This is a genomic window from Streptococcus gallinaceus (genome assembly GCF_040545695.1).
Lineage (GTDB): Bacteria > Bacillota > Bacilli > Lactobacillales > Streptococcaceae > Streptococcus > Streptococcus gallinaceus.
In genome coordinates this window covers 1-115,343 of record NZ_JBEPMK010000002.1, presented here as the reverse complement: position 1 = coordinate 115,343, position 115,343 = coordinate 1, and the positions used below count along the sequence as shown (strand labels likewise).

Here is a 115,343-nt window from a genome sequence, read left to right as displayed (position 1 = left end):
TACGAAGAGGCTGACCTCTACTTTTTCTCTGATCAGGATGACATCTGGTTGCCGGAAAAAATTGCCATGACCTTGGCAGAAGCCGATCACTATTCAGCTGAGGAGCCCTTGCTCATTTATACAGACCTGAAAGTGGTTAATCAAGACTTAAAGGTAAGTTCTGAGTCCATGATTCGTAGTCAGTCACATCATGCTAATACACAATTGGTCCAAGAACTGACTGAAAACACGGTCACTGGTGGCACTATGATGATCAATCATAGCTTGGCACAGTTGTGGCAAGGTGATGAAGAAATTCTTATGCACGACTGGTATTTAGCACTACTGGCAGCGGCTTTTGGTAAACTAGTTTACATCGACAAGGCTGGCGAGTTATATCGTCAGCACGATAGCAATGTCCTTGGAGCCCGTACTTTGTCAAAACGGATGCAAAATTGGATTCGTCCACAGCTCTTATTTTCCAAATATTGGAGTCTTATAAAAGGTACTCAGCTACAAGCACGTTACCTCCTATCCCATCCCTTATCTCCTGAAAATCGTGAAATGGTTCAGGCCTTTGTGGACATCATGGAAAAAGGATTCTTGGAGAGAGCACGGGTGCTGAGACGCTATGGATTTAGAAAAAACAAGGCTTTTCATACCTTTGTTTTCACCGTTTTAATACTAACAAAATTTGCCTATAAGGAGTAATCATGGATATTTTTTCCAAGAAAAATCGTATTCTTTTGAAAGAATTGATTAAAACAGATTTTAAATTACGCTACCAGGGTAGTGTTGTCGGCTATATGTGGTCCATTTTGAAACCGCTGATGCTCTTTGCTATTATGTATACTGTCTTTATACACTTTCTTCGTATGGGGAATGACGTGCCTCACTTTGCAGTTGCCCTCTTGCTAGGGAATGTCATCTGGTCTTTCTTTTCTGAAGCGACCAATATGGGGATGGTTTCGATTGTCAGCCGAGGAGATTTGCTTCGTAAGCTGAATTTTTCTAAACATATTATCGTCTTATCAGCTATTTGTGGTGCCATGATTAACTTTGCTATAAACTTGATTGTGGTCTTGATTTTTGCAGCTATCAACGGTGTAAAGGTTGAGTGGAGCCTGGTTGCTTTTATCCCATTCCTCTTTATTGAGCTCTTCCTTTTGGCCTTTGGTGTAGCCTTGCTCTTGTCTGCCCTCTTTGTGAAGTTCCGTGATTTGGGACAAATTTGGGAAGTTGTGATGCAGGCAGGCCTCTATGCAACGCCAATCATCTACTCAATTGGATTTGTTAGAGAGCGCAGTGTGCTAGCTGCTAAACTCATCATGCTCAACCCACTCGCACAGATTATCCAAGATGCACGTTATATCTTGATGGATAGAGCTAATATTCCAATCTGGCAATTGTCACATAACTGGATGTATATCCTTTTCCCATATGTGGTTCCAGTTTTTGTTTTTGCGATTGGTTTGATGGTATTCAATAAAAATGCCAAACGTTTTGCGGAGATTATCTAATGACAGACAAAAATATTGCAGTAAAAGTAGACCATGTCAGCAAGTTTTTCCGCTTGCCGACAGAACAGACCTACAGCTTGCGAACAGCTATGGTCAACCGTTTTAAAGGAATAAAAGGCTACCGGGAACAACATGTTCTAAAAGACATTTCTTTTGAAGTTGAAAAAGGAGATTTCTTTGGGATTGTTGGACGAAATGGTTCAGGTAAGTCTACTCTCTTAAAAATCATTTCTCAGATTTATGAGCCTGAAAAAGGTTCTGTAACCATTGATGGAAAATTAGTTTCCTTTATCGAGCTCGGTGTCGGATTCAACCCTGAATTGACTGGTCGTGAGAATGTCTACATGAATGGAGCTATGCTTGGCTTCACAACTGAAGAAATTGATAGCATGTATGACGATATTGTCGAGTTTGCAGAGTTGAAAGACTTCATGAACCAAAAACTCAAGAACTACTCAAGCGGGATGCAGGTGCGACTTGCCTTTTCCGTAGCTATCAAGGCACAAGGTGATATCTTGATTTTGGACGAAGTTCTTGCGGTCGGAGACGAAGCCTTCCAGCGTAAGTGTAATGATTATTTCATGGAGCGCAAAAAAAGCGGCAATACAACTATCCTTGTAACCCACGACATGGGCGCAGTAAAAAAATATTGTAACAAGGCAGTCTTGATTGAGCATGGCTTGGTAAAAGCTTTGGGCAATCCAGAAAATGTAGCCAATCAATACAGCTTTGATAACACAGTTCCTCTTCACCATGAAAATCATGAAACAGAAGAAGTGGTCGAAGAAGTAGAGGAGGAAAAAGCAAGAGTGGAGAACTTCCAGTTGCAGCTCTTGAGTCCTGCTCAAATAACACCAAAAGATACTATTCATTTTCAAATTGATTATGATGTATTAGAAGACATTGAGACGTATATCGCCCTGTCCTTGACAGACATCGACCGAAATATCTGGATTTACAATGATAACTCGATGGATAGCAAGCAGTCAGGTTCTGGTCACAAAACGGTGCACTATACTTGCTCGATGCCGACAGTTAATGACTTGAAAATGAAATTAGAAGTGACAGTCCGTGACCAAGATGGCAATATGTTGGCTTTTTCGGATGCTACTCAGATGCCGATTATCTTTATCGCGCGCGATGATATTGCTCCAGATGACCTTTCTGCCTTGGATTCAGCAAGTGGCTTGATTCAGCGAAATGGTCAGTGGACATTCCACAATGAAAAATAAGAAAGAGTGGCCAATTCAGTTGGAACTCGTTTGAATGGAAGAGGTTTTTATGACAGAAACTCCACTTGTTTCTATTATTTGTACAGTCTACAATAAGGCGCCGTGGTTGCAGCAGACTCTAGGGAGTCTTCTTGCACAAGAAACGGATTTTCTATTTGAAGTGCTGATTGTGGACGATGCCTCAACGGATCATTCGGTACAGATTATTCAAGAGGTTGCGCAGTCTCATCCTGAGCAAGTTCGTGTATTTCTAAATGAGGAAAATCAAGGAATTTCCAAGACTTGGGTTGCGATTTGTCAGGAAGCAAGAGGCCATTACATTGCGCGCTGTGATGGGGATGACTTCTGGTTGGACCCTCACAAATTACAGAAACAATTGACTTTGTTGCAGGAAACGGGTGCTAAGTGGTCCAATACAGATTTTGATATCTATGATGAAAATGGCAACTTTGTTTCAGCTGCTGGTTTCCAAAATGGGACGATTCCATTAGCAGATACCTTTGAGAAGATGTTAGCAACTCGTGGTTTTACTATGGCTTCCACTTGGCTTGTCGAGCGTCAATTGATGCTGGAAGTCAATAGTCAACTAGATCTGACAACGTCTGACGACACTTTTAATCTGCAGATGGACCTGTTCCAACGAACGACATTGGCCTATCTTCCAGAAGCAACAGTGGCTTATCGGATCAACCAAGGCTCTGACTCGCGCCCCAAAGATTTTCAAAAGTTAGAACATCGCTTTAACAAGCTCTTGGAAACGCAAAATGATTATCTCGACAAGTATCCGACCAGTGATTACCGTGAGATGTTACGGATTTTATTGGAGCGCAACAACAACTATGAATTGACTCTGACACAGCAAGCGGCTGGTTTGGAACAACTTGGTTTTGAGCGGGTGACTATTTATTTTGATTGTGATGACAAAGGCTTTAATCAAGAGGAGATTTTACAAGTACCATTAGAGAAAAATGGGAAAGTAGCTATCCACTTGCCAGACAATTGCCATCGTATTCGGATTGACTTGTCTGAACGCCCTAGTTTTTATTCATTCGTAAAATTGCAAGCTGACTCTACTCAAACGCGTCTGCTTCCTCAGTACATGAATGGAAGTGTCTTGAGTGGGAATGTCATTTTCCCAAGCCCAGACCCACAGATGATTTATGAAATCGATACGGAGATGTATGGCCGTGATTTCACCTTGTCGTATGAAGTGGCTGAACTCAATAATCTCTACTCGGACGATTATCTTGCTAAAGTATTGGCACAAGGTTGGGCCAATGAAAAACTCTTGGTTCATGATTTGACACACGAAAAAGTTGCGACCATCCAAGAATTGTCACAACTTCGATCATTGGTAGAGAAGCAACAAGTAGACTTAGAAGAAGTGACCCTTCTCTATAATGCCGTCACTCATTCCCGTCGTTGGACCATTCCAACAAAAATAATCAATTTCTTTAGGAGAAAGTAATGAAGCGCCTACTCTTATATGTGCATTTCAATAAATTCAATTCACTTAGTGCGCATGTCACCTACCAACTGGAACAAATGCGACCACTATTTTCAAAGGTTATTTTTATCTCAAATAGTGAGCTGGCTGCAGATGTGGAGTCGGGATTGCGGGAGCGTCAATTGATTGATGACTGCGTCCGCCGTGAAAATGTTGGATTTGACTTTGCGGCATGGCGAGATGGGATGAATGTCATTGGTTTTGATACTCTCAAAGAATATGATTCCGTAACGCTCATGAACGATACCTGTTTTGGCCCCTTGTGGGATATGAATGAGGTTTATCAACGTTTTGAAAATGACCCTGAAGTGGATTTCTGGGGAATGACCAATTTCAGAGCCAATTCACAATTTCGTGAGCACATCCAAAGTTACTATCTTTCTTTTTCAAATTCCGTTATTCAGTCTCAAGCCTTCCAGGATTTTTGGATGAATCTCCAAAACTTTACAAATGTACAAGATGTTATCGACAACTATGAAACACGTGTGACAACAGTTTTGACAGATGCGGGATTCAAGTACAAGACGGTATTGGATACAGTTGATTTGGATACAACGGGGATGTTGCATCCAGACTTCTCTTACTACAATCCAACGGCGATTTTGAAGCACAAAGTTCCGTTTATCAAGGTCAAGACAATTGATGCCAATCAGCATATCACGCCATATATTTTGGATGAAATTGACCGTTGTTCAGATTACCCAGTTGATTTGATTGTGACACACATGTCCAATATCAATTATCCAGACTTCAAATATCTCTTGGGGCGCAAGTACTTAAAACCAGCTCAAGCAGATTTTTCAGGTCAAAAGGTTGCTGTTCATCTACATGTTTTCTATGTGGATCTGTTGCAGGAGTTTTTAGATGCTTTTGGTCATTTTCATTTTGACTATGATTTATTTATCACGACAGATGTGGCTCAAAAAGAAGAGGCTATTCAAGCAATTTTGGACGAAAACAATCGTCCGGCCCAGATTTTTGTCACAGGAAATATCGGTCGGGATGTCTTGCCCATGCTGAAATTGAAAGAGCAGTTGCAGGACTATGATTTCGTTGGTCATTTCCATACCAAGAAGTCCAAGGAAGCAGATTTTTGGGCCGGCGAGTCTTGGCGGAAAGAATTGATTGAGATGTTGATTGTACCAGCAGATAATATTTTGGCAAACCTTATCCAAGAAGATAGTTTGGGAATGGTGATTGCCGATATTCCGACCTTCTTCCGCTACAATAAAATTGTGGATGCCTACAATGAAAATCAAATCGCTCCAGCTATGAATGACTTGTGGGAGCAGATGGGCTTGCAGAAAACTATCGATTTTAATGCCTTGCACACCTTTGTCATGTCCTACGGAACCTATGTTTGGTTCAAGTATGACGCCCTCAAGCCTCTTTTTGATCTGAACTTGACGGATGAGGATGTGCCAGCAGAACCTCTGCCACAAAATTCCATTCTTCATGCTATCGAACGTCTTTTGATTTATATTGGATGGGCTAAGCAGTACGACTTCCGCATTGCTCCAAACCCAGTCCCATTAACAGCCTTCATTGACAACAAATTGCTCAATGAAAGAGGAGATGCGCTTCCTCATACCTATGTCAACTTTGACCACTTAGGAGGTATCAAAGGCGCAGCTAAATATATTTTCATCGGACCAGCGCGTGCGATAAAATATATTTTAAAACGATTAAGGAGCAAAATGAATTGAAATTTTTTGAAAATAGAAAAGGATTTCTACTGACCATCAGTAAGTATATCTTTTCATTTATCCTCCTATGTCTAGCCTACACGTCAAATGGAGGAAAACGATTTTTAATTGTAGGCTTGCTAGAGCTTGTTATCATTGCTATGATGACAAATGCGCTACTAAAAGTAGATAAGAAATGGACTAATATTGCAGCTTATTTATTCAATATTGTCTTGCTGTTTTTATACAATGCCCAAAATTTAGTCATGTTCTTTGGTCGTTCCTTTACGACCTTGGTCATGCTTACAAATTTGGAATCCTTAGAATCACTCAAAGGAAATGCCCTGGCTATTGGAGTTGGAGTTCTAGCCTTGCTCGTCTTCACCTTCTTGCCAGTTTCACGATTGGAATTTAAGCTTGTACGGACAAGTTGGATTTTGTCAACGGTATTATTGTTGGAGTTGGCAATGACAGCTTTATACGGCAATAGTTATTCGCCTATTTTTGCGGTTTATCGTTTAGGATTAGATGCCCGCGTGTACCAGCAACAAATGGCTGCGATAGCGGATCAACCAGACCAGACGAAGAAATTCTATAAACCAGAAATCAAGTCTTCCATCGAAAAACCTGATAGCTTGCCTGACCAACCAAATGTCGTCTTGATTTTTGCAGAAGGGCTGTCTCAGAATATCATTGATGATGAGCGTAATGTGATGCCGCATTTGAAGGAATTACAAGCCAAATCATTGAATTTCACAAATTATTACAATCACACTTTTGCGACTTATCGTGGATTGATTGGGCAATTGTATTCAGGATATCAGTTAAATAACTATGATTCAAATAGTCTTATTTCCATGCAAGATATTTTGGCAGATCAAGGTTACCAAACGACCTTTATCAATACTGAGCCTGCAAACACACAATTTACAACTTACTTAGAGAGCTTGAATTTCCAAGAGCTGATCAATGATGCTTCTAAGGCTGATGGTGTGAATGGTAGCTTGACAGATAAGACAGCTTTTGATGTCCTTTATAAGACCATTTCGCAGAAAAGCAAATCAGAACAACCGTTCTTTACAGCCATGTATACCTACGGAACACACATGAGCTTTGATACAGCGGACAAGAGTTTTGGAGATGGCAGTCTGGATTTATTAGATCGATTTTACAATTTTGACTACCATTTCAATAATTTCTTGAAGAAATTTGACGAAAGCGGGTTGTCTGAAAATACGATTTTGGTCTTTACAGCTGATCATTCAACTTTCCAAGATAAAGACTTTACTCAGGCTTACCCAGATTATCCTCGTGTTAACTCGGATGTTGACCGTATGCCACTCTTTATCTACCATAAGGGAGTGTTGGACTATGATCGAGATGTTGAGGGACGCAACTCTCTCAGCATGGCACCAACTGTTCTGGATTATTTAGATATTAGCGCACCAAACTACTTCTTGGGTCAATCATTGTTCTTCTATAAGGAAAACAATAACTCATTTGATACGGTATTTTATGACAATGCCTATCTGTTGAGTACAGACCATGCAGCAATTAGCAGTTTATCTGAAACGAATGAGCAAACGGTTCGAACATTGTTGGACCAGTATTTTGCAGCAAAAACTCAGCTACCTCAAAAACCCTAGAATAGAGCGAGGAGGCGTTGACAACCCTCCTCTTTTTTAATAACTTTTAAGAAAGTATAATGAATAATATTGGAGAATACATGAGAATAGAAAAACTAAATAAAAAAGCTTTGGTGACAATGGGGCTAATCTTGTTTTCCTGGCTGTTCTATTTTTTTATGATGAAATTTGAGTATAAGAATGATGACGCCTGGTTTTTGCATCGCATACAGAAATTGTACCATTATGATGTCATCAATTTTTCAGTAAAACGGTATGAATTATGGACTTCGCGGACCTTAATTGAGGCAGTCTTGGTATTCCTTGTTCAGTTTCCTTTTTTATGGAAATGTGTGACAGCCTTTGCCTTCAGTATAGCGAGCATCGTACCGAGTCTGATTTTTCAACCACTTCATAAAGTGGATTATCGGACATTACTCTTGTCCTATGCCTTCATGTGGGTCATTCCAATGGAAGTCTATAAAGACGCTGGCTGGATTGCGACCACGACCAACTACATCATCCCTTATTCCGCTTTCTTGCTTCTTGCCTATACATTTGCAAAACGTTTTCGAGGGGAGAAGTTAAGTCGGAATCTCTATGTTTTCAGCTTGATTTGTTTGCTCTACGCGGCAAACCAAGAACAATTAGCCTGTGTCATCCTAGGGAGTTTAGTTCTGTGGAGCCTGTATTTCATGTTTTACGAGAAGAACACTTCTAAAGTTCGCTTCGCATTGATTCCGTTAGTCTTATCTGTTCTTAGTTTTGTCAATATCTTGGTATCACCCGGGAACAAAGTTCGAACAGCTGCAGAAATTAAGCGATTTTTCCCAAATTTTAGTCAGATGTCACTTCTTACAAAATTGAAACTAGGAATCAGCGACACGATGAATACCTTGTTCTTTGAAGCCAATCTTCCTTTTCTAGTTTTGTTGGTATGTTTACTTATCACCTGCCTTCTACTTAGAAAGAAACTTGCTGCTTTCTTTACCATTTTCCCTCTCTTTATTGTCTTAAAGAACTGGAATCCAAGTCGAGAAGTACTGATTTTCCGTCATCAGGCAGACGTAGCTGCGTCAAAAGGAGTTTTCCTCCCTGCAACCATATTTGTCTTTGCTATTGGCTCCCTCTGCATGATCGGAATTTTATATTTCTTGTTCACCGATAAGATGAAGTCACTATTCGCTATTTTGTTAATGGGCATCGGTGTGTGCACGCGTTTGATGATTGGTTTTTCTCCAACGATATTTGCATCTGGGAAGCGTACCTATTTCTTAATGTATATGAGTTTTCTGTTTGTCATCCTATTTATTTTTGTATTTCAGGAAAAATATAGACGTCCTCAATCTAGTCTGGGGGAAAATATCGTATGAAACACCTAGGTAAATTTTTAGGTAATAGCCTACTGATTTGGTCTTTGTGTCTGTTATCGCTCTTGTCCCTAGCATCTATCTTTTACCGTACTCAGTTGCCAATGGATGGTTCTGAATTGGCCGTTATCCAGAAAAATGGCTTGATTTTTTGGGCGGGTCTTGTAGTTTTTGCTCTCTTACTTTGGGTTCTAATTCATTTTTTATTGGAATTAGATGCGTCCCATCTACTTATTGGAGGCTTCATTTTTTACGCGGTAGTTGGGCTCTTTTTGATTTTTCATCAAAATAACCTTCCGCGGCATGATGCACTTGCAGTTCTAGAAGTAGCAAGAGCAGTTAATCGAAATGAATTTTCTCCTTTAACATCATTGAATGGCTATATTTTCAAATATCCTCATCAATTGGGCTTAGTAACATTTGAGCGCGGAGTACTAGCGGTATTTGGTCAAGCCAATACTCAAGTCTTCTTCTATATCAATTTACTGTTTGCATTAGCAGATAATTATTTGCTTTATCTATTGGCAAAACGACAATTTCCAAAGACAAGAGTTGGCAAGATAACAGTGATTCTTTCATTCTTATTTTTACCACAGATTTTTTATATTTTATTTGTCTATGGATTGACCTATAGCATACTCTTTGCTTTGCTTGGTCTTCTATTTTTACAATCCTATTTTCAGCATCGTCGCCTTGTATCGGTCGGCTTAGCGCTTATCAGTGTTACAGTAGCTTATCTTCTCCGCAGCAATAATTTGTTGTTATTGCTGTCAATTGTTGTTGTTCTTTTTTTAGATTATCTTCAAAATCACTATGCAAAAAGTCTGATTGTGGCAGCGACAGTGTTAATAGTACCAATGGGAGCAAGTAAATTAGTAACGTATTCTTACCAAGCTCAGACTGGCGTAACTTTGGAGGGAGAGCCTAAGATTGCTTGGGTTGCGATGGGACTGGATGATAATCCTATCTACAATCGTATTCCTGGCTGGTATGACGCTTACCTAGAAACAGTTTACACTGAACATCAAGGGAATGCGAAGGCTATCAAGCGAGCTAGTCAGCAAAAAATAAAAGAGCGGATCCAATATATGAGACAAAATCCGCTATATACAATACAATTTTTTAAAAATAAATTTTTATCGACATGGACGGATAGTTTATTCCAGTCAGTCTGGTCTGGTCCATTACCTCGCTCGAAAGTAGAAGGGCAAAAGGTAGAGGGCGAGACGATGGCCTCTCTTTATAAAGGTGGAGCTATCTGGAAAAATATCTATCTTTATTCGGCTGGGCTATTGACTGTAATTTACATATGTAGTATAGTAGGGGTTGGAGAGGTAATGCGTCAGCGACAGGGAGTAACAATCGTACTTGTTATTCTAACCTACCTTTCAGCAGGTTTTCTTTTCCATCTGATATGGGAGACGAAAAGTCAGTATGTTTACCCCTATATTTATATGTTGTTACCACTAGCGGCATTGGGAGTAGATCGGCTCTATAGAAGAACAAAGGGGGACAGTTCTGAGGAGAAAATATGAAAAAGGATTCATTCAAAAAATTACTGATCGGCATTCTAGTAGGTCTTTCCACACTAGTTTCAGTAGGTGTGCATGCAGATACCACGATTTATCGTTTGTACAATCGCATAAATGGTGAGCACCTCTATACAGCTGATGCCAATGAAAAAGAAGTTCTTTTCCGACAACACGGATGGGGCTATGAAGGCGAATCATGGCATGCACCAGATGCAGGTCAAGGAGCACCTGTCTATCGTCTCTATAATCCAAGATTGCAAAATCACCTCTATACAATCGATACCAATGAAGTTGCTGTTTTGACGAGTAAGCATGGCTGGAAAACAGATAATGGAGGTCGTCCGGTATTCTACTCAGGTGGGAATGTGGCGATCTATCGTGTTTACAATAAAGCACTTCGTGGGCTACACCATTTGACAACGGACACCAATGAATACAATGTATTACCAAGTCATGGTTGGAGACAAGAAGGTATTAAATTAAATGCGATACGAGTAGGTGTGCCAATTCGTACTCAATATTATGAAGCACTTCCATCTGGTGCAAGTAACATCGAAAACACAGGTTCACAGTATACGCTAGAAGCAGATGTTTCTGTATCGGGAAGCGGTACCGGCTACCATGCAAAAATCTTAGCAGTTAGCCCAGTTTCAGGCATTAGTTTCGGTTTGCAATATGATGTAGCAGCGCGTGCACCTCATACAGGGAAAACATCGTTTATGGTGGAAAATATTGGCAACAATACCGCAGGTGGATAAGCTTACCAATGGACTGGACTTTATGCTCAAAACAAGGGAACAACCTACCACTTGATGCTAGCTGTTCAACGCGATGGTAGCTATGCAGCTTATATCAATGGAGCAGTAGTCGCTCAAGGTAGAAATGCGGCGATGGCTAACCGTACAGATATTGCTTTACGAGTAGAAGGTTCTGGACGTAAGAACGGTGATAGTATCAATGCCGTCTTCTCAAATATCAAACTTAAAACAAATGGCGTCTATCAAGCAAATAAAGGCTGGGGAACTCATGAATTTCGTACAAATCCAGGCATCGTTGCCCAAGGCAACACAGGTCGGATTATCATTGATGGAACGGTAACTGGTCTAACGCCACTTCAGGATTGGGACAATGCTTATGGAATTGTATCAAGTATTATCCAGTTTGTAGGATAAAAGCTAGTTTATCTAGCTTTTTCTTTTTCCCGTTTTAAAAAAATTACATGGAAAAATCCCCCTCTTTATGCTAAAATAATAAGGAGGAGGAAGACCATGATAAAAATATTTGGTAAAGTACGCTATCATTGGCAACCGGAGTTGTCCTGGTCCATTATTTACTGGTCAGCAGCGCTGTCACTTTTTTTTATTGGGCTTTCTATGCTTTTTGAAAAGTTACAGTTATCGCGCTCGATATTAGGTCTGTTTGGCATCTTTGTCCTACTGGCTTTAGTTGGTCTTCATCGCTATTTTGTTATTGAAGATGAGAATTTGGAAATTGCTTCGGTCAACCTTTTTGCCATAAAAAAAATCCCTATTAAAGAGATTGAAAAGGTGTCGGTGACCTATTTGTCGATTGAATTGTTTTGTCGTCAATATCCGAATGGAAAAATTTTCTACATGAGAAAATGGCCTAAAAAATACTTTGTCAATGCCTTGGCTTTAAATCCACATTTTGGTGGAGAGGTAGAGTTATCAGACCATCTCATCAAGCAAGATTATTTTGAAGAATATTACGCTCAAAAAGACTAGTCTGCAATAATAGCCTTTGTCGGGCAGGATTTGCTAGCTAATAAAATATCGGTATCGTCTGGAAATGTTTTTTCAAGTTCAGAACTGTCGGAAAACAGGACGATTCCATCATCATCGTAATCAAATACTGGTGAATAGGTTTGGCAGAGTCCGCAAGCGATACATTTTTCAGGTAATAATTTAACTTTCATACTGCTATTGTAATCAAGATTTATAGAAAACACAAGGAGAAACAGTCAAATGTCACAAGAACCATGGAACGAAGAAATTTACGAAACTGCTGATAGTAGCGAATCATCACGTCGCAGCCGTAGTGGCCGTAAAAAAGCGAGCACAACCATTTTTACCATTTTAATGAGTATCTTTATTGTTCTCGTTGTGGCGATTATTGCCCTATCTGTCTACCTTTCGAGCGGAGGTAGCAAGACAAATTCGAGCCAAGAATTTTACAATACAAGTAAGTCCGCGAGTGCGAGCTCATCAAGTAGTAGCAGTTCATCATCTACTTCGACAACAACTGAAGAAAGTAGTACAGAAGCCTCTAACGAACAAACAAGCACAAGCTCTACAACAGTTGCCGCTACCGATGGTTCAACTTTGACGGTTAATGCTGGTGAAGGGGAAGCTTCTATCGCAGCCCGTGCAGGTATTTCCATGGCTCAATTAGAGAGTCTCAATCCAGACAAAATGTCAACGGGTTCATGGTTTGCCAACCCCGGTGATATCGTTCGTATCAAGTAAGGAGAATCATGAAATCTATTCAAATTGCGATTGACGGCCCAGCATCAAGTGGGAAAAGTACGGTTGCTAAAATCATTGCGAAAGATTTTGGATATACCTATCTTGATACAGGTGCGATGTACCGTTGTGCGACTTATTTGGCTCTGAAAAATGGACTGACCAATCAAGACGTACCGAAAATATTAGCTGAATTAGCCAATCATCCAATCAGTTTTGGAAAAGCAGCTGATGGCACTGCCCTTGTCTTTCTAGGGGATTGCGATGTCAGCTTGGCCATTCGACAAAATGTTGTGACCAATAACGTTTCGTGGGTATCGGCGATCCCAGAAATTCGTGAAGAATTGGTGGCACAACAACGTCGGATTGCTGCTGAGGGTGGCATTGTCATGGATGGTCGTGATATTGGAACAGTTGTTTTGCCGGATGCAGAGTTGAAGATTTTCTTGGTTGCTTCTGTGGAGGAGCGTGCGCTACGCCGCTTTAAGGAAAATCAAGAAAAGGGAATCCTAACTGACTTGGAAACATTGAAAGAAGAAATCGTGGCGCGTGACTTTAAAGATAGCCACCGCGAAGTTTCACCATTGAAACCTGCCGAGGATTCTATTACATTTGACACGACAGGTGTTTCTATCGACGGTGTTGTTCAATTTATTTCAGAAAAAGCAAAAGAAATTCTTGACAAGTAGTGTATCTACTGGTATACTAGTAACAATGAGAAAAGCAGAAGTGAGAGCTTCTCGCCTTGCGACTAACGTTGTCTGGCTCTACGGTTACAATTTCTTTTGAAATGATAATGTAGGGACGGACTTGTGAGCAAGTCCGTTTCGTTTTTCTCGAAAAAAATATAAAGAGGTGAATACCATAGCAAAGCAAGATTTGTTCATCAATGATGAAATTCGTGTGCGTGAAGTTCGTCTTATCGGTATCGAGGGTGAACAGTTAGGCATCAAACCGCTCAATGAAGCACAAGCATTGGCCGACGCTGCTAACGTTGACTTGGTTCTGATCCAACCGCAAGCTAAACCACCTGTTGCGAAGATTATGGACTATGGGAAGTTCAAATTTGAGTATCAGAAGAAACAGAAAGAACAACGGAAAAAACAAACTGTTGTTACTGTGAAAGAAGTTCGCTTGAGTCCAACGATTGATAAAGGCGACTTTGATACGAAACTTCGCAATGCCCGTAAGTTCCTTGAAAAAGGAAACAAGGTAAAAGTATCTATTCGATTTAAAGGTCGGATGATTACGCACAAAGAAGTTGGAGCGAAAGTCTTGGCTGAGTTTGCTGAAGCAACACAAGATGTTGCTATTATCGAGCAACGTGCTAAGATGGATGGACGTCAAATGTTCATGCAACTTGCCCCAATTTCAGAAAAAAAATAAGCTTAGAAAGCTAAAGGAGAAAAATCATGCCAAAACAAAAAACTCACCGCGCATCAGCTAAACGTTTCAAACGTACAGGTTCTGGTGGCTTGAAACGCTTCCGCGCCTTCACATCACACCGTTTCCACGGTAAGACTAAAAAACAACGTCGTCACCTTCGTAAAGCAGGTATGGTACATGCTGGTGACTTCAAACGTATCAAAGCTATGCTTACTCGTCTTAAATAAGACAAGACTTGAAATTAGAGAATTATTCGGAGGATAAATAAATGGCACGTGTTAAAGGTGGCGTTGTTTCACGCAAACGTCGTAAACGTATTTTAAAATTAGCTAAAGGTTACTACGGTTCAAAACATCTCTTGTTCCGCACTGCGAAAGAACAAGTAATGAACTCTTACTACTATGCATACCGTGACCGTCGTCAGAAAAAACGTGATTTCCGTAAATTGTGGATCACTCGTATCAACGCGGCTGCTCGTATGAACGGTTTGTCATACTCTAAATTGATGAACGGCTTGAAAAAAGCTGAAATCGATGTAAACCGTAAAATGCTTGCTGACTTGGCTGTGAACGATGCTGCAGCATTCTCAGCACTTGCTGATGCAGCAAAAGCAGCTTTGGCTAAATAAGCTGATAAAGCAATAAATAACGGAACCTAGGTCTTGACCAAGGTTCTTTTTATATTTTGCATATTAAAATAGATAAAAAAAGAATGAACCTGAGCTTAGTCCTAGGTTCATTCTTTTTTTAGAATTAGCAGTTTTACGTAGGGTGACTGAATATTTTCATTCCTTTACTTTTGGGAGGTAGAAGAGCTGCTTGTCGTTGAGCTATCCGGATGAAGATCCTTGTAACTTGGCGATTTGTAGAACTCTGCCGTAGTTTTTTCACCATGCTTACTGTAGATGCTAGTTGATTTATCAGCTAATTTATCTCGGATAGCTTCTAGGGCATCCATTGAGTCTTTGTAGCTGAAGGTGCTTGTATCAACAGTTGGTAAGCCGTTGTTCAAGAAGCGAAGTAGGTCACCTGTTTGGACAGCATCGCTTGCGGCCAATTGGGCATCAGCTGCTGCTTTAGAGGCTTCTATTTCTTTTTTGGTCGATTCATCTGGATTTGTGATTTCTTGACCTGTTTCAGTATAGTAGACTTTTCCACCAGTACTAGTGAACTTCGGTGTTATAAAAGCACCAGATGTACGCGTTGCAACGACTTGTTTGTGCTGTGGTGAGAGCAAGTCTTGTCCAACTTGGATGTATTTACTTGAATCAATACCAAGTAAGTGCTCAAGGGTTGGAAGGTTGTCTACATCACCACCATAGGTATCGATGATTTTTCCTTGTTTCATACCTGGTACGACGACCATATATGGAACACGTTGAAGCATCATATTGTCATAATCCGTCCAAGTCTCCGCATCTTTTCCAAGAAGAGGAGCGAGTTCGGTGTTACGGGAATTAGAGATTCCGTAATGGTCACCGTAAAGAACAATGATGGAATTGTTGTAGATTCCGACTGCTTTTAGATAGTCAAAGAAGGACTTGACAGAAGAGTCTAGGTAGTTAGCGGTAGCAAAATATCCATTGATAGTCTCGTCAGGCGTCTCTGCAAATGGGAAGCCGAGTTCGTCACCTTTGAGGTTGGACATGTAGGGATAATGGTTGGACACCGTGATAAATTTGGTGTAGAAGGGTTGTTGCATTTGCTCCAAGTATTGAATGGAGTCAGCAAACATGTTTTTGTCGTTTAGTCCATATTGGAAGGAGTTGTCTTCGGTTTGTTTTCGGAAATAGGACGAATCGAAGAAGTAATTGTAGCCCCATTGTTTGTAGGTGTTATTGCGGTTCCAGAAGGTTGCAGAGTTCCCGTGAAAGACTGCAGAAGTATAGCCGCCTTCTTGATTTAGGATGTGTGGTGCAGCTTGGGCAGTATTGCTACCACCGTATTGCACCATGTAGGAACCTTGGGAAAGACCGAAAAGTGAATTTTCCATGGTTGTCTCGGCGTCAGATGTTTTTCCGGCCTTGACTTGGTGGAAGAAGTTAGAGAAAGCAAATGTTTCAGATGAATGGTAGAGAGAGTTGAGGAAAGGTGTTACCTCGTACTCAGAGTTGTTGACTTTTAATTTGTAGTCAATTAGAAACTGTTGGAAGCTTTCCAAATGCAGATAGATGACATTGCGTCCTTTAGCAATACCAAACAGATTTGGATTTGGCGCAGCATAGTTGGCTTTGACATACTCTTGTACTTTGACCAAGTCATCTGCAGTTGCTTCAGAGCGGTCCTTGTGAGCGTTGTAGGTTTGATTGGCATTGTAGGCTAGAAAGGCAGGCAAACCAAGCCCCCGTACAATGTAGGTATTAGAGAAACCACGGGTTAGGAGTTCAGGTCGGTCGATTTCAGCTAAGAATAGATTGGCTGAAAAAAGCATGGTAGACAGAGCTGTCACAGCAAAGCTAGCCCGTTTGTTGAAGGGACGTTGGTCCATGACAAATTTTTTCTTAAATTTTAGGTAGAAGAAGTAGAAAAAGTCACTAAAGTAAAGAATATCCCAGGGAGTGAACAATTTAAAGGCGGATTCTCCCAAGCCTCCTGCTACACTCTTACTAGCCATAATTGTCGAAATTGAAATATAATCCGAAAATTCACGGTAGTAGATGGCGTTTGAAAATAGCCAAATGAAGAGTAAAAAGTAGATGGTGCTCGAAACTCGGTAGAAAGTCTTTGTATTCTTGATATAGAGGGCCAGTCCGATGAGCAGGAGCGCCAGCGGCAAAGGATTGATGAAGGCAATGAAGTTCTGGTAAAATCCTTCTGTATCTAGTTTAAAATTCGTTGCGTAGGCAACCAAGGTTTTTACCCAGTATAGAAGAACCAGACTTAGGATAAACCCAAGTCGAGTTTGCAGTACTTCATTGAATCGATTTTTTATGTTTTTCACAGAAATTTCCTCATACAATATCTATAAAATCACTGACTATTATACCACACTTTTTATTGGACCATGAACTACAAAAGTTTTTTTGAGATATACTAGTGAATTTGTTATAATGTAGTTTATGGAAACAGTAAAACTCAATCGAATTGGTCAAAGGAAAATCAAGCAAGGCATCTGTGTCTTGGAAGAGTCAGATGTCCTCTCTCTTCCTGTTAGCAATCAGTATGTCCGTTTGTCTGATGAAAGTGGAAAAATCATAGGGCAGGGCTACCTTTCTCAGCAAAATAAAGGAATTGGATGGGTGATTTCATCTCAACCATTTACAGCCAATCCCGCTTTCTTCCAGGATTTATTTTCCAAAGCAGAAGCCAAACGTCAACACTATGCTCAATCAGAGTTGACAACAGCCTATCGTCTTTTTAATCAGGATGGAGATGGATTTGGTGGTTTGACCATTGACTTTTATGACCAATATGCGCTCTTTACATGGTATAATGAATTTATATACTCACAAAAAGAGATGATTCTCAAGGCATTTCAAGCGCAGTTTCCACAGATTCTGGGAGCTTATGAAAAAATTCGTTTTAAAGGGCTTGGTTTTGAATCTGCACATTTATACGGAAATGAAGCGCCTGAGACATTTTTAGTGAAAGAAAATGGCGTCAACTACCAAGTATTTTTGAACGATGGTCTCATGACAGGTATCTTTTTAGATCAACATGAGGTTCGTGGAAGCTTGGTGGATGGTTTGGCCTTAGGCGAGTCCCTTCTCAATATGTTTTCCTATACAGCAGCTTTTTCTGTGGCAGCAGCCATGGGAGGCGCTGTAGAGACGACATCTGTTGACTTGGCCAAACGTTCGAGAGAGCTATCAGAAGCGCATTTTGTAGCTAATGGATTGCCACTAGACAATCACCGATTTGTTGTTATGGATGTCTTTGAGTATTTCCGTTATGCTAAACGAAAAGGACTTTCTTACGATGTCATCGTGATTGACCCACCGAGTTTTGCTCGCAATAAAAAACAAACTTTTTCAGTTGCTAAAGACTACCATCGCTTGATTGAACAAGCTTTGGGCATTTTAAATCCAAATGGTATTATTGTCGCATCTACAAATGCGTCCAATCTAACACCTGAGAAGTTCAAAAAAGAATTACAAAAAGGATTTGGCAAAACCAAATTCCGCTATTTACAAACCAATCGCTTACCTGCTGATTTTGCAGTTAATAAAAATGATGAAAGTAGTAATTACCTCAAGGTATTTACGATACAGGTAGAAAAATGAAGATAGTCGTACCGATTATGCCACGAAGTATGGAAGATGTTGAAGCGCTTGATATGGGGCGTCTTGCTGCCGCTGATTTGATTGAATGGCGTGCAGACTACCTTCCTAAGGAAGATATTTTACGGGTTGCACCAGCGGTTTTTGAAAAGTTGGTTGGTCGTGAAGTTATTTTTACGCTTCGGACTAGTCGTGAAGGCGGCTTGTTGGACATCTCAGATGCAGATTACATTTCCTTGATTAAGGAAGTTGCTAGTCTCTATCAGCCAGAGTTTATTGATTTTGAGTATTATTCTCACAAAGAAGTCTTTGAAGAAATGATGGAATTTCCAAATCTGGTTTTGAGTTACCATAATTTTCAAGAAACACCAGAGAATTACATGGAAATCATGTCTGAGTTAACGAGCTTCTCACCAGCAGTGGTGAAAATGGCCGTTATGCCTAAGACGGAGCAAGATGTTTTGGATGTCATGAACTATACTCGTGGATTTAAGACGCTGAATATGGAGCAGTCTTACGCAACCATGTCTATGGGGAACTTAGGGAAACTATCACGTTTGGCGGGTGTCTTGACAGGATCATGCTGGTCATTTGCTAGTCTGGATGAGGCTAGCGCACCAGGTCAGATTTCCCTGACGAACATGAAAAAATTCTTAGAGGAATTGGAGAACTAGATGAGGTATTTGACAGCGGGTGAATCCCATGGACCACGTTTAACAGCGATTATCGAAGGAGTGCCAGCAGGGCTTTCTCTGACTGCAGACCATATCAATGCGGACCTGAAACGTCGTCAAGGCGGTTATGGCCGTGGCGGTAGGATGAAAATTGAGACTGACCAAGTGGAAATCACATCAGGCGTCCGTCATGGAAAAACGACAGGAGCTCCCATTACACTCAATGTAACCAATAAGGACCACCAAAAATGGCTAGAAATCATGTCTGTTGAAGACATCGAGGACAAGCTAAAAAGCAAACGTCGGATTACACACCCACGCCCAGGTCATGCAGATTTGGTCGGAGGAATCAAGTATCGCTTCGATGATTTGCGAAATTCTTTAGAACGTTCATCAGCGCGTGAAACGACCATGCGTGTGGCTGTTGGTGCAGTTGCCAAGCGGATTTTGGCGGAACTAGACATGGAAATTGCCAATCATGTTGTTGTTTTTGGTGGCAAGGAAATTGATGTACCTGAAAATCTGACGGTTTTCCAAATCAAAGAATTGGCTAGTCAGTCGGAAATTTCAGTTGTCAACCAAGAACGTGAGCAGGAAATCAAGGATTATATTGACCAAATTAAGCGTGAAGGAGATACCATTGGTGGCGTTGTCGAGACAATTGTCGGTGGTGTTCCAGCTGGTCTAGGTTCATTTGTCCAATGGGATAAAAAACTAGATAGCAAGTTGGCGCAAGCAGTTGTGTCTATCAATGCTTTTAAGGGAGTTGAGTTTGGAGTTGGTTTCCAAGCTGGTTACCGTAAGGGCTCTGAAGTCATGGACGAAATTCTGTGGAATGAAGATGATGGCTATACCCGCCGTACCAATCATCTTGGTGGTTTTGAAGGTGGCATGTCCAATGGTCAGCCGCTGATCATTCGTGGTGTCATGAAGCCTATTCCAACTCTTTATAAACCGTTGATGTCAGTAGACATTGAAACACATGAGCCTTACAAGGCAACGGTTGAGCGCTCAGATCCGACGGCTCTTCCAGCTGCGGGTGTGGTTATGGAATCAGTTGTCGCAACCGTCATCGCAACAGAAGTACTGGAGAAATTCTCTTCGGATAATATGGAAGAGTTGAAAGAAGCTGTTGCAGCTTACCGTGACTACGTAAAACATTTCTAAATCACTCTGGGTAGAACCTACTCGGAGTGTTCTACTATATGGTGAACATGGAAATAAAAGGAGGTCAGATGACCAAGACAATTTATATAGCAGGACTGGGTTTGATTGGAGCATCGCTTGCTTTAGGAATCCGTCGTGACCATCCTGATTACCGTATTTTGGGTTATAACCGCGGTGAAGCATCACGAACGATTGCACTGGAAAGCAATATGGTGGATGAAGCAACGGATGATTTTGCGGCATTTGTACCTCAAGCCGATGTGATTATCTTGGCGGTGCCCATTAAGCAGACCATTGCCTTTTTGAAGGAATTAGGGCAGTTGCCACTCAAAGATACAGCCCTGATTACAGATGCGGGTTCGACCAAGGCGGAAATTGTCGCAGCTGCTGAGCGCTACTTGCCAGAGACGGCCAACTTTATCGGAAGTCATCCTATGGCAGGGAGTCATAAGACGGGGGCCATTGCGGCGGATGTTCTTCTCTTTGAAAATGCTTATTTTATCTTCACACCAAGCCGATTAACCAAAAAGGATGCGGTACCTCGTTTGATGGATCTCCTATCTGGTCTCAAGGCACGCTTTATTGAAATTGATGCTCAGGAGCACGATCGAGTTACCAGTCAAATTTCTCATTTTCCCCACATTTTGGCTTCTAGTTTGATGAATCAAGCTGGTCAGTATGCTGGTGACCATCCCTTCACCAATAATTTTGCGGCGGGTGGTTTTCGCGATATGACACGGATTGCAGAAAGTGAACCTGGCATGTGGACGAGCGTTCTCATGACCAATCAAGAAGCAATTTTGGAGCGGATAACAGAATTTCAGGCAAGACTGTCTCAAGTCGCAGACCAGATTGCCGCTGGCGATGAGGATGCGATTTGGGCATTCTTTGACCAGGGAAGTCGGACTCGTAAGGAGATGGAAATTCATAAACGAGCGGGAGTGGATTCATTCTACGACATTTTCATCAATGTGCCGGATGAAGAAGATGTGATTCTCATGATATTGGAATTATTGCGCGGGACATCTGTGGTCAATATTCGTATCAATGAAGAAAACCGAGAAGACATCAACGGTATTTTACAAATTACATTTAAAAATAAAGAGGACTTGGAACGTGCAGCTAGAGTTGTTCGTGAAAATACAGACTACCAAGTCTTTATTGGTTAGGAGGAACCATTATGTCAACAAATATCTATGATATCGCAAATCAATTAGAGCGTGCAATCCGCCAATTACCAGAGTACAAGGTAGTGGAGCTTGCAAAAGAAGCTGTAGAAGCTAATCCAGAAGCCAAGCAAATTTTCGCGGCTTATATGGATTTCCAGCAAGAAATCCAAGCTGTGTTGCAATCAGGACAAATGCCATCTAGCGACTTGCAAGCAAAAATGCAAGAATTCGGCCGTCAAATCGAAGGTAACCCTATCTTGACCGAATATTTCACCAAACAGCAACAGCTATCCCTCTACGTTTCTGACCTAGAAAAATTAATTTTTAAACCATTGCAAGATTTGTTGTGATGGCTACAGAATGCAGGAATAGAGTTAAATTCTTATCCTGCTTTTTTATTGTTGTTCCATTATTTCAAAAAAATTTTTAAAAATGGTTGACAAAATCAGAGAAAACGGTTACAATTCAAAATATGAGAACGTTCCCATGTTTTTAGAAAAGAGGAGATATGACTACAATACGGCAAGTTGCTAAAACAGCAGGAGTTTCGACTTCCACTGTTTCTAGATACATTTCTCAAAATGGTTATGTTAGTCAAAAGGCAGCCCAGGACATTGAAAGAGCGATAAGAGAACTTAATTATGTTCCGAATTTTATGGCTCAATCATTAAAAACGAAAAAAAATCAGTTAGTTGGATTACTTTTACCTGATATATCAAACCCGTTCTTTCCAAGATTGGCGCGTGGAGTAGAGGAATTTCTTAAGGAAAAAGGCTATCGTGTCATGCTAGGAAATACCAACAATAAAGGACAACTAGAAGAGGAGTATCTAAATGTTCTATTGCAATGTAATGCAGCTGGAATTATCACAACTCATGATTTTACAAAAGAATATCCCGAAATTTCGATACCTGTTGTTGTTGTAGATAGGGTCACTCAAGAAACCCAGTATGGCGTTTTTTCGGACAATGAAGCTGGTGGACGCTTGGCAGCTGAAGCTGTTTGGCAAGCTGGCTCTCGACATATTTTACTTGTTCGAGGACCCTTGGATAAAGCGGAAAATTTGAACCAACGTTTTCAAGGGAGTTATGATTTTCTTGAGAAACATCAGGCTAAATTTTCGATTTGTGATAGTAGCAGTTTTGACTTTGACCAGATTCAGTTGGAGGCTAGGGAACAATTAGCTATACACCCAGATATTGATAGTATTATTGCACCTTCGGATATTCATGCTATCGGTTATATCCACGAGGTACTCAATTGTGGCAAGCGTATTCCAGAAGATATTCAAATTGTAGGATATGATGATATTTTGATGAGCCGTTTTGTTTATCCTGCCCTATCAACGATCCATCAGTCATCCTATAAGATGGGACAAAAGGCAGCCGAGTTAATCTATAAAATTACAAATCAGTTGCCTGTACAAGAAAATCGGATTAAATTACCTGTTCATTATGTTGAACGCGAAACAGTTAGGAGGGAAAAGGATGAGTAAAATAGTTGTTATTGGTAGTATTTCCATGGATTTGGTCATGGAAACAGACCGCATTGCACTAGAGGGGGAAACAGTTTTTGGTCAACGTTTCTCCATGGTTCCCGGTGGAAAGGGGGCAAATCAAGCTGTTGCTATCGGTCGCTTGAGTCAAGTTGGTGATGAAATTATCATGCTAGGATCAGTTGGACAAGATTCATTTGGCTCAGTATTATTACAAAATTTAAAGGATAACAATATTTCTGTGGGCAATGTGGGAACGGTACCACAATCTTCAGGTGTAGCTCAAATTACTCTTTACAATGATGATAATCGTATCATCTATTGTCCAGGAGCCAATGGCGAAGTTGATCCAAAGAATTGGACGAACGAATGGCAAGCATTTGAGAATGCAGCGTTAGTGGTTTTGCAAAATGAAATTCCGCATGAAGCAAATCGTGCAATTGCAGTATTTTGTAAGGAACACGGTATTAAGATACTCTATAATCCTGCACCTGCTCGGTCAACAGACCTAGAGTTGTTGGATTTTGTGGATTACTTTACTCCTAACGAACATGAATGTCAGGAATTATTCCCAGACGAATCACTTGAAGAATTACTAGAGCAATATCCAGAGAAATTAATCGTAACTCTAGGAACACGAGGTTCTATCTACTCAGATGGAAAAAAAATTCATCAGATTCCTGCTTTAAAAACGAAACCAGTTGATACAACAGGAGCAGGAGATACTTTTAACGGAGCGTTTGGATATGGTTTATCTCAAGGTCTTCCAGTCTTTGAAGCTCTAAAATTTGCTACACTAGCCTCTCATTTGTCTGTCCAAAAATTTGGTGCGCAGGGAGGTATGCCAACGATGAAAGAAATGAAAGAGAGTTCATATTATGAAAAAAACTGGAATTTTGAATAGTGATTTAGCAAAACTAGCGGATGACTTGGGACATACAGACCGAGTGTGTATCGGAGATTTAGGTTTACCAGTACCGAGTGAAACGCAGAAAATCGATCTTGCTTTGAAAGTGGGTGATCCCAAGTTTCAAGAGGTATTGGACGTTTATTTAGAGCATATCTTGGTTGAAAAAGTCATCCTAGCAGAAGAAATTAAAACGGCTAACCCAGAACAGTTAACAGCCATCTTAGGAAAATTAGATGCTGATGTAGAGGTTGAATATGTTAGCCATGAGGAGTTAAAAAATAGAAATAAAGAAGTAAAAGCGATTATCCGAACGGGTGAGAATACACCGTACTCTAATATCATTTTACAATCAGGAGTCATCCTCTAGAAAGGACACTTATTCATGAAAATTAACATGAAGGATATTTCCAAATCATTTGGTTCCAATCATGTATTGGAGAAAATTGATTTGACATTAGAGTCTGGGCAAGTTCATGCTCTAATGGGGGAGAATGGGGCTGGCAAGTCAACCCTAATGAATATTTTGACAGGTCTTTTTCCAGCAAGCTCAGGGACTATTGTAATTGATGGTGTAGAACGAACATTTTCAAATCCTCAGGAAGCCGAAGAGTTTGGGATTAGTTTTATTCATCAAGAAATGAATACTTGGCCTGACATGACTGTTCTAGAAAATCTGTTCTTGGGACGTGAAATTAAAAACAGTTTTGGTTTGTTGCAGGAAAAAAAGATGAGAGAAAAGGCGCAAGAGGCTTTCAATCGATTGGGGGTAATGATTCCTCTAGATGTCGCTATCGGTACGCTATCTGTTGGTCAGCAACAAATGATTGAAATTGCAAAGAGCTTGTTGAATCAACTGTCTATTCTGATAATGGATGAACCGACAGCAGCTTTGACGGATCGTGAAACAGAGCATCTATTCCAAATCATTAATAGCCTGAAAAAAGAGGGGGTAGGGATTGTTTACATTTCTCATCGAATGGAAGAAATCTTTAAAATTACTGATTTAATCACTGTTATGCGAGATGGAATTGTCGTCGACACCAAAGAAACTATATTAACAGATCCTGATGAATTGGTTAAAAAAATGGTTGGTCGAGAATTGGAAGATTATTATCCAGAAAAGAAATCTGAAATTGGAGAAGTTGCTTTCGAAGTAGAAAATCTTTCTGGTACAGCGTTTTCTAATGTATCTTTTAAGATACGAAAAGGAGAAATTATTGGATTTTCTGGCCTGATGGGAGCTGGTCGCACCGAGGTCATGCGAGCTATTTTTGGAATTGATAGTAAAACGTCAGGTATTATCAAAATTGATGGAAAAGCAGTTACAATCACAAATCCTTACCAAGCTATCCAGCACGGTGTAGGTTTTTTGACAGAAGATAGAAAAGACGAAGGTTTAGTGCTAGATTTCAGTATCAAGGACAATATGACTTTACCCTCAACTAAGGATTTTAGCAAGCATGGGATTTTTGATGAAAAGACAAGTAGAATCTTTGTTCAAAAATTGATTGATCGTCTAGCGATTAAATCAGGGACACCAGAGTTAGAGGTGGGAAATCTATCTGGTGGTAATCAACAAAAGGTTGTCTTAGCGAAATGGATTGGTATTGCGCCGAAGGTTCTGATTTTGGATGAGCCAACGCGTGGCGTAGATGTCGGTGCTAAGCGTGAAATTTATCAGCTCATGAATGAATTGGCGGATAGAGGAGTGCCGATTATCATGGTATCTTCTGATTTACCAGAAGTATTGGGCGTTAGCGATCGTATATTGGTGATGCACGAAGGGAAAATAAACGGCGAGTTAAGTTGTGATGAGGCTAGCCAAGAAAAAGTTATGCAACTAGCAACAGGAGGAAAATAAGTTGAAAAATATCGTAAAAAATATGCCAGAGTTGACCACTTTGATAGCCTTAATTGCATTGATGATAGTCATCACTTTTCTCAACCCAAACTTTTTAACGACCAATAATTTACTGAACTTACTCTTACAAGTCACAGCAAATGGATTTATTGCTTTTGGTATGACCTTTGTTATCTTGACAGGGGGAATTGACTTGTCCGTCGGATCGATTTTAGCCCTATCAAGTGCCTTAAGCGCAGGATTGATTGGTCAAGGTATGCCTGTTGGTCTGGCAATTGTTCTAGCAGTTTGTATGGGGGGGATATTTGGAATGTTAAATGGTCTCTTTATCTCTTTTGGGAAATTAGCACCGTTTATTGTTACCCTTGCAACCATGACGATTTTTAGAGGAGCAACCCTAGTTTATTCAAATGGGAATCCAATTACAGAAGGCCTATCAGATAGCTTCCTCTTTCAATTTTTAGGTCAGGGGTATGTTGTAGGCATTCCATTCCCAGTTATTCTTATGTTTCTAACATTTGTTATTTTGTATATTTTGTTGCACAAAACAGCTTTTGGGAAATCTGTCTACGCTCTAGGAGGCAATGAAAAAGCAGCGTATATCTCAGGTGTTAAGTTAAACAAAGTTAAAATTATCATCTATACCATTTCTGGTATGATGGCTTCTATTTCAGGCTTGATTATCACATCACGTCTCAATTCAGCACAACCAACTGCGGGTGCTAGCTATGAAATGGATGCTATTGCGGCAGTCGTACTTGGTGGAACATCTCTTTCAGGAGGGAAAGGACGTATTTTGGGGACTTTAATAGGGGCCCTCATCATCGGTGTTTTAAATAATGGTTTGAATATCATCGGTGTTTCAGCATTCTGGCAACAAGTTGTTAAAGGCATTGTAATTTTAATTGCCGTTTTACTTGATCGTTTGAAAGTAGCAAAATAAACTCGATATTCGTATAAGAATAACTTTCATACGAATACACATTATAAAGGAGTATCCCCATGAAATTTGGAAAAAAATTAAGCATTTTGGCTCTAGGTTTAACACTTATCTTAACTCTCGGCGCTTGCGGAAAAACAGGACTTGGTAATTCTTCTGGTCAAGCTAGCAAAGAAGTTACTAAAAAAGAAGCTAAGGATTTGAAGTTGGGAGTATCCTTATCTACAACTAATAATCCCTACTTTGTTGCAATGAAAGACGGAATTGATAAATTTGCTAGTCAAGAATCAGTGACAGTAAAAGTAACGGATGCTCAAGACGATGCAGCTCGTCAGGCAGATGATGTTCAGAATTTTATTAGTCAGAATGTCGATGCTATCTTGATTAACCCCGTAGATTCAAAAGCCATCGTGACAGCGATAAAAGCTGCTAATACGGCGAATATTCCTGTCATTTTGATTGACCGTGGCAGTGAGGGTGGAGAAGTTTTGACAACTGTGGCCTCTGATAACGTAGAAGCTGGGAAAATGGCTGCTGACTATATTGTCAAAGAATTGGGTGAAAAAGCTAAGGCATTTGAATTGTCAGGTGTCCCTGGTGCATCAGCAACTGTTGACCGTGGCAAAGGTTTCAATGCTATTGCAAAATCAAAATTAAATGTTTTATCAAGTCAGTCAGCTAATTTTGATCGAGCTAAAGCGTTGAATACTGCTCAAAATATGATTCAAGGAAACAAAGATGTACAAGTCATCTTTGCTCAAAATGATGAAATGGCTTTAGGTGCAGCACAAGCGGTTAAGTCTGCTGGTTTGCAAAATGTTTTAATTGTTGGTATCGACGGACAACCAGATGCCCACGATGCAATTAAGAAAGGTGATATTTCAGCGACAGTTGCACAACAGCCAGCAAAAATGGGTGAAATTGCTATCCAAGCTGCTATTGATCATTATCAAGGTAAAAAAGTAGAAAAAATAACAGTGTCTCCGATTTATCTCGTAACTAAAGATAATGTTGACCAATATAACTGGTAAGATTTTCTAGAGAAAAAGTCCTCATGCCTAATAGCATGGGGACTTTATGCATTATCTAGCACCTCTATTCAAAAAAAGGTAAATTTATTCATAAAAATCCTTGACAAACCGATTGAAAAGTTTTATTATTTTACTAACATAAAAAATGAGAAAGAGAGAAACTCAGATGAGTCAGAATTGTCAGCTTAAAACAGCCAAGCATTCTTATTACTACAGCTACTTTAGATAGTGTTTGTAGACATGTTTACATGGATGCAAACACATAAACGAAAGTTTGTATCTATGTGGCTGTGGTTGTTTAAGCTGTGCCCACTAGATGAAATCTAAACGGGCACTGAGATGATTTTTCTGTTTTTCATTTACAGCAAAATATAAGGACCGTTTGGATTTCTATCTAACGGTCCTTATTTTTATACAATTCCTATTTGAGTTTGTTGATTTCACATGAACAGGAAATGGAGATTTTACAATGAAATTTAGAAAAGTTACTCTTGCCTTTCTTCTACTCGTATCCGCGTTTGGTTTGGCGGCTTGTTCGGGTTCTTCCAAAGATAAGTCTGAACAGGTCAGCGTAGGAATTATCCAATACGCAGAGCACGGCGCCCTAACAGCTGCGCGTGAAGGTTTTGTAGAAGCCTTAGGAGAAGATGGCTACAAAGAAGGTAAAAACTTGAAGATTGATTACCAAAATTCCCAAGGAGATCAAGCCAATCTTCAAACCATGGTAGAGCAGTTGGCGGGTAAAAATGATCTGAATTTTGCCATTGCAACACCAGCAGCACAAGCTTTGCTTAATGTTGATTCGGATACACCATCGGTGTTTACAGCCGTGACGGATCCCGTTTCAGCTGGATTGGTTGATTCCATGGAGAAACCTGGTGGGAATATGACGGGTTCGATTGATGCGACAGATGTAGCTGGTCAAATCAAGATGCTTCTGAAAGTTGTGCCAAGCGCCAAGACAGTTGGAATTTTTTATAACTCAAGCGAAGTAAATTCGCAAGTTCAGGCAGAAGCAGCTCAAAAAGCATTGGAAAAAGCTGGCGTAAAGGTGCTGGTAAAAACTGTTACAACCACCAATGATGTGCAACAAGTGATGACTTCGCTAGCCGGTCAAGTAGATGCTATTTACTTGCCGACGGACAATACAGTAGCTTCTACAGCCTCCACTATCGGAGAAGTTCTAAAAGCTAAAAAAGTCCCTGCCATCGGAAGTGACGAGGCTTACCTAGAAGGAGTTCTCTTCACATACGGTGTGGATTACCATGGAATCGGTGTTCAAGCCGGTCAGATGGCTGCTAAGTTACTCAAAGGAGAAAAAGCAAGTAAGGTTCCTGTTCAAAAGCCAAAAACAGCAGCTATCGCTGTCAATGAAGACATGGCTATGGCACTTGGTTTTGATGTAGCTACGATTAAGGCGTTGAAGTAGCGATGAGGAGATTGTATGAGAGTATGGAAAAAATTTGTCACATTAGGATTAGTCGGTTGGGGTAGTCTAGCGCTGGTAGCATGTAGCCAGAAGAAGGAAACAGCAGCTAAGGAAGATGTAAAAATTGGTATTTTACAATACATGGAGCATGATGCACTGGACACTTCGCGAAAAGGATTTATTGTAGCTTTGAAGGATGCCGGTTATGAAGAAGGAAAAAATCTAAGCATCGACTACAAAAATGCCCAAGGTGATCAAGCAAGCTTGCAAACTATGGCAGAACAGCTTGCAGGGAAAAATGATTTGAACTTAGCCATTGCCACACCGGCAGCCCAGTCACTGTTAAATGTGGATACCGAGACACCAACCGTCTTCACAGCCATCTATGACCCTGTGGCGGCTTCACTGGTGAATTCGCTTAAGAAACCTGGTGGGAATATGACAGGTTCAAGTCATGTGATGGATGTTGCTAAGCAGATTGAATTGCTTTTAAAAGTGGCACCAAATGCTAAAAAAGTAGGAATTTTTCATAATTCGAGCGGAATTAACTCGGAATCCCAAGCAAACTTAGCCATTGCTGCCTTGAAAAAAGCAGGTGTGGAGCCTGTTGAAAAGACCATTACATCAAGCAACGATGTCCAACAAGCCATTACCTCTCTAGCAGGTCAAGTAGATGCCATCTATCTGCCAGCAGATAACACGGTTGCTTCTACGGCGTCTACCATTGGAGAAGTCTTAAAGAGTAAAAAAATTCCAGCAATTGGTAGTGATGAAAATTCAAGTCAGGCAGCTCTCTTTACCTACGGAGTTGACTTTTATGTCTTAGGTCAGCAAGCTGGGAAAATGGCTGTTGAAATCTTAAAAGGAGCAGATCCTGCTGATATGCCAGTTCAAGGACCAGAAGTCATCAAGATTAAGGTCAATGAAGAAATGGCCAAAGCCTTGGAAATTGACACAAAAATGATTGAAAAATTGGATGATAAGAAATAGAGGAGAACAATATGTATAAATGGGTAAAAAAAGTAGCAGTAGCCGGTCTTATCTCTGCAAGTGTCATAGCACTGGTGGCATGTAGTTCAGGTGGTAAAAAATCAACGTCAGATGCAGTGAAGGTAGGGATTTTGCAGTATATGGAGCATGATTCCTTGACTGCAGCACGTAAAGGTTTTGTGGCTGAGTTAGAAAAAGAAGGCTATAAAGAAGGAAAAAATCTGACGCTCGATTATCAAAATGCGCAGGGTGACCAAGCAAACTTACAGACCATTTCAGAACAGTTGGTAAAAGGCAATGATTTGGTATTGGCTATCGCAACTCCAACGGCGCAAAGTTTGGCAACAGCTTCGACAGAAGTACCGATTCTCTTCACAGCTGTGACGGATCCTGTATCAGCAGATTTGGTTAATTCTATCAAAAAACCAGGTGGACTTTTGACAGGAACAAGTGACCAAGCTCCGATTGACAAGCAGGTTGAGTTGTTGGGACAAGCCTTGCCAAATGCAAAAAAAGTCGGAATTCTCTACACTACTAGTGAACGAAACTCAGAAGTGCAGGTCCAAGAAGCAGAAAAATTACTGAAAAAAGCAGGTTATACAGTTGAGAAAAAAGGCATCAACTCAACCAATGATGTACAGGATGCAGCAACTAGCTTGATGACGGATGTCGATGCAGTCTTTGTTCCAACGGATAATACAGTTGCTTCTACTATGACTATGATTGGTGAATTATCTGTCACCCACAAAGTCCCAGTTATCGGTGGGTCAACGGATATGGTTGATGCTGGTGGGCTGTTGACTTACGGTACAAACTATGAAGCACTCGGACGTCAAACAGCTAAAATGGCCGTCAAAGTTCTTAAGGGAGATGAGCCAGCTAAGTTGGCTGTTGAATACCCTGAGACAGTTGAATTGCATGTCAATAAAGGAATGGCAGAAAAATTAGGGATTGATGTCTCAAAACTTTCTGTAAAATAGTAATCAATGAAATACAGTTGATCAGCTGTATTTCTAAAAAAAGGAGTATATTGTGGATCTTATTTTATCAAGCTTATCACAAGGTTTGTTGTGGTCAATCATGGCCATCGGTGTGTATTTAACTTTTCGAATTTTAGACATTGCAGATATGACAGCTGAAGGGGCCTATCCCCTTGGAGCTGCAATCTGTGCGACCGGAATTGTCAATGGAGTCAATCCTCTTCTAGCAACAGGACTTGCCTTTTTAGGTGGGATGGGAGCAGGCTTGATCTCAGGTTTCTTGCATACAAAATTAAAAATCCCAGCCTTGCTGACTGGTATTGTTACCTTGACAGGTCTTTATTCGATTAACTTGAAGGTGATGGGAAAGGCCAATGTAGCCCTTCTTCGTCAAACAACTTTAGTCACTCAATTGCGTGATTTAGGTCTGGATAAAACAGGTGCTGTTTTGGTGATTGGCGCGGTGTTTGTCCTAGCCGTTATTGGCTTGCTAACACTTCTGATGAAAACACAAGTCGGACTGGCTCTTCGCTCGACTGGGGACAATATTCCAATGAGTGAGGCCAATGGCATCAATGTAGACCGAATGAAAATCTACGGTTACATGTTATCGAACAGCTTGATTGCACTTTGTGGTGCCTTATTAACGCAAAATAATGGCTATGCAGATTTGAATTCAGGAACAGGGACTATCGTTATCGGCTTGGCGTCTGTCATTATTGCGGAGGTCATTATCCGAAACCTCAGTATTGGTTGGCGTTTGGCGTCTGTTGTACTTGGTTCCATTCTCTATCGTCTGATTATCTTGGCTATTTTGGAAATTCCATGTATGGATGCAGATTTGGTCAAACTCTTCTCAGCTATTCTCTTGGCAACAGTTCTCTTTGTACCTGAATTGCAGAAGAAATTGAAGATTCGTAAATTGAACTTAGGATAGGAGAAATCATGTCAACAATATTATCAATTCAAGAAATTCATAAAACATTTGAAGCGGGAACCATCAATGAAAACCATGTCTTAAAAGGCTTATCATTGGATGTTGAAGAGGGTGATTTTATCTCGATTATCGGGGGAAATGGAGCCGGTAAGTCAACCTTGATGAACTCGCTCGCAGGTGCATTGACAGTGGATAAGGGCGATATTTTATTGGATGGAAAATCCATCAAGCATGTCTCAGCAGCAAAGCGGGCAAAAGATATTAGTCGTGTCTTCCAAGATCCAAAAATGGGAACGGCCTCTCGTCTGACAATCGAAGAAAATATGGCCATCGCTTATCGCCGCGGTCTCAAACGTGGATTAGGCTGGGGTGTGAAAGATAGTGAGCGCAAGATTTTTGCTGAATCTCTGAAAGAATTGGATTTGGATCTGGAAAATCGGATGAAGGTAGAAACCCAGTTTTTATCAGGTGGTCAACGCCAAGCTTTGACTCTGTTGATGGCTTCACTTGTCAAACCCAAAGTCCTACTCTTAGACGAACATACAGCGGCACTTGACCCAAAAACCAGTGATATGGTTATGGAATTGACGAAAAAAATCGTGGAAAATCACGGCTTGACTACCTTGATGATTACCCACAATATGGAAAATGCTATCCAATACGGAAATCGTCTGGTCATGCTTCACCAAGGGAAAATCGTTGTGGATGTTCGCGGAGAAGAAAAGAAAAATCTGACGGTTCAAGATTTGATGAATCTCTTCCATAAAAATAGCGGACAAGTATTAACCAGTGATGAACTAATTTTGAGTTAAAAAACACCGATTCATAGGAATCGGTGTTTAACGTATATCAGGTAATTCAGGAGAGCTTGTCCGAAGAAAGCCGAGAAAAAGGGATAGTTCTGGGGTTGGTAGGACATCATTGCGGTAAGCCGCATAGTAGATACGTGCCTTCTTCAGAGCCTCTACCTCGATAATTGCGATATCATCGAGACTGTCTAAAAAATCAAATTTTGGAATGATGGCAAGACCAAACCCTTGTGCTACTAGTCCAGCAACCGTTTCATCCTCGCTGACTTCAAAGGCGACTTGTGGTTTGCTGTTTGCCTTTTCATAAATTTGCTCAATAATAGGACGAATACCGCTTCGTTTAGAAAACCAGACCTGTGGAAAAGGTAAAGTGTCTTCAAGTGTGATACTTTCTTGATGGGCGAGGGGATGATTTTTAGGGACAATCACTACCAAATCCTGCGCAAAAACAGGAAGGTAGGAAATAGTCGGATAGTGGTCCAATTTAGAGCAAAATGCGACATCGTATTTATTTGTGACCACTCCATTGATCAAATCACCAGACATCCCACTGTCATTATGAAAATCAAAATTGATATAAGCAGTCGGATACTGGTCAAGAAATCGGCGAACTAGATTGGGCACAGCTTTTCGGCCCAATACCCGAAGAAGGGTGAGATTAAGCGTGGTCCGGCTACCGTTATTTCGTTGTAGCTGTTGGACGCCATTGTCAAGAATGGCTAATGAAGACTGAACCGTCGTATAAAATTCACGGCCAGCCTTGGTCAGTACGATATTGCGTCCTTGCTTTGAAAATAGGGATACGGTTAATTCTTCCTCTAGCATCATAATGGCATGGCTGAGGGTCGGCTGAGTGATGTGTAGCTGGCGCGCAGCATCAGTATAATGCTCCAAATCCGCTAATGTCAGAAAGTAACGTAAATGTTGTAAGTTCATAAATTCACCAAATAATTTCTAGCAATAGTGTAGCATAATTGATAAATTTTTTCTATAAATAGTTGTAAAAATATTGATTTGTTTTTCTTTTAGGGCTGGATTATAATTGAAATTGTAGAAAGTGAAAAAATTAACAAACTAAGGGGGACATGATTATGTCAGAACTTTCACCAATTACAATCAGCTCTTGGACACTCGGTGACCAATGTAAATTTGAAGATCGTGTAAAAGCTGCAAAAGAAGCAGGTTATGAAGGAATTGGTCTTCGTGCAGAAACTTATGTTGATGCCCTTCAAGAAGGCTTGACTGACCAAGACATTTTGGACATCTTGGCAAAATATGACATCAAAGTAACAGAAGTTGAATACATTGTACAATGGGCGGAAGAACACCGTAGTTACGAACAAAAATACAAAGAACAAATGTGCTTCCACATGTGTAAACTCTTTAACGTTGGTCACATCAACTGTGGTCTCATGGAAAATTACTCAGTAGAGTACACAGCACAAAAATTGAAAGAATTGTGTGAACGTGCTGGTGAATTGATCATCGGTGTTGAGCCAATGCCATATTCAGGTCTCCCTACATTTGAAAAAGCTTATGCAGTTGTAGTAGCATCAGGTTGCGACAATGCGATGTTGATTTTGGATACATGGCACTGGGTACGTGCGGATCAACCATACATTGATTTGACTCCTGAGCAAGCAGCAAAAGTTATTTCTATCCAAATCAATGACGCTTACGATCGTCCATATGCAGCTTCTATCTTGCGTGACGAATCTATGCATGACCGTCTTGCTCCAGGTACTGGTGCCAAAGATACAGCTGGCTTTGTACGCATGATTAAAAATGCAGGCATCACACCAAAAGTTATCGGGGTAGAAGTAATCTCAGATGAAATTCTTGGTCGTGGATTGGCTGAAGCATCAGCTCATACATTTGACAATACAGTTAAAGTATTGGAAGAAACTTGGCCTGGACAATTACCAGGGAAATAATGAAAACGGTTTTCGCAACTAGATAAATCTGCTATAATAATAGAATATAAATAATAGAGGAGAACAGATACATGTCAGATAAATGGTTAGGTCTTGAAGGCAAAACGGCGGCTGTAACAGGTGCCGTAGGTGGTATGGGACGTACAATCGTTCAAGAATTTGCAAAACAAGGAACGAATGTTGTCTTGATGGACATTCGTGAAGATGCCTTGGTCGAATACGCTGAAGAAATCGCAAAAGAATACGATGTAGAAACACTCGCTGTTGCGACAAATTCAACTGTAGAAGCAGATGTGGACAAGGCAGTTGCAAAAGCAATTGAAAAATTTGGTACGGTAGATATTTTGGTCAATACTGCTGCCATGCTTCGTGCCTGTCCATTGGAAGATCTTCCGCTTGAAGAATGGCGTCAAACAGTGGATATCAACTTGACAGGTTACTTCTTGGTATCACAACGTTTTGGCCGTCAATTTATCAAACAAGGTAAAGGAAATATGGTGCACATCTCAACAATCGCATCTATTTTCCCAGAAACGTACTCAGCAGCCTACAGTTCAACTAAAGCTGGTGTCAATATGATGTCTCGTCAAATGGCGGCTGAATGGGGACAATTTGGAGTCCGTTCAAACTGTATCCAACCTTGCTTTGTAAAAACACCATTGTCAGAAAGTTTCTATGCTGATCCAGCTGTAGAAGAAGGACGCAAAGCATTGACTGCAAACAAACGCATTGGGAACACAATGGACATTGCAAATGCTGTTCTTTACTTGGCAAGTGATCGTTCAGATTATACAAATGGTCATGAGCTTCGTGTGGAAGGTGGATTTGGTATCATGATGGGTGACCAAACACCAAAACCAGGCGGACGTCGTGAATTTGCTGAAAAAGAGCACAATGCCTACCTTGAACGGATCAAGGGCAATAACTAATAGCATCATAGAGCCAAGGGGCAGGCGTCCCTTTGACCCATACCGAAAGGAATTATGAATTAATGTTTAAGAATAATAAATATAACTTTACAGCATTCTTGCTATGGTCAGCTTACTTCTGTCACGGGATTCAAGCACTCTTGATTTCACAAAATGCAAAATTCTTCGCAGTAAAATGGAACTTGATTTCACAAGCAAATTTGACTGACCCAGCTAAATTAGCTGTTGCAACAGGGACTGTTTTGGCAGCTGTTGCTTGGACTGGTTGGGGTAAATTATCCTTCCTTGCTTTCTCAGGACCTTTATCAGATAAAATTGGTCGTAAACCATTGATCGTACTTGGTTTGCTTGGGTACGTGCTGATGTTTGCATCATTCTTGTTTGCAACAAACATCACTCTTGTAAACTTCTTGGCCTTCATTGGTGGGGCTATGACATCCTTCTATGACGGTGCCATTAACCCAGCCCTCTTTGAAATGTATCCTGAAAACAAATCAACAGCATCTGTTCTTGGTAAAACATTCATCTCTGTTTCATCTATCTTGTACCCATTGGTTGTTGCCTTTGTAGCGACAAATGGTCTTGCTCCTGAAATTGGTATCTGGATTCCACTCGTACTCAGTGCTCTTGTATTTGCAGGTGTTCTCTTTGCCAAATTCCCAGATTTGGATTTGCAAAAAGCAGAAGGTTTGTCTGCTTCAGAAGCTATTAAAGAATTGGAAAAACGTCAGAATGTTGCAGCTGTGGGTTCAGTTGAAAAAGCAAACCATGGTAAATTTGCTCTGGACGGAACAGTCTTGTCTATCTTTGCTTTGACAATCTACTCAAACTTCTATCTCTTCCAACAAGCTTCAAAAATTTATGCCACAAACGTATTGAACATGTCAGAAGGTGCAGCAGCATCTGTTACTTCCCTCTACCAATTAGGTGGTTTGGTAGCAACATTTGTCTTTGCAATCATGATGGCACGTGGTGTACGTGATATGGCAATCCTTGCAGTCAGCCCAATCTTTGCTGGATTAGCAGGTCTCTTGGTTTACTTTATACCATCACCAGCAACATTGACAATTGCAGGTATCATTGTTGGTTTCTGCGCCGCAGGTGGTCTCCTTCAAATGGGTAACGGCGTGCTCAACCAATTCTTTGATACAAACAAAGGTCGTAATACTTCCGTTTACTACTTTGTAATGGCACTTGGTTCAATCATCATTCCAAAAGCAGCAGGTAGCTTGATTGCAGCTGGTAAGGGTGAATTGATCATGTTGATTATGGCTGGTACAGGTATTGTATCTGCAGCACTTATGTTCTTTGCTGGTACACGTTACAGCCATATCTTTGGTGTATCACCATTCTCAAATTCTAAAAAAGGCTAAAGCCTAAAAATAAGGTTCAGGACTGAGGTAAGACCTCGGTCTTGACCTGTATTCTCTTTGAAAGGCTAAAACTTAGTGGCAAAAAATAAATACATTCCAACTATTGGTAGTTTGTACGTAAACTACGTATTTCAAGGGATTGCAGCGATTATCGTCTCTCAAAATATGTCTGTTCTTCGTGAAAACTGGGGTGCTTCTTTCAAAGAAGTTTCCTTGGTGCTGAGTGCGATTGGTGTGGGGCGAATCTTGAGTGTCAACTTTGCAGGTGTCTTATCTGATAAGTTGGGACGACGTCGTTCGATTTTACTTGGGATTTTTTCCTACATTGTCTTTTTTATAGGCTTGCTCTTGTCGCCAAATTACATCTGGGCGTTTCTATTCTCGATTTTTGCAGGATTTGGAAATGCCTTTTTGGACACGGGGACCTATCCAGTGGTAGTCGAAGCCTTTGAAAATCCTTCAAGAAATAGTGCCCTTAGTGTGCTTAACAAGGCATTTATCTCGATGGGGCAGTTCATTTTTCCGATTATCACACGGTTCATTTTACAAAATGATTATTATTTTGGTTGGACCTTTATTGTTTCTGCAATCTGTATGGCGCTGAACTTGTTCTTAACGCTCCGTCTGCCATTTCCAAGGGTTCAAGACGGAAAAGTAGTAACGGTCAGCGAAGAAGACTTGGTCAAGGAAGAAGTGACAACTGTAGAAGATACGGGTGCTAATTTCAAAATTGAAGGAATTGCACTGTTGATTTTCTCCTTCGTTTCGGTTTCGCTCTTCAATATCTTTATCACTTGGATTCCATCGTTTGCACAAGATGTCCTTCAGATGAAAGAAGCAGATAGTTTAGTTCTTGTAAGCTATTACAGTATCTTTTCATTTATTTCTGTTTTTGTGACCTCCTTTATTGTCAATCGAGGCATCAACATTCCGAAATTCATGGTTTTCTGTACGAGCATTACTGGATTGGCCTTGACTATTATGCTCTTCCGTCCAAGTTTTGTGACAGTGATGTTGGCAACTTTCTGCGTTGGATTTTTCGCAGCAGGAGGAATTTGGCAACTGGGTCTAGCTATTCTGCTGGAATTTTTCCCATTCAAACGGGGAGTGATTACAAGTTTTTACTCGCTGGCAACATCTATCTCAGTGATGGGTATTCCTTACTTGACGGGTGTTCTTGCTGAGCAAAATATGCGCTATATTTTTGTCTTAAATGCTGGTTTAGCTTTTCTCGGGGCGGCTTGTCTCGTCCTAGTTTACAAACGTTATCAAACAATTTTTTACAAATAAGAAAGAGGTTCTATCATGACAGAACGTTTATCCGGTCACACACTCTTGGTTAGCTTGATTGCTACTCCTATCCGTCACAGCTTGTCTCCAAAAATGCACAATGAAGCTTATGCAAAATTAGGTTTGGACTATGCCTACCTTGCTTTTGAAGTTGGTCAAGAAGAATTGGCTGACGCAGTACAAGGTATTCGTGCATTGGGCATCCGTGGTTCAAACGTTTCTATGCCAAATAAACAAGCAATCATCCCTTACCTTGATGAATTGTCACCAGCTGCTGAATTGGTTGGTGCTGTCAATACTGTTGTTAACAAAGATGGAAAAGGTCACTTGGTAGGTCATGTGACAGACGGTACAGGTGCTGTTCGTGCTTTGGCAGAAGAAGGTGTCGATGTGAAAGACCAAATCATCACACTTACTGGTGCTGGTGGTGCAGGTACTGCGATTGCTATTCAGTTGGCGCTTGATGGCGCAAAAGAAATCCGTATCTTCAACCGTCAAGATGATTTCTATGCAAATGCAGAAAAAACAGTTGAAAAAATCAATACTCGTACAGATTCATCAGCTACATTGACAGACTTAGCTGACCAAGCTGCCTTCAAACAATCCATAGCTGAATCAAGCATCTACATTGATGCAACAAGTGCTGGTATGAAACCGCAAGAAGATGTTTCATTGATTGACGACCCCGCTATGATTCGCCCTGACTTGGTGGTATTTGACGTGGTTTACAGCCCGCTTGAAACAAAATTACTTAAATTTGCGAAAGAAAATGGCGCTAAGAAAGCCCTCAATGGTATCGGCATGATGCTCTACCAAGGTGCAGAAGCCTTCAAACTCCACACAGGTGAAGATATGCCAGTGGAATACATCCGCGATACATTCTTTAGCGACGCTAAGTAAGTAGAAATTGGTCCCCAGCCAATCGAGAATGATTGACTATAACAAAGAGAGGCCTAGCCTCTCTTTTCACGTGTAGAGAATTGAAATAGAAGGAAGTGTCTCATGACAGAACGTTTATCCGGTCACACTTTGATGCTGGCCCTTATCGCAACCCCCATTCGCCATAGTTTGTCACCAAAAATGTACAATGAAACCTATGCAAAACTTGGCCTAGACTTGGCTTATCTGGCTTTTGAAGTTGGGCAAGAGGAACTACCGGACGCGGTGAAAGCCATTCGTGCTCTGGGGATTGTCGGTGGAAATGTTTCCATGCCCAATAAGCAAGCCATCGTTCCTTATATGGATGAGTTATCCTCAGCGGCTAAAATGATTGGCGCGGTCAATACCTTTGTGAACAAAGACGGTTATCTGATTGGGCATAATACAGACGGAGTGGGTGCTGTTCGTGCCTTAGAGGCTGAAGATATTGACGTCAAAAATCAAGTGATTACCCTAGCTGGTATTGGTGGTGCGGGTACAGCTATTGCGGTTCAGTTGGGATTGGAAGGTGCAAAAGAAGTTCGTATTTTTAACATCAAAGACAGGGCTTTTGATGCCGCAGCAAGTATTGTTGATACCATCAATACAGAGACACAAACAAAAGTGACTTTGGAAGATTTATCTGATACGGAAAATTTCTACAAATCTATCGGTGAAAGCAGCATCTATATCGATGCGACAGGCATCGGAATGAAACCGTTTGAGGACATGAAATTGATCAATGATCCTGCAGTTATTCGTCCTGATTTGGTGATTTTAGATGTTGTATACAGCCCAGCGGAGACCCAACTCTTGAAGTTTGCCCGTGAAAATGGCTGTCAGAAAGTCTTTAATGGATTGTCTATGATGCTCTATCAAGGTGCAGCAGCTTTCAAATTGCATACCGGAGAAGATATGCCTGTGGACTACATCCGTGAATTGCTGTTTGAAAAATAAGATACAGAAAAAGAAGCTAATCCAAGCTTCTTTTCTTTTACTGTAATATATCATCGAGTTGGTCCATACGGAAACTCATGGCGCAAAAATCAGGATCATCAAAATCTTGACCGTAGTGAAACATGCGCAAGTCAGGTGCATCGGGAATGTCCAATTTTGCATGCTCGGACTGCGTGGGATCAAAGGTGTCAATCAAGTGAAGGACCTGATCTAGAAAGCTAGTCGGAAGTGGTTCTGGCCAGTGAGCGGATAATATTTCTCGTACCGGAAGTGTCTTGACCTTCTCAAGAGTAGCTCGGTACTGGCTAAGTGGTACCCCAGCACCGTAAAAAATACGCTTAACGATAGCATCACCGCTAAAGAAGTAGCGACTTTTATGGTCGAAAAATCCAATAGATCCCTTGGTGTGACCGGGAATAGCAAGAACGGTGATCGTTCGTTTTCCTAAATCAATGATTTGGCCGTCTTCTAGGTAGTCAAAGCGGTAGTCGCCCCCATTTTCTACCTCTGGACAAACTGTCTGATCAGGGACCGTTTCAATTGAAAAGACGAACGCTTCTTGGCTTGGCCATTCATTTTTTCCGATAAAAATCGTGTCGGATTGACGGTTGCCACCCGAGTGGTCTGGATGGACATGACTATTGACCACCATGAGAGGCAGCGAAGTGAGCTGCTCCACATAGGCTTTCAAATCAGAAATACCAAAGCCTGTATCAATCAACCAGGCTTTTTCTTGACCGATAATCAGATAAGAAATAGTAGCCCCAGCCAGGTAATCGTCCCGGTCCTGGGAGAAAACCAGGACATTGAATGGCGTAAGTCTGCTCTGTAATCTGCCAATGCTGGCATTCTCGTAGGCCATTATCTAGTCCGAGTGTGATAGTTGGTTTGCCCATAATATTCTCCTTTTTTATGATTATAGTCCCTTTTTATGAAAAATTCTATAGGATTTTTTATAGGAAAAAACTGAACTATGTATAAAGAAAATCTATGAAATCGGTTTATAAGTTTTATAGAAAGACAATGTGAAAAACTTCTCAAACTATGATAAAATAGAAACAGTTAAAACGATAGATTTGAAAGGAAGTTTATCGATGGAATTGAAATCTTTCCCAGGTTATGAAGACCACCTATTCAGTAATTTGGCAGATGGTAGTGAGGAGACCTTGGCGCGTAAGAAAGCGCAGGGGCAAGCCATGATGGCTTATGAACTTCCAGAAGGAATGACCATGGAAGACCGCACCATCCCTGGTCCAGAAGAAGGTCAAGAGCTCTTGATCCGTGTCTTTACACCAGCAGGATTGCCTGAAAAAGCACCAATGATTTTGGATATTCATGGTGGAGCTTTTGTGTCTGGAACAGTCGCTTTTGACAATGCTCGTTGTATTGGAATTGCAGAGCGCGTGCCCGCGATTGTGGTATCTGTGGAGTATCGTCTCTGCGGTGCAACGGGTTATAGTTTCCCGGTTCCTTTGGAGGATTGCCATGCGGCTTATATGTACATGCATGATCATGCGGAGGAATTTGGTGGAGACCCAGAATGTATGGGACTTCATGGTTCAAGTGCAGGAGGTACCCTTGCAGAAGGTCTGGCCCTCTATCTTCGTGACCACAATGAACCAATGTCTGCCTTGACAGTACTCAATTGCCCAACCTTTGATACGGCGATTGAAGAAACATTTTCATTCCAACAGCTGACCCAGTTGAAAATGGGACCTGCCAATAAAGCTTTTGGCGCTGAATCTGCTTATTTAGGAGGCTACAATGGCCAACAACCATCTTACTACGCCTTCCCGGCTTTCTGCCATGATATTGGTGGGCTTGGTCCAACCATGATTATCGCAGGCGAGTACGATACACTTCGAGATTCGGCTTGGAATTACGGTCAACGTCTCTTGCGTGCAGGTGTGCCAATGGAATTTTTCCTCGCACCACGACTGGGTCATACATTCACAGCAGCACCACACCCGTATACAGACTTTGTTCACGATATGATGGCGTGGTCCTTCAAACGTGAATTTGGCTTGCTAGATGAGTTGAAAAAATAATAAAAAGAATATTTAGGAGAAAAGATTATGAGTCCAGCTATCCTTGCTCTGATAATGCTAGCCATTATTGTTTTCTTTATCTTGTTTGAAAAACAGCTCAAAATTCCAATGAATTTTGTCTTGTTCACCATTCCTGTGATTTTTAGCTTCCTCATGGGCTATGACCTGACACAGACCAGTAACTTTATTTTAACGCAGCTGAGTACGGTGATGAATCAAACGGGCTACATGCTCTTGTTTGGCTTGATTTACTTTGTGATGTTGACAGAGACTGGCATGTTTGACGTGATGGTCAATGCAGTTATGAAAATCATTGGGAATCGCCTCAATGTAGTCGGTATCATGGTTTTGACAACTGTCCTGGGAGCAATCGCCTATTTGACAGCCAATATGTCAACAACTTATCTGATCGTTTTTCCGATTGTCATTCCTCTTTATAAGAAATTCAAGATTGACCGTGACTTTGCCTTTATCATTTGTCAAACAGCGGTTGCAGCTATGTGTTGGTTGCCTTGGGGGATTGGTGTTATCATGTCTGCGATGATGGCAGGCACAGATGCAGAAACCTTGGCTGCTGCTTCAATTCCTTGGGGATTGTGCTTTATTCCAGCCATTATCTTGCAATATGTCTACTTTGCATGGCGCCATAAAAAAGAACATGGTACTCTAGGATTGCCAGAAGGGGCAGAAGCGGAAGCAGATAATGCAGAGGGAGCAAAAGAAAAAGAATTTGCACGTCCTGACTTATTCTGGGTAAACTTCCTTGTCTTTATCTTGGTAATCGTGGCCCTAGCAGTCTTCAAGGTTCCATCTTATCTCGTCTTTGTAGCGGCATCAATGGTCACAGCCTTGATCAACTATCCTAAGAATTTTGGACAAATTTGGAATAAGGCTGGCATGACATTCTTTAACGTTTTAATCATGCTTTTTGCCATCTGTTTCTACCTTGCGATTTTCAATGCAGCACCTGAAGACGGCAGTAAAATGTCAATGGTTGCATCCTTGGCGCAATTGCTAGAAAGTATTTTCCCAGCCTTCTTGCTCAACTACATGCACATCATCTTCTTGTTGTTGGCCGTGCCAATCATCTACTTTGTACCTTATCAATTGTATAACGCTCTCTACCCACTCTTCATCTCAGTAGGTGCAGCCTTTGGATTGTCACCAATCATGATTATTGCACCATTTGTATGTAACCTTGCCTTGGCAACTTCGGTTACACCAATGAACTCAGCGACCTTTGTCGGATGTTCCTTGATTGAGGAAGAAGTCGGACCTTACACACGTCATGCAGCACCAATCATGTTTGTCACAAATATTGTGGTCATCTTGACAGCTGCCTTGTTCGGAGTATTCCATTTCTAAAAAAGTAAACTAGGTTTCATTGAAACCTAGTTTTTCTTATCTTCTTCAAAAAAAGTTAAGCTGTACTGTTTGAATTTTTCTGTCAAAGGAGAAATATAATCTTTCTGCCGTAGAGCGAGATAGATAATCCGTTTTGATAGTGGATTTAGAATAGTGATTTTTTTGACGGGAAATGAGTTGATGCTTGGGATATCTGGCATAATGGCGATTCCAAAGTTTTGAGAAACAAAACCCAGGATACTGAGGTCGCTTTCCAACTCTAATTTAATGGTCGGTTTTAGTCCGAGATTGTCAAAGGTTTGGTCTAGATAAGGACGTAAGCCGCTGCTTTGATTATAGTAGACATAGTCGTAGCGCAAGCTCTCCTCAAGGCTGACTTGGTCAGAGGTGGCAAGTGGATGCTGCTCAGGTACGACTAAAACCAAGTTTTCTGTCGTGAGCGGTTCAAAGCGAATAGCGTCAAAATGGTCGACTTTTGAGACAAAAGCAAGGTCCAATTTTTCATCCATCAGTAGCTGAAGGAGGTGCTTGGAGTTATTTTGTTCAAAGTCAAAATGAACATCTGGATAATCTAGCATAAACTGTTTGAGAAGAGCAGGAGCTTTTTCAATTCCCATGGTATAGATAAAGCCGAGGTGAATCAATCCTTTGTTGGGATCAATTTCTGCTTGAATACGATGATTGCCCTCTTTAAGTGCACTAAGGGATTGCTCCGCTGCATCATAGAAAATTTTTCCATAGCGGGTCAAGCGGATGTTGCGCCCTGTTTTCTTGAAAAGGGGCACACCCAGCTCTTTTTCTAATTCGGAAATCATATAGCTGAGATTGGGCTGAGAGGTGTTGAGCTCTTGTGCAGTACGGGTCATATGTTCTGTTTTTGCCAGGGCAATAAAGTATTCTAAATGTTGTAAATTCATAGGGAACTCCTTGTTATCCACTTTCTATTATACGCTAAATTTGAATGAAAAAAATAAATATTATTGATAGATTGGATAAAATATATTTATTAGATTTATGTATTAGCGTGTGGTATAATTCTAGTGAAAAAACTCACAAAATGGAAAAAGGTGGAAAATATGGTAGAAAATTTCAAACCTGTTACAGTTGGAAACGTGACCTTTGGACAAGGTCGTCCAAAAATTATTGTTCCTTTGGTTGGAAAAACAGCTGAAGAAATTCTTACAGGTGCACGTCAAGCTAAAGACTTGGATTGTGATTTGATTGAATGGCGAATTGATTTTTACGAAAAAGTAACCACTCCATCAGAAGTTGCAGCCTTGTCAAAAGAAGTATGTTCCGCAGTTGAAAAACCAGTTTTGGTAACGTTCCGAACTGCCAAAGAAGGTGGTGTGCTAGAAATTTCAGACCAGCTCTACTTTGACATCTATGCTGCTGTATTGAACGAAGGTCATGCAGACTTGATTGACTTGGAACTCTTTATGTCAGACAAAGAAGTGCAAGAAACCATTGCCTTGGCCCATGAAAAAGGGACAAAAATCATCATGTGTAACCATGATTTTGATGCGACACCAAGCCAAGATGAGATTGAACGCCGTCTCTGTCTCATGGAAGAAAAAAATGCAGATATTTGTAAAATTGCGGTTATGCCACAATCAAATACAGACGTTTTGACCTTGCTTCAAGCTACTGCGACTGTGTATGCGACTGCAACTCGTCCACTCATTACCATGTCTATGGGTGCGCTCGGTATGGTGAGTCGTGTTAGTGGTGAAGTCTTTGGCTCATCAGCGACTTTTGGTGCAGCGGCTAAAGCTTCAGCGCCGGGTCAAGTTCCAGTAGCAGAATTGCGCAACATTCTCTCAACGCTTAAATTAACAAACGAGGACTAAGATACATGACAAAACAACTTTTTGAAACCATTGACTTCAAGTCAGGCGTTAGCTTGAAAAACCGTATTGTTATCTCTCCAATGACAACCCAATCTGCTTACTACGATGGTAGCATGACAGAAGAGTTGATTGAGTATTATGCTCATCGTTCAGGTGAGGTGGGTGCTGTTATTGTGGAATCAGCCTTTGTTGAAAACTATGGCCGTGGTTTCTTCGGTGCTGTAGGTATTGATACGGATGATAAGATTGAAGGGTTGTCACGTGTTGCCAAAGCCATTCAAGCCAAAGGTTCAAAAGCCTTTATCCAGATTTATCACGCAGGTCGTATGGGCTTCCCCAATATGAATGAAGGTCGCAATCCGATTTCAGCATCACCAGTGGCCGCTCTCCGTCCAAATGCACCAGTTCCAACTGAAATGACTCACCAAGAAGTCTTGGCGATGATTGACCATTTTGCTGAAGGGGTACGTCGTGCTATTAAGGCAGGTTTTGATGGGGTCGAACTCCATGGTGCCAATACTTTCCTTTTACAACAATTCTTCTCACCACATTCAAACCGTCGAACGGATGCTTGGGGTGGTAGCCGTGAAAAACGTGCTAAATTTGCGACAGAAGTTGTCAAAGCAGCAAAACGTGTGATGGCTGAAGAAGGGGCTGAAAACTTTGTACTTGGTTACCGCTTCTCACCAGAAGAATTGGAAGAGCCAGGTATCCGCTTTGAAGACACCATGTACTTGCTTCATACCTTAGCAGAATATGATTTGGATTATTTCCATTTCTCACTGGGAATTTACACACGTGGTTCCATTGTAACGCCAGACGATCCAGAAATGCTGATCAGCAAATTTAACAAACTCAAATCAGGTAAATTGGCTGAAACTCCAATCATCGGTGTGGGAAATATTCGCCAAACAGCAGATGCCCAAGGTGCCTTGGAAGCTGGTTATGATGTGATTGCTGTAGGTCAAGGATTCTTGATTGAGCCAAATTGGGTTGAAAAAATCCGTGATAATCAAGAAGTACGTCCATATGCAGATGTTTCTGAACGCGAAGCGCTTGTGGTACCAACACCATTGTGGCACTATATGGATGAAGGTTTCGGTCTCGTAAAAGACATTGAAGCTGAAAAAGCAAAAGCAGAGCGACTCAAAGAATTGATGAGCAAACCGCTTGAATTTACACCAGGACAATACCATGTGACTGCGCAAGGACACAACAGCGAGTTACCAATGGTTGTCACATTTGACCAATCACGTATTATTGGCGTAGAAATTGACAGTGAAGGTGAGTCTGCTGGACTTTCTGACTTGGTATTTGAACGGATGCCAAAACAAATCATCGAATTCCAAACCTTGAATGTAGATGCGGTTTCAGGTGCATCTTCAACAAGTAAAGGGGTTATTGATGGTGTGTCGGATGCGGTTCGTTTGGCAAGTGGTCAGGATGCAGTTGATGTCTTGAAAGCACGCCAAAAACCAGTTATCGAGCGCTCAACAGAAGTCTTGGAAGAAGAAGTTGATGTAGTTATCGTCGGTGGTGGTGCAGCTGGTATTGCCACTTCACTTCGTGCAGATGAGCTCGGTCTCAAAGCAACCTTGATTGAAAAACTCAGCTTTATCGGTGGTGCAATTTCTGTATCAGGTGGTAACCAGGTCGTTACAGGTTCTCGTTTGCAAGTTGAAGAAGGAGTTTCTGATGATACGCCTGAATTGATGGCAGAAGATTTCCTTAAGAACGGGAATAACCAAAACGTTATGGTACTCTTGAATCTCCTTGCCAACAATGTTGGTGCAGCGACTGACTGGGTACATGACTACATCGGAGTAGAATATGACATGGCTGGCGGACTTCACGTGCTTGCTGAATACCGTAAGAACCGTGAATTGGCCTATGCGCACGGTGGACATGGATTTGCCGCATCTGTTCGTGAAAAAATGGCTGCTTCAAATGTCAACCTTCTCCTTCAAACTAAGGCTGAAAAATTGTTGACAGACGGTCAAGGCAATGTCACAGGTTTGGTTGCTGTAGAGGAAAATGGTACAACTCATCGTATCTCTGCTAAAGCCGTTGTCCTTACAACGGGTGGTTATGGTAATAACAAGGCTATGTTGTCAGACGCACTCAAGGACGTTCTCTTCTACGGAACTCGCTCTTCAATGGGTGAAGGTGTGCAAATGGCGCAAGCACCAGAAGTAGATGCCGCAACTCGTATGATGGAACTTGGTAAGATTTATCCAAATGGTGTCGAAGTGTCACCGGGTACAGCTAAGTCAACTATCGGTGGGAACATTGCTATTCTCCGTCGCAACGGTATTTTGGTCAACACCAACGGTCAACGTGTTATCAATGAACGTGCAAGTAACCATGAGATTTTGGATGTTCTGATGGAACAAGATCCAAAACTCCTCTATCTCTTGATGGACCAAGAAACCTTCGATATTTTCCGTAAGGAAATTGCTGAAGGTGGTATTTCAGAAAAAGAAGTCGAAGGCTGGTTGGAAGCAAATGGTAGCAAGACTCCATTCCTCTTCCACGCAGATACCTTGGAAGGTTTGGCTGACTTAGCGGGTATGGATACACAAGCTCTTGCCGATACAGTAGCTCGTTTCAACCAATTTGTAGAAAATGGTAAAGATGAAGATTTCGGTCGTCAAGTCGAATTCTTGCAAACACCAGTTGGTGCTGGTCCATACTACATGATTGAACAAAAACCACGTTTTGCAACAACCATGGGTGGTCTCGTTGTCAACGAAAAACTGGAAGTTCAAAACAATTCTGGTAAGACAATTGGTGGCCTCTATGCAGCCGGTGAAGTCGTTGGTGGTGTCATGGGGACAGACTCTCCTTCAGGTGCTAACAACGCTTGGGCTCTTACATCAGGTAAATTGGCAGCGGAAAATATTCAAGCCAAATAATATGAAATCAATAAGCTGGGGTTACCCCAGCTTATTTTTTATACACTATTTATGGGAATTTTCAGAACATTTCGCTTTTTCATTGATTTTATGGTAAAATAAGGGATATGATTCCATGAGAGGTAGGATAGTATGCAATTAAAAACGGGTGTGAAACACCTTCAAGGAACTATTCGTGTTCCGGGAGATAAGTCCATTAGTCACCGTTCCATTATGTTTGGAAGTCTAGCTAAGGGGATTACAAAAGTATATGATATTTTGCGTGGGGAAGATGTCTTGTCGACCATGCAAGTCTTCCGTGATATGGGAGTTGTTATTGAGGATAAAGGAGATGTCGTTGAGGTTCATGGTCTTGGCTTTGATGGTCTTCAAGCTCCGAAAAATCCGCTAGATATGGGTAATTCAGGGACGTCTATCCGATTGATTTCAGGTGTCTTAGCAGGACAGGATTTTCAAGCGACCATGTTTGGCGATGACTCACTTTCTAAGCGTCCAATGGACCGAGTGACTATTCCGCTCAAGCAAATGGGAGTGGAGATTTCGGGTCAGACAGAGCGGGATTTGCCTCCGTTGACGATTCATGGCAGTCAGCAACTCAAACCCATTACTTATCAGTTGCCAGTGGCTTCTGCCCAAGTCAAGTCAGCCTTGATTTTTGCGGCCCTGCAGGCTGAGGGAGAGTCGGTGATTGTTGAGAAAGAATTGACACGCAATCACACTGAAGACATGATTCGTCAGTTTGGTGGTGAGATTGCTGTCAATGGAAAAGAAATCCGTATCAAGGGGAGACAAACATTTACAGCCCAAAAGGTGGTGGTGCCTGGGGACATTTCAAGTGCAGCCTTTTGGCTGGTTGCAGGTCTCATCATTCCCAATAGTCGAATCGTCCTTGAAAATGTCGGTATCAATGAAACGCGTACGGGTATCATTGATGTCATTCAAGCTATGGGTGGAAAATTAACCATTAGCAATCGGGATGAGATTGCTAAGTCAGCGACCTTGACTGTTGAGACTTCGGACTTACATGGGACAGAAATTGGTGGCGACCTCATTCCTCGTTTGATTGACGAGTTACCGATTATTAGTCTTTTGGCGACACAGGCCAATGGGACAACTGTTATTCGCGATGCAGAAGAGCTCAAGGTCAAAGAAACGGACCGCATTCAAGTGGTGGCAGATGCCCTCAATAGCATGGGTGCCAACATTACACCGACGGACGACGGTATGATTATCCAAGGCAAGACAAGTCTCCACGGAACGGATGTCAACACCTTTGGGGATCATCGGATTGGAATGATGACAGCTATCGCGGCTCTATTGGTCGAAGAGGGACAGGTAAACTTGGACCGAGCAGAGGCTATCAACACCAGCTACCCAAGCTTTTTCGCAGACTTGGATTCACTACTTTAGAAAGGAAAAGATAGTATGGCAATTTTATTACTTGGATTTATGGGAGCAGGAAAGACTACGGTGGCGTCTTATCTACAAGAACATTATGAGCAGTTTTTAGATATGGATATGATTATTGAAGAAAAAATCGGAATGTCCATTACAGAATTTTTTTCCAAGGAGGGGGAAGCAGCCTTTCGTGTCATCGAATCAGAAACATTAGAAGAACTGTTACAGACTCCAGGGGAGGTCATCATTTCAACAGGTGGTGGTGTCGTTATTTCGGAGAAAAACCGTGAATTATTGCGGTCGAATCGAAAGCACAATGTTTTGCTAGCAGCCTCGTTCGAAGTACTCTATGATCGCATTGCTAACGATAAAATTTTCCAACGCCCTCTTTTCCTCAATAACTCAAAAGAAGACTTTCATGGGATTTACGAGCGTCGGATGATGCTCTATGAGGGATTATCAGACTTGATTATCAATACAGATAATCGCAGTCCAGAAGAAGTAGCAAGGATTATCAGATGCGTATAGCCTATCTTGGACCACGTGGCTCCTTTACTCACCACGTTGCGAGTCAGGCTTTTCCAGAGGAGGAGCTGGTCTCTTTCAAGACTATTACGGATGTTATCAAGGCTTTTGAGCGAGGAGAGGTGGCTCATTCAGTTGTCCCAGTTGAAAATTCGATTGAGGGCTCTGTTCACGAAACCTTGGATTATTTGTTTCATCAGGCGGACATTCATGCAGTGGCAGAGGTGATTCAGCCGATTGCCCAGCAACTGATGGCGACTTCGGCTACAAAGCCGATTGAAGTCATCTATTCTCATCCACAGGCCATTGCTCAAGGGAAGCGGTACATTCTGGAACATTATCCACAGGCCAAGATTGAGATGACAGCTAGCACAGCCTATGCAGCCCGTCTGGTTGCGGATAATCCCGCCCAGCCTTATGCTGCCATTGCCCCTCAAGCAGCGGCAAGTGAGTATGGTTTGGAAGTCATTGCCCAAGATATCCAGGAAATGGATGAGAACTTTACACGTTTTTGGATTTTGGGAAAGGAACAGGTCTGTCTTCCCCTGGAAAGTCAGGTCAATAAAATCTCTCTTGCTCTTACTCTGCCAGACAATCTTCCAGGTGCTCTGTATAAGGCCATGTCCGTTTTTGCTTGGAGAGGCATAGACTTGACCAAGATAGAAAGTCGTCCTTTGAAAACGGCCTTGGGCGAATATTATTTCATCTTGGATGCGGTTCATAAAGAGGCTGACCTAGTGGGCTTTGCCTTGAAAGAATTGACAAGTCTCGGCATTTCATATAAAATACTAGGGTACTATTTGGTATATATTGTCAAATAGGAAGGAATACCGATGAGAAATAATAAACGGCCCCTCAGTCATCATGAGGAACTCAGACTGGATTATCTGCAGAAGAATATCCATTTTTTAAACGATAAGGAAAAGCGGGAGTTAGCTTTTTTAAATTATAAAGATCAATATGGGGCAGAAAGTGCCTCTCTTCAGTCATGGCAGCTAAGCTCTTATGAGGAAGAACAGGAAATCCCAATCAGAGGACGCAAGCAATTCCTTGATGATGATGTGGAAGATTTGCCGGAATACCCACGAGAAAGACCAAGTCGCTCTCGTGCTCGTAAAGCTGAGAAAAAGAGCAGACCAAAGGTTGTGCGCGTGCCAAAAGAGGTAGCGATGCCAACTCCGCCCCAGCCAAAAGTAAAAAAGCCTCGTAAAAAAGGCCGAGTAAAACGCTTTTTCAAGTGGCTTGCCTTTCTTTTACTTGCTGTCCTAGCGGGTATGGGCTTTATGTTTTACAAGGGGATGAAATCAATCCAAGATAGCCCAAATGCTAAGGCTGCCGAAACAGAAGTTTTCCACGGGAAAGACACTAAGGATGGGGTTAATATCTTAGTCCTTGGTACAGATGGCCGTGTTGGTGAGACATCTGATATGACGCGGACGGACTCTGTTATGGTGGTCAACATCAATAATTCTGAGAAGAAGGTCAAGATTGTCAGCTTTATGCGTGATACTCTGATCAACATTGATGGCAATGACTACAAGTTGAATGTGGCTTATACTTTTGGTGAGCAAAATAATCATCAGGGGGCTGAAAATGTCCGTGAAGTGCTGAAAGAGAATTTTGATATTGATATTAAGCATTATGCCCTGGTTGACTTTTCAACCTTTGCAACGGCTATTGATACCATTTTCCCAGAAGGTGTCACAATTGATGCTCAATTTTCTACCATTGATGGCGTGGACGTGTCAGCAGTGGATGTGCCGGACGATTTGAACATGAAAGACGGTGTGGTTCCAAATCAGACTATCACAGAAGGTAAGCAGAAAATGGACGGACGTACCTTGCTCAACTATGCTCGTTTCCGTAAGGATGACGAGGGTGATTACGGGCGTACACGTCGTCAGCAGCAGGTTTTGAGTGCTGTATTGACCCAGGTGAAAAATCCGACTAAGCTCTTTACAGGTTCGGAAGCGCTGGGGAAAGTTTACTCTTTGACATCTACCAGCATCCCATTTAGCTTTATTTTGACAAATGGCTTGGGTGCAACTGTCGATGGAGCAAACGGTGTGTCACAGACGACCATTCCAGAAAATGGCGATTGGACTGATGAGTTTGACGTGTATGGTGGTTCAGGTCTCAAGGTTGACTTTGAAAAATACAAACAAAAACTAGCGGACATGGGCTTCCGTTAGGCACCATTCACTCTCTAAATATGGTATACTAGAAGGGCCTTCGGTCGCTTCTTTTTTTGTAAATAGACCGAAATAGAAAGTAGAAACATGTTAAAGAAAAATGATATTGTAGAAGCAAAAATTGTCGATTTGACACATGAAGGACAAGGGATTGCAAAGGTAGACGGTTTTGTCTTTTTTGTTGAAAATGCCTTGCCAGATGAAGTCATTGCCATGCGGGTGCTGAAACTCCGTAAAAATATCGGTTACGGGAAAGTGGAAGAATATATCGAAAAATCGCCATATCGCAATGAGAGCTTGGATGCGGCTTATTTGCGGACGGGGATTGCAGACTTGGGGCACTTAGCCTATGAGCAACAATTGAGTTTTAAGCAAAAGCAAGTGGCGGATAACTTGTATAAGACAGCACATATTTCGGATGTGGAAGTAGCACCAACAGTGGGAATGGACCATCCATTTGCCTACCGTAATAAAGCTCAAGTGCCTGTTCGTCGTGTCAATGGTCTCTTGGAGACTGGTTTTTTCCGTAAAAATTCACATGACCTCATGCCTATTGATGATTTTTTGATTCAGGAAAAAGAGATTGATGCTCTTATCAATTTTACGCGTGACTTGCTTCGCCGCTTTGATATCAAACCTTACGATGAGAAGGAGCAGTCTGGCTTAATCCGCAATATCGCCGTTCGTCGTGGTCATTATACTGGTCAGATTATGCTTGTGTTGGTAACGACTCGTCCGAAGATTTTCCGTATTGAACAGATGATGGAGCAGATTCGGGCGGAATTTCCACAAGTTGTATCTATTATTCAAAATATCAACGACAAAAATACTAATGCGATTTTCGGCCCTGAATTCCGTACGCTTTATGGCAAAGACACGATTGAAGATCAGATGCTTGGAAATACCTATGAAATCTCGGCTCAATCTTTTTATCAAGTTAATACTGAAATGGCTGAAAAACTGTATCAGCAGGCCATTGACTTTTCAGAATTGGCGGCTGATGACGTGGTCATCGATGCTTACTCAGGGATTGGAACGATCGGGCTTTCTGTTGCCAAGAAGGTTAAGCATGTCTACGGCGTTGAAGTGATTGAAAAAGCTGTTGCAGACGCTAAGAAAAATGCGGAGCGAAATGGCATCACCAATAGCACTTATGTATCAGACAGTGCTGAAAATGCCATGGCCAAATGGGTCAAAGATGGCATTAAACCAACTGTTATCATGGTAGATCCACCGCGTAAAGGGTTGACAGAAAGCTTTATCCGCTCTGCAGCACAAACTGGTGCGGACAAGGTGACCTATATCTCCTGCAATCCAGCAACCATGGCGCGTGACATCGCACTCTTTGAAGAACTGGGCTATAAATTGACTAAAGTACAACCCGTCGATTTATTCCCGAATACACATCACGTGGAGACTATAGCGTTGATACAAAAGATGTAAATATAGAAATCCTGCATTTTAAGCAGTTTTATAAGCATTTTGTCTTCGATAAAGATGAAGAAGGATACGTCAAAAAGACCCAAAAAAACTACATGGACGTAAGAGTAGTTTTGCAACTGGTATGAGGAGACACAAAGAAAAATATAATAAGAAAAAACCCATTTTATACTTTCTACAAGAGTAGCTTAAATAAGGCTGCTCTTTTTTTATTTCAAAGAAAGGAGGTAAGAATGAATTTTGATTATTTTTATAATAGGCAATCTGAGATGTATAACTTCATTAGGTTACCTATGGTATTGATGGAAGATGAGATTTTTGAGAGTATTTCTATTGAAGCTAAAGTTTTGTATTCATATATGCTTAATCGAATGGGTCTTTCATATAAAAATGGCTGGATAGATGAAGATGGAAAAGTCTTTATTTACTACACAATTGAAAGCATAAAAGATCAATTTAATTGTGCAAGTGAAAAAGCAAATAAATTAATAGCCGAGCTTGATATTAAGTCAGGAATAGGACTAATTGAAAAGAAAAGACAAGGACTTGGAAAGCCTAACAGAATTTATGTTAAAGATTTTATGAGCATATTTAATAATGTGGAATTAAAAAATCAAGAAGTTCGAAAAACAAAATTCCAGAAGTTTGATAATCGAAATTCAAGAGATTCGAATATCGAAAGTCTAGATTTTCGAAAATCGGAAGGTAACTATAACAATATTAGTAATAATGAGTTAAGAAATAATGATTTTAGTAAAGGGCAAAAGCCTTATGGAATATATAAAAATATATTTTTGACTGATGAAGAATATAAGGACTTAACAAATGAATTAGGAAGCAGAATTAGTGAATACATTGATAGGCTCTCGTCTTATATGAAAGCAAATAACAGAGTTTATCAAGATCACAAGGCAACGATAATTAATTGGTATCTTAATGATCAGGCAAAAAATATTAATGAAAATTCAACAAAAAAGATGAATTACGATATAGGAGAGAGTTTATGAAAAGCTTAAAAGATTTTGTATTAAGAGAAAATGATATTGAAAGAAATGGACATATCTATTGCAAGGTATGCGGTAAAAGAGTTGATGGAGAATTAGTTGACCTTGGATTTACAAAGTTTATTCCCAGAATTAAATGTGAATGTGAAATAAAAAGAGATAAGGAAAACGAAGAAAGAGGAAGACTGATGAAAATATCATCGTTAAAAAGAGATTGCTTCTCATCGCCTATCCAACACCAATATAATTTTGAGAAATACTTAAATGAAAAAGGTCAAGCCTATAAGGTTGCCTTTAATTATGCTAAAAGCTTTGAGCAAATGAAGAAAGACAATGTTGGACTTTTATTTTATGGAGATGTTGGTAGTGGAAAGACTTATCTTGCTTGTTCGATTGCAAATGAATTAATCGAAAGAAAACAAGTTAAAGTTAAAATTATGAATTTATCTCAAGTTATAAACCAAATACAAAAATCAGCATTTAAGCTAGATTCAAACGAAATTATATATAACCTCTCTAATATTCCTTTGTTAATCTTAGATGACCTTGGAATTGAAAGGGATACATCTTATGCAAGAGAACAAGTTTATAACATTATAAACTCAAGATACTTAAAGGGTAGGCCGACAATTTTTACTACAAACTTATCATTGGAAATTATTCAAAATCCAAACATTGACCTTGAGTATCAGAGGATATATTCAAGAATACTTGAAATGACAATACCAGTTAAAGTTACGGGAGAAGATTTTAGGAGAAAAATCCATCAAGAGAAGTTAAGAAAATACAAAGAGTTACTTTTATATGGAGGTGGAATAGATGATTAATGAAGAAGTATCTAGGTCGAGCCTTAACCTTGAAGTAAGGCTTGCAAAAGCAACAAGTAAAGCAATTCTTGATGCCTTAAAGAAAGTTCACAAGCAAATAGAAGAACAAGGAGGCTTGAAAAATGTAATAAAAAATAATGGAGAAGAAGTAAAACTAAAAGATATGGTTAAAAAGGGACAGTTAGAAGAAATTAATCTAAAAGATCCTGAGTTAAAAGAACTAAAGAAAATTTTAAACAAACATGGAGTGAAGTTTTCTGTTATGAAAGATAAGGAAACTGGCAACCACTCTGTGTTTTTTCAATCTAAGGATATAAAAGTAATGGAACACGCCTTTAAAAAAGCAGTTAAGATTTCTGAAAGAAAGGCCGATAGAAAAGATTCAATAACGAAGACTATAAATAAGTTTAAAGATATGGCTAAGGACACCATTAGCAAAGATAAAGTTAAAAATAAACATAAGGAGCAAAGCTTATGATAAGTAATTTAAAAACATTTGAAAATAAGAATTTTGGGAAACTCACTGTTATAGAAAAAGACGGTGAGTTTTTCTTTATAGCAAATGAAGTAGCAACTATGCTAGGATATGTCAATCCGAGAAAAGCTGTTTATGACCATGTAGATGAAGAAGATAAGGGTGTAACGAAATGGAACACCCCTGGAGGAATACAGAATATTTCAATAATCAATGAATCAGGCTTGTATTCACTTATTCTTTCATCAAAACTACCACAAGCAAAAATATTCAAAGCTTGGGTAACTAGAGAAGTCTTACCAAGTATTAGAAAAAATGGAGGATATATAGTAGGTCAAGAAAAGAAAACTAATGAAGAGTTACTAGCAGATGCAATTCTTGTAGCCAATAGAATTATTGCCGAAAAAGAAGAAGAAATTGAAGAATTAAGACCAAAGGCAGATTATTATGACAAATTAGTAGATTATAACCTACTTACAAACTTTAGAAATACTGCCAAAGAGTTAGGAATACCACAAAATCAATTTATAAGTTTTCTAATGGATAAGGGATTAATTTACAGAGATAAGAAAAAGAAACTCTTACCTTATGCAGATAAGAATAATGGATACTTTGAAGTAAAAGAATGGGTTGATCCACTAGGTACACTTGTAGGAATACAAACATTTATAACACCAAAAGGAAGACACTACCTACTAATATTATTAGATAGTGAAGGTTTCTACGATGAATAAGGTAATAGAAGCTATTCTTTCTGATATTAAAAACTTAATTAAAATAGACGACCCAAAGAAATTTATATTAGCAAACATTCCTTATCTATCATTCTTCTACATTGGAAATGTCTTTTCTAAGCACATCAATTCTTATGTAGGAGGAGATATTATTGATAGAATAATGGTGGGAATTTCTGATATAGAAACTTTATCCTATATACCAAGTATTAATCCAAGGGACTTGTTAGTAGGTATTTCAGTTGCTGCTCTTGTTAAGCTAATTATTTATAGCAAAGGAAAAAATAAAAAGAAATATAGGCAAGGTAAAGAGTATGGATCTGCAAGATGGGGAGAAAGTAAGGATATTGCTCCATATATTGACCCTAAGTTTGAAAACAATGTTATCATAACTAATACTGAAAGACTAACAATGAACTCAAGACCTAAAAATCCTAAGTATGCTAGAAATAAAAATGTATTAGTAATAGGAGGCTCTGGATCAGGTAAAACGAGATTTTATGTAAAGCCAAATTTAATGCAAATGCACTCTTCCTATGTAGTAACAGACCCTAAAGGCACACTTGTGTTAGAGTGTGGAAAAATGCTTTATGAAAATGGATATGACATAAAGATTTTAAATACAATAAACTTTAAAAAATCTATGAAGTACAATCCCTTTGCTTATTTGAGAAGTGAAAAAGATATTTTAAAACTTGTCCAAACCATAATTGCAAATACAAAGGGAGATGGAGAAAAGGCAGGAGAAGATTTCTGGGTAAAGGCTGAGAAGTTATATTACACTGCCCTTATCGGTTATATTTATTATGAAGCACCAGAAGAAGAAAAGAATTTTAAGACACTTTTGGATATGATTGACGCAAGTGAGGTTAGAGAAGATGACGAAACCTATATGAACCCAATTGATAGGCTCTTTGAAGCTCTTGAAAAGAAAGACCCAAGTCATTTTGCAGTTAAGCAATATAAGAAATATAAGCTGGCAGCAGGAAAAACTGCAAAGTCAATTCTAATATCTTGTGGAGCAAGACTTGCACCTTTTGATATAAGAGAGCTTAGAGAACTAATGAGCGAAGATGAATTAGAACTCGATAAAATTGGAGATAGAAAAACTGCTTTATTCGTAATAATATCAGATACAGATGATACCTTTAACTTTGTAGTTTCAATAATGTATTCTCAATTATTTAATCTACTATGTGATAAGGCGGATGATGTGTATGGTGGAAGACTTCCAGTGCATGTTAGATGTCTACTTGATGAGTTTGCAAATATAGGATTAATTCCTAAATTTGAAAAATTAATTGCAACAATTCGTTCAAGAGAAATATCAGCAAGCATAATACTTCAAGCACAATCTCAATTAAAAGCAATTTATAAAGACCATGCAGATACGATAGTTGGTAATTGCGACTCAACACTCTTTCTTGGAGGAAAAGAAAAAACAACAGTAAAAGAATTATCAGAAACCTTAGGAAAAGAAACCATAGACCTATATAACACATCTGAAACAAGATCAAATCAAAAATCTTTTGGACTAAATTACCAAAAAACTGGGAAGGAACTTATGAGCCAAGATGAAATAACTGTAATGGATGGCGGAAAGTGTATTTACCAGCTAAGAGGAGTAAGACCTTTTTTATCTGATAAATTTGATATTACAAAGCATAAGAATTACAAGTTATTGGAAGATTATGATAAGAAGAACTTGTTTGATGTAGAGGAGTATTTAAAGAATATAGATAAAATAAAAATAAATAGGAACAGTTTGATTACAAGATTATGAATTAACGTTATGATAAAAATATTTTTGGTATAATATCTATATACAAACCACGGAGGTAGGCATATGAGGTCTTATGAAAGTAAGGAAGAATTAAAAAATGAAATAAAGAAAACTTTTGAAAAATATATTTCAGAATTTGATAATATCCCAGAAGAATTGAAAGACAAAAAAGTAGAAGAAGTTGATAGGACACCAGCAGAAAATCTTGCCTATCAAGTAGGTTGGACAACTTTAGTATTGAAATGGGAAGAAGATGAGAGAAAGGGTAATGAAGTAAAAACACCATCCGATAAATTCAAGTGGAATCAACTTGGTGAATTGTATCAATGGTTTACAGATACCTATGCTCATAAATCGTTAAAGGAACTAAAAGAACATTTAACACAGAATATAGAAAATATTTATCTTATGATAGATGAATTAACAGAAGAAGAACTTTTCAAACCTCATATGAGAAAATGGGCAGATGAAGCAACTAAAACTGCTACTTGGGAAGTATATAAATTTATCCATGTCAATACAGTAGCACCATTTGGTACATTTAGAACTAAGATTAGAAAATGGAAGAAATTAGTGCTTTAGTAACATAACTTTGACATATATTAGAATAATTTGATTTAGGCGATAGAAATTAAAAACTCTATCGTCTTTTTTTATACTTAAAATTAGGAGGTTAAAATGGTTAGGATAAGAAGCCCCACTTAAAGCAATTCAATATACAAGACACTTAGCGATTGAAATATAAGTTCAGTCGCTTTTTTAATTGAGATTTATAGATTAAGGAGAAGAAATTAATGGATAGAGAAATGATAAATATTAATGCAAATTTAGTTAAGGAAGCTAAATTTTCAGAATTTGAAAAAGATGGAGAAAGTGTTCAAGTAGCAAATTTTGCTCTTGTTAAAAATTATGGAAAGGGCAAAGAATATACAAATTGCTCAGTATATGGAGAAAAGGTAGAAATTGTAAAAGAATTTGAAAAAGGAGATCTAATCCATGTTTTTGGATATTTCAAAAAAAATAAAAAAGGAGATAAGATCTACAAGAATTTTATAGTTAAATCACTAAACAAAATAGAAAATAAAGAGAAAGAAAACGAGGAGGAATAATATGGAATTTTTTACAGCTGGAGTTGGAGTTTTAAAGACACTTGTAACTGCAATTGGTGCAGGTTTAGGAGCATGGGGAGTTATTAACCTAATGGAAGGTTATGGTAATGATAACCCTGGTGCTAAATCTCAAGGTATTAAGCAGCTTATGGCTGGTGGAGGAATTGTACTAATCGGTATTAAATTAATTCCACTACTTGCAAATGTTTTAAATTAGGAGAAAGTCTATGTTTGGTATCTTTGACAAGCTAACTGAATTTTTTAAGGATATGCTACTCGGAGGTATCAAAGCAAATCTTGAGTCCATGTTCTTAGATATAAATGACAAGGTAGGAGTTATTGCAACTGATGTTGGGAAAACACCAATGGGTTGGAATGGAGAAGTATATAACTTCATAAAAAACATTAATGATAATGTGATTGTTCCAATAGCAGGTCTTATCATAACAGCAGTTTTATGTATTGAGCTCATAAATATGGTTATGCAAAAGAATAATATGCACGATACAGATACTTTTGAGTTTTTTAAATACATTATAAAGATGTTTATAGCAGTCTACCTTGCAAGCCATGCCTTTGAATTTTCAATGGCAGTCTTTGATGTGGCACAAAATCTTGTAAACAAAGCGGCAGGGGTAATCACTACTTCTGCCACTGTTTCAGGAGATCAGATAGTTGCAATGGTTGATACATTAAAAGAAAAAGAAATAGGTGAGCTTTTAATGATACTAGTTGAAACAAGCCTTGTGAGGATTGCAATTCAAGGAATATCACTAGTTATAACATTAATAGTATATGGGCGTATGTTTGAAATATATGTCTACTCATCAGTATCATCTATACCATTTGCTACTATGGGAAATAAAGAATGGGGTCAGATTGGAACAAATTATATCAAGGGACTTTTTGCCTTGGGACTACAAGGTTTGTTTTTGATGGTATGTTTAGGTATCTACACCGTTTTAATAAGGACGGTACAAGTTACAGATATTCACGCAAGCTTGTTTAGTATATTAGGATATGCTCTACTACTTGGACTTATGATGTTTAAGAGTGGAACAGTTGCAAAAAGTATTATGAATACGCACTAGGAGGAATAAATGTTAAAAAAGAAAAATTGTGCTTTATTGGGACTTGGGATTTTATTGGGAGGAACTTATGAAATCTTAAAAGAGAAAAAAAGAAATGAAGATATTAGAAACTTAAAAAGAAGAATAAATAGACTCGGAAGATGTCACAATGAATTTGTTATGTATCAAGGAGAATACAATGACAGAAATGAAGAAAAACAGGAAGAATTAGAAGAAAGAATTAGCTACCTAGAAGAGGAGACAACATCTAATTATGACCATATACTTGAACTTTCCAAAGAAGAAGTAGAGGGAGATTAAAATGGCATATGTACCAATACCAAAAGATTTGGACAAGATAAAAACAAAGGTTGCCTTTAACTTAACTAAAAGACAACTTATAGGTTTTTCTGTGGCAGGACTAATTGGCATACCAACCTATTTATTTATGAAGAAATATCTACCTAATGATGCTTCTATCATTGTAATGTTAATAGTAACCCTGCCAATCTTTTTTATAACCTTATATGAAAAAGATACCTTAACTTTTGAAAAATATTTTAAATTTTTCTATCTTCATAAATTTTATCAACCAACTAAGAGAATAAGAAAGGAGGCATACCTTGAAGCAAAGAAAAAAGAAAATCAGCGACTTAAATCTAAGGGAAAAACAATTAAAAAAAGACAGAAAGGAAGTAAGAAGGCTAAAAACAAAGAAAAATCCAACAAATAGTCTTCTAAGTGTACTTTTAAAGAAAGAGAAAAAGAGATTTACTGTTGAGGATACCATTCCATATATAAGAATGTTACCAGAGGGCATTTGCCAGTTAAACGAAAAAAATTATTCAAAGACAATTTCATTTCAAGATATAAATTACCAGTTGGCATTGGAAGAAGATAGAGATTTAATCTTTAACCAATTTGCCAACTTTTTAAACTCTTTTGATCCAAGTGTCCACATTGAACTTTCATATGTAAATCAATTAGGAAGAAATAAAGACCTACAAGATGCAATTAAAATTGCTGACAAGGGAGATTTCTATGACGATGTAAGAAAAGAGTTTAGGGAGATGTTAAAGCTTCAACTTGCAAAGGGCAATAACGGACTTAAAAAGATGAAGTATATAACTTTTACCACAGAAGCCGATAACCTAGAGCAAGCAAGAGCAAAGTTAAATAGACTTGAAGTAGATATTTTATCTAACTTTAAATCTATGGGGGTAAGAGCAGAAAGCCTTGATGGAGAAGAAAGACTAAGACTTGTTCACGATATGTTAAATCCAGACAAGAGCTTTGATTTTTCATATAAAGATTTGAAGAAGAAAGAGTCTACAAAATCACATGTAACTCCCAATATCTTTAATTTTGCACCAGCAAATAATTTTAAATTTGGCAAATATATTGGAGCAGTAAGCCATTTTCAAATACTTGCAAGTGAGTTATCAGACAGAATGTTATCTGAGTTTTTAGATATTGATGACAATATTTATGTAGCTTTTCATATAGATGTAGTTGAACAAGCAGAAGCTATTAAACTCATTAAGAGAAAAAATACAGACTTAGACAGAATGAAAATCGAAGAACAAAAGAAAGCAGTTCGAGCAGGATATGATATGGATATTATTCCATCAGATATAAATACTTTTGGGGCTGATGTTAAGTCCATGTTATCTGACTTACAAAATAGAGATGAAAGGCTCTTTGTAGTTACCATAGTAATGATGAATTTTGCTAGGACTAATCAAATATTAGAAAACACCATTGCTCAAATCTCATCAATTGCGAACAGACATAATTGTCAAGTGAAAAGATTATCTCATCAACAAGAGCAAGGACTTGTTTCTGTCTTACCTCTAGGACTTAATCAAGTCGAGATAAAAAGATTTTTAACTTCATCATCAACGGCAGTATTTATGCCTTTTACAACAGAAGAGCTATTTATTGATTCGGCAAATTCTTTGTACTATGGATTAAATGCCCTTAGCCAAAACTTGATTATGGCAGATAGGAAGAAACTAAAGAACCCTAACGGACTAATATTAGGTACTCCAGGTTCTGGTAAATCTTTCTCAGCAAAGAGAGAGATGGCAAATGCAATTCTTGTCACAGATGATGATGTAATTATTTGTGATCCTGAGGGCGAGTATTCAAATCTTGTAAAACAATTTAATGGAGAAGTTATTAAAGTTTCAGCAAAGTCAAAGGACTATCTAAATCCACTAGATATAAATATGAACTATGGAGATGGGGACGCACCTTTAAAAGATAAGGCAAATTTCATAATGTCTATGCTTGAACTTGTAGTAGGAGGATCTGGTCTTACTGCTGCAGAAAAATCTGTTATAGATAGGTGCTTACCAAAGATATATCAAAAGTATTTTGAAGACCCAAAACCAGAAAATATGCCTATATTAGGAGATCTATACGATATGCTCCTATCCCAAGAAGAGGGAGTTGGTAGAAAACTAGCAACAGAAATGGAAATTTATGTTAAGGGAAGTCTTAATGTATTTAATAATAGGTCAAATGTTGACCTAAATAGGCAACTGCTTTGTTTTGATATAAAAGAGCTGGGAACACAACTTAAAAAAATAGGTATGCTTGTAATTCAAGACCAAGTTTGGAACAAGGTTTCACTAAATAGAGGAAGCAAGTCTACAAGATACTATATAGATGAGTTCCACCTTTTATTAAAAGATCCACAAACTGCTTCATATTCAGTAGAAATCTGGAAAAGATTTAGAAAATGGGGTGGTATTCCAACAGGTATAACTCAAAACGTAAAAGACCTTTTAACAAGTCAGGAAATTGAAAATATCTTTGATAATACAGACTTTGTTCTAATGTTAAATCAAGCATCTGGAGATAGAGATATTCTTGCTAAGAAATTAAAAATATCGCCTTATCAGTTAAACTATATTACTAATTCAAATGCAGGTGAGGGATTACTATTCTTTGGAAATACTATTGTTCCATTTATTGATAAATTCCCTAAAGACACCATGTTATATAAGCTAATGACAACTAAACCAGAAGAAGCTAAGTAGGTGCGATATGGATAAAAAACTAAAAAAAGATTTTCAAAAGAAAATTATACGAAATAGGGACGCTCCTGAAAAGAATCTTGAAAGTAAACTTGTTCATTCAGATGATTATACAAATAAGATAATTAAAACTAAGGATAGGTTCGGGGATAAAATTTCAGAAAAAGAATCTAAACTTATTCATGAGAATGTATTATCTAAAGATCAAAAACAAGATAAACTAAAAGATTTTCAGAAGTCTAAAAACAAGGAAAGAATTAGAAAAGAAGTTTTAGATAATAAGGATAAGGCTGAAGAAACAAAACAAGCTAATCTTGAAATAAAGACAGATGAAAGCTTTAAACTTGATGAAGAGTTATATGTAGACTTTAAAAAAGTTAATTTTGATAGTGAAAACAGTAGAGATATTAATTCTAATAAACTAACAACAGATGATATTTCAGCTAACTCTAAGCCATTAAGCAATAAGAAGGTATCAAGTAAAAGACAAGTTCTTAAAAATTATGAGGATAAACTTATCCATAGTAAGGATAAATTCCAAGACAAAATCAACGAGAAAGAGTCTAAGCGAATCCATACAAGCGAAGATAAACCTATTGAAGCAAAGAAAAGTAAGAGAATATATAGAAAAGATAAGCTTGTTAAAGATGAAGTAAGTAAGAACGAGAGTAATACCAGTATCGATAAAAAGCAAAAGCAGAAGCTTTATCAAGAAAAGAAGTTTAGAGATAAGGAAAAAATTTCTAATGAAATAGGTAAAGAAAATAAGCTAAGCGAAGTTGATACAGATAAGACTTTTGATAATTCGAAGGTTAACGACAATAATCTTGAATTTATAGAAGATGAAAAGGAAACAAGCCTTAAACCTTCAGAACAAAAGAAAGTTAACAAAAAGAAGACTTACTATAAGAGAAAAAATTATGAAAGTGATAAATTTACTCGAAAGAAAATCGAGGACTTAAAAAATGAAGCTAAGAAATCTACACCGAAAGATTCTAAGAAAGCACAAGATGTTAAAGATTTTATCTCAGATAAAAAGATTGGAGAGCTTGAAAAGTCTAAAAGTAAGCTAAAGGATAATATCTTAAAGAATAAAACTAAAGGAAGTCTATCTTCTGGAGTTTTATTATCTGGAGCTAAGTCCTCAGAGTTAGTGAGAGATTATCTAAGTTCAGGATCTGACAATACTGGTGTAGAATCTGGAGAAAAGGCCGCTAATGTAAGCTCTAAGCTCCAGCATGGAATAAGGAAGTATAAGCTAGATAAAAAGAAAAAGTCCTTAAAAAAGCTATCTAAACTTGATAAAAAAATAAGAGAGAGAAAAAGCAAGTTGGAGTTTAAAAGTGGCTTGGAAGAATTAAAAAAGTCAGAATCATATATAAAGAAAAATAGATTTAAGAAGTTGTACCAAAGAAAGCGAATGAAGAGCATGATAGCTAAAAAGCACGAAACAAGACTTGTAGATAGAGTTAAAAAAGCTATTTTAAGTTTAGGTAGGGCTTCTAAAGAGCTAATCGTAAGAAAAGGTAAGATGGTTCTATTTGTAGTAATAGGACTAAGTCTTATGCTATCAATCATGATTGGTGGTGGAAGTGTTGGCATGAGCGGACTAAGTAACTCTGTTAACTCAGTAATGACAACAACATACCTATCACAAGATACAGTTCTAAGTGAAGTAAATCAAGAATTTTCATCAATGGAGTATGACCTACAATCACAAATCGAAAGTGTAAAAACAAGCCATCCTGGATATGACGAATATATCATAAATAAAGAAGGAGAAATTGGTCATAATACCCATGAACTTTTATCCTATATAACTTCACGATTTGGAGAAGTAAAATCAGCATCTGAAGTAAAAGGAATTTTAAAAGAGCTTTTCGATAAGATGTATAATCTTGATTTTAAGGAAGAAATTGAAATTAGAACAAGAACAGTAGCAAAAACTAGATATGATAGTCGTGGAAATCCTTATACTAGCTATGAAAAAGAAGAGTACGAATATAAAAAGTTAATTGTAACTTTAAAGAAAAAAGAAATGGATGAAGTTGTTAGGGAAATATTTAAAGATTATCCAGACAATGTAGTTCATTATGAAGCTCTTCTTGAAGCTAAGGGGAATATGGGAGATGTTTTTGGATCAGGTAATGGCGACTTAGGAGAAATAGTAGATAATCCTAACTTTGGAAATCCTGGTCTTGCTTTTGATTCAGCTACTGCCAAAGCCTTATTTAATGAAGCAGAAAAACATATAGGCAAAAGATATGTGTTTGGAGCAAGTGGACCATCTAACTTTGACTGTTCAGGTTTTGTATGTTGGTCATTTACAAAGTCTGGTGTAAAGAGAATGCCAAGAACAACTGCATGGAGAATATACAAAGACTATTGTAATCCAGTAAGTCCAAGTGAAGCCCAACCTGGAGATATTATATTTTTCCACTCAACATATAACAGTGGGACACCAATATCTCACGTAGGAATATACGCAGGTAACGGAATGATGATTCACGCAGGAGATCCAATTCAATACACATCAATAAATTCAAAATATTGGAAATCACACTTTTATGGTTTTGGAAGACCAAGATAGAAGGGAGATATTATGTGAACAGAAAACTTATAGGTATTAGGAACAAGAAGAAAAAAATAGAAGATAAATTGAAAGATTTAAATGCAAAATACAAGGAAATTTGCGATGAAGAAATACAAGTTGAAAATGAAGAAATAATTGTAACTCTAAGGAGGAACAATATTAGCTTGGAAGAATTAATGGAGAAAATTAATGATAGAAAAAGAGAAGAAAAATTAGAAGAAAAGGAGAACATTCATAATGAAGAAATTTAATACGAACAGACTAAGAGCCTTTTTTATGGCTCTTTTATTAGTTTTAACATCAACTACTAATGTACTAGCTAAAGCTGATGATACAGATGGTAGTAAAAAAGTGATAGAGAGTTCAATAAGTAATATTAATGATTTAGAAAATCAGATCAAAGACCTAAATGATAAGAAACATGAAGACCAATCAAAGATAGATGAATTAAAAGAAAAGTTAGAATCTTGCAAAGATAATGGAGAGAAACTAAAACAAGAAAAGGCTAAGTTAGAAGAAGAAATTAGAGATAAAGATAATAAGATTGCTCAATTGAATAAAGAAATTGAGGATCTTAAAAACTCTAATAATGATGAACTAATAGCAGAAATTACTCAGCTTAAGGATGAATTAAAAAGATTACAAGATGAAAATGCAAAGCTAAAAGAAGATTATTCATCTACAAAATGGGAGTTAGAAGCTGAGAAAGAAAAGACTGATAAAAACGAAAATAAAATCAAAGAAATGCAAGAAAAGCTTGAGTCTTTAGAAGGGGAACTTGCAAAAAAGACTAAAGAAATTGAGGATAAAGATAATAAAATTAAGGACTTAGAAAAAGCTCTTGATGAAAAAGATGCTAAGATAAAAGACCTTGAGTCTAAAAAGAAAGAAACAGAAAATACTAAGTCAGAATGTTACAAGAAAATTGAAGAGCTTCAAAAGGCTATTGATAGTTTAAAAGAATCTTCTGAAAATACAAAAAAGGAATTAGAAGAGAAGATTAAAGAACTAGAAGAAAAACAAAAATCTTCTGATGAAGAAATTAAAAAGCTAAAAGAAGATTTAGATAAGAAAATTGAAGACGCTAAGAAGTTAATCGAGGAAGCAAATAAAAAAGCGAAAGAAGAGCTTGAAAAACAAGCTAAAGATGAAAAAGAATTTGCAGTTTTCCAAGTAGACAAAAACTTTTATAACATTATCAACAAAGATGGTAAGACAACAGTCTACATGGATGTAAAAACTTATGTAGACCAAGGAAGAACTATGATTCCAGTAAGATATATTGCTTATACTTTAGGTTTTAATGTTGAGTATGACAACTCTACTCGTGAAGCTATTTTCTCAAATAAGGAGAATAATATCTTAGCTAAAAAGACATTAAGACTAAATATTGATACTGGTGTTATGAAAGATTCTGACGGAAAAGTCTACAATTCAGATGTTAAGCCAGTGATTATAAATGGAAGAATTCATGCTTCAATTTCAAATATTGCAAAAGCTTTCGGAGCTAGTCATGGAGATATTAAAGATGGTAAAAACCAAACAATAGAATGGGATAATGCTAGAAAAGCAGTCTATGTATTTAAAAATGTAAAATAAGAAAGGATAGGAAAATGAATAAGATTATTAAACGAGGAATAGCCATAGCGTTACTCCTTTTTACATTTACAGTACCAGCAACTACATTTGCGATGACAAATGAAGGACAAATAGAAAATCAAAGTGAATCAATATATGAACCACAAAAAGAAGAATTAGAAAAAATGTTGAAAGATGATGTTTTCACACCATCAAAAGAAGAAATTTCTTATCAAGATGTTCCAAGAATACCAGAAAATACAAGTGAAGCAAATAAGCCTTCAAATAATCCTCCAAAGAAAACCCCACTTGTAAAAGGTGGTAATACAAAGGCAGTAAATAATCTTGCAACACAAGAAAATAAGGCAAGAGGTTCAGTAATTGAAAATGTAGATAGGAATGGAAAAGATATTACACCAAGTGGGGATACAGAAAAAGATAAAGAAAATCCAGTAGATGTAAGACAATTTTTAACATTTCAAACTAAAAGTGGAAAAACTATGCACCTAATAGTGGATCACTCATCAAATCAAGATAATGTAAGGTTATTGACAGAAGTAGGAGAGCAAGACCTACTTAATATGATTGAATCAGAAGATAAAAATACTATAAAGGTTGAAGAACCTAAGAAAGAAGAAGTGAAAAAAGAAGAGCCTACGGTTGTTCCAGTAAAAGAAGAAAAGAAAAGTGGAATAGGTTCATTTCTAATTGTTGCACTTGTAATTGGAGGAGTAGTAGGAGTAGGATACTATTTTAAGGTAGTTAAAGCAAAAGAAGATAGAATGTTGGAAGACTTTGAAGAAGATGATGAGTATATAAGTGAGTCAGAAGATGATGACGATGATGAAACTCACGAAGAATCATCAGAAGATGATGATGACGACGAACTATTATAATAATTTTTAAAAGCTTGAGCGAGAGAGAAATCTTTCGCTCTTTTTTTAATTTATGGAGGTATTAATGAAGTTAGTAATAGCAGAAAAGCCAAGTGTAGCAGTTACAATTGCAAAAGTAATTGGAGCAAGAACAAGAAAAAACGGATATTATGAGGGAAATGGATACATTGTTTCTTGGTGTGTTGGTCATTTAATTCAAATGGCAAGTCCAGACACGTTGAGACTATCTGTTTGATGACACGTAAGGAGCGATAAAAGCCCTGTTTTTCAAGGGCTTTAGGTGATTTAATGTGAGTGGGCTTGTGCTTTGAAGGCTCGTTGGGCGTTTAGGGGAACTGGTCAACGGGTTTTCGGGGCAAATTGCTCAAAGGGTTGAGTCATTGATTTTGCTTTTGGCTCATTTGAGTGGGTGAGATTGATGAATGGGAGTTTTGAGCTGGGGAAATGCAGAGGATTATATTGGGTGAGTCGTTATGAAGAAGAAAACAGGAAGCATTATTCTACATATGATAGCGATATTTATCATTTTGAGTTTTGCTATCAATATGGGGGTCAACTACATCAACCGACCTACGATGATTAGTCAATCAATATCAACAGACGGGGTATATACGCTTGATTTTGTTGAAACCCAATCACCTACGTTTTTTAGTCAAAGCGACGTATGCATCGTATTAAAACGAGGGAATGAAGAAAAACAAGAGTTTTATACAGAGATCGCTAATGACGGCAAAAGGCTTGATCAAAATAACTGGGAAGTTATCTGGAATGAAGATCAAGTAACGGTCACATTAAAAGGTGAAGAGCAAGATGATCAAGTGATTGTGATGAGGTTTATGACAAACAAATATCGCTGATAAACAGAAGAATATAGAAGCCCGCATCCATGTTGGCCAGATGTTGCCATGGTCTATCCCAACTGAAACCGACTGCTCACACAGCCGCTTATTTTATTCCTCAATCTCCATCCCTGACTTGAACTGCACTTTGATTCTCCCCTCCTCGATGCTAATGCGCTAGATGAGGCGACCAACAAGGGCTTCGTCAAAGTCGGTGATCTTCGGTTGCTGTTTTTGCAGGAATCGGATGGCGGTTTGGATCTTCTTCTTGGTCTCTTTCTGTTTAGCGAGGCTGGTCTGCGCAGCTTGCTTTTGCTCCTTCAAGCGATAGATCTCGTCAGCCAGTGCGTCATAGTTTTCTTTGTTCTGTGCGCTTTGAATGAGCCTTTGCTGGAGCTCATCCAGTCTCATTTGGATTGCGTCAGGAGACAGGGCATCAGTCAAAGTGATGGCTTTAGTGAGGTTTTCGCTGAGCTGTTCGATTACGTCTTGTTTGTTTTCGCTGAGCTGGTTGATGGCATCGATGCAGGCTTGTTTTAAGTCTTCTTCATAGATGGTATGGTTGTGACAGACCACACCAGCGTTTTCTAGGCGTGAGATGCATCTCCACACTATGGATTTTTTACCTCGGGTGTACCAGTGGATTCTGCGGTAGAGATCGCCACACTCGGCGCAATAGACTTTTTGTGCTAGTACGTGGCTTGAGTAAAACACGCGCTTTTTGCCACTGAAGAGTGGCAGTGCGAGCAGATATCAATCCCAACGGCTCATGGCACGTTGAGAGTGTAGTGTTGATGTCAAAAGTTGCACCCCATGAGTGATTGGAAGTATTGAAATATAAGGCTTGTTTCATGGCTATCGTTAAAAGGTATAGGTAGCTTGGGATGAGCCTTGTTTTTTTAGGGAAAAAATAGGTTTGTAGGAAACTATCAGTGGGGTAGGGTTGGGAGAACAGAATGGATATGAGTGAAAAATGCACCCCCTTTGCACCCCCCTGTGATATGTTAATGGGAGTGGATATTTGGTATAATAATATTAAAATTTATGCAATTTGGTAGAAAGGAAAATATCCTTTGAAAACATATAATAGTAAAGAAGAACTCAAGGCTGAAATAAAAAAAGCCTTTGATAAATATATAAAAGAATTTGATAGCATCCCGGAAGAGCTTAAGGATAAGAGAGTAGATGAAGTTGACAGAACGCCGGCAGAAAATCTTGCTTATCAAGTGGGATGGACAACCTTAGTCCTTAAATGGGAATATGATGAAAAAAAGGGACTTGAAGTAAAGACTCCTTCAGATAAGTTTAAATGGAATCAGCTAGGAGAGTTATATCAGTGGTTTACAGATACCTATGCACATCTATCATTGAAAGAGCTAAAGGCAAAATTAACAGAGAACGTCAATGCTATCTGTGCCATGATTGATTTACTAACTGAGGAAGAATTATTTAATCCTCACATTAGAAAGTGGGCAGATGAAGCGACTAAGACTGCTGTGTGGGAAGTATATAAGTTTATTCATGTAAATACTGTTGCACCATTTGGGACATTTAGGACGAAGATTAGGAAATGGAATTTCTTATATGTCTCCAATTACAAAATAGTATTTAGCCTCGGGGCAAAGGCCTTGAGGCTTTTTATTATGTCCGAACTAAGAGCTAGGGGATAAGAACTAAGAGCTAAGGGCGATAATCAAGATTTGAGGTTTTTTGAAATTTTTTGAAGAAAAACCGTTGATTTACTCATAGGATTATTATATAATGAAAATGCTTCAGTCCTGAAGCGAATATATTTAGGAGGTTTTTATGCTTGAGAGACGAGAAGGAAGGGTTGTAGTAAGCCTATGGCTAAATACCTTGCTTTTTGTAGCTGTCGTAAGGCTAATTAATCACTTTTCCTTAATACGTGATGACGGATTAGGACTTTTGGTCACCACCTTTGTCGCTCTATGTCCTCTACTATTTTGGGGAAGAGGCCTTAAGGCCTATAAGGAAGATATAAAGGATATTAGTCTCTTTGGATTTTTTACTGTAGTATTTCTATTTTGTGTAGGTATATGCTTCAACTTCATCGGTACCATTTCAACTGTACCTCTTGAAGGCCTACTGAATCAAGTAGGATATACTGCCAAGGAAAGCCTAGTTCAAAACAAAATTAATGAGGGTACCATTACCTTTATTATATACAGCTGTATTTTAGGGCCTATATTTGAGGAAGTGGTTTATAGAGGAGGATTGCAGACGCTTCTTGCTCCTTATGGAAAGAAAAGAGCCATACTCATTTCCGCCCTCATATTTGGCTTCATGCACCATGACCTATATCAGGCCATTGCAGCAGCAGCTCTGGGTATAGTTTTTGCCTATGGAAGAGATAGATATGGTCTCCTATTTGCCATTATCCTTCACATTTGCAACAACACTTTTGTCACCCTAGTTGCTCACTTTAAGCCAATAGGCTTTGCCGTACCAGCCTTTGCAGTCATAGGACTAATCATTTTCATAGTGGCTCTCATTAAAAAGAGAGTCTACCTATCAGAAAGATTCCAAAGAATAGGAAAGATGCCTTACTACATATTGCTGCCTATATTAGGACTTTTTGCTTATGAGGTTATATATACCTTGGTGGAAAGCATCCATAGGCTCGGCTAAGCTAGGTGTAAAGCCTCCCCCAGGGAGGCTTTTTTATTGGGGGAATTGTACTGATTATAGCCAAGGCAATAGGTCTATTCCCCTGTAAAATCCATTTGTTAAAGGTGTCAAGAAAATTCCTTGACAGCCCATAAAAATCTGATAGCTAATGTCTATTAAACGGATGTTTCAAGAACCATTAACACAGGTCAAAATTCACCGGATGCTAATCAAGGAGGCATTGCTGTTGTTTACTGTGATAAAACAGCAGGAACGCTTTGTGCGATGGATGGACCAAAGAGGGTTCATAGTGATATGGCATCACAAAGAAAACTCATCGTAGAAAAAGAAATTTATGCGACAAGCAAAAATTAACACCATACCTGTGCGAGCAAAGATGTAGCAAATACACTGGTGGCAAGTGACTATAAGGATCCACCTTGCGTTGGAAGAGAAAAGCTAGTCAGAAGATCAACGCCAAAAGAATGTGTAAGACTTCAAGGTTTTCCGGATGGTTGGTGTGACCATTTAGAAACAAAAAATCCAAGTGATGAAGAACTTAAATTTTGGGTGGATGTCTTTGAAACTTATCGAGAAAACGTCACAAAAGCAAAAGAACTTGCAATCCTTATCACAAACTATAAATAGAACATGCACTGGTTAAAAATTTCCGTAAAGTGATTTTATAGTTTATTTGATATCCATAATAAAGATAACAAGGCCAAGAAAAAAATGACGTATTTTTATGAAATAGAAAGCTGTTATAAGATGAAAGTTTTAACTGACAAATTCATAAAAATGATAGAAAAATATCCCAATATTGAGGAATTAACAGTAGTAAAATAAATGTTTATATAAAAATATTGTAGTTTATGAAGCTGCTATACTAAGAAAAATAGAAGTCAGATAAAACAAGTAGATATTTACTTTAACTTTAGAGGAATATCCAAATAAAAAAATGTATAAAATATTGAGTTTTACAGAAATCAGTGGTAAACTATTCTTAACCAAAGAGAGAAGGCATAATAATGAGAAATAGGATTAAAGAATATAGAAAACCATTAGGGTTATCACAACATAGGTTAGGGAAGAAAGTAGGGATATCGAGAATAAGTATAAATCAAATTGAATCAGGTAAAACAATGCCAAGTCTAAAAACTGCAAATGATATCGCAAATGAATTAGGAGTTTGTATATATCAAATTTTTGATTTAGACGGCAAAGAAACATATAAGTGTAATGATTATAATGATCATTAAAAATTATATGACACATTAAAAAGGATGTGGAATTTATGAACTATAACAATCCTCAGAGGTATAAAAATGGAGACAGAAATAAATAATACAGAGTAGTATACCAGCAAACAACGACAACAAAGAACAATAATAAAGAAAGGAAGTTCGTTATGAAAATCAAAAAGAATTTATTTTCAGTAGCAGCGGGTCCTTCCTTAGTTGAATTATGTGGAAGAGTAACTTGGGCTTTAGCTACAAATCAAGGAATATATATAAAACCAGTATTTTCATATCCGCCACTTGAAATAGGATATTACAATTAAGATGATTAAAAAAATGATTATGAACAAAAAATTTGGCTTGATAGCATATATACTAATGATTATTTCAAGTGTGGGTTATTACTCAATTAGTATAAAAAATGATAATTTTATTTATTTTTGGATAGGTATATTCCTGTTTGGGTTGATTATGTTATCTGTTAGTAATCACATTTTATTTAAGCAAAATGGAACAAAGCTAGTATACTTGGATATGCTATTTGTATTGTGGATCATCCTAATACCTAGAGTGTCTTTGCCTTATGGAATATCTCGTTTGATAATGGCTACAATAGGAGTATTGTATGCGATTGTTGTTTCTAGAGGAAAGGTGGTTGAAGTAAGTAGGTAAATAGATTTATATAATTTTCAAGAGGATATTGTGTACAAATGTACATTATATTCTCTTTTATTATATATTAGTATATTATCAATAAAAATTAAAAATATAAAAGAAATAAAAAAAGAAAAACAAGATATAAAAAAGAAGCAGTAATTAATGATGACTGGGGAAATGGTGAAGATAGAAAAAATAGACTAGAAAGTGCAGGATATGATTATTATGCTGTGCAAAAGAGAGTAAATGAACTATTGTAAAAATATGTCTGAGGGTTATTCCTAAATTGGGATAATCTTCAGGCTTTTTTTATTTGGGGTTTATTTTTTATAAATTTCTTTGCCTGTGATTTAAAGGAGCACCACTCCTTTAGATCGAAGGGAGAGAAAAGATGAATACTGAGGAAAAAGAAAAAATTAAAGAGCTAAGAATAAAAGGAATGGGCTATAGAGAGATTTCCAGTAATATGAATATCTCTTTAAATACCATAAAAAGCTACTGCAAACGAAATGGGCTGGGTAATGAAAAAGGTAGTGAAAATATCTCATCTTCTGAATTTTGTGGAAAGGCAATTTATCAAAATAGGAAAAGAAAAAAGAAAAGATTCTGTTCGGATAGTTGCAGAAACGCTTGGTGGAATAAGCATAAAGACGCAGTGAATAAAAAGGCAAATTATGAGCTTGTATGTAAAAACTGTAAAAATGTATTTACATCATATGGAAATAAAGGTCGTAAGTTTTGTAGTCATGCTTGCTATATTTCCTATCGCTTTGGAGGTAGACATCATGAGTGTCATTAAAGATATAGAAAATAGGCTTGGTACAACCTCTAGAGAATTTACGAAAGATAGCATGAATCAAGATTTTTCCTATGAAATGGCAGAAAGACTTACGGCTTTATTACTAGAAAAAGGCTTCATTACAGATACTGAAAGACAAAAATAAGTAGATTGAACAAAGAAACTTTTCAACCTTTTTATAAGGAACTTATGGATTAATAACTTGATAAATAGTGGTCTTAGAGTGATATATAGTACTGACCAAAAAGGAGGTGAGAGAATGACAAGGATAACAAAAATTGAAGTTTCAAATTTGAAAAATAGTCAAAAGAAAATTAGAGTTGCAGCTTATGCTAGGGTTTCAACTAATACGGAAGAACAACTTTTAAGCCTTGCTACTCAAAAAGAACATTATGAAAGAGAAATAATGTCTCATTCATCTTGGGAATATGCAGGTCTTTATTATGACGAAGGCATAAGTGGCACTAAAATCGAAAAGCGAGATGGTCTACTTAAACTTTTAGACGACTGTGAAAATGGGAGAATTGATAGAGTTATTACAAAATCAATCAGTAGATTTTCCAGAAATACAGTAGACTGCCTTGAAATGGTTCGAAAGCTAACTGGTATGGGCGTATACCTTTATTTTGAAAAAGAAAACATCGATACGGAACACATGAGTTCAGAACTTATGCTTTCTATTTTAAGCTCCATAGCTGAAAGCGGATCAAGGTCTATTTCTGAAAATAACAAGTGGTCAATTCTAAGAAGATTTCAAAATGGGACTTATATTATTTCTTCTCCACCATATGGCTATGAAAATATGAATGGAAAGATGGTTATTGTACCTCATGAAGCTGAAGTAGTGAGAGAAATTTTTAATATGACCATTTCAGGTATGGGTTCACATAAGATTGCCAATGAACTTAACAGTAGAGGGATACCTACAAGAAAAAATTCAAAATGGCACTCATCTACAATTAGAGGAATTCTTACAAATGAAAAATATGTAGGGGATGTTATTTTTCAAAAAACATTTACTGATGATAATTTTAATAGACACTATAATCACGGCGAAAAGGGGACTTACCATATGAAAAATCATCACGATCCAATTATAAGGCGTGAGGAATTTGAAATGGCAAAAGAGGTTGTAGAAAAAAGGAAACTGATAGCCAATAGAACTGATGAAAATAATAAGTACCAAAATAGATATGTTTTTACAGGAAAACTTAAATGCTATGAGTGTGGATCCAACATGAAGCGATGTAAAAGAAAGGCTAAAAGTGGAGATTATATTGCCTGGGCTTGTATAAATCACATTAGAGATAAAAAAAGCTGTAAGATGAAGCAAGTCAGAGAAGAAAATATTCACGCTGCCTTAATCCAGATGATGAATAAGCTGATAGCTGGTAAAAGCAGTATTGTGATTCCTTTTATTGATGGACTTAGAGGAACTAACGATAAAAATAGGTTAGATCGAGTTTTGGAACTTGAGGCGAAATTAGAAAAGTTAAAAGAAGAAGCAAATGTATTAAATCAGTTATTTACCAGTGGTTATATAGAACCGGAAGCCTTCTTTAGTGAAAATAAAAACCTTGAGTATGAGAGTGATTGTCTTGAAAAAGAAAAGAATGAGCTTACTAGCGAGATAAATGGTGATTTAACTCATTTAAATGAAGCAAAAAAACTACTTAAATACCTGAGCAAGAATAAGTTAATAGAGCAATTTCAAGAGGAGCTTTACCTTGATTTTGTCGATTCTATAATTGTGAAGGAAAGATATCAATTTATATTCCAATTAAAATGTGGCTTAAAACTTCAAGAGGAGGTGAAGCTAAAATGACGCATATACCTTATGGATATCGAATAGAAAATTCAATAGTTATAACCCACAAAGAGGAAGCAGCAAAAATAGTCGCTTTATATAAGGCATATCTTAAACATAAAACTCTCGAGGGTAGCGCAAGAGCTGTAGGTATAAATAAAGTACATGGGAGCATAGAGAGGATACTAAAAAATAGGTGTTACCTTGGGAATAAAATTTTTCCTCAGATTATTGATGAGGATTTATTTAGTGCAGTGCAAAAAATCTTGCAGTCTAAGACTTTTAGAAGAAAAAGGGAAACAGTTCCAAGATAAAAAGTTCAGCCAATAACGAACTATATAGGAACTAAAGTGGATGTGAAATTTGACAATCCTTATTTACAAGCAGAATACGCATACACTTTAATAAAGGAGGCACAGATGTGAATGAAAATGTTATGTTTATTCCTGCAAAAAAGAAACAAGGGAATAATGTAGCTAAAGAAGAAAAAAGAAAACTACGTGTCGTTGCATACTGTAGAGTTAGCACAGATAGTGAAGAACAGGCAGGCAGTTATGAAATGCAGGTACAACACTATACGGATTATATTTCAAGAAATGATGCTTGGGAGTTTGCAGGAATTTATGCTGATGATGGTATTTCAGGTACAAACACAAAAAAGCGAGAAGGATTTAACGACATGATTAATGATTGTATGGCCGGGAAGATTGACATGGTCATTACAAAGTCCGTCAGTCGTTTTGCAAGAAACACTATCGACTGCTTAAAGTATGTAAGAAAGCTAAAAGAGAAGAACATACCGATTATATTTGAAAAAGAAAACATCAATACTATGGAATCAAGTGGCGAACTTCTCATAACTATAATGGCATCTTTAGCCCAACAAGAATCTGCATCCTTATCGCAGAATGTAAAAATGGGTTTGCAATTTAGATATCAAGAAGGAAAAGTGCAAGTAAACCATAATTGGTTTTTAGGATATACGAAAGGTGAAGATGGAAACTTGATTATAGATGAGGAGGAGGCTAATGTTGTAAAACGAATTTATCGTGAGTATTTATCTGGATTAAGTTTAAGAGAGATAGCCATAGGGCTTGAGAAAGACAAAATAAAAAATGGAGCTGGACATTTAAAATGGCACATATCCAATATCAACAGTATTTTACAAAATGAAAAGTATATTGGTGATGCATTGTTACAAAAGACTATCACAACAGATTTTATTAATAAAGTTCGCATTAAAAACGATGGCAGAGCCCCACAATATTATGTAAAAGATAGTCATGAGGCTATTATTCCAAGAGATATATTTATTCAAGTGCAAGAAGAAATGCTAAGAAGAGCCAATATGCAAAGTGGCAAAAGTAAAAGGAGAGTATATTCTAGTAAGTATGCACTTTCAAGTTTATGTATTTGCGCAAAGTGTGGAGATATCTATAGGCGAATTGTATGGGACATTAGAGGAGTAAAGTCAATTGTATGGCGTTGCTGTACACGAGTTGAACATGGACCGAAATCTTGTGATGCTCCTACAATTAAAGAAGAAGAATTACAAAGAGCCACAGTTGAGGAAATCAATAAGGTTATAAAAGCTCCTGATGAAACAAAGCAGAAGTTAATGAGTAATATTGAAGATGTGATTGCAAGGAGTGATTCAAAGAAAATAGAAGCTATCAATAAAGAGATAGCATTAAAACAAAAAGAACTTTTAGGCATGCTAAAGTCAAATCAAGACTATTCAAGCCTTTCAGATGAAGTTGATAGTCTAAGGGAACAAAAACATAAGTTGCTTGTTGAAAAAGCAAAAGAGGAGGAAGTTAAAAAGAGAATTTTTGAGATGGAGGAATTTATTAATAAACAGGAACAGAGATTGCAAAACTATGACGAAGAACTTGTTAGAAGGTATATCAAGCATATAAAGGTATTTGATGATAAATTTCAAATCATTTTCAAGTCCGGCATAGAAGTTAATATTGAAAGATAAGCATATCAAATATTTTATATGATTACAGATATAGTTTAGAGGCATATTTTACATTTGCCTCTTTTTTATTTCCTTATAAGTATAGTCAGCATAATGTATAGCTGATATAATTATATTCAGACATGAATTATACCTTTTAACGATAGCTTTTCATATCGTTAAAAAGTATGATTGACAAGTTTCCTTATATTAGGTAAGATAGACGAAAAATGGAAGAAATGGACAATAGAAAATCTTCCTATAATCCCAGAAGAATATATTTATGAAGTATCTAAAAGCACTAAGAAACAATATGGAGTTTTGAAAAAACTTTTAAATGATAAGAACATCGACACAGTTATAAATGCTTGTGATGCTGGACGAGAGGGAGAACTTATCTTTAGGCTTGTATATAATCAAGCTAAATGTAAGAAGAAGATTAAAAGACTTTGGATATCTTCAATGGAAAACAAAGCTATTGAGGATGGCTTTAGAAATCTTAAAGACGGGGAAAACTTTGAAGATTTATATAGATTGGCAAGTGCAAGAGCTATTGCGGATTGGCTGGTAGGAATGAATTTAAGTAGGCTTTACTCTTGCATTTACAAGGAAACCTATTCAGTTGGTAGAGTACAAACACCAACTCTATATTTGATAGCTAAAAGGGATAGTGAAATAAATCTATTTAAGAAGCAAAAATATTATACAGTTGACCTATCTTATGGAGAATTGAAACTTGTATCAGATAGGATTGATAGAATTGAAGTTGCAGAGCAACTATTAAATCTGCTAGAAGATGAAATAGTTATTACAGAGGTAGAAGATAAAGAAATAAGCACAAAACCAGATAAGCCTTATGATCTTACTACCTTACAAAGAGAAACAAATAAATATTTTGGATATTCAGCAAATGACACTTTAAATCTGGCACAAGGTTTGTATGAAAAAAAGCTAATCACATATCCAAGAACAGATAGCAGGTATTTAACTGATGATATGGTTAATACTATGAAAGAATTATTAGAAGGACTTGAAGACGATTTTAAGGTTAATGAGTCAAACTTTAAGTCTATTTTTAATTCATCTAAAGTTACAGACCACTATGCAATTATTCCTACTATATCAGGGATTGGAAAAGCTAAAGACTTATCTGATAAAGAAAGTAAAATCTATAATCTAATTAAGGATAAATTACTTGCTTCAAGCTCGGATAACTTAAAGGGATCTAGTAGAAAAATCAGATATGAATATGATAAGTTTAACTTCAATGCAAGTGGCAAGACTGTAATAGATGAAGGTTATACCAAATATCTAAAGGCATATGGAAAGGAAAGACAAGAAAATGAATTACCAGATGTAAAGACTGGAGATAAAATTAAGCTAACTTCTAAAAATATATCTGAGAAATTCACCAAAGCTCCAAGTCATTATAATGAAGATACACTTTTAAAAGCTATGGAAAATGCAGGAGTAGAATCCTTGGATAAAGACATAGAAGTAGAAAGAAAAGGCTTAGGAACACCAGCTACAAGAGCAGGGATTATTGAAAATCTTATCCATAAGGATCTCATAAGAAGAGATAAGAAAAATTTACTTGTAACTGAAAAAGGCAATAGACTTGTATCGATTGTAGAGGATAAGTTTAAGTCGGCTGAAACAACATCTGAATGGGAAATGAAACTTGCAAAGATTAGCTCTGGCGAAGTAGATAAAGAAGACTTTTTAAGAGAAATAGAAGATAGTATAAGGGAGCTTGTAGATAGGTACAAGAATAATCTAAATGAATAAGGTAAAAATATTAGAGCTTTTCGGTGGCATAGGTGCTATTAGAAAGGCTTTTATTAATTTAAAGATACCTTATGAAGTAGTTGATTATGTAGAAATAGATAAGGCTTGTGTTAAATCATACAACGCACTTTATGGAGAGAGTTATAAGCCAAAATCAGTAGTAGGATATAAAGCTCCTAATGAGAAGATAGACTTAGTTATGCACGGAAGTCCTTGCCAAGACTTTTCAAGAATAGGAAAAAAGCAAGGAGGAGTGAAAAACTCAGGAACTAGATCAAGCTTATTATTTGAAACAATTAGAATAATTAAAGAAATGAAAGATAAACCTAAATGGATAATTTGGGAAAATGTAAAGGGAGTCCTTGATAGAAATATGAGGGACTCCTTTTTTATTTATCTAAAAGAGCTAGAAAACCTTGGATATAAAAGCAAATATGAAATCTTAAATGCAATGGACTTTGGGATACCTCAAAAAAGGGAGAGGATATTTGTTGTTTCATGTCTTGAAGCAAATAACTTTTCTTTTAATACATTGAAGAGGAAAAAAACTAGACCACTAAGTGAATTTTTAGAAAAGAATGTAAGTGAACTCTACACAATGACTCAACCTTATATGCTCAAATTTTTAAATAAAGGCATAGATAATAGTTTTAGAGGGCGACTAAAAGTGATTAAAGATTTTTCTTATACTATTTCTACAAAACAAATGAGAGTACCTAATTCTGGAATAATAGATATTGGAGATGGTCAGTATAGGTATTTAACAGAAAGAGAATGTCTAAGACTTATGGGTTTTAATGATAGTGATATTAACAAACTAGAAGATGTACATCCAAGAAGAAAAAATTGCACTTCAAGTAAACTATATAAGCAGGCCGGCAATTCTATTGTGGTAGATGTGTTAATGGCGATTATAAAAGAAATTCATAGAATGGAGGTAGGAAATGCAAGTAAATGATTTTAAGAATATACAAGAAGCAATAAAGTATGAAGTTTTGCAAGATGAAAATGAATATTTAAAACTCTTAAAGGTTATAGGTAATAATCAAAAATATGATCTTTCTAGCCAATTAAGTATATATAACAAAGAACCTGAAGCTAGAGCTTGTGCGACCTTTGATATGTGGAAGAAATATTTTGGTAGAGTTGTTATGAGAGGTCAAAAGGGTATTCCAATTTTAGTTGGAAGTGATGTAAATAAAAGAGTTTCATACATTTTTGATATTAGTCAGACCACATCAATGGATAGGAATATTAATGAGGTTAGCTTATGGCAGTTTGATCACGAAAACCATAATGAGGCTTTAAAAGAAATAATAAAAGATTCTTCATTTGAAGCGAGTGATTCACTCAATGAAAATATATTTTCTTTAAGTCGAATTTATGGAGATGAATACATTAACTTGGCTCTTGCTGATTTGAGAATAGATATAGAAGATAGACTTAGCTTTGAAAAGTTTATGAGAGATTCAATATCCTATGCAGTAGCTAATAGGTTTAATGCAGTCTACCCTATGGATATGGAAAATTTAAAAAATAATTTTTCTAGGATTAATACAATTTCTTTAGAGCAGATAGGTCTTGTAATATCAAAGGTTAGTGAAGATATTATAGATAGAACAATAGAAAAATCTAAGGAAATGGATCGTGCTAGGCTGCTGACAGAAAGGGCCGCTGCCGACTATAATATAGATATAGAAAATATAAACGAAGATAGAGGAGGTCAAAATGATTTATATAGACGAGATGATAGGTCAAGGAGTAGAGATAGACGAGTTTTCACAGATGGAAGCGACAGAAGAAATAGCGATGAAGATCGAAGAGAAAACCTTGGATATGATGGAGAAGGATCTGGAATTTATGGAAAGATTCCCGAATCCGACATACGCAGTTCTAAGACTGTCCTACCTGGTAGGGAGCGAGGATATGGAGAACTGGAAGAAACTTCAGGAAATGTACGAGGAGAAAACACTTTTGAACCATCTGAAGGAAATCCAGAATCAGGCAGTGGACTTTATCAAGAGAGAGAAAGTCAAAATGATGAAAGCACAAGGCTTGACAGAGAAGATGATGAGAGAGGATCCAGAAGAATACCAAGGACAGATGAACAACTTGATGGCAACAGTGAAGAATATGGCAATCAAGGAATACGTGGAAGCTTAGAAAATGAAATAAGCCAAGAAAAGGAAGCTGATGAAGCTTCTTTTTTTGATGGCAACAACATTGAAAAAAGAAAAGACTACTGGATTGTAGAATTTAATGAAAACCATGAATTAGTTCCCGATTATAGTGGGCAGATAGTAACTAAAGACTTAATCAATATACTAAGACAAAAAGATATAGATGTTAAAGACCATAATCAAACTCATGGAGAAAATGAATTTGGAGAAATGACTGATGATTATATCGGATATTTCAAATTCTATTTTGACCACTATGTAGATGGCGAAGTTGTCGAACATTATAGGCTAGACCTTGGAGATGGTGAAGAAGTAAACGAGCGTGAATTTTCATATTTAGAAGAACAAGTTGCACTAAGTGAGGAAAATTCTTTACAAGAAGAAGTTAAGGAAAAGTTAGAGCTTAAATTTAAGATAGGCGATCAAGTTAGATATAAAGATAAGGAATTTACTATTACAGATTTTGATGAACTAAGTGGAGGACTTAAAACTGTAACCATTAGAGATAATATGGAATATATGGGAGGTATGATTAGGGGTTCGGAAGTAATTCCATATAGAAATGATTCATACCTTGAAGAAATCTTTGAAAATTTAAGTCAAACATCAGAAAAACTAGCAGTAAAAGTCGGTAAAGAATTTATTTTAGAAGATAAGAATACCTTTGATGAAATCAACTTAATTGAAACTAGAACTAAGGTAGAAGTTAATGGGGAAGAAATTCCTTTATATAAGGGTGAAACATTTGAAGAAAGTAGAAAGATTGATGACCTTTTAGATAGTGGAAATTATGAGATATATAAATTATCTGAGCATGAAAAACAAATTAAAAGACAAGTAGAACAAGAAAGCTTTATTGATAACCACAATCCTGAAATTGACCAAATGATGGATAGGTACAATGTGCCTAGGGAAGCAGCCGAAAACTTATTGAGGGGAAAAGAAGATTTAAAGAATCTAGGCTATGAAGCTAATAAGGAAAGGCTAAGTTTTGCTAGAAATTATGACTTGAAAAATCATATTTATTCAGAATACCTAACACCATCAGAAAAGCTAGATAAAAATATAAAAGCTATTAAAATGCTAAAAAGACTTGAAAATGAAAATAGGAGTCCAAGAGAGTATGAACAAGCCTACCTTGCAGACTATCTAGGTTGGGGAGGTCTTGCCGATGTCTTCGATGAAGAAAAGGGAGGGCAATGGCTTGAAGCAAGAAACATTTTAAAAGAAAATCTAACAAATGAAGAGTATTTAAACGCTAAAGAGTCTACTTTAACATCATTTTATACACCTAGAGAGGTAATGGATGGAATATATAAGACTCTAACAGATATGGGATTTAAGACTGGGAATATCCTTGAACCATCTGCAGGAGTAGGTAATTTCATTGGTAATATGCCAAGTGAAATACAAGGCTCTAAAGTCTATGGAGTAGAAAAAGATAGTCTAAGCGGAAGGATAGCAAGAGAACTTTATCCTGAAGCTAATATTCAAATTAAAGGCTTTGAAGAAACAAACTTCTCAAATAATTTCTTTGACTTGGTAATAGGAAATGTTCCCTTTGGAGATTTTAAAGTTAACGATCGTGAATATAACAGAAATAACTTTCTGATTCACGATTATTTTTTTGCAAAGTCAATAGATAAGGTTAGGAATGGAGGAATTATTGCCTTTATAACCTCATCTGGAACTATGGATAAAAAAGATGAATCTGTTAGAAAATATATTAATGCAAGATGTGAGTTTTTAGGAGCTATGAGGCTTCCTAGTACTACATTTAAAGGACTTGCTGGTACAGAAGTTACTTCAGATATTATTTTTCTAAAGAAGAGAGATTCAGTTATAGAAAGAGATGACGATTGGATTCATTTAGCAACTGATAAAAAGGGTTTGACCTACAATAAATATTTTGTAGATAATCCTCAAATGGTATTAGGGTATATGAAAGAAGTATCTGGAAGATTTGGCAATACTATTACTTGTGATGAAAAAGAAGATGAAAAGCTAAAAGATTTAATGGATCTTGCAAGTAAGGAAATATCTTCAAATTCAAAATATGAAGAAGTCGAACTATTGGAAGATGAAGAATTAAGTCTTCCAGCAACAGATGATGTTAAGAATTTTTCCTATACCATTATTGACGAAGATGTCTATTTAAGAGAAAACTCAGTCTTAATCAAGCAGAATATATCAGATAAAAACAAAGAAAAGATAAAAGATTATCTTGATGTAATGAATGCTTTAAAAGATGTAATAGAAAAGCAAAAGGACGATTTCTCTGATGAAGAAATAAAAGAGTCACAAGCAAAGTTAAATAAAGTATATGATAACTTTTCAAAGAAACATGGCTTTATCAACTCCTTATCAAATACTAGAGCCTTAAAGGAAGACTCAAACTTTCCTTTGGTTTCATCAATAGAAATACTTGATGATGAGGATAATTTCAAAGCAAAGAGTGATATATTTTCAAAAAGAACAATCACAAAGGCAAAAGTAGTAGACCATGTAGATACTTCCCTTGAAGCCTTAGTCTTATCAGTTTCACAAAAGGGATATGTAGATTTTGAATATATGGAATCTATAACAAGTAAAGATAGGGACACCTTGATTGGTGAGCTTGAGGGCGAGATATTTTTAGATATTAAGGATACAGACCTAATAAATAACAGAATGCCTTTCGAGAACTTTGACAATGACGATCCATTTCATTTTTCATATGTATCGGCTGATGAGTATTTAAGTGGAAATATTAGAGAAAAGATTGGCTATCTTAATTCATATATCGGAGAAATTGAAAATGTAATAGATTTAGCACCTTCTGAAAAGAAAGACACATTATTAAACGAGTTAGGTAAACTCAAATATCAAAGAGAGAAATTACAAGAAGTTATGCCTGAAGAACTTACGGCTTCTGATATAAATGTGAGGTTAGGAGCAACTTGGATACCTCAAAAAGATATAGAAGACTTTACCTTTAATCTTTTGAAAACACCTGGTTATGATAGGTGGAATATAAATGTTAGGTTTTCGCCACACACAAGTGAATGGAACATTGAAGGTAAAAGCGTTGACTCAACTAATGACCTTGCTAACATGACTTATGGTACAAGTAGAGTGAATGCCTATAAGCTAATTGAAAATGCTCTTAATCTAAAAGATACAAAGGTATTTGACCAAGTAATAAATGATGATGGTTCTAAGACTTCTGTATTAAACAAAAAAGAAACTATGCTTGCAAGTCAAAAGCAAGAACTGATTAAAGAAGAATTCAAAAATTGGATATTTGAAGATCCTGATAGAAGATATAGGTTAGAAAAGATTTATAATGAAAAATTCAATTCAATTAGAAATAGAGAATTTGATGGTTCTAACTTAACTTTTGATGGAATGAATACTGAAATCAGACTTAGAGAACATCAGAAAAATGCCATAGCAAGAACTCTTTATGGAGGAAATACACTGCTTGCCCATGTAGTTGGAGCAGGAAAGACATTTGAAATGGTAGCTTCTGCTATGGAGTCTAAAAAGTTAGGACTTGCAAGTAAGTCATTATTTGTAGTTCCTAACCATCTAACCACTCAAATTGGTAGAGAGTTTATGCAATTATATCCGTCAGCAAATATTATGGTGGCCGATAAAAAAGACTTTCAACCTAAAAATAGAAAAAGATTTATTAGTAGGATTGCAACGGGAGAATATGATGCAGTCATCATAGGACACTCTCAATTTGAAAAAATACCAATGTCCAAGGAATACCAGGTAAGGCATATACAAGACCAAATAGATGATATAGTTTCCTTTATTGATGAGAATAAAAGAAATAGAGGAGAAAATTTCACAGTAAAACAACTAGAAAAGACAAAGAAGAAACTATTGGTAAGACTTGAAAAACTAAATGATGACTTTAAAAAGGATGATGTAATAACTTTTGAAGAGCTAGGAGTAGATAAGTTATTTATAGACGAAGCTCATAATTACAAAAACTTATTCTTGCATACTAAGATGAGAAATGTTGCTGGTATCGGGCAGAGTGAAGCCTTTAAGTCTTCAGATATGTATATGAAATGTAGGTATATGGATGAAATGACAGATGGAAAGGGAGTTGTATTTGCTACTGGTACACCGATATCAAATTCAATGACTGAGCTTTATACCATGCAAAGATACCTTCAGTATGAGGATTTAAAGGCAAGAGGATTAGAACATTTTGATGCCTGGGCTTCTACTTTTGGAGAAACAGAAAACACCTTTGAATTATCTCCAGAAGGCACTGGATATAGGCAAAAGACAAGATTTTCAAAGTTCTATAACTTGCCAGAGTTGATGTCTATGTTTAAAGAAGTAGCAGATATAAAGACTTCAGATATGTTAAATTTGCCAGTTCCTGAAGCAAATTTTGAAGTTATTAAAACAAAACCTACTGAGGAACAAAAAGAAATATTAGAAGCTATTTCAGAAAGAGCAGACGCAGTTAGAAATAACCAAGTAGAGCCAACAGAAGATAACATGTTAAAGATTACAAATGATGGTAAAAAACTTGCCCTCGACCAAAGATTAATAAATCCATTACTTCCCGATGATCCTAATTCAAAAGTTAATGTATGCGTTAAAAATATCTTTTCGATCTGGGATAAGACAAAAGAAAATTCATCGACCCAATTAGTGTTTTCAGATATGTCTACACCAAAAGTAGATGGAGAATTTAATATCTATGATGATATTAGAAATAAGCTAGTGAATATGGGAATACCAAAAGAAGAAATAGCCTTTATCCACGAAGCAGACACAGACAAACAAAAAGATGAATTGTTCTCTAAGGTAAGAAGAGGAGAAGTAAGAGTATTATTAGGCTCTACTCAAAAAATGGGAGCAGGTACAAATGTACAAAATAAACTAATAGCCTTACACGATTTAGACGTCCCATGGAGACCGTCTGACCTAGAGCAAAGAAGTGGTAGAATTGTTCGTCAAGGTAATGAAAATGATAAGGTAAATATTTTTAGATATGTAACAGAAAATACCTTTGATGCCTATTTGTGGCAGACAATAGAGAATAAACAAAAATTTATATCCCAAATCATGACAAGCAAGACGCCTGTGCGTGTTGCTGAAGATGTTGATGAAGCAAGTCTATCTTATTCAGAAATTAAGGCTTTAGCTACTGGCAATCCGCTAATTAAAGAAAAGATGGATTTAGATAACGAAGTTACAAAACTAAAAATGTTAGAAGCAAACTACAAGTCTAATAAATATAAGCTTGAAGATAAGGTAAATAAAATTTATCCTCAAAGTATTTTAAAAACTGAAATGGAAATACAAGCAGTTAAAGAAGACATTGCAAGTGTTGAGAAATTAGGAGAAGGAGATAGCAAATTTACTTCAATCAGTCTTGGTGCAAATAAAATTTTAGATAAGAAAGAAGCTGGAGAGAAGCTATTAGAAGAAATAAAAAAGGTAAAGATAAACGATAGCAAAGTTATTGGTAAATATAGAAATTTAGACTTACAAGTTTCATATAACTTCATGACTAATACTCACACCTTTAAACTTCTAGGAAAAGCAGAATACTTTGGAGAGTTTTCAAACTCTACTGATGGTAATATAACAAGGCTTGATAATGCAATTGAAAAAATGCCTTCAAGACTTGAAAGGTTAAATCAAAACCTTGAAAACTACAAAGAATCATTAGAAAATGCCAAAGTAGAATTAACTAAACCATTTGAAAAAGCAGATGAGTTAAGGGATAAGACACTAAGACTGGCTGAGATTAATAAACTTTTAGATATGGGAGAAGTAGAAGAATTAGAAAACCAATCACCTTTATTAGAAAATTTAAAGAGGGCGATAGTTGATTATTCTAACTATGAGTTTTCAGAATCTAATAGCTATGAAGATTTTGACAAACTATACCCCGATTTAAGCCATATAGGACTTGCCTATACAGAAACACCTGATGGTAAGCACTCGATTCAATATGAGGTAAATTTGGAAGAAAAAACATGGACTCAGTATGTAGATAATGTAGCTATTAGAACAGAATCTTTTGTAGAGGAAGATATATCTAACTCACAAGCTATTAAAGATATGACCGAAGCCATAAAGATGTCTAGTTTTGATGATCTGGTATCAGTAGATGAAGAAGATTTAAAACAAGCTTTAGGCTTGGAAATAGATGATGATGGAAACTTCTATGATCCACTAGAAAAAGATCTTGACAATGATGGAATACCAGATAGGTATGACAATGATTTTAAAGATAGTGATTATTTTGAATCAACTTATGATGTAGATGATAATCTTCACGCAAGGGAAGAGAAACCATCGATATTAGGACAAATATCAAAATTCAAATCAGAAGAAGAAAAAGATAAAAATCAAGAAAAAAGTGAAAAAGGACAAGAACGATAGAGGAGGGCGAAAAACTCTCCTTATTTAGTACAAGGAGGAAATTATGGAATACAAAGATATTAGAGAAAACTTAGAAGAAATGATGAATGATAATTACAAGGATTTTATCAAAGCACTTGTAAGCATAGAAAAAGGTATTAATGATGAAAAGGCACTTGAAGAAGTCTATGTTTTATATATGAACAATGATACAACAGGTCTACTAAGTGATGACTTTGACTATATGATTGATGATATGAAAGAACAAGGTAAGATTGTTGAAAATGTCAGTGATATTGAAGAAAAAGATGATCTTATAAATCTCGTAGGCAATATAGCTGGAAAAGTAGAAAATCTTGAAAGAGAAAATGCCAATGGAGAAAAGTTTAAAGTAAGTAATTTTTCTCTTGTTTCAAAAGATGACGATGGAAATAAAGTTTATACCAATTGTTCAGCATATGGAGACAAGACAAAAGATCTAGAGAACTTAAAGCAAGGAGATTTTGTTAAAATATTTGGACAAGTAAAAACAAGCATTGATAACAACGGGAGAGAACATAAAAATGTTCGTATTTTGTCCTCTAAGCTCTTAAAAGCAAAAGAACAGGTAAAGAGTCAAGATAAGGATAAAAAGTCCATATTGGGGCAAATAAAAAGCTTTAAGACAGACGATAAAACTAAATCTAATAAGAAAGACAATAGCAAAGGCGCAGAGAGATAAATATCGGCAGTCTTCGGACTGCCTTTATTTTTTTTGCTTAGTTTAACGCAGTAAATCATATAATTGAAAAGAATTAGAGTTATATGCTATAATTAGGTAGTTAATCTATACATTTAGAAAGGTAAAATATAGAATTGGAGAATGATATGGGATTTTCATATAACAAATTATGGAAGTTATTAATAGATAAAAATATGAAAAAAACAGACTTACAAGCTGCAATAGCAACAACTCCCAAGACAATAGCCAAGATGGGAAGAGATGAAAATGTAAGTTTAGAAACATTAGGGAAGATTTGTGAGTATTTTCAATGTGATATTGGAGATATTATTGAATATAAAAATGGAGTTAAGATAAATGATAAATAATACTTTTACCTATATTTCTTTATTTTCATCAGCAGGAGTAGGATGCTATGGATTTAAACAAGAGGGATTTGAATGTGTAGCAACTAATGAAATCATTGATAGACGTTTAGAAATTCAGAGAATAAACAAAAAATGTAAATTTGATAGTGGATATATAAGCGGAGACATACAGAGACAAGAAACTAAAGATAAAATTTCAAATGAAATAAAAAAATGGGAAAAACTCGGTAATGATAACATTGATGTTATTATTGCAACTCCACCTTGTCAGGGAATGAGTGTAGCTAATCACAAGAAAAACAAGAGCGATTTACAAAGAAATAGTTTAATAGTTGAAAGTGTAGAGATTGTAAAAGATATTAATCCTAGATTTTTTATTTTTGAAAATGTTGCTGCATTTTGGAAAACAGGTTGCACTTTAAAAGATGGGACTATTTTACCAATAGGCGAAATGATTGAAAGTAAACTTTCAAACAACTATTTAATCTCTAAGCGAGTAATAAATTTTAAAAACTATGGATCAAATTCATCGAGAACTAGAACTTTAGTTATTGGTGTTAGAAAAGATTTGTCAGATATTGTAGTACCTATTGAACTATATCCAGATTATCAAACAGAAAAAACTTTGTATGAAGTTGTTGGAGATATGAAAAGTTTAAATTGGGGAGAATATGATGACAATGACTTTTTCCATAGTTTTAGAGAATATCCTAAAAGGATGAGAAAATGGATATCAGATCTTAATCCTGGAGAGGGAGCGTTTGATAACAATGATCCAGAGAAAATACCTCATAGAGTTATAGATGGAGAAATTGTATTTAATAAAGCTAAAAACGCTGATAAATACACTAGACAAGAATTTAATAAGGTAGCTCCATGCATACACACAAGAAATGATCAACTGGCTAGTCAAAACACAGTTCATCCTATCGATGACAGAGTTTTTTCTATTAGAGAACTTATGAAAATGATGACAATACCAAGTGATTTTAAATGGACAGTAGAGTCTTTAGAAGAATTAAATTCATTGAGCATAGAAGACAAGAAAAAAATCTCCAAGAAGAATGAAATGAATATCAGACAAAGTATAGGAGAGGCTGTTCCTACAAGTATTTTTAGGCAAATAGCTAAAAAGATAAAGAAAAATATTTCTAGAAAAAGTTTAAAGGATAAGGAGATTCTGGATGTTATAGAAAGCAAAAAATTAGAAGATATTAGCAATCTAACTAATTTTTTAAAAGATAATATAGACACATATACAGAATCTACAATTTTAAGAATAATCGAAATGGCAAATACTAAAAGGCAAACACATTCAGCTTTTTATACGAATAGATTTATAGTAGAACATATAATTGAGGATTTGCCAGAGTTCGAAAAAGATGAAATAACTATAGTAGAACCATCAGTCGGTGCTGGAAACTTCCTAAAACTTCTTTATAAGAAATATGAAGATAAAAAACGAGTAAATCTTATACTAATTGATATCGACGGAGACATATTAAGAATTTTAGAATCGTTAAACAATGTTCCAGAAAACTTTAATGTTAGCTATATCTGTGATGATTTTTTGAATTGTGATTTTGATAATCTAAATATAGATTTAGTAATCGGTAATCCTCCATTTACTAAAGTTAGTGGAATAATATTAAAGAAATATTTAGAAAACAATTATAATAAGGAAACCAAAAATTTGGCTGAAATGTTTTTAGAAAAGGCAATGAGAATTTCTGATTATGTTTCTTTGATATTACCTAAAAACATTTTAAACACACCTGAGTTTATAGAAACAAGGAAATTGTTAAAAGAGAATTCTATAGACTATATACATGACTTTGGAGAGTTAGGATTTAAGGGTGTTCTTGTTGAAACTATAAATTTGATGGTAGATACGAGGTTAAAAAGACAAAATACAATAGTAAAGTCAATTACTGATAGCATTATTTTCAAACAAAAGTTATCTTATATTTCAGACGAAAAACTTCCTTATTGGGTAATCTATAGAAATGAGTTTTTTGATAATATATTTGAAAATATGGAATTTGATATATTTGATGTATTTAGAGATAGACAAATTACAACTAAAAATTCTGTATTGGAGAACATGCAAGATTCTAATGAGTATGTAAGAGTATTAAAATCCAGGAATATCAGCGATGACGGAAGTAAAATTATAAATATTGATTCTTATGATTCTTATATAAGCTTAGATGAGTTAGAAAATCTTTCAGTAAAAAAATTTATGGATAGAGATGATGTATATATGACACCTAATATGACATATAAACCAAGAGTAATGAAAAAAGAAAAAGGATATGTTGTAAATGGGTCCATTGCATTATTAATACCAAAAAATAATGAACAACTTAATGATGAACAAATGAGATATTTCTCAACAGATGAGTATAGGGAATTTTATAAGATTGCTAGAAATAAGCAAACACGATCATTAAACATTGACAAAACAAGTGTATTTTGGTTTGGGAGAAAAATAAAATGAGAGGAAACATAATTAGTGACTTTTTAGATAAATATGACTACGATGTTAGAAAAACTGGAGATGCAAGATGGATTGATCAGAAATGTACTTATGACGTAGTTTCAATTATTGCAGATTGCATAATAGAGTATGTGGATGAGAATGATGTTAAAGAATTTACTGTTTCTGATATATGGCATAGTGAATATGCTAGAGAAAATGTAATTTCCATCTTTTCAAAGCCTGATCCGGAATTAAAAGCTGGGAATGAATATGACAAGTATTTTGGACAACCAATAAAATTATTAGGTTATAGTAAGATTCTTAATGTAAGGAAAGAGAAGAACAGATATTACTACTCTATAAATAATAGGGAGTTATTAGAGAAAATTGCTTTAAGACCGACCAATGCTTTGAACTTTTTGTATGAATATATAGTTAAGGTTTTAAAAGATAGTGGAATATGGGCTTCTTTTGAAGAGTTCTTTAAAATACAAACTAAAGAGTCTTATAAAGATGTTAGGGATACCTTTATAAGATTCACTATAAACAATACAAAAATAAATGGAGAAACAGAATGTGGTAGGATTTTTACGAAAGTCATAAATCCTCTTGCTTTTAAATTAAAAAAACAAGGTACTGAAAGAGGTAGAATTTCAAAAAACACCATCACACTAAGTGACTTACAATATAATCGTGCCAACTGGAGAGATGAGCTAAGTGGTAAAGATAAATCAATTACTAGGGCTGAACATGAACCAACGGTAGCACAATTGCAAGCCAGAGCTATGGCTAGTTACACGGTCAATAAGGCTAAAAAAGCAATGCGTAAATTTAATGATAATATTTATAATGGAAAATCTGAAGTCTACCAATCAACTGAGATGGTAAATGCAACACAAGCACACCATATCTTCACCCAATCAGACTATCCAACTATTGCAGATTATGTTGAAAATTTAATAATGCTAACACCGAACCAACATTATTCAATGGCTCATCCTAACAACAAAACACAATATGTGGATAAAGATTTTCAATACATTTGTCTTATTGCAAAATCAACCAAAATATATCTGGATCTAACCTCTGAGAAAGAGGATAAGTTCTATGACTTTGACGACTATAAATTTGTATTAAATACTGGTCTTGAGACAGAAGACTTCAGTTCTATAAGTTATTTAGATTTTGCAAGTATCATTGATAAGATTGATTATTACTATATAAATAATATTAGTAACAATAAATATTATAATTTAATAAATGACAATAAGTTAGATAGAAATCCAATATATTTAAGTAATATGGATAGTGTGAAGATGGTTGCAGAAGAACAGAGTGATTATGGTGTTTGAATAAAGGTGGTTAATATATGATAATTGATTTAAGAGATATTAATATTTTTGATGAGGATAGTATTGATATTAATAAAAAAACTTGCTTTATTTTTGGAAACAATGGAACTGGCAAAAGCACATTAACAAACCATCTAAAAAATTCTTTGACAAATTATGATATTAGAGTTTTTCAAGGATTTGATAGCGTAGTGAATGACAATGAAGAAATGAATGCAGTTGTTCTGGGAGAACAAAATGTAGAAATTGATAAAGAAGTGAAAAATATAGATTATGAGATAAGTCAAATAGATACTAAAAAATCTGAAGTCGAAAGATTAATTGACAAATCAAATCATGATGAAGATAATTTGTATCATAAAATGACTAGTTGTAAGATACAATATGAAAAATTTGATAGAAAAATAGAAGATTTTTATTCCCAAGAAGCATCTAGAATAAAAAATATAGAACCTAAAATTTCAAAGACAAATTATAATAAAAATGATTTCAAACTAGAAATAGAACAAGCTAATAGTTTGTCAGAGGATGAAATAGAGAGATTAAATAAACTTATAATTTCAGAAGAAAAAATTGCACCTACAATCAATTTTCCAGAAATAAATCCACTTGAAATATTAAGTGAAGTTAATGATTTATTATCCAAAACTGTTGAAGAATCTGTCAAAATATCTAGACTAGATAACAATGTAGAAAAGAGAGATTTTGCTAAAAAAGGATTGCAAATTCACAAAAAAGGAGATAAATGTAGCTTTTGTGGAAATGAAATTTCAGATGAATGTTTTGAACAATTGGACAAATATTTTTCAGCAGAAGATATAAAAAACTTTGAAAAACAATTACAAGATGAATTTAATTTATTAACTTCTATAAAAACCACGATTGAAAATCTCGATTTAAATATAAATAATTTTTATGAATCGCTTCATACTGAATTTAGAGAACTGGAATTAAATTTTAATGAAACAAAGTCTAAAAACTTAGAGTTTCTTGAATTGCTAAGAAAATCTATTTCAGATAAGCAAAAAAATTTATTTGAAAAAGTTAATGAACTTAATATAATACCACCTAAAAATTTTGAAGATGTAAATATCAAATATCTAGAATTATCTCAAAAAAACAATAAAAGTGATTTAGGAATTAAAAAAAGTGAAGCTAAAAACCGATTGAGATTTGATGAGGTTAAAAATAGTATTTTACAATATAATTATTCAGAAAAATTAGATGAATTAACAAGATTAAAGAATGATTATGAAAATTCAAAAGAACAATTAAATAATGTTGAAATAGAGGTAAATAAATTAAAATCAAATATAGAGCAACTAAGATCAAAAAAACTAGAGCTAAAATCAAAAAGTAAAAATGAAGAAAAATTAGCCACGGAAATAAACAAACTTTTAAATATATATGTTAATTTTAAGCTTATACATTATAAACATGATCAGTATGGTTATTATAGAATACAGTGTAAATACACAGATGAGATTAGAGATGTTAAGCAATTATCTATGGGCGAAAAGAACATCATTGCTTTTTTATATTTTTTAAAAAAATTAGAAGAAATTAACGAACAAGGATTAGTTGACAAAAAGATTATTGTTTTTGATGACCCTATGACTTCAAATGATAATAACATGCAATATATTATGATAGAAGAATTAATCAAATTAATAAATAAATCAAATAAGAACGATAATATAGAACAATTAATCATAATGACTCACAATCACCACTTTTATTTAAATCTAACGGGTTATCTTAAAGAAAAATACAAAAAATACCAATTTTTACGTTTTGTATCGAATGGAGAAAATACCAATATTAGATTAATTAAAAATAAAGACGAAGATTTTAAATCTAATTATGAAGCTTTATGGCAAGATCTCGAATTTGTATATATTTCTGATAAGGGACGAGCGGGTTTATTATGTAATATAGCTAGGAGAATAGTTGATACTTTTACCAATTTTAACTCCATAAGTAAGACAAAATTTTATAGTGGTATAGCTGGTGCTAAAAAATTATTTGACGTTAATTCTCACGAAATTGAAGATATGGATGCTGATCTTACTGGAGTAGGTAAAAAAACAATTATTAAAATCTTATATGATTGTTTTGATAAGAATAATAGTTCAGAACATTTTAAAAAATACTTTACTTTAGATGTTCTATAAATAGTAAATAATTTGATGTATTCATAAATTTATATTGACATGAAATAAATCTAAATAATGGTTAAACAAATATCAATGTAAATATTTTATTTAAGATTGAATTGAATATCAGATTTAAAAATAAGTACAAAAATAGGATGACTAAGGAGGAATATGACTGAAGATACAAGAACTTATGATGAAGTAATAAAAGCATATAAACATATCAAGAGTACTAGAGATAATTTTGGTTTTCCTAGGAAGTCAATATTCCATGTCCATACGCCAGCTTCTCATGATTATAGATTTATTGATAGTTTAGGAACAAATGGCTATAAAAAAATAAGTGAGAAAGAATTAGAAGATATAATTTATGAAAGAAATATAATTCCTCTTATAAATGGGAAAAGAGATGTGAAATTTTGCAAAGATTTTGATATTTTTGAAAGTAAAAAGGAAATATATGCTTTTTTATTGTTAGCTAATGAATTATTAATAAACCAATATGAGATTGCTGTTGTTACAGACCATAATACATTTGAGGGGATAGACAAATTAAAAATATGTATACATCATCTAAAAAAGTTAAAATCTAACTATAATGTTGAAACAATACTGTTTCGAGGAATAGAAATATCATGCGCTGATAAGCTTCATGTAGTAGCAATATTAGATGGAAATAAAAAGAAAGAAGAGGAAGTTATTAAATGGTTAGATGAAAAATTAATTTCTGAAAAAGATGGCGTATATGTTACTAGCTTAGAAGTAATGGATTTTTTTACAAGTTTAGGAGCGATAACTTATATCGCACATATTTATTCGTCCAATATAAATAAAGATAAATTTTTAAGTGGAGCATATAAAAAGAAATTATTTTCAAGTGAAAATACTAGAATTGTAGGATTAAAAAACAAGAATCAGATTAACGGTGCAAAAAAATTTTTAAAAAATTATAGAGAAGATGTGAATTTTTTAATTGACAATGACTCCCACTCTATAGATTCTTTGATGGATAATTTTTTTTGGATTAAAGGAAGTTATATTAACTTTCAAATGCTAAAAGAAGCTTTAATTGATTTTGATATTTCTGTAAGTTATGAGAACATCAATAAAAATAAAGTTTATATTGAAGGCTTATATGTAATGTTTGAAGAATCTGGTTTTTTATCTAATAAAAAGAAAGATGGAGATTTTACTTTAAAATTTTCGGATTCTTTAAATTGCTTGATAGGGGGAAGAGGAACTGGCAAGAGTACTGTTCTTGAAACAATTGATTTTGTAATGACACAAAGTGTTCATGATGAGAATCTTTTAGATTTTATTTGTAATCATGGCAACGTATATTTATTATTTCAATGTGATAGAGATGAATATATTGTTGAGTTTATAAGTCCTTATAAAGAAGATGATGATAATATTTTAAGCCGATTTGAAGATGAACGACCTTATAAATATGGAAGAAGATATTATTTTAATAAAGATAGAATTAAAAAATACATGCTTAAAAAGTATTTGAACGTATATAAGGTAACTTGTAGTAATGTTAAAGAGATGGATATTAGTAATATCGAAAAAGTACGTAATAAAACAAAAGTCTTATCAGAACTTTATGATAATAGATATTCTGTTAATGATCTTGTTAGATATGCAAGTGGAGATGAAATTAACAGGTTTATTTATGATTTGATGTTTAAAAATAAAGAGTTAGAACCATTTGAAAATAAAATAAAAATCAAAGCAAAATCAGGTTTATATAGATTTCTAAGAGATATAGAAAGTATTTTAAAAAATAGAAGAGAAGATGTAAAAAAAGTATTAGCTCCTTTTAATGAAACTCAAAAAGGAACATTAAAAATCGATTATATTCAAAATGATTTAGTGCTCGAGTACCCTATAGAAGAAATTTATAGTAGTAAATTTTCAAGTATTGTTAATAGATACAATATTAAGAGAGAAAATTTAGAGGGGTTTATATTTTATATAATAGATAAAAAAGGATTGATTTATTTTTTGAAATCCTCAATAAATAAGGATTCTTCTTGGATAAATCCTAAAGAGTTTTTAGAATTCACGGAAGGAAGTAGTTTTAAAGTTATAGATTCCAATAAAACAATTATTAATGCTGATATTGCTAAGACATTAATATCAGATTTATTGATATATGCAACTGACGATAAGAATATAGATAAATGGATTGGATATTTTAAAAAATACTTTAGAGAACTTGAAGAATACACTATCTTATTTAATATTAATAGTAGAGAAGACAATAAAAATCTTCAAGAAATTTATAAAGATATAAAAAACTTATCATTAGGTCAAAAAGTCGTAGCAATGTTAGACTTTATATTAGGATATGGGAAATATAACAATGATTTCAGGCCGATTGTTATTGATCAACCAGAGGATAATTTAGATAGTAGATATATTTATAAAAATCTTGTTCAGCAGCTAAGGAAAACTAAAAATGATAGACAAGTTATAATTGCAACTCATAGTGCAACAATTGTAACTAATGCAATGTCAGACTGTGTGTTAGTAATGGATTCTGATGGAGTACATGGATGGGTGAAAAATCAAGGCTATCCTGGTGAAGTAGCTATAAAAAAAGAAATAATAAATCACATGGAAGGTGGAATAGACTCATTTAAACATAAAATTTTAATCTATAAGGAAGCTTTGGAAAAGTGATTTTTTTGTTAATTCATTTGAAGAGGTAGTAAATTAACTTACCTCTCAACCTCCTTTCCATAATAATTTTCATAGTTTTTCCTATATTGAACAAGATCAGAAAATTGTTCTTTATTCAAAGAATACTCTTGCATAAGGGTGTTCTTTTTTTCTTGCAATTTATCGAGTTTGGTAAATATTTCTTTTGTGTTTGGTAGTTTTTTATAACTTTCTAAGATTTCCTTAGCGGCTATTTTGTAGACGGAAAGTTCGCTATAATATTCTTCTTCAAATTGTTTATCATCAGGATTTTTCTTGTGGTATTTATAGATTTCACGATACTTATTTATAGTATTTATATTTTCCATATCCTGGGATAAACTTTTCATTTCAGTTTCAATTTTCTTTATTTTATCTAACAAGTCTTGTCTATCATCAGCAGATTTTTTGATTAGATCATCGAGTTGAGTAATTGAATTAATTCCTTGTTCTCTAAGATTAATTATTGAATCAGCCATTGTTTTGATATTGTGTTTTCTTGCCCAAACTTCATAACCTTTTGAGGATTGAGCTTTTTCATTAGTAGATATATCAATAATATTTCCTACACGTTTTTTAATAGGATTAGCTTTATTTTTAATAGCTAAATCTATTCTTTCTTTGATTTTTTCTTCAGTATAATCTTCTCCGATAGTCTTTGCTCTTGTAAATCTTTGCTTATCTTTATGGCGAAAAGCAATGTGTTTGCCAAACTTAATTTCATAATCAAGAGATTTCATATTTTCTAAAAATTCTTCCCACGAGTTAGACTTATTAATCATTCTATCTATATCAAATTGCAGTTTAGACTTCCAAGAATTTCCTTTCTTTTTTTGGTCATATTCGTACCAAGATTTACCAGCAGTTTTATATTTTCTTTTGTAAGCTTCATAATATTCGTCAATGACTGAAAGCTTATTTTCTTTACATAATTCATCACTTTGATATCTGATTTTGTGGTAAGATTTTTTGTTAGATTGGTAGCATTTACCAGTCTTATAATTAACATTATTAAAAATAATATGGTTATGGATATGCCCTCTATCTATATGAGTTGCAAGAACAAATTCATAATCTTCTTTTAAAATTTTTTTACATAATTCCATTCCAATTTCATGAGCTTTTATAGGATCAACCTCTCCTGGTAGAAAAGATTGGATTAAATGTCTAGCCAAAACTGTACCCTTAGTATCATTATCTTTTCGAGTTTTCAAAAATTGAATATGGGCAGTAGATGGATGACATTTGAATGAAGATACCAAGACTTTTTCATCAGTTTTTTCACTCTTAGTTATATAATCTATTGCCAAATTTAGAGTTGATTTTATAGGATGTATTTTTGTAATTGCCATACTAATCACCAGAACTTTCTTTCGATTTATTAAGAAGTAGGGAATGAATCTGCCATATTTCTTTTGATAATTTTTCTATCTGTTTATTCATTGAGTCGATTTCATTTTTGTAAATAATGCCAGTTGTATTAGTAGCCTTTGCAATCTGATTTATATTATTTGTTGCATTTGAAAGTAGCCATTGCAGGTTTCTAAATGGCTCTAAATCTACAACATAAATTTCTTTTTCTAATACACATTTCCTAAGAAAATGGGACATAGTTTTGCAATTAGCAAGTTTCATTTTCTTTTCAAAAACTTCTTTTTCTTCTTTAGTAAGTTTTATTTCTATTCTTTCATTTCTAAATCTATTTGCCATTTTATTCTCCTTTATAAAATATATTTCGGGGTCTTAGGGTTCTCCCTAACAAGGTAAAAATTAAAAAAAATGGAACATTCCGTAAAGGTCTGCTCCATTAATTTTTTCGTAAGTGTCCGTACACTTACTGTGCTTGCTATTAAAGTTATAAGCGTTAAGCGTATATTTAATTTTATGTCTAAAAACCTAATTTTGAAATTATAATAGCTCCAATAACCGTGCCAATTATGCCGAGTATCCACTTCAATATATAACTATGACTTCTTATCCTAGAAATAAAATGATTGTAAGAAGTTCCTTTATTTGTAAGATTTAAGTGGTAGGGGATATTGTCTGCCCAAAATACTGTAATATAATTTCCTTCTTTAAGTGCTTTAAAAGAATTTCTAATTTTTAAATCGTCTGATGAATCTAATTTATCAAATTTATTAGTCCAATATTCTTGTTGTTCTTCCTCACTCAATTTTTTAACTTTTCTGATTTCTTTCAATAATTCCCAATCTTGTTTAATCATGTTTATTATCCTTAATGTAATATTTTTGAATGAAGTAATTTGCTATATAACCAGCTAAATAATCGTGCATATCAAGAATTTGATTAAAATATTTATCTTCTATTTTACCATCTAGCCATTCATCTTCAAAATTTTCAAACTGACTTGAAATATCCAAATATGTTTCTACATAAAAATCAATATCTTTGTTGTTCAAATTTTCTTTTACCTTGTTCAAATCAATCATATAATCTCCTATATTTTTTAAGTTTTTCTTCCTAAAGAGATTATAACAATAAATTAAATTTAAAAACTGTCAAAATTGTTTCGAAAATTTAATACATTTAAATTACTAATTTGTTTCTCCAAGTATAAATTTCATTCTACCTTTAAACACTGGAATACTAATCAAGAATACAATTACATAATGTATAAAAGAATTTAGCATCATACTTTTTGTTATTGGTAATTGATGATAAGTTTGACCTATTATTTTAAAAGCGGTTAGTGTGCTTGTAATCAAATCTAGTGCCAACCATAGGGAAACTGATGATCCTATAAAAGCAATTATATAGTTGAAAAGTTTACTGATTTTTGGTAGCTTTTGATTTATTAAAACTAGCAATATTCCATAAATAATTACTACTGTAATTGAAAGGGGAATAGCCAATTTGTTATCTAGTTTATCTTTTATGGATATATAAAATCCTAAACCTACAACTATAAAATCAATTAAAAATGCTGAGATTTTTACAGAGTAAGTAGAGATGAGATAGTAGAAAACTATTCCAGAAAGGATTAATAAAATATATCCTGCAATAAAAATTCCCATAGAGTCTCCTAATAATAATCATCATGTTCAGGGCGGTAGTTCTTAAGAAAATCTCCCTTAGGAGTATTAACATTAATTGGTTTATTAAATTTGCCCATTTTTGCTAACTCAGAAATTTTTAGATTTAGCAAATTTATATCTACACCTAATTTTCCAGCGATTTCATAATCACAAACTTGATCATTGATATTATCGAAGACATCTTCATCACTAATTAATAAATGAGCTGCAAAAATATTAGCTTCAGTTTCAAATTTATTTGTAGGGTTTAGCACTGTTTGGTCATGAAAAGCTCCACCACTCATACAATAATCTCTGTGTAATTGATCGTGACCTAATTCGTGTGCTAATATCGTATTTCTATTAAAATTTGTGTTGCTACTGATAAAAATAAATCTGTTCCTTTGAATATAATGGTACATTCCTAAAAGTATTTTTGTTTCAGGTAGATATATCAGGTTAATATTCAAAGCCTTTATTAATTCGACAGGATCTCGTGTCTTATATTTTTTTATAAGTCGATTAACCTTATCATATATATAGCGATTCATACTCATAAAATCACCTAATCTTTTTTCTTACGACCATATTTCTTGTTTTCTCTTTTAGCCTCCCAATAAGCACGAGTAATAGCTTCAAAAGCAGCATCTTTATCTTCGTCAGAAATTTCTCCACCAGCAAATAAAGAACTTAGACCTTCTGTTAATGCTCTAGCTTTTTCTAATTCTTTTTTGCCACCCATGTTATAAACTCTATTTAAAAACTCGTCACTTTCTTCTAAAAGATAATTGTAATCGCAGTTCATAACCTCAGCTATTTTTTTGTAAACCTCGACATCTCTTGGGTATCTTTCTCCGTCTTCATAATGTACAAGAGTTCTTGTACTTATTCCTATCATTTTTGCAAAATCTGCTTGACTTAAATTTTCTTTTTCACGAAATTCCTTTAATCTATCCGCAAAAGCCATAATTTTAACCTCCTGAACTAATGTGCATTTATAACTTCTAATACGAACAATAGTGCTTGAATTATTTTACAGTTTGAGATATAATGCAAACTGAACTTATGTTCATATTATAGCACAAACATTCAAGTTTGTAAATAAGTTGTATTGGGGTGATTAGATTGAGAATAAGTAAAACTTTAAAGAATATAATGAACATGTATGCAGATAGCAACTTGAAATTTGAAGAGATTAGTTCAGCTGCAAAACTTATTTTAAGTTTATATAGACAAGTTACCTGGGCAGTAGATAGCAGGGCAAATTTTATGATGTTTGAGAGTAAAGAAAACTATGGTTCAACTTCAGAATCTGCTTACTTGTATCTTTCTACATTTGCTCCAGAAAAAGTTGAAGAAAAGTTTAATAACAGAGTATCCAATGTAATGGATAGCAAGCTTATGCTTTTAATAATTTATGATGCCTGTGTGAGGCTAAAAGTTTATCCAGAGTATGGAGAAATCTATCATAAAATTATTTATAACTACTACATTTCTGAAAAAAAGATTACTGATGAAGCTTGTATGAGAAGCGTATCTTTAGAGAGAACTGTTTATTATCAAAGAAAGAAGGAAGCAATTGCATTGGTTGGTGTAATAATTTGGGGATATACTTTACCGACTGCTATTAGTCAACTTGAAGATGGTCGTAGCATTGATGATATAATGAACATTTAAAAAATTAAATTATGACGAACTGATTGCGTACTATTTCCGAATGAAAAAAGTACCATATACGAATTTTATGTGTACTTAAGTGCATATATAATATCCATGATGGGTGATTAGCACCTAAATTTAATATTGGCATTCATTGACTGAAAGAATTTATTTTCTTTCGGTCTTTTTTTATGCCCAGGAGTTTATATGCAAAGAATTAGAAGTCCTCCTTGTGTGAATTTCATTTTCAAACAAAAGAAATTCGTGTCAACAAGGAGGAAAAATTAATGGACAAAGAATATTATTTATTTGTAGAAGGAAAGAAAGTAGTTGTAAGCAAGGAAGTATATCTTGCCTATCATAGTGAACTGAATAAAGAGAAATATCAAATAAGAAGAGACAGGTTAAATAACTGTTTCTTTTTTTGTTCCTATGATCATGATGGAAATTTCGAAGAAAATTTAGAAGATCTGGAATTTGATGTTGAAAAAATTATCGAAACAAAGGAAATGATTGAAGAAGTAAGAAGAGCTATTTCTAAACTCAATCCTGCTGAAAGGGAGCTAATAGAAAGCCTCTTTTATAAAGAAGAAACAATAAGAGAAGTAGCTGCCAAACTGAATATTTCTCATCCAGCCGTTATTAAAAGGCGTAATAAAGTCTTAGAAAAATTAAAGAAAATGTTAGAAGACTTTTAGATGACAGTTATAAAGTGGGTCTAATTTTCACTGTTACTTATACAGTGGGAATTGGACCTTTTTATTTAACCAAATTTATTTTTGAAAATTGGTTACCAAGAAAGACTTCTTTTCACTGTTAAGTATAAGAGGGTAATTTTAAACAATTTTGTTTCATCAAGATAAGTATTTTCTGATGGTCAAATATTAAAAAGATTAATAGCTCTCGATAAATTTTGAACCTTAACAATTGAATAGACCAAGACAAGACATTAATCATTTTTGGAGCGTGATAACCTATCCGCCAAGATCTTTCTGCTGAATAATTCGGAAAAATAAGTACTGCTAAGCTAAAAGCAAGGGAAGAAGAAAGGGAGCGATAAGTAAGAGTTTGAATATGGGAGGGATACCCTATTTGCTATGAAGAAAATGAGGATAATGATACTTCTAAGGTTGAAGCCGGCTCATCCTGAACAGAGGCGGAGGTGAGATTCCTATGTTGCTAATCCAAGGCACTTGTCAATGTCAAAAAACTTAAATTTACATAGGAGGTTATTATGAAAGCAATAAAAGTTTATAGCATGAGAGTTGCTATGTTATGTAGACTTTATGATCTTAAATTAATTAATGATAAGGAATATACAAAAATAAAAAATAGAATAGAAAATGATTATAAGAAGAGAGATAGAAAGTAGTTAAACTTGTGATATAATAACACTGTAGAAAGATACAAAATGGGAAGGAGGTAGAATGAATACTAAAGTAAAATTAATAAAAGCTTCAAATACAGGAGCAAGAAATAGAAATGCACTACATTTAGATTTAAAACGAGTTGCAGCATATTGTCGAGTAAGTACAGATAGTAAAGACCAACTTGAATCATATAAATCGCAAGTTGATTATTACACAAATTTAATAAAAAATAATAAGAACTGGACTTTGGCTGGTATATATGCAGATGAAGCAACAACAGGAACAACTGCTACTAAAAGAGCAGATTTTATGAGACTAATAAGTGATTGCCAAAATGGAGATATAGATATGATAATTACTAAATCTATATCAAGATTTGCTAGAAACACATTAGATACCTTAAAGTATGTAAGACTCCTAAAAGAAAATAATGTTGGTGTAGTATTTGAAGAAGAAAATATAGATACTTTGACAATGGATGGAGAGTTACTATTAACAATATTAAGTTCAGTAGCTCAACAAGAAGTAGAAAATACCTCAGCCCATGTAAAAAAAGGACTGAAAATGAAAATGGAAAAAGGGGAACTTATTGGTTTTCAAGGTTGCCTTGGATATGATTATGACCCCACAACAAAAAGTATATCTATAAATGAAGAAGAAGCTAAGATTGTTAGATACATCTTTAAAAGATATTTAGAGGGCAATGGTGGCTCAGTCATTGGTAGGGAACTAGAAGAGCAAGGATATCTCACTCCTAGAGGTAAAACAAAATGGTCTGACACTACAGTGTTAGGAATAATTAAAAATGAAAAGTATATTGGCGATATACTAATGGGAAAGACTTTTACAGTTGATCCCATAACAAAAAGAAGACTAGCAAACTTTGGTGAATCTGATAAATATCACATTGAAAATCATCATGAGCCAATTATATCAAGAGAAGATTTTGAAAAGGCACAGGAGATTAGACTCAGAAGAGCACAAAACAGAAATACCATTGCTAATAAAAATAGAAAAAGAGAAAAACTATCAAGACAATACGCTTTTTCAAGTATGCTGGAATGTGGATTTTGTGGTGAAATACTTTCAAGAAGAACATGGCACACTAGTTCAATTTATAAAAAAATTAACTGGCAATGTGTAAGGTCAACTAAAAAAGGTAAAAAATATTGCCCTCATTCAAAAGGAATACAAGAAGCAGCAATAGAAAAAGCATTTGTTGAAAGCTATAGGCAATTATGCCATGCAGATTCAACTGTAATAGATGACTTTTTAAAAATTGTTGAAGAAGAAATAAATGATGAATCTTTAGTCAAAGATTTGAAAAAGTTAGAAAACCAATTAAACAGAATCATTAGTCAAGAAAGAAAGTTAGTTGATCTTCATTTAGAAGATAGTATAGACGAAGAAGTTTATGCTAAAAAGTATAAAAAACTTACAAAACAAAAAGAAGAATTACTTGATGAAAAGAAAACACTAGAGCTAACTATCAAAGATGAAAACTCTATTAAAGAAAGACTAAAGCAATTTAAAAAGACCTTAGAAAACAAAGAAATTATAGAGGAATTTAATAGAACAGTATTTGAAAGCATAGTTGATAAAGTCGTAGTGGGTAGAATTGATAAAGACGGAACAGTTCATCCTTATGATTTAACATTCTATTTCAAAACAGGAGTTAAAGATAGTCAAGATTCTAATAACTTTAAAGATAAAAGAAAAAATGCCAAAGACAATGACATTAATAAATTGTGTTCCTACAAGAATGACGAGGATAAAAAATTATGTTCCCAATCAAAAGACAACGCACGTGGAGTGCGTAGCATTGTTGATTAGAAAATAGGGCGGATTCAGTAAATATGCTGATAAATAAAGGATTTCCAAGTGTTGTTCTATTTAGAATGATGCTTGGGAACTTTTTGTTTTGGGGAGACTATTGAATTTGAAATGGGTGTTGAGTTGATAGGAGTGTTGAAGTAGGGTGGAGTTGATAGGGTTGTTTATTTTAGAAAAAGTATACCATACTGTGTATATAAAACTCTATTGCCTTATATCGCCTTGTTCATTGTCCCATGTAAATTGAAAAAAGAGGGAGTGTTTTTGTTGACACATCTCTCCAGATAAACTATAATACTTTTAAATATTTAAAAGTATGAAATGTAAAAAAGAGAGGCTAGAGATTAAAAATGGAGAAACTTCTATTTACAAAACAAACAATAAAAAACGGAGTTATGATAAAAAATCGTTTCGTTAAAGCTGCTATGAACGAAGCGATGGGAGATAAACACTTTCAACCGAAAAAAGAGGTTATTCGTTTATATAAAACGTGGTCAAATGGGGGAACAGGACTCATTATTACGGGAAATGTCATGGTTGATTCAAATTATTTAGCGGAACCGGGAAATATTGTTTTTAATGAACACGCTGATAAAGAGTTGTTGAAAGCGTGGGCTAAAGCTGGACAAATGAACGAGACTAAGATTGTTGTTCAAATTAACCATCCTGGGAAACAAGCGCCAAAAACAGTTTCTAAAATACCTGTTGCACCTAGTGACATTCCAATTGAAGGAGAAATCGGCAAGATGTTCAACCCTCCTAGAGCATTAACGATTTCCGAAATTAAGAAAATAATTCAGCAATTTGCCGTAGCTGCAAAAGTGAGTCAAGAAGCAGGTTTCGATGGAGTTGAGATACATGCGGCACATGGATATCTTATTAGTCAATTTTTATCTCCGTATGATAATAGACGGACAGATGAATACGGAGGTAATTTAGATAATCGAATGCGATTTCTAAAAGAAATTTACTTGGCCATGCGAGAAAAGGTGGGAGAGAGTTACCCCATTGGCTTAAAAATAAACTCTTCTGATTTTAAAGAAGGTGGGTTTAGTGAAGAAGACTCTCTATATGTGATTCAAGAGATGGATGCGCTGGGTATTGATTTTGTAGAAATTTCAGGTGGTAGCTATGAAAATCCTAAAATGTCACAAGAACAAAAAAATAATCAGGTCATATTTGCTGAGTACAGTAAAAAAATTAAACATCTGATTCAAACGCCAGTTATTGTAACAGGCGGCATTCGTACGGTAGAATCGATGGTAGAACTGATTAATGATGGTTTTTCAGATTTTATTGGCTTAGCCAGACCATTGGCACTTGAACCTAAATTGCCTAATTTAATAGAAGCACAACACGTTTCTTCTATTCAAACAAAACGATTAACGACAGGATTTAAAAAACTAGATAAAAAAGTAGGCTCGTTAATTGGTTTGGTATACTATCAAATGTTGATGCAAAAAATTGGCCAAGGGAAAAAGACTAAAACGACAACGAATGCTTGGAAACCGTTATTTCATGCTGTTATTCATCAAGGTTTGGCAGTATTATCGCCACAAAGAGCAAAAAAGGAGAATTAAAATGGAAACAAAATGTAGTATTGAAATTTTTAATAAGTGTGTACCTGTTTTTGAGATGTTAAAAGATGAGCAGAGACAAGCGTTAATTATCAATATCGTGAAACATAAAGAATTAAATGTAACTGAGTTAGTGGAACTGTCCAATTTGTCCATGCCAGCGGTCTCACATCATTTAAAATTATTAACGCAGAGTGGCTTAGTTGTTTCAACCAAGAGAGGAACAAAAAAATATTACCGATTATCATTAAATGCCGCACTGAATCATCTGGAAGAATTACTGGCTTCGTTGCGAACGTTAGTAAATAATGAAGGAGAGTAATATGAAAAAAATTTTAATTGTACTAACAAATACAGAAAGGTATGACAAACACGATATTCCAACAGGTTTGTGGTTAAGTGAGTTAACTCACTTTTATGATGAAATACAAAAGTACGGTATTGAAGCAGACTTTATTTCTCCTTTAGGTGGTTACGTGCCATTGGATCCTTATTCAATGAAATTTATGGATAAGGTGGATTACAAGTGGTATTCAGATAAGACCTTTATCACCAGAGCATTAGCGGAATCTTTAAAACCTACTGGCATTGACCCTGATGATTATTTTGCTATCTATTATACTGGAGGGCACGGTGTGCTATGGGATTTTCCAGATAATACAGAAATACAACAATTAGCAATGGATATTTACAATCAAGGTGGTTTTGTAACTGCCGTTTGTCATGGTGTGGTAGGCCTATTAAACTTGAAATTAGAAACAGGGGAATTTTTAATAAAGAATAAACTCGTAACTGGCTTTACGAACACAGAGGAATTTCTTAGTCAAAAATATACAAAAGTCCCCTTTTCAACAGAGCAAGAGATGAAAAATAGGGGAGCAAACTATAAAAAAAGAAGATTTTTCAAATCACATGCTGTTTCAGATAGTCGTATCATTACTGGGCAGAATCCTTGGTCACCTAGAGAAGTTGCTCGCTTACTAATTGAAGAGATGTAGGTAACACAGGACAAAAAGATAAGTGTCTGAATGGCACTATCCACCTAGCGTGATAGGTTCTCAATCTATTTCCACAACCCCTGAGGGTATGTGGAAATAAACATATCCCCTACATTATTACCTAGATGGTCGTTGAAGTTTGAGTTCTATATGTTGATACTATGTATTTTAAAGCTAGTATTTTTAAATCAGTAAAATAATATCCTTATTTTAAAATTTAGAGAAAAATAGTATAATAATAGAAACGAAGAGAGTTTGTAGAATTTAATAGATATAATCTTGTTTACAAACAGAATATTGCTGAGAATAGTCACCGCCTTTTAAAAGCTTTATTCGTAAAAGGTATAGAAATATAATATTTTTTGAAGAGGTAAAGGAGAAAATAAAATCTGTTTAATTTAGAGTACTGATAAATCAGAATGGAGGTAATTTTTTTTGCGAACATACGAAAATAAAGAAGAACTAAAAGCTGAAATAGAGAAAACATTTGAGAAATATATTTCAGAATTTGATAATATTCCAGAAAATTTAAAGGACAAGAGAGTTGATGAAGTTGATAGAACTCCAGCAGAAAATCTTTCATATCAGGTTGGATGGACAAGTTTGGTTCTTAAATGGGAAGAAGATGAAAGAAAGGGGCTTCAAGTAAAAACACCATCGGATGAATTTAAATGGAATCAGCTTGGTGAATTATATCAGTGTTTCACGGATACCTATACTCATTTATCTCTGCAAGAGTTGAAAGCAAAATTAAATGAAAATATTAATTCTATCTATATAATGATTAATTCGTTGAGTGATGAGGAATTATTTGAACCGCATATGAGAAAGTGGGCTGATGAAGCGACTAAAACAGCGACTTGGGAAGTGTATAAATTTATTCATGTAAATACTGTTGCACCTTTTGGAACTTTCCGAACTAAAATCAGAAAATGGAAGAAAATAGTGTTATAAATTATATTTTTTAACTTTAAAAAATTTCATAAAATGTTCACCAAAGGCGATAGAAGAAAAAACTATCGTCTTTTTTTAATAAAGTATTAGATGAGAAAATGAAGTATTGGTTTTATTTTTCTAACTTTTATAAATGTTAAATTCTCACGACAGATGTGATATATTTTGCTATTTTTTCAGGACTTTCAGTAAAATTATTATCTATCCAATTTAAAATGATACTTTCAATTGTTGAGATATAAATATCAAGAGCGAAAGAATATGGAATTTGATATGCTGTTTCGAGTTGTTTCTGTAAGTCTGGTATATCGGAATGTATAATCATTCCTTTGATATAGTCTTTAATTATGTTGTCAATATTTGGAAAAAAACAAACAAAGGACTTAATAATTTCTTTGTTTGTATACATGTAGCTAAGCATTTCCTTTAGGATTACTTCTTCATATAATAAATCATTATTTAAAATTTTTGTGATATCATCAAAAATTATTAAAATAGACTCCATAAGGAAGTCTTCTTTTGAATTGAAATGATTATAGAAAGCTCTTCTACTAAGTTGAGCTAAGTTGAGCTTTTTTTGCTAAATCGCTAACTGTAATTTGTTCAAAGCTTTTCGTTTCTAATAATTCAGAGAAAGCTTTTAAAAATTTTAAATTAGTGTTATCTGAACTCTCCAACGTATTATCACCTTCATAAATCTTATCGAATGTGATTATACAATACAAATTCAAATAATAGTTCACATTTATCAAGATAATGTAAACTACCCAAACCTTTAAAAAAGTAAAATACAGTAGATAACTTTTATAGTTAATCTATTTTTGCTTTTGAAAAGGAGATAAGTTATGCTTAGGAAGTATAAGCAAAGAAATTATGATGTCGCACATACGGAACAGCGTTTTTCGATTAAGAAATTCAAATTTGGTGCTGCATCGGTACTGGTTGGATTAGCATTTCTAGGAATGGGTGGGACAACTGTTCTTGCTGCTGAGACAACATCTATGGGGATTGAGCCTAAACAATCAGCACCAGCAGGGGTAGTATCAGATGAAGTAAAACTAGCAAAATCAGAATTAGCGACAGATGCAATAGCGTCAGTAGACAAAACAACCGAATCAGAAGTCGAAGCATTGGCAGATTACACAGAAAATGTCAATACTGACGATGGAGGTACGGTTCCTGAGCCTAGTGCCAACATAGACTCGAATAGTTCATCAAAAGATACAGATAAAATTGCTGATTTAGAAGAGACAGCCAGTGAAAAAAACGTAACTGTATCTCCTGCAATTACAACACGTTCTGTAGATAGTACAATTGAAAAAGCTAATATTGACAAAAATAGGGTAAGCGAAGTATCCGAAGAGCTTCAGAAGAGAGTACAAAAAGATGCGATATATAGCCCCGGAGATTCTTCAGCTAAACAAACTTATTCGGGTAAAGCTTGGGTAGATAATGGAGGTAGCATTGATGGGCAAGCTTCAGATGATATTCCACTAGCTGGTGTTAACGTTTACTTGCAATGGGTAAACGGAAAAGGCTATGTTTCAAAAGTTTACTATACTACTACATTAGCGGATGGAACCTTTGCGTTTGACTTATCTAAACCGGAAGTTGATCCTAATGGCGAAGAACATCATTTTCAATTAGCAGGAGATGGTAATTTCGCAGTAAGAACCTGGATTGAAAATCCTGATTCTAGTAAGTATGATATTATTCAAGCAGGGGATAAGATTTATGGCTTCCACACTCGTTTGAATCGTAAAAATGAATCTTGGGATTTTACTGCGGGGGTAAATAAAATTGTAAATTCCCAAGTTATTCTCCAAGAGAAAAAGTTAAGTCAAGATTGGCTAACTAAGCCAGAAACAGAGGTACAAACTCCCGATACTGCAGATGGTACTTGGCATGATAGAGGAATCTACGGTAGAGTAAGTGGTATTGCTTGGTTTGATAATGGTGATGGACCAGGGACGCTTGCCAATCAATGGATCAAAGATGGGAATGACGTCCCAGCAAATGGTGTGAAAGTAGCCGCTTCTTATTTAAATGATGAAGTAACTCGCTTACTTGATCAGTGGAAGAAAGACCATCCAGGATATACTATTGAAGACTTTAAGGCTGAACAAGAAAGAGTCTTTACAGAATACCAGGCCCAACATGGGCTTGGTTCTCATATTGCGGAGACAGTCATAACGACAGTTGATAAAAATGGAAATTATAGCATTCCGTTTAGAGGTTTATATGGTGTCAGTGCTTATAAAGCAAATAGTGGTTTAAAAGTTTCTCACACAATTACAGACGAAGAATTTGGTAAGGTTGTTAGAGATGAAGATGTAGATAATAGTAGTCTTCTTAAGTGGAATGGTACCATTGGTCAAAAACATAGACATATTAATGTGGACTACCTATATGTATCTCCTATTTTATCTAATTATAATATTTGGAGTCCGGCTTTTCCTAAAGCTATGTTTGGTAATCCGAATAATTTATTTACAAATGTAGTTGCAGGGTCTGGAACTAATATTACTAGCTTGAACTTTGCTATTTTAGCACCTCAACCAATGCTTGATATTATTGATTATGATACTACGAATAAAGTAGCAGTCTCTGGTAATGTCACCAATTCAACAGTAGGCGGTTTGTTGCCAACACGTGAATACCAAGTGCAATGGTTCAGAGACGGTGTTGCAATAGGTGAACCTCAAACTATTCAATCAAGCGTTGAAGGAACAGCGACACCTGAGAAGTTTACAGTACCAAATGATATCACTAAGACAACAAACTTTACATTGGGTCTATTTGAACAAGGTCAAAATACAAAGAGCTTAGATAACGCTTTAGCATTAGATTCCTTTATTGCTGTATTTATCGAGTATAAACCAGTAGATGGTGTTGTAGCTAAGGATTCTGAGCCAGCTAAACCAACCTTTAAAGACAAAGATGGCAATGATACAACGCCATCGGAAGGAACAAAATTCACAACTGTTGCAGGTCAAGTTCCAGATTCGGTTAAAACCTCTTATCCTGAGGGAGCAATACCTGTTGACCCAAGTATGGTAACGATTGACCCTACAACTGGAGTAGTTGTTGTAAAAGGGGAAGCTCTTACTAAGAAAGGCACATATGTAGTACCAGTAGAAGTAACTTATCCAGGTGATTCCAAAGCCTATACTTTTGCTACTGTAAACGTTAAAGATGATGCGACAACAACATACACAGCGACAGGTGGAAAATTAGAAAAACCATTTGGTCAAGCACCGTCAGTTGATGAAATTACATCAAAAGTAACAACTGATTATCCTAAAGAGGTTAAAGACCAACCGACACTGCAGATTAAAGAGGATGCAGTGATTCCAGATGGTATGACCAAAGGGGAATTTAAAGTACCAGTTGTTGTCACCTATCCAGATGGAACAACAGATACTGTTGATGTTACAGTAACTATCAAAGAATCTGAAGCAGAAAAGAATAATCCTTCATACAAAGATACGATGGTCGTTCCAGGGAAACCAGCAAAATCAACTCCAAGCTACGGCGAAGGTAAAACAGCGCCAAATGGTACAGAGTACAAGATTGATGAAAACTTTAAAGTACCAGATGGATATACAGTTGACATTGATAAAATTACTGGTACAGTAACCGTAACAGCTCCAGAAAAACCAGACGGTACGACAGCAGAAGAAATTGAAGTACCAGTAATCGTTACTTATCCAGATAAATCAGAAGATAAGGTTACTGCTAAGTTTCAGTTGGACACTGATGGAAATGGTATGCCAGATGTAACCGATCCGGATGATGATGGTGACGGTATTCCAGATGTGGATGATAAAAACCCTAAAACAGCCACTAAGACATCCGTAGCGGTTGACAATGCAACTGTTACAGAAGGTCAACCAATCGCTCCGATTCCTGTTACGGTAACAAGCGATGATAAGAATGCTAAAGTTGAGGTTTCCGGTCTTCCAGACGGTTTAACTTATGACCCAGCAACAGGTCAAGTCACTGGTACACCAACTAAGTTAACAGATTGGACAGCTACTGAGGAAACACGCGACTTCCCAGCTACTGTCAAAGTGACAGATGCAACAGGTACTGTTGAAAAAACTTTTACAATCACTGTTCAACGTGATACGGATGGCGATGGTATACCAGATGTGACAGATCCAGACGATGACGGAGATGGTATTCCGGATGATACTGAAAAAGCTGATGGAACAAACTCTAAAGATCCAAATTCAGCAGCTTCCGTTATCACACCAATTGATGACCAAACAGGTACTGTCGGAGAAGCTATTACACCAATTACTGTGAAAGTTGAAAAAGTGCCAACAGATGGTTCTGTTACTGTAATAGGCCTTCCAGATGGTGTAACTTACGATTCAGCAACAGGTCAAATCACTGGTACACCAACAAAAGAAGGTAAATCAACTGTTACTGTGGCTGTTCTTGGTAAAGATGGTAAACCAGTTATGGGGGCTAATGGCAAACCAATTACAGAAGAGTTCAAGTTTACAGTTAAGAAATTAACGGACGCTGATAAGAACGAGCCTAAGGCTAAAGACCAAACAGTTAATATTGGGGAAACACCTAAGGCAGAAGATTCAATTGCGAACCTACCAGAACTTCCAGATGGAACTAAAGTAGAGTTTGAAACCCCAATTGATACCAC

Annotated in this window: 106 protein-coding genes, 3 pseudogenes and 1 other annotated feature (1 of these 110 running past the window's edge); of the genes and pseudogenes, 95 read left to right on the top strand and 14 right to left on the bottom strand. The window is 36.0% G+C overall.

Annotated elements, in window-relative coordinates; translation table 11 throughout:
• From ABID27_RS02820 to ABID27_RS02770, 11 genes are all read left to right on the top strand, one after another.
• On the top strand, window positions 1–690 hold the 3' portion of the coding sequence (locus tag ABID27_RS02820) for a glycosyltransferase family 2 protein (RefSeq protein ID WP_253363929.1). It extends 240 nt beyond the left edge of the window; 690 of the gene's 930 nt are visible here — the last part of the coding sequence; its start codon lies off the left edge, out of view; it ends in the stop codon at window positions 688–690.
• 2 nt (window positions 691–692) lie between these two features.
• A complete protein-coding gene (locus ABID27_RS02815; protein WP_253363930.1) occupies window positions 693–1,499 on the top strand; it encodes an ABC transporter permease in 807 nt (268 codons plus the stop codon).
• A complete protein-coding gene (locus ABID27_RS02810; RefSeq protein ID WP_354280096.1) occupies window positions 1,499–2,731 on the top strand; it encodes an ABC transporter ATP-binding protein in 1,233 nt (410 codons plus the stop codon). The genes ABID27_RS02815 and ABID27_RS02810 overlap by 1 nt, the downstream gene beginning before the upstream one ends.
• Before the next feature lie 49 nt (window positions 2,732–2,780).
• A complete protein-coding gene (locus ABID27_RS02805; RefSeq protein WP_253363932.1) occupies window positions 2,781–4,199 on the top strand; it encodes a glycosyltransferase in 1,419 nt (472 codons plus the stop codon).
• Window positions 4,199–5,944, top strand: a complete 1,746-nt coding sequence (locus ABID27_RS02800) for a rhamnan synthesis F family protein (RefSeq protein WP_354280094.1) — start codon at window positions 4,199–4,201, stop codon at window positions 5,942–5,944. The genes ABID27_RS02805 and ABID27_RS02800 overlap by 1 nt, the downstream gene beginning before the upstream one ends.
• Complete coding sequence (locus ABID27_RS02795; protein ID WP_354280092.1) at window positions 5,941–7,569, top strand: LTA synthase family protein; 1,629 nt, start codon at window positions 5,941–5,943, stop codon at window positions 7,567–7,569. Before ABID27_RS02800 ends, ABID27_RS02795 begins: the two co-directional genes overlap by 4 nt.
• Before the next feature lie 80 nt (window positions 7,570–7,649).
• On the top strand, window positions 7,650–8,921 hold the full coding sequence (locus tag ABID27_RS02790) for a hypothetical protein (protein WP_354280090.1): 1,272 nt from the start codon (window positions 7,650–7,652) through the stop codon (window positions 8,919–8,921).
• A complete protein-coding gene (locus ABID27_RS02785; protein WP_253363940.1) occupies window positions 8,918–10,453 on the top strand; it encodes a glycosyltransferase family protein in 1,536 nt (511 codons plus the stop codon). Before ABID27_RS02790 ends, ABID27_RS02785 begins: the two co-directional genes overlap by 4 nt.
• Window positions 10,450–11,208 carry a hypothetical protein gene (locus ABID27_RS02780; RefSeq protein ID WP_354280088.1) on the top strand — a complete coding sequence of 253 codons (759 nt, stop codon included), beginning with the start codon at window positions 10,450–10,452 and terminating at the stop codon, window positions 11,206–11,208. Before ABID27_RS02785 ends, ABID27_RS02780 begins: the two co-directional genes overlap by 4 nt.
• A gap of 54 nt (window positions 11,209–11,262) precedes the next feature.
• The gene (locus ABID27_RS02775) at window positions 11,263–11,622 is read left to right on the top strand and encodes a hypothetical protein (RefSeq protein WP_354280086.1); all 360 of its coding nucleotides are present in this window, start codon (window positions 11,263–11,265) and stop codon (window positions 11,620–11,622) included.
• Between the two features lie 96 nt (window positions 11,623–11,718).
• Window positions 11,719–12,195, top strand: coding sequence for an EbsA family protein (locus tag ABID27_RS02770; RefSeq protein ID WP_253363945.1), 477 nt, complete (start codon window positions 11,719–11,721; stop codon window positions 12,193–12,195).
• On the opposite strand, the gene ABID27_RS02765 is transcribed toward ABID27_RS02770, so the two are convergent.
• Window positions 12,192–12,386 (bottom strand): ferredoxin, encoded by a 195-nt coding sequence (locus ABID27_RS02765; RefSeq protein ID WP_253363947.1) that lies wholly within the window; start codon window positions 12,384–12,386, stop codon window positions 12,192–12,194. The two genes, ABID27_RS02770 and ABID27_RS02765, sit on opposite strands and share 4 nt — an antisense overlap.
• Window positions 12,387–12,435: 49 nt before the next feature.
• Here ABID27_RS02765 and ABID27_RS02760 point away from each other — a divergent pair, with 49 nt between their 5' ends.
• From ABID27_RS02760 to rplT, 5 genes are all read left to right on the top strand, one after another.
• Window positions 12,436–12,936: an SAG1386/EF1546 family surface-associated protein gene (locus tag ABID27_RS02760; protein ID WP_253363949.1), complete on the top strand. Its 501-nt coding sequence runs from the start codon at window positions 12,436–12,438 to the stop codon at window positions 12,934–12,936.
• A gap of 8 nt (window positions 12,937–12,944) precedes the next feature.
• The gene (cmk, locus tag ABID27_RS02755) at window positions 12,945–13,622 is read left to right on the top strand and encodes a (d)CMP kinase (protein WP_354280083.1); all 678 of its coding nucleotides are present in this window, start codon (window positions 12,945–12,947) and stop codon (window positions 13,620–13,622) included.
• Window positions 13,623–13,648: 26 nt separating this feature from the next.
• Window positions 13,649–13,773, top strand: a sequence feature (ribosomal protein L20 leader region).
• Between the two features lie 15 nt (window positions 13,774–13,788).
• A complete protein-coding gene (gene infC, locus ABID27_RS02750; RefSeq protein ID WP_222347872.1) occupies window positions 13,789–14,319 on the top strand; it encodes a translation initiation factor IF-3 in 531 nt (176 codons plus the stop codon).
• A gap of 26 nt (window positions 14,320–14,345) precedes the next feature.
• Window positions 14,346–14,546: a 50S ribosomal protein L35 gene (gene rpmI / locus ABID27_RS02745; protein WP_222347870.1), complete on the top strand. Its 201-nt coding sequence runs from the start codon at window positions 14,346–14,348 to the stop codon at window positions 14,544–14,546.
• A gap of 41 nt (window positions 14,547–14,587) precedes the next feature.
• On the top strand, window positions 14,588–14,947 hold the full coding sequence (gene rplT, locus ABID27_RS02740) for a 50S ribosomal protein L20 (RefSeq protein ID WP_253363954.1): 360 nt from the start codon (window positions 14,588–14,590) through the stop codon (window positions 14,945–14,947).
• A 164-nt stretch (window positions 14,948–15,111) separates the two neighbouring features.
• On the opposite strand, the gene ABID27_RS02735 is transcribed toward rplT, so the two are convergent.
• Window positions 15,112–17,259 (bottom strand): LTA synthase family protein, encoded by a 2,148-nt coding sequence (locus tag ABID27_RS02735; protein ID WP_354280080.1) that lies wholly within the window; start codon window positions 17,257–17,259, stop codon window positions 15,112–15,114.
• Between the two features lie 118 nt (window positions 17,260–17,377).
• Between ABID27_RS02735 and ABID27_RS02730 the strand changes: the two genes are divergently transcribed.
• The 16 genes from ABID27_RS02730 (at window position 17,378) to ABID27_RS02655 (ending at window position 32,933) form a co-directional block, all read left to right on the top strand.
• Window positions 17,378–18,541, top strand: a complete 1,164-nt coding sequence (locus ABID27_RS02730; RefSeq protein WP_354280078.1) for a class I SAM-dependent rRNA methyltransferase — start codon at window positions 17,378–17,380, stop codon at window positions 18,539–18,541.
• On the top strand, window positions 18,538–19,212 hold the full coding sequence (gene aroD / locus ABID27_RS02725; protein WP_253363957.1) for a type I 3-dehydroquinate dehydratase: 675 nt from the start codon (window positions 18,538–18,540) through the stop codon (window positions 19,210–19,212). Before ABID27_RS02730 ends, aroD (ABID27_RS02725) begins: the two co-directional genes overlap by 4 nt.
• Window positions 19,213–20,379, top strand: coding sequence for a chorismate synthase (gene aroC, locus ABID27_RS02720; protein WP_253363958.1), 1,167 nt, complete (start codon window positions 19,213–19,215; stop codon window positions 20,377–20,379).
• Between the two features lie 68 nt (window positions 20,380–20,447).
• A complete protein-coding gene (locus ABID27_RS02715) occupies window positions 20,448–21,548 on the top strand; it encodes a prephenate dehydrogenase (RefSeq protein ID WP_354280076.1) in 1,101 nt (366 codons plus the stop codon).
• Between the two features lie 11 nt (window positions 21,549–21,559).
• Entirely contained in the window at window positions 21,560–21,898 is a 339-nt protein-coding gene (locus ABID27_RS02710; RefSeq protein ID WP_253363960.1) for a YlbF/YmcA family competence regulator, read from the top strand.
• A 158-nt stretch (window positions 21,899–22,056) separates the two neighbouring features.
• On the top strand, window positions 22,057–23,043 hold the full coding sequence (locus ABID27_RS02705; protein WP_253363961.1) for a LacI family DNA-binding transcriptional regulator: 987 nt from the start codon (window positions 22,057–22,059) through the stop codon (window positions 23,041–23,043).
• Window positions 23,036–23,947 (top strand): ribokinase, encoded by a 912-nt coding sequence (gene rbsK / locus ABID27_RS02700; protein WP_253363963.1) that lies wholly within the window; start codon window positions 23,036–23,038, stop codon window positions 23,945–23,947. The genes ABID27_RS02705 and rbsK overlap by 8 nt, the downstream gene beginning before the upstream one ends.
• Window positions 23,922–24,320 (top strand): D-ribose pyranase, encoded by a 399-nt coding sequence (rbsD, locus tag ABID27_RS02695; protein WP_253363965.1) that lies wholly within the window; start codon window positions 23,922–23,924, stop codon window positions 24,318–24,320. Before rbsK ends, rbsD begins: the two co-directional genes overlap by 26 nt.
• A 15-nt stretch (window positions 24,321–24,335) precedes the next feature.
• Entirely contained in the window at window positions 24,336–25,814 is a 1,479-nt protein-coding gene (locus ABID27_RS02690; RefSeq protein ID WP_354280073.1) for a sugar ABC transporter ATP-binding protein, read from the top strand.
• A gap of 22 nt (window positions 25,815–25,836) precedes the next feature.
• Window positions 25,837–26,757, top strand: coding sequence for an ABC transporter permease subunit (locus tag ABID27_RS02685; RefSeq protein WP_435533066.1), 921 nt, complete (start codon window positions 25,837–25,839; stop codon window positions 26,755–26,757).
• A gap of 59 nt (window positions 26,758–26,816) precedes the next feature.
• On the top strand, window positions 26,817–27,785 hold the full coding sequence (locus tag ABID27_RS02680) for a substrate-binding domain-containing protein (RefSeq protein WP_253363971.1): 969 nt from the start codon (window positions 26,817–26,819) through the stop codon (window positions 27,783–27,785).
• Between the two features lie 469 nt (window positions 27,786–28,254).
• On the top strand, window positions 28,255–29,214 hold the full coding sequence (locus ABID27_RS02675) for an ABC transporter substrate-binding protein (protein ID WP_354280070.1): 960 nt from the start codon (window positions 28,255–28,257) through the stop codon (window positions 29,212–29,214).
• A gap of 15 nt (window positions 29,215–29,229) precedes the next feature.
• Window positions 29,230–30,204: an ABC transporter substrate-binding protein gene (locus ABID27_RS02670; protein ID WP_354280069.1), complete on the top strand. Its 975-nt coding sequence runs from the start codon at window positions 29,230–29,232 to the stop codon at window positions 30,202–30,204.
• Between the two features lie 11 nt (window positions 30,205–30,215).
• Entirely contained in the window at window positions 30,216–31,184 is a 969-nt protein-coding gene (locus tag ABID27_RS02665) for an ABC transporter substrate-binding protein (RefSeq protein ID WP_253363977.1), read from the top strand.
• Between the two features lie 52 nt (window positions 31,185–31,236).
• The gene (locus tag ABID27_RS02660; RefSeq protein WP_354280067.1) at window positions 31,237–32,121 is read left to right on the top strand and encodes an ABC transporter permease; all 885 of its coding nucleotides are present in this window, start codon (window positions 31,237–31,239) and stop codon (window positions 32,119–32,121) included.
• An 8-nt stretch (window positions 32,122–32,129) separates the two neighbouring features.
• Window positions 32,130–32,933: an ABC transporter ATP-binding protein gene (locus ABID27_RS02655; RefSeq protein ID WP_354280065.1), complete on the top strand. Its 804-nt coding sequence runs from the start codon at window positions 32,130–32,132 to the stop codon at window positions 32,931–32,933.
• Window positions 32,934–32,960: 27 nt separating this feature from the next.
• On the opposite strand, the gene ABID27_RS02650 is transcribed toward ABID27_RS02655, so the two are convergent.
• On the bottom strand, window positions 32,961–33,866 hold the full coding sequence (locus tag ABID27_RS02650; RefSeq protein WP_354280063.1) for a LysR family transcriptional regulator: 906 nt from the start codon (window positions 33,864–33,866) through the stop codon (window positions 32,961–32,963).
• A 155-nt stretch (window positions 33,867–34,021) separates the two neighbouring features.
• Between ABID27_RS02650 and ABID27_RS02645 the strand changes: the two genes are divergently transcribed.
• From ABID27_RS02645 to aroE, 6 genes are all read left to right on the top strand, one after another.
• The gene (locus ABID27_RS02645) at window positions 34,022–34,864 is read left to right on the top strand and encodes a sugar phosphate isomerase/epimerase family protein (RefSeq protein ID WP_253363985.1); all 843 of its coding nucleotides are present in this window, start codon (window positions 34,022–34,024) and stop codon (window positions 34,862–34,864) included.
• 71 nt (window positions 34,865–34,935) lie between these two features.
• Window positions 34,936–35,793 (top strand): SDR family NAD(P)-dependent oxidoreductase, encoded by an 858-nt coding sequence (locus tag ABID27_RS02640; protein WP_253363991.1) that lies wholly within the window; start codon window positions 34,936–34,938, stop codon window positions 35,791–35,793.
• Between the two features lie 62 nt (window positions 35,794–35,855).
• The gene (locus tag ABID27_RS02635; protein ID WP_354280061.1) at window positions 35,856–37,166 is read left to right on the top strand and encodes an MFS transporter; all 1,311 of its coding nucleotides are present in this window, start codon (window positions 35,856–35,858) and stop codon (window positions 37,164–37,166) included.
• 75 nt (window positions 37,167–37,241) lie between these two features.
• On the top strand, window positions 37,242–38,456 hold the full coding sequence (locus tag ABID27_RS02630) for an MFS transporter (protein WP_253363995.1): 1,215 nt from the start codon (window positions 37,242–37,244) through the stop codon (window positions 38,454–38,456).
• Between the two features lie 15 nt (window positions 38,457–38,471).
• Window positions 38,472–39,356: a shikimate dehydrogenase gene (locus ABID27_RS02625; protein ID WP_253363998.1), complete on the top strand. Its 885-nt coding sequence runs from the start codon at window positions 38,472–38,474 to the stop codon at window positions 39,354–39,356.
• A 102-nt stretch (window positions 39,357–39,458) separates the two neighbouring features.
• Window positions 39,459–40,331: a shikimate dehydrogenase gene (gene aroE, locus ABID27_RS02620; RefSeq protein ID WP_354280058.1), complete on the top strand. Its 873-nt coding sequence runs from the start codon at window positions 39,459–39,461 to the stop codon at window positions 40,329–40,331.
• 37 nt (window positions 40,332–40,368) lie between these two features.
• Here aroE and ABID27_RS02615 read toward each other — a convergent pair whose 3' ends face one another.
• Entirely contained in the window at window positions 40,369–41,193 is an 825-nt protein-coding gene (locus tag ABID27_RS02615; RefSeq protein ID WP_354280056.1) for an MBL fold metallo-hydrolase, read from the bottom strand.
• A 232-nt stretch (window positions 41,194–41,425) separates the two neighbouring features.
• Between ABID27_RS02615 and ABID27_RS02610 the strand changes: the two genes are divergently transcribed.
• Window positions 41,426–42,379, top strand: coding sequence for an alpha/beta hydrolase (locus tag ABID27_RS02610; RefSeq protein ID WP_354280054.1), 954 nt, complete (start codon window positions 41,426–41,428; stop codon window positions 42,377–42,379).
• 27 nt (window positions 42,380–42,406) lie between these two features.
• Window positions 42,407–43,744, top strand: coding sequence for a Na+/H+ antiporter NhaC family protein (locus tag ABID27_RS02605; protein WP_354280052.1), 1,338 nt, complete (start codon window positions 42,407–42,409; stop codon window positions 43,742–43,744).
• Window positions 43,745–43,770: 26 nt separating this feature from the next.
• On the opposite strand, the gene ABID27_RS02600 is transcribed toward ABID27_RS02605, so the two are convergent.
• Window positions 43,771–44,661, bottom strand: coding sequence for a LysR family transcriptional regulator (locus ABID27_RS02600; protein ID WP_253364009.1), 891 nt, complete (start codon window positions 44,659–44,661; stop codon window positions 43,771–43,773).
• A 159-nt stretch (window positions 44,662–44,820) separates the two neighbouring features.
• Between ABID27_RS02600 and aroD (ABID27_RS02595) the strand changes: the two genes are divergently transcribed.
• From aroD (ABID27_RS02595) to ABID27_RS02475, 25 genes are all read left to right on the top strand, one after another.
• Window positions 44,821–45,594 carry a type I 3-dehydroquinate dehydratase gene (aroD, locus tag ABID27_RS02595; RefSeq protein WP_354280050.1) on the top strand — a complete coding sequence of 258 codons (774 nt, stop codon included), beginning with the start codon at window positions 44,821–44,823 and terminating at the stop codon, window positions 45,592–45,594.
• Window positions 45,595–45,599: 5 nt separating this feature from the next.
• Entirely contained in the window at window positions 45,600–48,509 is a 2,910-nt protein-coding gene (locus ABID27_RS02590) for an FAD-dependent oxidoreductase (protein ID WP_354280048.1), read from the top strand.
• A 132-nt stretch (window positions 48,510–48,641) separates the two neighbouring features.
• Entirely contained in the window at window positions 48,642–49,919 is a 1,278-nt protein-coding gene (gene aroA, locus ABID27_RS02585; RefSeq protein ID WP_253364015.1) for a 3-phosphoshikimate 1-carboxyvinyltransferase, read from the top strand.
• 15 nt (window positions 49,920–49,934) lie between these two features.
• Window positions 49,935–50,435 (top strand): shikimate kinase, encoded by a 501-nt coding sequence (locus tag ABID27_RS02580; RefSeq protein ID WP_253364017.1) that lies wholly within the window; start codon window positions 49,935–49,937, stop codon window positions 50,433–50,435.
• On the top strand, window positions 50,426–51,253 hold the full coding sequence (pheA, locus tag ABID27_RS02575; protein ID WP_253364019.1) for a prephenate dehydratase: 828 nt from the start codon (window positions 50,426–50,428) through the stop codon (window positions 51,251–51,253). The genes ABID27_RS02580 and pheA overlap by 10 nt, the downstream gene beginning before the upstream one ends.
• Window positions 51,254–51,265: 12 nt before the next feature.
• The gene (locus tag ABID27_RS02570; protein ID WP_354280046.1) at window positions 51,266–52,624 is read left to right on the top strand and encodes an LCP family protein; all 1,359 of its coding nucleotides are present in this window, start codon (window positions 51,266–51,268) and stop codon (window positions 52,622–52,624) included.
• An 87-nt stretch (window positions 52,625–52,711) separates the two neighbouring features.
• Window positions 52,712–54,067 (top strand): 23S rRNA (uracil(1939)-C(5))-methyltransferase RlmD, encoded by a 1,356-nt coding sequence (gene rlmD, locus ABID27_RS02565; RefSeq protein ID WP_354280044.1) that lies wholly within the window; start codon window positions 52,712–52,714, stop codon window positions 54,065–54,067.
• Between the two features lie 230 nt (window positions 54,068–54,297).
• Entirely contained in the window at window positions 54,298–55,071 is a 774-nt protein-coding gene (locus ABID27_RS02560; protein WP_354280042.1) for a replication initiator protein A, read from the top strand.
• A complete protein-coding gene (locus ABID27_RS02555) occupies window positions 55,068–55,895 on the top strand; it encodes an ATP-binding protein (protein ID WP_114219378.1) in 828 nt (275 codons plus the stop codon). Before ABID27_RS02560 ends, ABID27_RS02555 begins: the two co-directional genes overlap by 4 nt.
• Entirely contained in the window at window positions 55,888–56,373 is a 486-nt protein-coding gene (locus ABID27_RS02550) for a PcfB family protein (RefSeq protein WP_067423403.1), read from the top strand. The genes ABID27_RS02555 and ABID27_RS02550 overlap by 8 nt, the downstream gene beginning before the upstream one ends.
• On the top strand, window positions 56,370–57,104 hold the full coding sequence (locus ABID27_RS02545) for a phage antirepressor KilAC domain-containing protein (protein ID WP_354280039.1): 735 nt from the start codon (window positions 56,370–56,372) through the stop codon (window positions 57,102–57,104). Before ABID27_RS02550 ends, ABID27_RS02545 begins: the two co-directional genes overlap by 4 nt.
• On the top strand, window positions 57,097–58,887 hold the full coding sequence (locus ABID27_RS02540) for a VirD4-like conjugal transfer protein, CD1115 family (protein WP_354280037.1): 1,791 nt from the start codon (window positions 57,097–57,099) through the stop codon (window positions 58,885–58,887). The genes ABID27_RS02545 and ABID27_RS02540 overlap by 8 nt, the downstream gene beginning before the upstream one ends.
• Window positions 58,888–58,950: 63 nt before the next feature.
• Window positions 58,951–59,469, top strand: coding sequence for a ClbS/DfsB family four-helix bundle protein (locus ABID27_RS02535; protein ID WP_354280035.1), 519 nt, complete (start codon window positions 58,951–58,953; stop codon window positions 59,467–59,469).
• Between the two features lie 212 nt (window positions 59,470–59,681).
• On the top strand, window positions 59,682–59,996 hold the full coding sequence (locus ABID27_RS02530; protein WP_354280033.1) for a single-stranded DNA-binding protein: 315 nt from the start codon (window positions 59,682–59,684) through the stop codon (window positions 59,994–59,996).
• A 1-nt stretch (window position 59,997) separates the two neighbouring features.
• Window positions 59,998–60,213 carry a Maff2 family mobile element protein gene (locus ABID27_RS02525; RefSeq protein ID WP_012797151.1) on the top strand — a complete coding sequence of 72 codons (216 nt, stop codon included), beginning with the start codon at window positions 59,998–60,000 and terminating at the stop codon, window positions 60,211–60,213.
• A 10-nt stretch (window positions 60,214–60,223) separates the two neighbouring features.
• On the top strand, window positions 60,224–61,087 hold the full coding sequence (locus ABID27_RS02520) for a VirB6/TrbL-like conjugal transfer protein, CD1112 family (RefSeq protein WP_039121395.1): 864 nt from the start codon (window positions 60,224–60,226) through the stop codon (window positions 61,085–61,087).
• A gap of 9 nt (window positions 61,088–61,096) precedes the next feature.
• Entirely contained in the window at window positions 61,097–61,387 is a 291-nt protein-coding gene (locus tag ABID27_RS02515) for a hypothetical protein (protein ID WP_114219373.1), read from the top strand.
• 1 nt (window position 61,388) lies between these two features.
• Window positions 61,389–61,799 (top strand): PrgI family protein, encoded by a 411-nt coding sequence (locus ABID27_RS02510; RefSeq protein ID WP_354280030.1) that lies wholly within the window; start codon window positions 61,389–61,391, stop codon window positions 61,797–61,799.
• Window positions 61,690–64,113: a VirB4-like conjugal transfer ATPase, CD1110 family gene (locus tag ABID27_RS02505; RefSeq protein ID WP_354280028.1), complete on the top strand. Its 2,424-nt coding sequence runs from the start codon at window positions 61,690–61,692 to the stop codon at window positions 64,111–64,113. The genes ABID27_RS02510 and ABID27_RS02505 overlap by 110 nt, the downstream gene beginning before the upstream one ends.
• 7 nt (window positions 64,114–64,120) lie before the next feature.
• Entirely contained in the window at window positions 64,121–66,700 is a 2,580-nt protein-coding gene (locus ABID27_RS02500; protein ID WP_354280026.1) for a CD1108 family mobile element protein, read from the top strand.
• Between the two features lie 14 nt (window positions 66,701–66,714).
• Window positions 66,715–66,954: a hypothetical protein gene (locus ABID27_RS02495; protein WP_354280024.1), complete on the top strand. Its 240-nt coding sequence runs from the start codon at window positions 66,715–66,717 to the stop codon at window positions 66,952–66,954.
• Window positions 66,941–68,302 carry a stalk domain-containing protein gene (locus tag ABID27_RS02490; protein WP_354280022.1) on the top strand — a complete coding sequence of 454 codons (1,362 nt, stop codon included), beginning with the start codon at window positions 66,941–66,943 and terminating at the stop codon, window positions 68,300–68,302. The genes ABID27_RS02495 and ABID27_RS02490 overlap by 14 nt, the downstream gene beginning before the upstream one ends.
• 14 nt (window positions 68,303–68,316) lie before the next feature.
• Window positions 68,317–69,177, top strand: a complete 861-nt coding sequence (locus ABID27_RS02485) for a CD1107 family mobile element protein (RefSeq protein WP_354280020.1) — start codon at window positions 68,317–68,319, stop codon at window positions 69,175–69,177.
• Window positions 69,178–69,241: 64 nt separating this feature from the next.
• Window positions 69,242–69,412: a hypothetical protein gene (locus tag ABID27_RS02480; protein ID WP_354280478.1), complete on the top strand. Its 171-nt coding sequence runs from the start codon at window positions 69,242–69,244 to the stop codon at window positions 69,410–69,412.
• A 238-nt stretch (window positions 69,413–69,650) separates the two neighbouring features.
• On the top strand, window positions 69,651–70,034 hold the full coding sequence (locus ABID27_RS02475; protein ID WP_354280018.1) for a hypothetical protein: 384 nt from the start codon (window positions 69,651–69,653) through the stop codon (window positions 70,032–70,034).
• 159 nt (window positions 70,035–70,193) lie between these two features.
• On the opposite strand, the gene ABID27_RS02470 is transcribed toward ABID27_RS02475, so the two are convergent.
• Entirely contained in the window at window positions 70,194–70,730 is a 537-nt protein-coding gene (locus tag ABID27_RS02470) for a recombinase zinc beta ribbon domain-containing protein (RefSeq protein ID WP_354280016.1), read from the bottom strand.
• Window positions 70,731–71,089: 359 nt separating this feature from the next.
• Between ABID27_RS02470 and ABID27_RS02465 the strand changes: the two genes are divergently transcribed.
• From ABID27_RS02465 to ABID27_RS02360, 21 genes and pseudogenes are all read left to right on the top strand, one after another.
• On the top strand, window positions 71,090–71,686 hold the full coding sequence (locus ABID27_RS02465; protein WP_354280014.1) for a ClbS/DfsB family four-helix bundle protein: 597 nt from the start codon (window positions 71,090–71,092) through the stop codon (window positions 71,684–71,686).
• Between the two features lie 136 nt (window positions 71,687–71,822).
• Window positions 71,823–72,665, top strand: coding sequence for a CPBP family intramembrane glutamic endopeptidase (locus ABID27_RS02460; RefSeq protein ID WP_307759858.1), 843 nt, complete (start codon window positions 71,823–71,825; stop codon window positions 72,663–72,665).
• A 393-nt stretch (window positions 72,666–73,058) separates the two neighbouring features.
• Window positions 73,059–73,292, top strand: coding sequence for a hypothetical protein (locus tag ABID27_RS02455; protein ID WP_354280012.1), 234 nt, complete (start codon window positions 73,059–73,061; stop codon window positions 73,290–73,292).
• A 380-nt stretch (window positions 73,293–73,672) separates the two neighbouring features.
• Window positions 73,673–73,903 carry a helix-turn-helix transcriptional regulator gene (locus tag ABID27_RS02450; protein WP_354280010.1) on the top strand — a complete coding sequence of 77 codons (231 nt, stop codon included), beginning with the start codon at window positions 73,673–73,675 and terminating at the stop codon, window positions 73,901–73,903.
• Between the two features lie 149 nt (window positions 73,904–74,052).
• Window positions 74,053–74,205, top strand: a complete 153-nt coding sequence (locus ABID27_RS02445) for a hypothetical protein (protein ID WP_354280008.1) — start codon at window positions 74,053–74,055, stop codon at window positions 74,203–74,205.
• 1 nt (window position 74,206) lies between these two features.
• Window positions 74,207–74,554: a hypothetical protein gene (locus tag ABID27_RS02440; RefSeq protein WP_354280006.1), complete on the top strand. Its 348-nt coding sequence runs from the start codon at window positions 74,207–74,209 to the stop codon at window positions 74,552–74,554.
• Window positions 74,555–74,697: 143 nt separating this feature from the next.
• Entirely contained in the window at window positions 74,698–74,799 is a 102-nt protein-coding gene (locus ABID27_RS02435) for a hypothetical protein (RefSeq protein ID WP_354280462.1), read from the top strand.
• Window positions 74,800–74,930: 131 nt separating this feature from the next.
• Window positions 74,931–75,338 carry an RNA polymerase subunit sigma-70 gene (locus tag ABID27_RS02430; protein ID WP_354280004.1) on the top strand — a complete coding sequence of 136 codons (408 nt, stop codon included), beginning with the start codon at window positions 74,931–74,933 and terminating at the stop codon, window positions 75,336–75,338.
• A complete protein-coding gene (locus tag ABID27_RS02425) occupies window positions 75,325–75,483 on the top strand; it encodes a hypothetical protein (protein WP_354280002.1) in 159 nt (52 codons plus the stop codon). The genes ABID27_RS02430 and ABID27_RS02425 overlap by 14 nt, the downstream gene beginning before the upstream one ends.
• A gap of 114 nt (window positions 75,484–75,597) precedes the next feature.
• The gene (locus ABID27_RS02420) at window positions 75,598–77,163 is read left to right on the top strand and encodes a recombinase family protein (protein WP_354280000.1); all 1,566 of its coding nucleotides are present in this window, start codon (window positions 75,598–75,600) and stop codon (window positions 77,161–77,163) included.
• Window positions 77,160–77,459 (top strand): hypothetical protein, encoded by a 300-nt coding sequence (locus ABID27_RS02415; RefSeq protein ID WP_354279998.1) that lies wholly within the window; start codon window positions 77,160–77,162, stop codon window positions 77,457–77,459. Before ABID27_RS02420 ends, ABID27_RS02415 begins: the two co-directional genes overlap by 4 nt.
• A gap of 107 nt (window positions 77,460–77,566) precedes the next feature.
• Window positions 77,567–79,129: a recombinase family protein gene (locus ABID27_RS02410; protein ID WP_447449440.1), complete on the top strand. Its 1,563-nt coding sequence runs from the start codon at window positions 77,567–77,569 to the stop codon at window positions 79,127–79,129.
• A gap of 195 nt (window positions 79,130–79,324) precedes the next feature.
• A pseudogene (locus ABID27_RS02405) lies at window positions 79,325–80,896 on the top strand (DNA topoisomerase); the annotation flags it as partial.
• The gene (locus ABID27_RS02400; protein WP_354279996.1) at window positions 80,889–81,854 is read left to right on the top strand and encodes a DNA cytosine methyltransferase; all 966 of its coding nucleotides are present in this window, start codon (window positions 80,889–80,891) and stop codon (window positions 81,852–81,854) included. The pseudogene ABID27_RS02405 and the gene ABID27_RS02400, both read left to right, overlap by 8 nt.
• 2,251 nt (window positions 81,855–84,105) lie before the next feature.
• Window positions 84,106–89,092, top strand: a pseudogene (locus ABID27_RS10220) (helicase-like domain-containing protein); the annotation flags it as partial.
• 435 nt (window positions 89,093–89,527) lie between these two features.
• A complete protein-coding gene (locus ABID27_RS02385) occupies window positions 89,528–90,184 on the top strand; it encodes a DNA-binding protein (protein ID WP_354279991.1) in 657 nt (218 codons plus the stop codon).
• Window positions 90,185–90,330: 146 nt separating this feature from the next.
• Entirely contained in the window at window positions 90,331–90,552 is a 222-nt protein-coding gene (locus ABID27_RS02380; protein ID WP_354279989.1) for a helix-turn-helix domain-containing protein, read from the top strand.
• Window positions 90,542–93,052 carry a DNA cytosine methyltransferase gene (locus ABID27_RS02375; protein WP_354279987.1) on the top strand — a complete coding sequence of 837 codons (2,511 nt, stop codon included), beginning with the start codon at window positions 90,542–90,544 and terminating at the stop codon, window positions 93,050–93,052. Before ABID27_RS02380 ends, ABID27_RS02375 begins: the two co-directional genes overlap by 11 nt.
• Window positions 93,049–94,386, top strand: a complete 1,338-nt coding sequence (locus ABID27_RS02370) for a restriction endonuclease (RefSeq protein WP_354279985.1) — start codon at window positions 93,049–93,051, stop codon at window positions 94,384–94,386. The genes ABID27_RS02375 and ABID27_RS02370 overlap by 4 nt, the downstream gene beginning before the upstream one ends.
• Window positions 94,387–94,403: 17 nt before the next feature.
• Complete coding sequence (locus tag ABID27_RS02365) at window positions 94,404–96,560, top strand: AAA family ATPase (RefSeq protein ID WP_354279983.1); 2,157 nt, start codon at window positions 94,404–94,406, stop codon at window positions 96,558–96,560.
• Between the two features lie 153 nt (window positions 96,561–96,713).
• Window positions 96,714–99,230, top strand: coding sequence for a Spaf_1101 family AAA-like ATPase (locus ABID27_RS02360; protein ID WP_354279981.1), 2,517 nt, complete (start codon window positions 96,714–96,716; stop codon window positions 99,228–99,230).
• Between the two features lie 38 nt (window positions 99,231–99,268).
• Here ABID27_RS02360 and ABID27_RS02355 read toward each other — a convergent pair whose 3' ends face one another.
• The 7 genes from ABID27_RS02355 to ABID27_RS02325 all read right to left on the bottom strand — a co-directional run bounded on the left by ABID27_RS02355 (window position 99,269) and on the right by ABID27_RS02325 (window position 103,250).
• The gene (locus tag ABID27_RS02355) at window positions 99,269–100,600 is read right to left on the bottom strand and encodes a relaxase/mobilization nuclease domain-containing protein (protein WP_354279979.1); all 1,332 of its coding nucleotides are present in this window, start codon (window positions 100,598–100,600) and stop codon (window positions 99,269–99,271) included.
• 1 nt (window position 100,601) lies between these two features.
• Window positions 100,602–100,958, bottom strand: coding sequence for a plasmid mobilization protein (locus ABID27_RS02350; RefSeq protein ID WP_354279977.1), 357 nt, complete (start codon window positions 100,956–100,958; stop codon window positions 100,602–100,604).
• Window positions 100,959–101,136: 178 nt separating this feature from the next.
• The gene (locus ABID27_RS02345) at window positions 101,137–101,472 is read right to left on the bottom strand and encodes a hypothetical protein (protein ID WP_354279975.1); all 336 of its coding nucleotides are present in this window, start codon (window positions 101,470–101,472) and stop codon (window positions 101,137–101,139) included.
• Entirely contained in the window at window positions 101,465–101,698 is a 234-nt protein-coding gene (locus tag ABID27_RS02340) for a hypothetical protein (RefSeq protein WP_354279973.1), read from the bottom strand. Before ABID27_RS02340 ends, ABID27_RS02345 begins: the two co-directional genes overlap by 8 nt.
• 105 nt (window positions 101,699–101,803) lie before the next feature.
• Window positions 101,804–102,283 (bottom strand): hypothetical protein, encoded by a 480-nt coding sequence (locus ABID27_RS02335; protein ID WP_354279971.1) that lies wholly within the window; start codon window positions 102,281–102,283, stop codon window positions 101,804–101,806.
• An 8-nt stretch (window positions 102,284–102,291) separates the two neighbouring features.
• Window positions 102,292–102,840, bottom strand: coding sequence for an ImmA/IrrE family metallo-endopeptidase (locus tag ABID27_RS02330; RefSeq protein WP_354279969.1), 549 nt, complete (start codon window positions 102,838–102,840; stop codon window positions 102,292–102,294).
• Between the two features lie 8 nt (window positions 102,841–102,848).
• Window positions 102,849–103,250, bottom strand: a complete 402-nt coding sequence (locus tag ABID27_RS02325; protein ID WP_354279967.1) for a helix-turn-helix domain-containing protein — start codon at window positions 103,248–103,250, stop codon at window positions 102,849–102,851.
• Window positions 103,251–103,444: 194 nt separating this feature from the next.
• Between ABID27_RS02325 and ABID27_RS02320 the strand changes: the two genes are divergently transcribed.
• The 8 genes from ABID27_RS02320 to ABID27_RS02285 all read left to right on the top strand — a co-directional run bounded on the left by ABID27_RS02320 (window position 103,445) and on the right by ABID27_RS02285 (window position 110,674).
• Window positions 103,445–103,960 (top strand): hypothetical protein, encoded by a 516-nt coding sequence (locus ABID27_RS02320; protein ID WP_350338483.1) that lies wholly within the window; start codon window positions 103,445–103,447, stop codon window positions 103,958–103,960.
• A 269-nt stretch (window positions 103,961–104,229) separates the two neighbouring features.
• Window positions 104,230–104,640, top strand: coding sequence for a sigma-70 family RNA polymerase sigma factor (locus tag ABID27_RS02315; protein WP_354279965.1), 411 nt, complete (start codon window positions 104,230–104,232; stop codon window positions 104,638–104,640).
• Window positions 104,641–105,176: 536 nt separating this feature from the next.
• The gene (locus tag ABID27_RS02310; RefSeq protein ID WP_162832783.1) at window positions 105,177–105,314 is read left to right on the top strand and encodes a hypothetical protein; all 138 of its coding nucleotides are present in this window, start codon (window positions 105,177–105,179) and stop codon (window positions 105,312–105,314) included.
• A 55-nt stretch (window positions 105,315–105,369) separates the two neighbouring features.
• A complete protein-coding gene (locus ABID27_RS02305; RefSeq protein WP_354279963.1) occupies window positions 105,370–107,145 on the top strand; it encodes a recombinase family protein in 1,776 nt (591 codons plus the stop codon).
• Between the two features lie 350 nt (window positions 107,146–107,495).
• Window positions 107,496–108,725: an NADH:flavin oxidoreductase/NADH oxidase family protein gene (locus ABID27_RS02300; RefSeq protein WP_354279961.1), complete on the top strand. Its 1,230-nt coding sequence runs from the start codon at window positions 107,496–107,498 to the stop codon at window positions 108,723–108,725.
• Window position 108,726: 1 nt separating this feature from the next.
• A complete protein-coding gene (locus ABID27_RS02295; RefSeq protein ID WP_253364026.1) occupies window positions 108,727–109,044 on the top strand; it encodes an ArsR/SmtB family transcription factor in 318 nt (105 codons plus the stop codon).
• Window position 109,045: 1 nt separating this feature from the next.
• A complete protein-coding gene (locus ABID27_RS02290; protein ID WP_253364027.1) occupies window positions 109,046–109,720 on the top strand; it encodes a type 1 glutamine amidotransferase domain-containing protein in 675 nt (224 codons plus the stop codon).
• Between the two features lie 435 nt (window positions 109,721–110,155).
• Window positions 110,156–110,674, top strand: coding sequence for a ClbS/DfsB family four-helix bundle protein (locus ABID27_RS02285; protein ID WP_354279958.1), 519 nt, complete (start codon window positions 110,156–110,158; stop codon window positions 110,672–110,674).
• A 136-nt stretch (window positions 110,675–110,810) separates the two neighbouring features.
• Here the strand turns inward: ABID27_RS02285 and ABID27_RS02280 are convergent.
• Window positions 110,811–111,351, bottom strand: a pseudogene (locus tag ABID27_RS02280) (TetR/AcrR family transcriptional regulator).
• Between the two features lie 168 nt (window positions 111,352–111,519).
• Between ABID27_RS02280 and ABID27_RS02275 the strand changes: the two are divergent.
• On the top strand, window positions 111,520–115,343 hold a 3,824-nt coding region (locus tag ABID27_RS02275; RefSeq protein ID WP_354279956.1), incomplete at its 3' end, for a YPDG domain-containing protein.

Bases quoted from the DNA above. Each gene is read 5' to 3' on its own strand.
- ABID27_RS02640 (WP_253363991.1), top strand. From the start codon at position 34,936: ATGTCAGATAAATGGTTAGGTCTTGAAGGCAAAACGGCGGCTGTAACA.
- ABID27_RS02510 (WP_354280030.1), top strand. From the start codon at position 61,389: ATGGCATATGTACCAATACCAAAAGATTTGGACAAGATAAAAACAAAG.
- ABID27_RS02530 (WP_354280033.1), top strand. From the start codon at position 59,682: ATGGATAGAGAAATGATAAATATTAATGCAAATTTAGTTAAGGAAGCT.
- ABID27_RS02600 (WP_253364009.1), bottom strand. From the start codon at position 44,661: ATGAATTTACAACATTTAGAATACTTTATTGCCCTGGCAAAAACAGAA.
- ABID27_RS02540 (WP_354280037.1), top strand. From the start codon at position 57,097: ATGAATAAGGTAATAGAAGCTATTCTTTCTGATATTAAAAACTTAATT.
- ABID27_RS02305 (WP_354279963.1), top strand. From the start codon at position 105,370: ATGAATACTAAAGTAAAATTAATAAAAGCTTCAAATACAGGAGCAAGA.
- ABID27_RS02400 (WP_354279996.1), top strand. From the start codon at position 80,889: ATGAATAAGGTAAAAATATTAGAGCTTTTCGGTGGCATAGGTGCTATT.
- ABID27_RS02615 (WP_354280056.1), bottom strand. From the start codon at position 41,193: ATGGCCTACGAGAATGCCAGCATTGGCAGATTACAGAGCAGACTTACG.
- ABID27_RS02780 (WP_354280088.1), top strand. From the start codon at position 10,450: ATGAAAAAGGATTCATTCAAAAAATTACTGATCGGCATTCTAGTAGGT.
- ABID27_RS02805 (WP_253363932.1), top strand. From the start codon at position 2,781: ATGACAGAAACTCCACTTGTTTCTATTATTTGTACAGTCTACAATAAG.
- ABID27_RS02590 (WP_354280048.1), top strand. From the start codon at position 45,600: ATGACAAAACAACTTTTTGAAACCATTGACTTCAAGTCAGGCGTTAGC.
- ABID27_RS02295 (WP_253364026.1), top strand. From the start codon at position 108,727: ATGGAAACAAAATGTAGTATTGAAATTTTTAATAAGTGTGTACCTGTT.
- ABID27_RS02625 (WP_253363998.1), top strand. From the start codon at position 38,472: ATGACAGAACGTTTATCCGGTCACACACTCTTGGTTAGCTTGATTGCT.
- aroD (WP_253363957.1), top strand. From the start codon at position 18,538: ATGAAGATAGTCGTACCGATTATGCCACGAAGTATGGAAGATGTTGAA.
- ABID27_RS02730 (WP_354280078.1), top strand. From the start codon at position 17,378: ATGGAAACAGTAAAACTCAATCGAATTGGTCAAAGGAAAATCAAGCAA.
- ABID27_RS02440 (WP_354280006.1), top strand. From the start codon at position 74,207: ATGATTAAAAAAATGATTATGAACAAAAAATTTGGCTTGATAGCATAT.
- ABID27_RS02680 (WP_253363971.1), top strand. From the start codon at position 26,817: ATGAAATTTGGAAAAAAATTAAGCATTTTGGCTCTAGGTTTAACACTT.
- ABID27_RS02650 (WP_354280063.1), bottom strand. From the start codon at position 33,866: ATGAACTTACAACATTTACGTTACTTTCTGACATTAGCGGATTTGGAG.
- ABID27_RS02380 (WP_354279989.1), top strand. From the start codon at position 90,331: ATGGGATTTTCATATAACAAATTATGGAAGTTATTAATAGATAAAAAT.
- ABID27_RS02550 (WP_067423403.1), top strand. From the start codon at position 55,888: ATGATTAATGAAGAAGTATCTAGGTCGAGCCTTAACCTTGAAGTAAGG.
- ABID27_RS02785 (WP_253363940.1), top strand. From the start codon at position 8,918: ATGAAACACCTAGGTAAATTTTTAGGTAATAGCCTACTGATTTGGTCT.
- ABID27_RS02535 (WP_354280035.1), top strand. From the start codon at position 58,951: ATGAGGTCTTATGAAAGTAAGGAAGAATTAAAAAATGAAATAAAGAAA.
- ABID27_RS02800 (WP_354280094.1), top strand. From the start codon at position 4,199: ATGAAGCGCCTACTCTTATATGTGCATTTCAATAAATTCAATTCACTT.
- ABID27_RS02325 (WP_354279967.1), bottom strand. From the start codon at position 103,250: ATGGCTTTTGCGGATAGATTAAAGGAATTTCGTGAAAAAGAAAATTTA.
- ABID27_RS02385 (WP_354279991.1), top strand. From the start codon at position 89,528: ATGGAATACAAAGATATTAGAGAAAACTTAGAAGAAATGATGAATGAT.
- ABID27_RS02815 (WP_253363930.1), top strand. From the start codon at position 693: ATGGATATTTTTTCCAAGAAAAATCGTATTCTTTTGAAAGAATTGATT.
- ABID27_RS02635 (WP_354280061.1), top strand. From the start codon at position 35,856: ATGTTTAAGAATAATAAATATAACTTTACAGCATTCTTGCTATGGTCA.
- ABID27_RS02715 (WP_354280076.1), top strand. From the start codon at position 20,448: ATGACCAAGACAATTTATATAGCAGGACTGGGTTTGATTGGAGCATCG.
- ABID27_RS02340 (WP_354279973.1), bottom strand. From the start codon at position 101,698: ATGATTGATTTGAACAAGGTAAAAGAAAATTTGAACAACAAAGATATT.
- ABID27_RS02355 (WP_354279979.1), bottom strand. From the start codon at position 100,600: ATGGCAATTACAAAAATACATCCTATAAAATCAACTCTAAATTTGGCA.
- rplT (WP_253363954.1), top strand. From the start codon at position 14,588: ATGGCACGTGTTAAAGGTGGCGTTGTTTCACGCAAACGTCGTAAACGT.
- aroE (WP_354280058.1), top strand. From the start codon at position 39,459: ATGACAGAACGTTTATCCGGTCACACTTTGATGCTGGCCCTTATCGCA.
- ABID27_RS02710 (WP_253363960.1), top strand. From the start codon at position 21,560: ATGTCAACAAATATCTATGATATCGCAAATCAATTAGAGCGTGCAATC.
- ABID27_RS02645 (WP_253363985.1), top strand. From the start codon at position 34,022: ATGTCAGAACTTTCACCAATTACAATCAGCTCTTGGACACTCGGTGAC.
- ABID27_RS02310 (WP_162832783.1), top strand. From the start codon at position 105,177: ATGAAAGCAATAAAAGTTTATAGCATGAGAGTTGCTATGTTATGTAGA.
- ABID27_RS02810 (WP_354280096.1), top strand. From the start codon at position 1,499: ATGACAGACAAAAATATTGCAGTAAAAGTAGACCATGTCAGCAAGTTT.
- ABID27_RS02345 (WP_354279975.1), bottom strand. From the start codon at position 101,472: ATGATTAAACAAGATTGGGAATTATTGAAAGAAATCAGAAAAGTTAAA.
- ABID27_RS02485 (WP_354280020.1), top strand. From the start codon at position 68,317: ATGAATAAGATTATTAAACGAGGAATAGCCATAGCGTTACTCCTTTTT.
- ABID27_RS02480 (WP_354280478.1), top strand. From the start codon at position 69,242: ATGAAGTTAGTAATAGCAGAAAAGCCAAGTGTAGCAGTTACAATTGCA.
- rbsD (WP_253363965.1), top strand. From the start codon at position 23,922: ATGAAAAAAACTGGAATTTTGAATAGTGATTTAGCAAAACTAGCGGAT.
- ABID27_RS02290 (WP_253364027.1), top strand. From the start codon at position 109,046: ATGAAAAAAATTTTAATTGTACTAACAAATACAGAAAGGTATGACAAA.
- ABID27_RS02705 (WP_253363961.1), top strand. From the start codon at position 22,057: ATGACTACAATACGGCAAGTTGCTAAAACAGCAGGAGTTTCGACTTCC.
- ABID27_RS02665 (WP_253363977.1), top strand. From the start codon at position 30,216: ATGTATAAATGGGTAAAAAAAGTAGCAGTAGCCGGTCTTATCTCTGCA.
- aroC (WP_253363958.1), top strand. From the start codon at position 19,213: ATGAGGTATTTGACAGCGGGTGAATCCCATGGACCACGTTTAACAGCG.
- rlmD (WP_354280044.1), top strand. From the start codon at position 52,712: ATGTTAAAGAAAAATGATATTGTAGAAGCAAAAATTGTCGATTTGACA.
- ABID27_RS02450 (WP_354280010.1), top strand. From the start codon at position 73,673: ATGAGAAATAGGATTAAAGAATATAGAAAACCATTAGGGTTATCACAA.
- ABID27_RS02690 (WP_354280073.1), top strand. From the start codon at position 24,336: ATGAAAATTAACATGAAGGATATTTCCAAATCATTTGGTTCCAATCAT.
- ABID27_RS02545 (WP_354280039.1), top strand. From the start codon at position 56,370: ATGATAAGTAATTTAAAAACATTTGAAAATAAGAATTTTGGGAAACTC.
- ABID27_RS02415 (WP_354279998.1), top strand. From the start codon at position 77,160: ATGACGCATATACCTTATGGATATCGAATAGAAAATTCAATAGTTATA.
- rbsK (WP_253363963.1), top strand. From the start codon at position 23,036: ATGAGTAAAATAGTTGTTATTGGTAGTATTTCCATGGATTTGGTCATG.
- ABID27_RS02770 (WP_253363945.1), top strand. From the start codon at position 11,719: ATGATAAAAATATTTGGTAAAGTACGCTATCATTGGCAACCGGAGTTG.
- ABID27_RS02675 (WP_354280070.1), top strand. From the start codon at position 28,255: ATGAAATTTAGAAAAGTTACTCTTGCCTTTCTTCTACTCGTATCCGCG.
- ABID27_RS02610 (WP_354280054.1), top strand. From the start codon at position 41,426: ATGGAATTGAAATCTTTCCCAGGTTATGAAGACCACCTATTCAGTAAT.
- ABID27_RS02605 (WP_354280052.1), top strand. From the start codon at position 42,407: ATGAGTCCAGCTATCCTTGCTCTGATAATGCTAGCCATTATTGTTTTC.
- ABID27_RS02460 (WP_307759858.1), top strand. From the start codon at position 71,823: ATGCTTGAGAGACGAGAAGGAAGGGTTGTAGTAAGCCTATGGCTAAAT.
- ABID27_RS02370 (WP_354279985.1), top strand. From the start codon at position 93,049: ATGAGAGGAAACATAATTAGTGACTTTTTAGATAAATATGACTACGAT.
- ABID27_RS02315 (WP_354279965.1), top strand. From the start codon at position 104,230: ATGGACAAAGAATATTATTTATTTGTAGAAGGAAAGAAAGTAGTTGTA.
- ABID27_RS02430 (WP_354280004.1), top strand. From the start codon at position 74,931: ATGAATACTGAGGAAAAAGAAAAAATTAAAGAGCTAAGAATAAAAGGA.
- ABID27_RS02765 (WP_253363947.1), bottom strand. From the start codon at position 12,386: ATGAAAGTTAAATTATTACCTGAAAAATGTATCGCTTGCGGACTCTGC.
- ABID27_RS02790 (WP_354280090.1), top strand. From the start codon at position 7,650: ATGAGAATAGAAAAACTAAATAAAAAAGCTTTGGTGACAATGGGGCTA.
- ABID27_RS02300 (WP_354279961.1), top strand. From the start codon at position 107,496: ATGGAGAAACTTCTATTTACAAAACAAACAATAAAAAACGGAGTTATG.
- ABID27_RS02555 (WP_114219378.1), top strand. From the start codon at position 55,068: ATGAAAAGCTTAAAAGATTTTGTATTAAGAGAAAATGATATTGAAAGA.
- ABID27_RS02350 (WP_354279977.1), bottom strand. From the start codon at position 100,958: ATGGCAAATAGATTTAGAAATGAAAGAATAGAAATAAAACTTACTAAA.
- ABID27_RS02570 (WP_354280046.1), top strand. From the start codon at position 51,266: ATGAGAAATAATAAACGGCCCCTCAGTCATCATGAGGAACTCAGACTG.
- ABID27_RS02445 (WP_354280008.1), top strand. From the start codon at position 74,053: ATGAAAATCAAAAAGAATTTATTTTCAGTAGCAGCGGGTCCTTCCTTA.
- ABID27_RS02525 (WP_012797151.1), top strand. From the start codon at position 59,998: ATGGAATTTTTTACAGCTGGAGTTGGAGTTTTAAAGACACTTGTAACT.
- ABID27_RS02520 (WP_039121395.1), top strand. From the start codon at position 60,224: ATGTTTGGTATCTTTGACAAGCTAACTGAATTTTTTAAGGATATGCTA.
- ABID27_RS02580 (WP_253364017.1), top strand. From the start codon at position 49,935: ATGGCAATTTTATTACTTGGATTTATGGGAGCAGGAAAGACTACGGTG.
- ABID27_RS02335 (WP_354279971.1), bottom strand. From the start codon at position 102,283: ATGGGAATTTTTATTGCAGGATATATTTTATTAATCCTTTCTGGAATA.
- pheA (WP_253364019.1), top strand. From the start codon at position 50,426: ATGCGTATAGCCTATCTTGGACCACGTGGCTCCTTTACTCACCACGTT.
- ABID27_RS02775 (WP_354280086.1), top strand. From the start codon at position 11,263: ATGCTAGCTGTTCAACGCGATGGTAGCTATGCAGCTTATATCAATGGA.
- ABID27_RS02490 (WP_354280022.1), top strand. From the start codon at position 66,941: ATGAAGAAATTTAATACGAACAGACTAAGAGCCTTTTTTATGGCTCTT.
- cmk (WP_354280083.1), top strand. From the start codon at position 12,945: ATGAAATCTATTCAAATTGCGATTGACGGCCCAGCATCAAGTGGGAAA.
- aroD (WP_354280050.1), top strand. From the start codon at position 44,821: ATGGTAGAAAATTTCAAACCTGTTACAGTTGGAAACGTGACCTTTGGA.
- ABID27_RS02560 (WP_354280042.1), top strand. From the start codon at position 54,298: ATGAATTTTGATTATTTTTATAATAGGCAATCTGAGATGTATAACTTC.
- ABID27_RS02330 (WP_354279969.1), bottom strand. From the start codon at position 102,840: ATGAGTATGAATCGCTATATATATGATAAGGTTAATCGACTTATAAAA.
- ABID27_RS02515 (WP_114219373.1), top strand. From the start codon at position 61,097: ATGTTAAAAAAGAAAAATTGTGCTTTATTGGGACTTGGGATTTTATTG.
- ABID27_RS02375 (WP_354279987.1), top strand. From the start codon at position 90,542: ATGATAAATAATACTTTTACCTATATTTCTTTATTTTCATCAGCAGGA.
- ABID27_RS02655 (WP_354280065.1), top strand. From the start codon at position 32,130: ATGTCAACAATATTATCAATTCAAGAAATTCATAAAACATTTGAAGCG.
- ABID27_RS02360 (WP_354279981.1), top strand. From the start codon at position 96,714: ATGACTGAAGATACAAGAACTTATGATGAAGTAATAAAAGCATATAAA.
- rpmI (WP_222347870.1), top strand. From the start codon at position 14,346: ATGCCAAAACAAAAAACTCACCGCGCATCAGCTAAACGTTTCAAACGT.
- ABID27_RS02670 (WP_354280069.1), top strand. From the start codon at position 29,230: ATGAGAGTATGGAAAAAATTTGTCACATTAGGATTAGTCGGTTGGGGT.
- ABID27_RS02500 (WP_354280026.1), top strand. From the start codon at position 64,121: ATGGATAAAAAACTAAAAAAAGATTTTCAAAAGAAAATTATACGAAAT.
- ABID27_RS02365 (WP_354279983.1), top strand. From the start codon at position 94,404: ATGATAATTGATTTAAGAGATATTAATATTTTTGATGAGGATAGTATT.
- ABID27_RS02320 (WP_350338483.1), top strand. From the start codon at position 103,445: ATGTATGCAGATAGCAACTTGAAATTTGAAGAGATTAGTTCAGCTGCA.
- ABID27_RS02425 (WP_354280002.1), top strand. From the start codon at position 75,325: ATGAGTGTCATTAAAGATATAGAAAATAGGCTTGGTACAACCTCTAGA.
- ABID27_RS02475 (WP_354280018.1), top strand. From the start codon at position 69,651: ATGAAGAAGAAAACAGGAAGCATTATTCTACATATGATAGCGATATTT.
- ABID27_RS02420 (WP_354280000.1), top strand. From the start codon at position 75,598: ATGACAAGGATAACAAAAATTGAAGTTTCAAATTTGAAAAATAGTCAA.
- ABID27_RS02685 (WP_435533066.1), top strand. From the start codon at position 25,837: ATGCCAGAGTTGACCACTTTGATAGCCTTAATTGCATTGATGATAGTC.
- aroA (WP_253364015.1), top strand. From the start codon at position 48,642: ATGCAATTAAAAACGGGTGTGAAACACCTTCAAGGAACTATTCGTGTT.
- ABID27_RS02760 (WP_253363949.1), top strand. From the start codon at position 12,436: ATGTCACAAGAACCATGGAACGAAGAAATTTACGAAACTGCTGATAGT.